The organism is Alteraurantiacibacter aquimixticola (assembly GCF_004965515.1).
Classification (GTDB): Bacteria; Pseudomonadota; Alphaproteobacteria; order Sphingomonadales; family Sphingomonadaceae; genus Alteraurantiacibacter; species Alteraurantiacibacter aquimixticola.
This window is the reverse complement of sequence record NZ_SSHH01000001.1, coordinates 740,193-853,421: the sequence shown is the minus strand read 5'-3', so window position 1 is coordinate 853,421 and position 113,229 is coordinate 740,193. Positions and strand designations below refer to the sequence as shown.

Genomic DNA, 113,229 nt, shown 5'->3' with positions numbered 1-113,229 from the left:
CGAACTTCTCGCTCGGATCGCGCCACTGGCCATCGGCGAGGATCAGGAGGCTTGCGCCATTGGCGGGTTCGACCTTTTCCGCCAGCAGAACCGGCTGGCGCGCATCGTGCTCCCCGCCCGCGATGCCATTGGCGATGAAGGCTGGCGGATCGCCTTCCCAGATCGCCTTGGATAGCGTGGGGAGGAGTCCTTCCCCCTCGCCCACCACCAGCACCTTCTTGCCTGCTTCCACGCTCTTGCGCGCCAGCAGCGCCACGGCAGCGGGTGCCGGGTCGCGGGAAAGGCGGTAGAAGTCGACCCGCATTATTTTCGGCCTACCGCCTCTCAGCCTTCCGCGTGATCGCGAACGTAACGGTCGAGCAGGCGTACGGCGAAGCCGGTTGCGCCCTTGTCCCAGGTCGCGCCGGGTTTGTCCGCCCAAACCATGCCCGCGATGTCGAGATGCGCCCAGGGACGATCCTCGTCGATGAAGCGGTGGAGGAACTGCGCGGCGGTGATCGATCCGCCCCAGCGCGGGCCGACATTCTTGATATCGGCGATCGGGCTGTCGATCAGCTTGTCGTAAGCCGGGCCGATCGGCATGCGCCACAGCTTGTCACCCACGGCCTTGCCAGCAGCATCGAGCCGGTCGGCGAGACCGTCATTATTGCTGAACATGCCCGCATGTTCATTGCCGAGCGAGATGATGATCGCTCCGGTGAGCGTGGCGAGGTCGACCACGATCTTCGGATCGAAATTGCGCTGCGTCCAGGTCAGCGCGTCGCACAGCACCAGCCGCCCTTCGGCATCGGTATTGATGACCTCGATCGTCTGGCCGGACATGGAGGTCACCACGTCGCCGGGACGCTGCGCATTGCCGTCGGGCATGTTTTCCACCAGGCCGACCACGCCGATGACATTGGCGGCTGCCTTGCGCTTCGCCAGCGCCAGCATCGCACCTGCGACGGCACCCGCGCCGCCCATGTCCCACTTCATGTCTTCCATGCCTGCAGGCGGCTTCAGCGAGATGCCGCCCGTATCGAAGGTGACGCCCTTGCCAACGAAGGCGAGCGGCTTTTCGCCCGTCTTGCCGCCCATCCACTTGATCGCCAGCAGGCGCGGCTTGCGGACCGAGCCCTGCGCCACGCCAAGCAGCGCGCCCATGCCCAGCTCGGCCATTTCCTTCTCGTCGAGCACGACCAGCTCCGCCCCGGTACCGTCGAAGCGCTGCTTGCAGCGCTCAACGAAGCTTTCGGGGTAGATGACGTTCGCAGGCTCCGCGACCAGCTCGCGGGTGAATTCGACGCCCTCGGCAATCGCGGCGCCGACCGTCCATTCGGCCTCGGTCCCTTCCGGGGCGCCGATGACCACGGCTTCCGCCAGCGACTTCTTCTGCTCGTCCTTCAGCTTGGTGCGATAGGCATCCCAGCGCCAGCTGCGCAGACGCAGGCCCATCAGCACGGCCGAGGCCTGCTGCGCGGACAGGCCGCCATGGCCGAGATCGAGCACAATGCTCGTCTCGCCCGAAGTCAGGTACTTGGCCGCCAGCGCCGCGCCGGCCTTTTCCAGGTTCGCCAGCTTCGTGTCGCCATTGGCCGTGCCCGATCCGGCCAGCGCCAGCCGGGTCACGCCTTCGCCTTCTTCCACGAAACCTTCGAACAGCTGGCCCGGCTTGCCGGTGAAGCGAGAGGCTTCTGCGCCGCGAGCGACGGCGGCGGGCAGGTCCGCGGGCAGCTTGTCCTGCTCCACGATGCGGGCCAGCACCTTGGGGGACTGGGGGGCGGTGGCGGCGAAGGTGATCTTCATGGGTTCTCCGAATGGACTCGAATGGGGGTAGGCGGGCTTGTGACGATCCCGCAAATGCTGGCGTTGCAGTTAAGGCGCGCTGGTGCGATAGGCAAGCCATGCTCCCTGCCGCGCAGACCCTGCTGCAAGCCTCGATCCGCCGCTTGCCCGCCACGCCTACGGCTCGCCTGCTGGCGGCGGCCGCACTGCTGGCCGTACCGCATATGGCGCAGGCGCAGGATGTGCCGCAGCCCGATTCCGAGCCTCCTTCCATCCCGGCCGAATCGGTCGATGGCGAACGGCGCATCGGCTTTGAAGCCGACGAGCTGGGCTATGATGCAGAGAACGACATCGTCACCGCGCGCGGCAATGTCATCGCCCGTTCCGGCGACCAGTCGGTGCGCGCGGACAGCGTCAGCTGGAACCGCCTGACCGGCGACATCGTGGCCGAAGGCGACGTGCGGGTGGTGGACGAGGACGGCAACCAGCTGTTCACCGAGCGTGTGACGCTGACCGACGAGTTGAAGGCGGGCGCGATGGCCAACCTGCTGCTCGCCTTCCGCCAGGGCGGCCGCCTCGCCGCCGACATGGCCGAGCGTGACGACAATGGCGACATCATCCTCGACAAGGCGGTCTATTCCTCCTGCGCGGTGGTGGATGCCGAAGGCTGTCCCCGAAGCCCCAGCTGGCGGGTGACGGCAGAGCGCGTCACTTACGATGCCGAAACCGAACGCATCCGCTTCCAGGGGGCTTATCTCGAACTGTTCGGCGCGCGCATCCTGCCGCTGCCGGGCCTCGTCATCCGCGCCGATGGCAGCGCCACTACGGGCGTGATGATCCCCGATATCGGCCTCACCGCCTCCAACGGCTTCGAGCTGACCGACAGCTATTACTGGCGCATCGCCGACAATCGCGACCTGCTGCTGACCGGCTATGTCTATACCGGGGCGGCGCCGATGGTCTCCGCGCAATATCGCCAGTTGGGCGAGCATGGCGCGTTCCAGGTTACCGGCTACGGCACCTATTCCACGCGCATCCCGCTCAATTCCACGACGCCCACCAGCGAGGATGCGCTGCGCGGTTACATCTTCGCCAATGGCCGCTACCAGCTCGACCCGAACTGGAGCGTTACCGGCTCGGTCCGCGTGGCGAGCGATCGCACTTTCCTGCGCCGCTATGATATCAGCCGCGAGGACCGCCTGCGTTCGACCGTCAATATCGAGCGGATCGACGAGGACAGTTACCTTTCGCTGTCGGGCTGGGCGACGCAGGCGCTGCTCGTGCCGGTGGACCAGGGCCAGGTGCCGCTGGCGCTGCCGCTGGTCGATTATCGCAAGCGTTTGCAGGACCCCATCGCCGGCGGATCGGTGAACCTCCAGCTCAACACGCTGGCGATCACGCGCGCCGAGGGCCAGGACACCCAGCGCGCCTTCGCCCGCGCGCAATGGGACCTGCGGCGGATCACGCCGATGGGCCAGGAAGTGACGCTGACGGGCCTGGTGCGCGGCGATGTCTATCACTCGGACCAGAACGAGCTGACGCAGACGATCAGCTATCGCGGGCAATCGGGCTGGCAGGCGCGCGGCGTCGCGCTGGCCGCGCTCGACATCAAATGGCCCTTTATCGGGGAGTTCCTGGGCGGATCGCAGATCCTCACCCCGCGCGTGCAGTTTGTCGCCACACCCGATATCCGCAATCTCGACGTCCCGAACGAGGATGCCCGCGCCATCGACCTGGAGGATTCCAACCTCTTCGCGCTCAACCGCTTTCCCGGATATGACCGGGTGGAGGAAGGCGCGCGAGTCACCTATGGCGTCGACTGGCAGGCCAGCTTTCCCAACTGGCGGCTGGAGACGACGATCGGCCAGTCCTATCGCCTGACCGACCAGCCCACATTGTTCCCGGATGGCACGGGCCTCAACGAACAATGGTCCGATTTCGTCGGCCGTACCACGGTTCGCTATCGCGATTTCCTGAAGTTCACCCACCGCTTCCGGCTCGACAAGGACAATTTCGCCGTCCGCCGCAACGAGATCGACGCGACTTTGGGCAATGACCGCACCTATGTCGAGCTCGGCTATCTGCGGCTCAATCGCGATATCGACCTGACATTCGAGGATCTGCAGGATCGCGAGGAATTGCGCGCCGCGGGGCGCATCGCCTTCGCCCGCTACTGGTCGGTCTTCGGTTCCGCCGTGGTCAACCTCACCAATCGCGAGGAGGATCCGACCTTTGCCGCCGACGGGTTCGAACCGCTGCGCACGCGCCTCGGCATTGCCTATGCCGACGATTGCCTCGAGCTCGGCTTCACCTGGCGGCGCGACTATATCGAACTGGCCGATGCCAGGCGCGGCGACTCCTTCCGCCTCTATTTCGCACTGCGCAATCTGGGCTTCCGCTAATGGCTTTCCCCTGCCCGCAAGGCGGGGGATTTGGCAGGGGCGGACAAACTGGCTATCAGGCGCGCACTCAGCTTTGGTTAAGCCGGCAAAAGCCATGTCGGGATGCAATATCGGGCGCGCTTCCGCGCCGAAACGTGGGAATATGACGACTGTGAATCTGTTCGCAAAGACCTTGCGCATTGCGGCTGCGACCGCTGCGCTGGCCGCCATCACCGCCCCTGCCGTGGCCCAGAACGATGGCTTCGACATTCCGGAGGACTTCAACTTCCTCTCTACCGAGAATCCCAATGTGCGCCGCGCCACCGCGCGCGTGAACGGCAATATCATTACCGGCACCGATGTGGATCATCGCGTCGCCCTGATCGTGGCGGCCAATGAATCGCCCATCCCGCCCGAGGAAATGGATCGCCTGCGCCTGCAGGTGCTGCGCAATCTCATCGACGAGACGCTGCAGGTGCAGGAAGCCGCTGCACTGGAAATGGAAGTGAGTGCGGAAGAGGTCGACCAGGCCTATGAGCGTTTCGCTGCCGAGCGTTTCGATCGCGGCGTCGAGCAGATGGACGAGTATCTGCGCTCCGTCGGCTCTTCCCCGCGCACGCTGAAGCGGCAGATCCAGGGCGAATTGGCCTGGGACCGCCTGCTGCGGCGCAATGTGGCGCCTTTCGTGAACGTGTCCACCGAAGAGGTGAACGAACTGTTCGACCGGCTGGAAGCCTCGCGCGGGCAATATGAATACCGGATCGGCGAAATCTTCCTTTCCGCCACCCCGGCCACGCGCGACGCCGTGCTGTCAAATGCCGACCAGATCGTCCAGCAATTGCGCCAGGGCGGCTCCTTCGTTGCCTATGCGCGGCAATATTCGGACGCTTCTACCCGTGCCGTCGGCGGCGACCTCGGCTGGATCCAGCTGGCGCAGCTGCAGAACCCTCAGCTGGAAACCGCCGCACGTGACATGGTGCCCGGCCAGCTGGCCGGCCCGATCGAGATTCCCGGCGGCTTTTCGCTGCTGCTGCTGATCGACCGGCGCCAGATCGGCATGGCCGACCCGCGCGACGCGGTCCTCAGCCTGAAGCAGATCTCGCTCGATTTCGCCCCGGGCATGCCCGAAGCCGAGGCGCAGCAGCGTGCCGACCTGTTCGCCACCACCGTGACTCAGATGAACGGCTGCGGCGATGTCGATGCCAAGGCGGCGGCGATCGGCGCGCAAGTGGTCGCAAACGACCAGATCCGCGCGCGCGCGTTGCCCGATGCGCTGCAAGCGGCGCTGCTTGAACTAAATGTCGGCCAGGCCACCCCGCCCTTCGGCGATTTGCAGGAAGGTGTACGCGTGCTGATGCTGTGCGGCCGCGACGATCCGCAGCAGGTTTCCGGTCCCGATTTCGACGACCTGATGAGCAATCTGGAGAACGAGCGGATCAACCGCCGCGCCCAGCGTTACCTGCGTGACCTGCGTCGCGACGCGGTGATCGAGTACAACTGATCCACTGATGGCGCGCGGACAATGAACGGGGGCGTGCTGGCCATATCACTGGGCGATCCGGCCGGCATCGGGCCCGAAATCATTGCCGAGGCATGGGCCTATCGCAAGCAGCTGGACCTGCCGCCCTTCATGGTCGTGGGCGGCCAGCATGTGCTGACCTCCGCCGCCGCCAGCCGCGATATCGACCTGCCCGTCGCCACTATTTCCGCACCGCAGGACGCGGAGAGCGCTTTCCCCCATGCCCTGCCCGTGCTCGACATGGGAGGCGACGGGACCTGGTGGCCTGGCAAGCCGACCACACAGGGGGCCGAACTCGCCCTAGGGTCGCTCGAACTGGCGGTTTCGCTGGCGCTGACAGGCTCGGCATCGGGGATGGTCACAGCGCCCGTCTCCAAATCGCACCTCGCCGATATCGGCTTCGCCTTTCCCGGCCAGACCGAATTCATCGCGCATAGCAGCGGGATCGAGGAAGAGGATGCGGTGATGATGCTGGCGGGGCCGAGCCTGCGCGCCGTGCCGCTGACCATCCATTGCGCCCTGTCCGACGTCTCGAGCCTTCTCACGCAAGAGCTGATCCTGCGCCGCTGCCGCGTGATCCACCGTGCGATGCAGCGCGATTTCGGGCTTGAGCGCCCGCGTCTGGCGCTTGCCGGACTCAATCCGCATGCCGGTGAAAAGGGCCGCATGGGGCATGAAGAGGAAGAGATCATCGCCCCCGCCATCGCCCAATTGCGCGACGAGGGGATCGACGCCACCGGCCCGCATCCGGCGGATACCATGTTCGCACCCCACAAGCGCGACACCTATGACGTGGCCGTGGCCATGTATCACGACCAGGCGCTGGTGCCGCTGAAGGCGCTCGATTTCGACCAGGGCGTGAACATGACTTTGGGCCTGCCGATCGTCCGCACCTCGCCCGACCATGGCACGGCTTTCGACATTGCCGGCAAGGGCCTCGCCAAACCCGACTCGCTGATCGCCGCGATCCGCATGGCGAGCGAGGCGGCGGCGCATCGGGCCGCTTCGGCGTGAGCCTGCCCCCCTTACGCGAAGTCATCGCCAGGCACGGGCTCAGCGCATCCAAGGCGCTGGGGCAGAACTTCCTGTTCGACGAGCAATTGCTCGACCGGATCGCCGCCATTCCGGGCGACTTGCAGGGCAAGGCGGTGCTGGAGATCGGTCCCGGCCCCGGTGGCCTCACCCGCGCGCTGCTGCGCGCCGGCGCCCGCGTCACCGCGATCGAAATGGACCGGCGCTGCCTTCCCGCGCTGGCCGAGCTTTCCGAAGCTTTCCCCGGACAGCTGCGCGTAATCGAAGGTGATGCGCTGGCGATGGATCATGGCGAACTGATGGGCGAGCCTTTCGCCGTGGTCGCCAACCTGCCCTACAATGTCGGCACCGCGCTGTTCACTCGCTGGCTCGACGGGGAGGACTGGCCGCCGCAATGGACCTCGCTGACGCTGATGTTCCAGCTGGAGGTCGCCCAACGCATCGTGGCGAAGCCCGGCACCTCCGCCTTTGGCCGCCTTGCCGTGCTGGCGCAGTGGCGCAGCAAGGCCAAGCTGGCGATGAAGGTGCATCGCAGCGCCTTCACCCCGCCACCCAAGGTGATGAGCGCCATCGTCCATGTCACGCCGGCTGAGGCTCCCGAAAGTGTCTCCGCCCGCCGCCTGGCAAAGGTAACCGAGGCCGCTTTCGGCCAGCGGCGCAAGATGCTGCGGCAGAGCCTGAAAGGCGTGCCCGGCGCACTCTCGGCACTGGAACAGCTGGGCATCGATCGCACTCGCCGCGCCGAAACGCTCTCGGTAGATGAATTCACGGCGATCGCCCGCGCGCTGGACCCTGCCTAGCGCTTGAGAGCGTTCGCGATCTGCTCCATCGGCGCCAGCCCGTCGCCCACCAGGTCGAGCATGATGTAGCCCGCGCTGACCGCGGTCGCGATGAACATGGCGAACTGGATGAAACGCCCCATCGCACCGGGATTTTCCTCCAGTGCATCACGCATACCAGGTCCGTTGCGCGCCCGTGCATCCGCCCGCGCACGCGCATATTCTTCCCTTTTCCTCTCGGCAGAACCCATCGTTCATTCCCCTGAAGTTCGCAGGGGTATATCCGAAGAGCCTTGTCGGGCCGTTAACCTTGTTCCGGGCGGGTTTCCCGACCGCTCGATTGACAGTGCGCCCATCTCAGGTAGACCGGTTGCATATGAAACAATTAGAACATTCGGAACGCGCACTTCTCGACGGCCTCGACCAGCAGGCCATGCTCGATCGCACCCTCAACTGGGCGGCGATCAATTCGGGTACGGGGAACCTTGCCGGGCTGAAGCAGGTCGCGGGCGAGCTGGCCGATGCCTTCGCCGCCCTGCCCGGCGACCTCACGCTGGAAGACCCGGCGCGCGTCACCGCGGTTGATGCGAACGGCAAGGAAGTGGAGAAGCCGCACGGCCAGCACATGGTGCTGTGCGTGCGCCCAGATGCCGAACGGCGCTTCCTGCTGACCGGTCACATGGATACGGTCTTCCCCGCCGACCACCCGTTCCAGGAAGTGACCTGGCTCGATGACAACACCATCAACGGCCCGGGCACGGCAGACATGAAGGGCGGCCTGTCGGTGATCCTCGAAGTCCTGCTCGCTTTCGAGCGCGATCCGGCGGCGGCCCGATGCGGCTATGACGTGATGATCAATTCGGATGAGGAGACCGGCTCGCTCTCCTCCGCCGCGCTGATCGACCGGCTGGCGCAGGGCAAGTACGCGGCGCTGACCTATGAACCCTCCGCCCTGCCCGACGGCACGCTTGCCCATGCGCGCGGCGGCAGCGGCAACTATTCCATCACCTTCATCGGCCGCTCCGCCCATGCGGGGCGCAATCCGCAGGACGGGCGCAATGCCATTGTCGCCGCCGCCGATTGCGCGGTACGGCTGAAGCAGATGCAGCATCGCGACCTGCCAATAAACCCGGCGAAGATCGATGGCGGCGCGGCCAATAACGTCGTGCCCGACCATGCCGTCCTGTGCTTCAACATCCGCCCGAAGACGACTGTCGCGGCGGAGGACTTTGCCTCCGACCTCAAGGATTTGCTGCAGCTTCTGGAAAAGCAGCATGAAGTCGTGATCCACTGCCACGGCGGCATCACCCGCCCGCCCAAGCCGGTGGACGAACACGCGCAGAAGCTGTTCGACCTCGTCCGCGATACAGGCGCAGACCTCGGTCAGACCATCGGCTGGCAGCCCACCGGCGGCGTCTGCGACGGCAACAACATCGCCGCGCGCCACGTGCCGGTGGTGGACACGATGGGCGTGCGCGGAGGGGCGATTCACTCTCCCGACGAATTCATGATAGTCCCCTCGCTCACCGAACGGGCCGCGCTCAGCACGCTGGTCCTCTCGCGATTGGCCAATGGGGCAGATTTATGAGCTTCATCATACGCGCCGCCACGCCGGCGGATTTGCAGCCGCTATACGAGATGGCCAAGCTGACCGGCGGCGGCTTCACCAACCTGCCGCCCGACCGCAATTCGCTGACCGCGAAGCTCGAACGCGCGGGCCAGAGCTTTGCCCGCGATGGCGAGGACCTGGACCTTGCCGATGAGCTTTTCGTCATGGTGCTGGAGAATACCGAAACCGGCGAAGTGCGCGGCACCAGCCAGCTGTTCACGCAAGTTGGCCAGAGCCTGCCCTTCTATTCCTATCGCCTGACCACGCTGACCCAGCATTCGATCGAGCTGGAGCGCACGGTCACCGCCGAGATGCTGGTGCTCACCAACGACCTTGGCGGATGCAGCGAGGTGGGCGGGCTGTTCCTCCACCCGAATGAGCGTGCGGGCGGCCTCGGCCTGCTACTGGCGCGCAGCCGCTATCTCTATATCGCCGCCCATCGCGAGCGTTTCGGCGACCGCATCCTCGCGGAGCTGCGCGGCATTATAGATGATCGCGGCGGATCGCCCTTCTGGGATGCCATCGGCGGCAAGTTCTTCGGCATGAGCTTCCAGGAAGCGGACGAGTTCAATGCGGTCAACGGCAACCAGTTCATCGCCGACCTCATGCCCAAGCACCCGGTCTATACCGCGCTGCTGAGCGAGGAAGCGCGCAAGGTAATCGGCCTGCCGCACCCCAATGGCCGCGCCGCCATGCGCATGCTGGAGAACGAGAATTTCTCCTATGAAGGCTATGTCGACATTTTCGACGGCGGCCCGACCATGCTCGCGCGCACTGACAACGTCACCAGCATCAAGAATGCCGCCCACGTCCCGGTAGTCGATATCGAGCTGGAAGCGGGCGAGAAGGCGCTGATCGCCGCGGGCAGGCTGGCGAATTTCCGCTGCTGCTATGGCGCGCGCGAACTGCGCGATGATGGCATTGCAATCGACAGCCGCGCGGCGGACCTGCTGCGTGTGGCCAAGGGCGACATGGTGTGGAGCATCGCCAGGTGAACTCCATCAATCGTCATCGCGAGGGGCGGAGGCCCGCGGCGATCCAGGGCCTCCACATACCGCTCTGGATTGGTTGGCCAAGGCCAGCTGCGCTTCCGCTGCGCTCGCAATGACGAGGGAAATGGCATGCTGAGAGAAATCAATTTCGACGGGGTGATCGGCCCCAGTCACAATTATGCCGGGCTCAGCCTCGGCAACCTTGCCGCCACGCGCAATGCAGGCAAGACCTCTCACCCGCGCGCCGCCGCGCTGCAGGGCCTCGCCAAGATGCGCGGGAACATGGAGACGGGCCTTGCCCAGGGTTTCCTGCTGCCGCTGCCCCGCCCGGACATGCACTGGCTGGAGGAGCTGGCGGCGGATGAGAACACCGATCCCGCCCTGGTGGCGAGCGCATGGTCGGCCTCCAGCATGTGGACGGCCAATGCGGCGACAGTCTCTCCCGCGCCGGATACAGCGGACGGCAAGTGCCACCTATCGGTCGCCAATCTCGTCACCATGCCGCATCGCGCGCATGAATGGCCCGATACGCTGGCGCAATTGCAGCTTGCCTTTGCCGATAGCGCGCATTTCGCCGTGCATGGCCCGGTGCCGCCTTGCTTCGGGGATGAGGGCGCGGCCAATCACATGCGCCTTACCGGATCACATGGCGAGCCCGGACTGGAAGTCTTCGTCTATGGCAGGACCGGCGGCCGCTTCCCTGCGCGCCAGCACGAACAGGCGAGCCGCATCGTGGCAAGGAAGCATGGCCTCGATCCCGAGCGCGTGCTGTTCGTGGAGCAAAACCCAGATGCCATCGCCGCCGGCGCCTTCCACAACGATGTGGTGGCCGTGGCGAATGAGGGCGTGCTGTTCACGCATGAGCAGGCCTTCGCCGATCCTGCCGCCACCTATGACGCGATCCGCGCGCGCTGCCCCGGCGCTCAGGTGGTGGAAGTGCCCGCCGGCGCGGTCTCGCTGGATGAGGCGATCTCCTCATACCTCTTCAATGCCCAGTTGCTCACCCCGCCCAATGGCGAGATGACGCTGGTCGTCCCCTCCGAATGCCGCGACAGCACGCCTGTGTGGGCCTGGCTTCAGCAGATGCTCGCGGGCAATGGCCCGATCCGGCATGTGAAGGTGGTGGATGTGCGCCAGTCCATGGCCAATGGCGGCGGCCCCGCCTGCCTGCGCCTGCGCGTGGTGGCCGATCCCGCCACGGTGGACCCGCGCTTCATGCTGGATGCGGCGAAGGCCGATGCGATGGAAAAGGTGATCGCGCAGTACTGGCCGGAAGACATCGCGCCCGGCGACATCGGCAGCGAGGCGCTCGCCGAAACCATCCGGACAGCGCGCGGCAAATTGCTCGAATTGCTGCAGCTTGGCGAACTGGGCTGAAGCCCGGATTCGCCAATCCTGTCGGGAACGCTTACACTCCCCCTCCCGTTTACCATCCGAATCCGCAGAATTCCGCCATTGGCATGGGGTTTGCACCGGAAAAGGTAAACAGAAAGGGAGCCATGCTGCGCCGGATTTCAAGGCTGTTCGTGATCAAGACCCGGGTGGAAGCCCTGGTGATCATCTACGCGCTTGCTCTCGGCGCGACTACGCGCGGCGCCTCCTATCTCGACCAGTTCCCCGGCTGGGGCGGCTGGACGCTGTTCTTCGCCTGCACCGTGGCGGTGTTCCTCGCGGGCGCGAAGATCCTCGATTGTCTGGAATTCGAGCGGAAAGAGAGAGAAGAAGCCGAGACCGACGGCTAAGCCTCCGGTCGAGGTTCCGTCCCTCCGATCTATCACAACCAATTTGCTGTCAGCTGTGGTGCAGACCGAGCCGAGAATGGCGAGGCGCGAGAACCGGCGCGCAGCGACCTTGTAAGGTCGTGAGCACCGGAAGCGCAGCGAATTGCCGTTCGCAGGCCGGTATGCGCCGCAGATGACAGTGAATTGAGGTGGGGGTTTCTGTTGCTAGCTACCCCCGGAGCCCCGGAATCCGTTCTGTTGCCCGGTCGGTCCAACCGCGCTTTAGCTTTGTAAGATCAGTCCGTTAGGACGTCAGGTTACGCAGCGATTGCGAGTGCTTCGTTATCGTTGGCACTTGTGTGTTTTGAACAGTTTTACGGGATACTCAGCCCGAGCGAAAACAGTGCCTTTCAACACACGTCGATCCTGGTTCGGCCCCGTCATAAAACGCTGGTTTCCCAGCGATTTGTGGTGGAGCCGCCGGGTACTGCCCCCGGGTCCGCTGTGCCTATTGCACACCGCAATTTATCGCCATAGCCCGCAAAAACGGGCAGGCCCTATATAGGACCTGCCCGCTTAATGTGAAGTGACTGGAAAAATTAGCCCATCGGGCCCTTCGGCGCGCCTTTCAGCGCATCGCGGATTTCCGTCAGCAGGTCGATCTCGCTCGGACCTGCCGGTGCTTCCTCTTCCTTCTTCTCGAAGCGCTCCTGCACCTTCTTGGCATAGCGAACCAGCAGGAAGATGATGAAGGCCAGGATCAGGAAGTTGATCACGGTCGACACGAAGCTGCCCCAGGCGATGACATTGGCACCCGCTTCACGCGCGGCTTCCAGCGACATGCCGGCTTCCACATCGCCCGACAGGACGATGAACTTGTCGGAGAAATCCACCTCGCCGAAGATCGCACCGATAATCGGCATGATCAGGTCATCGGTCATCGATGCTACGATGGTGGCAAAAGCGCCCGCGATAATCACCGCGACCGCCAGTTCCATTACATTGCCCTTGGCAATAAATTCCTTGAAATCGTTAAGCATTGATCCACTCCCTATTGCGAACCGGGGCCTTGGTCTGCCAGCATTGCGGACATTCGGCAAGCGCAGGGCATTTCCTTGAAACGCCGCGCCACCGTGCTATATGAACAACACACCTGATTGGGGTTTTGGAGGATTACCGACATGTTGAAGCAGCTGACCCGCCTGTTCACCATCCTTGTGGGGAGCCTTGCGCTGGCGTCCTGCGGCATCAACTCGGTTCCCACGGCGGAAGAAAACGCCAAGGCCAAATGGGCCGATGTGCAGGCTGCCTTCCAGGAACGCGCCAACCTGATTCCCAACCTGCAGGAAATCGTGATGTCCTCGGCCGAGCAGGAGCGCGAGACGCTGGAAGGCGTGATCCAGGCGCGCGCCAGCGCAACGCGCCCGGAAATCCAGCTCTCGGCAGATGACCTTGGGGATGCGAGCAAGATGCAGGCCTTCCAGCAGGCACAAGGCGAGCTGTCCTCTGCCCTCTCGCGCCTGATGGTGACGGTGGAACAGTATCCCGAACTGCGCAGCCAGGAGAATTTCGGCCGCTTCATGACGCAGCTGGAAGGCAGCGAGAACCGCATCCGCGTCTCCATCCGCGACTATAACGAGGCGGTGCGCCAGTATAACACCACCATCCGCACTTTCCCGGATATCATCGGCGCCACCATCATCCACGGCGCGGAAGAGATGGAACCCTATCAGGCCGTCACCGAAGGAGCCGAGGTCGCCCCCGAACTCGACATGCGCAGCGAGTGAGGATCACGCGCCCGGAGGGTGACAGAATGACCATGCGGAAGTTCCTGCTGCTGCTGGCCGCGGCATGGGCCATGCTCTTTTCAGGGCTGGCCCACGCCCAGCCGAGCTTTCCCGAGCTCGCGAATTCACCCGTGGTCGACCAGGCGGACCTGCTCGACCCGCAGCAGGAACAGGCGCTGGAGCAGGTGCTGCTCGATTTCGAGGCGCGCAACCAGCGGCAGTTCGTGGTCGTCACGCTCGCCAGCCTGCAGGGCTATGACATTGCCGATTACGGCTACCAGCTGGGTCGCCATTGGGGGATAGGCGATGTGGAGCGCAATGACGGCGTGCTGCTGATCGTCGCCCCGAATGAGCGCGCGATGCGGATCGAGACCGGCTATGGCGTCGAGGCCGTGCTGCCCGATGGCCTTGCCTTCGAATATATCGAGGAAATGAAGCCCTATTTCCGCAACAACGACTATGCGGGCGGCATCGCGGTGGGCGCGCAGCGGATCATCACCCAGCTCGAATTGCCTCCGGAAGAGGCGGTGGCAGTGGCCCAGCAGGCAAGCCAGAGCCGGGAGCGCGAAGGCGGCTTTCCCATTGGCGGGCTGATCTGGCTGGGTTTCCTGTTCTTCTTCTTTGTCCTGCCGATGCTGAGCGGCCGCGGAAGGCGGCGGCGCTATCGCAGCGGCGTTGGCGGCGTGGTGGGCGACATCATCCTGTGGGAAGCCGGCAAGGCCATAGCGCGCGGCGCCTCGGGCGGTCACGGCGGCTGGGGCGGAAGCAGCGGTGGCGGATTTGGCGGCGGCTTCGGCGGCGGAGGGGGCTTTTCCGGTGGCGGCGGCTCCTTCGGCGGCGGCGGCGCTTCGGGGAGCTGGTAATGCCGATATTGAGCGAAGATCAGCACCGGATCGTCTCCGATGCGGTGGGTGAGGCGGAAGCCACCACCAGCGGAGAGATCGTGACCGTTCTCACCGACCGGTCGGACGGATATTCCGACGTCGCTTTGGTCTGGGCAGCCGCCCTCGCCTTCACCGCGATGAGCCTGTTCGCCTTCCTCCCCCAGCCCTTTATGTCCTTCTGGGACATGCTGTCGGGCGGGTGGCTGCATGAATGGACCACCGGCCAGCTGGCCAGCATGACCATCTCCCTCGGCCTCATCGCCTTCATTGTCGCCTGGCTGGCGCAGCAATGGGATCCCTTGCGCTTCTTCCTCATCCCCGGCCCGGTGAAAGGCCAGCGCGTGCACGCCCAGGCGGTGCGCCATTTCAAGGTCGGCGCGGAAAAGCGCACCCATGGCCGCACCGGCGTGCTGATCTATCTGTCGATGAAGGAACACCGCGCGGAAATCGTCGCGGATGAGCCGATTGCCGAGATAGTCCCCGCCGAAGTGTGGGGCGAGGCGATGGCGGACATGCTCGAAGAAATCAGCAAGGGCTGCACCGCAGAAGGCATCGCCGCCGGCGTGCGCGATGTCGGCAAGGTGCTGTCCGAGCACTTTCCGCGCGGCGCGGACGACAATAACGAACTGCCGGACCGCTTGATCGTACTCTAGCGGCGCGATAGGCGCGTCTTCATGTCCGTCGAAGATGCAGACCTGCCCGAAGAAGTGATGTGGTCCGGCAAGTGGATCACCGCCAAGCGCCGCGGCCGGTGGGAATATGTCAGTCGTGCGCGCGGCATCAGGGCGGCGGTGATCCTGCCCATCGACGGTGACCCCTTCGGCTCCGCTCAGGACAGGCACGTCATCCTTGTCGAACAATATCGCGTGCCCGTCAGCTCCCGCGTGCTGGAACTGCCCGCCGGGCTGATCGGCGACGATCCGGATTCCGAAGGCGAGGACCCGCTGGCCGCCGCCAAGCGCGAGCTGATCGAGGAAACCGGCTATTCCGCCGCCAGCTGGCAGGATTGCGGCGAGTTCCTCTCCTCCCCCGGGCTGACAGGCGAGAGCTTCACCCTGCTGAAAGCGACCGGTCTCACCAAGGTGGGCGAAGGCGGCGGGACCGAGAGCGAGGACATCATCGTCCATCGCATCGCCCTTCCCGACCTGCCCGACGCCGTGGAGCAATTCCGCAAGGGCGGCGTTGCCGTGGACGTGCGTATCCTCACGCTTTTGGGAGCATCTTTGTGAAAATCGGCATTCTGGGTTCGGGCGCGATGGGCTGCCTGTTCGGTGCGGCCTTCCACCGTGCGGGGCACGATGTCACGCTGATCGACGTGAACCAGCCGCATCTGGATGCGATCAATGCGCACGGGCTGGAGCTCGACACGCGCGCCGGGGTTGAGCACCTCCCCATCCCCGCTCGCCTGCCCGCCGATGCGACGGGGCCGTTCGACCTCGTCCTCGTCTTCACCAAGACCTTCCATACCGAGGGCGCGCTGGCCGGGATCGCCCATGCGATCGGCGAGAACACCCACCTCCTCAGCCTGCAGAACGGCCTCGGTAATGACCGCAAGCTGGCGGGCGTGGTCAGCGATGACCGGGTGATGGTGGGGGCGAGCATGCTCCCCTCCGACCTCGAAGGCCCCGGCAAGGTACGCAGCCATGGCGAGGGTTATTCGAAGCTCTATCCCGCATTCGGCGGCGATCCGGCCATGGCGCAGGCGGTGGCGGACGCGCTGACCGCAGGAGGCCTGCCCGCGCAGCTCGATCCCGATATCCACGCCGCCATCTGGTCCAAGGCGATCTTCAACGCGGCGATGAACCCGATGTGCGCCCTCACCCGCCGCACCCCCGGCTTCCTCGGCGCAAGCGAGGAAGCGCGCGCCACGATCCGCGCGGTCGTGGAAGAAGGCGTCGCCGCCGCCCATGCCCATGGCGTGATGATCGACGCGCAGCCGATCCACGACCTCACGCAAGTCTCCATGACCGACCATGCCGACCATGAGGCGAGCATGCTGCAGGACGTGAAGGCGGGGCGCCGGACCGAGGTCGACGCGATCAACGGCGCGATCGTGAAGGCAGCAGCAGAGAAAGGCCTTTCCGCCCCGGTGACACAAACGCTGTGGCACCTCGTCAAGCTGGAAGAGGCGAAGCTCGCCTAGGCCAGCTTGATCTCGCGCAGCCGCTCCATCAGGTAATCCTGCGCGGTGATCGGTTCCTCGCCGCCCTCATATATCGGCTCGATCAGGAAATCGGGCCGGAAATGCAGGAAGAAGGGCATCGAGTAGCGCGATCGCGCTGCCGCCTCGCCCACCGGATTGACCACGCGGTGCGTCGTGGAGCGCAACTTGCCCGCCGTCAGGCGCTGCAGCATGTCGCCGATATTCACCGCCAGCGCGCCGGGCGGCGGGGCAACGGGCAGCCATTCGCCCTGTCTGGACAGTAGCTGCAGCCCTGCTTCCTCCGCCCCCAGCAGCAGGGTGATCGTGTTGATATCCTCATGCGCGGCGGCGCGGATCGCGCCTTCTTCCGCCACCTCGGTCGCGGGCGGGTAATGCAGCAAGCGCATGACCGAATTGCCGTCGCGCACGCTGTCCTCGAAGAAGTCCTCCGCTTCTCCCAGATACAGAGCGATGGCCGACAGGATCCGCTTGCCGGTCCATTCGAAGGCGAGGAACAGGTCCTGCATCACCGGGCGGAAGTCGGGCAGCTCGTCCGGCCAGATATTGGGCGGCATGAACTTGGTGTACCGATGCCCCTCCGGCAGGTCGCGCCCGACATGGTAGAATTCCTTGAGGTCGCGAATGCTCGCGCCCTTTGCGGTCTCCACCCCGAAAGGCGTCAGGCCGCGCGCGCCGCCCTGGCCGGGGCGGTGATATTGCCGCTTCACCTCCTCCGGCAGGGCGAAGAATTCTTGCGCAAGCTCTTCGGCACGGTTGATCAATTGCTGGTCGATGCCGTGGTCACGCACCACGGCAAAGCCATATTCCTCGAATGATCGGCCAAGCTCCCCGGAGAAGGTGTCGAGCGGGGCCTGCAGTGAAACGGATGCGATTTCTGACATGGCGCAATGTGTCCCACTTTCCTTTTGCCGCATCAAGCAATAGTCAGCCCCACGGATAGGAAAGAGAGGGACTTCATGGCCGCCGACAACACAATCACGCTTTACGACCTGCAAGTGTCCACTGGCGCGACGATCAGCCCCTTCGTCTGGGCGACCAAGTTCGCCGTGACGCATAAGGGATTCGATCTCGATATCGTGGAAGGCGGCTTTACCGGAATCCTGGAGCGAACCGGCGGCAAGACGGAGCGGCTGCCAGCCATCGTCGATGACGGCAAATGGGTGCTCGATAGCTGGGGCATCGTCGAATATCTCGACCAGACCTATCCCGACCGTCCCATGCTGATCCCGCATGAAAGCACCGCCGCGCTGACCAAGGCGCTGGATGCATGGTTCTGGGGCACCGCCGTGGGGCCGTGGATGCGCAGCTTCTGCGCCGATTATCGCAACGTCTGTTACGAGCATGACAAGGAATATGTCACTAGCACGCGCGAAGTGATGCTGGGCGGCAAGCTGGAGGATGTGCAGGCCGGACGCGAGGATCGCCTGGCGCCGATTTCCGCCAGCCTCGAACCCCTGCGCATGGCCTTGCGCGAGCATGCGTTCCTCGGCGGCGCAGAGCCGAACTATGCCGATTACCGCATCATGGGCGGCTTCCTCTGGCTCGCATCGGTCGCATCGACGCCGGCGCTGGCCGCCGACGATCCGCTGCGTGACTGGGTGGAGCGGGTGCGCGCCATGTTCGGCGGACTGGGCAACCATCCCGGCCTGTTCGAGATCTTCGGGCTGGAGCAACGCGAGGGCGATCCCGATCCCTTCAACCGGCAGGCGGGCCAGGGCGGCATATTCAAGCGCAATACCGGCCCTGCTTCCACCAGCGCCGAAACCAAGCGCATCCTCAAGCAGGATTGAGCGCCTTGTCGAAGCTGAAAGTCCTCGTCACCCGCCGGTGGCCCGAAGCGGTCGAGCGCGCGCTGGCCGAAGAGTTCGACGTCACGCTGAATGAAAGCGACGTGCCGATGAGCCAGCAGGCTCTGGCCGCGGCGATGGCGGAGTATGACGTGCTCTGCCCGACCGTCTCCGACCGAATCGATGCCGATGTGATCGCGGGCGGCGACCGCGTGAAGCTGATCGCCAATTACGGCGTGGGCTTCGATCATATCGACCTCGCCGCTGCCAAGGCGAAGAATATCGCAGTCACCAACACGCCCGGCGTCCTCACCGATGCCACCGCCGATATCGCCATGACGCTGCTGCTGATGACGGCGCGACGCGCTGGCGAAGGCGAGCGGGAGCTGCGTGCGGGCGAGTGGAGCGGGTGGCGACCGACGCACCTGATCGGCAGCGCGCTGAAGGGCAAGGTGCTGGGCCTCGTCGGCATGGGCCGCATCGCGATCGCCACCGCACGGCGCGCCCATCACGGCTTCGGCATGCGCGTCGCGTACTATGGCAGGCGCGAATGCGATCCCGCCGTGGCGCAGGAGCTTGGCGCGACATTCCATCCTGATCTCAACGGCCTGCTGCGCGAAGCTGACTTCGTTTCGCTGCATGTTCCCGGTGGCGGCGAGACCGCAAACCTGATCGATGCCGATGCCATCGCGGTGATGAAACCGGGCAGCTACTTGATCAACACCGCGCGCGGGGGCGTGGTCGATCACGAGGCACTGGCCGATGCGCTGCGCTCCGGCCACCTCGCCGGGGCTGGCCTCGACGTCTATCCAGCCGAGCCGCAAGTGCCCGCAGCATTGCTCGGTCTCGAAAATGTCGTGCTCCTGCCGCATCTGGGCAGCGCCAATTCCGAGACGCGCGAGGCCATGGGAATGTGTGCACTGGCCAATGTCCGGGCCTATGCAAGCGATAAGGAACTGCCTAACCCCGTGGGATGAACGGGGACCCTATCGACGCATTGATTACCGGGCTCGGCCTGCCAGCGGACTATCGCGACACGGTGGAGAAGTACTGGCAACCGCTCGCCACGGCGATTGCGCGGCGGGCGACCCACACCTCGCCACTCGTGGTCGGGATCAATGGCGCGCAAGGGTCGGGCAAGTCCACGCTCTGCGCCTTCCTCGAAGTGCTGCTCAAGAAGCGTGGCTTGCGTACGGTGACGCTGTCGATCGACGACCTCTACCTCAAGCGCGAGGAACGGCAGGCGCTGGCGAACGAGATTCACCCGCTCTTCGCCACGCGCGGCGTTCCCGGCACGCATGCGCCGGGCCTTGGCATTTCCATCATCGAGAGCATTTGCGCCGGCCGCACCTTCGCTCTCCCCCGCTTCGACAAGGCGACCGATGACCGGATGGATGAAGCCCAGCCCGTCAGCGGCCCGGTGGACGTGCTGCTGTTCGAAGGCTGGTGCGTCGGCTGCACCCCGCAGGCCGATGAGGAACTGCTCGAACCGGTCAACGACCTTGAGCGGAACGAGGACCCGGAAGGCGTGTGGCGCGCGGTCGCCAATCTCTGGCTGCGCGGCGACTACAAGAAGCTGTTCGACCAGATCGACATGCTGGTGATGCTGAAGGTCGATGGCTTCGATGCCGTCATCGCCAATCGCCGCAAGCAGGAGGAAAAGCTGCGCGCTTCCCGTCCCGATGCGCCGGGCGTGATGGACGATGCAGCGCTTGCCCGGTTCTGCCAGCATTACGAGCGGCTGACGCTGCACATGCTGGAAGACCTGCCGCACCGCGCCGACATGGTGTTCGAGATCGGCCCCAACCAGACGCCCAAAGGTCCGGCAAAAGGCCTCTAGCCGGGGACTCGCAAAGGCGGCCCGCCCATTGTAACACCCGTGACGATGACGCCCGCAAAGGGCGCGGATGATTCCTTGGGAGGGGAAGCGGAATATGGGCCTTGCACGGCTTGCCACGATTGCCATTGCCACCACCACGCTGACGCTGGCCGCCTGTTCGGACAGCGCATCGAACTTCGGACAGATCGACGAGCAACGCCTGCTCGCGGCGGAAGACGATCCGGATAACTGGCTTTCGCACGGCCGCACCTATGCCGAGCAGCGCTTTTCACCGCTGGCCGATATCAACACGCAGAATATCGGCGACCTCAGCCTCGCCTTCGCGGTCGAGTTCGATACCAATCGCGGGCAGGAAGCGACCCCCATCGTGGTCGACGGGGTGATGTACCTCACCACCGCATGGTCCAAGGTCATGGCGGTCGATGCCGCGACGGGCGAGCAACTGTGGTTCCACGACCCGCAAGTGGACGGCGCGAAGGGCGCGCATGCCTGCTGCGACGTGGTCAATCGTGGTGTCGCCGTGTGGGGCGGCAAGGTCTTTTCCGGCACGATCGACGGGCGGCTGATCGCGCTCGATGCCGAAACGGGCGAGGTCGAGTGGGACGTCGTCACCGTCGATCAGGAACAGCCCTATACGATCACAGGCGCCCCGCGCGTCGTGCGCGGCAAGGTGCTGATCGGCAATTCAGGCGCAGAGATGGGCGTGCGCGGTTATGTCTCAGCCTATGATGCCGATAGCGGCGACCTCGTCTGGCGCTTCTACACCGTGCCCGGCAATCCGGCGGATGGCCCCGACGGCGCAGCATCGGATGCAGCTTTCGAGCAGTTCGCGGGCGAGACGTGGTTCGGCGATTATTGGGAGCTTGGCGGCGGCGGCACGGTTTGGGATTCAATCGTCTACGATCCCGAATTCGACCAGTTGCTTGTCGGCGTGGGCAATGGCTCCCCGTGGAACCACCGCGTGCGGAGCGACGGCAAGGGCGACAACCTCTTCCTGTCCTCGATCCTCGCGCTTGATCCCGATACGGGCGAATACAAGTGGCATTACCAGATCAATCCCGGCGAGACCTGGGACTTCACCGCCACCCAGCAGATCACGCTGGCAACGCTCGAGATCGACGGAGAGCCACGCAAGGTGGCGATGCAGGCGCCGAAGAACGGGTTCTTCTACGTGATCGACCGCGCCACCGGGAAACTGATCAGCGCAGAGCCCTATGCCGAGCAGAACTGGGCGGAGCGGATCGACCTTGAAACCGGTCGGCCGGTGGAGATTCCCGAGGCCCGCTTTGCCGATGCGCCCTATTTCATCACGCCCATGGGTATTGGCGCCCATGCCTGGCATCCGATGAGCTATTCGCCCGATACCGGCCTCGTCTACATCCCCGTGATGGAGGTGCCCAACGCCTATGCCGACGATTCCGATTTCGAGCGGCATATCGGGCGCTGGAATACCGGCGTCTCCTTCCTCGCCCCACCAGAAGGTTCGGTGCCGGGGGCAACGCCGGAGGCACGCCGCGCTTACCTTTCCTCCATCACCTACGGCAAGCTGCAGGCCTGGGATCCGGTCAAGCAAGAGGTCGCATGGGAATTGCGCCGAGACTGGCCGTGGAACGGCGGCACGCTGGCAACTGGCGGCAACCTCGTTTTCCAGGGCCTGCCTGACGGACGCTTCGTCGCCTATTCGGCGGACAAGGGCGAGGAAGTATGGAGCTGGCAGGGCGAACGCGGGATCATGGCCGGCCCCATCAGCTATCGCGTCAATGGCGAGCAATATATCGCGGTGATGGCCGGCTATGGCGGCTCCATGGGCATGGCGACGCAGACTGACTGGATGCGCCGCCCGCCGCCCAATGGCATGCTGCTGGTGTTCAAGATTGGCGGAACGGGCACGATCGATCCCCTGCCCCCGATCGAACCGCGTCCCTATGTGACCAACGACGAGACATTCACTGCCGAGCAGCTGGCGGAAGGTCAGGCACAGTACTTCGCCTTCTGCACCATCTGCCATAACGGTCCGGTCAATCCGGACCTGATGAAGAGCCCTGCCGCCAGGGACGCGCAGGCATGGCAGGCGGTGGTGACCGAAGGCATCCTTGCCGACCGCGGGATGATCAGCTTCTCCCCCTGGATCGATGCCGACCAGGTGGAGGCGGTGCGCGCCTATGTCCTGACCGAAGCAGCGCGCCGCGCGAAGGCGCCAGGACAATGAGCGAGGCCACCGATGTCCTGATCGTCGGTGCCGGCCCGGTCGGCATGCTGACCGCGCTCACCCTCGCGCAAGCGGGTGCGAGCGTGAGGGTGATCGAGCGCGAGGAGCACATCATCAATTCGCCGCGCGCGGCGGTCTATTTCCCCTCCACCCTGCTGGTGCTGGAGGAGTTGGGCATCCTCGACGAATTGGACGCGATAGGCTTCCGCAACCGCGCCTTCGGCACTCATGTGCCCGAGTTCGACTACCACTCGGTCGTCGTCACCGAGCCGATCGAGGGGATAGAGTACGACTACCAGCTGCATGTCGGCCAGCACGATGTCGCCCGCGTGGCGATGGAGCATGCGCAGAAGCTGGGCGTGAAAGTCCATTTCGGTACCGAGCTGCACGGCTTCGAGGAATATGCGGACCATATCCTCGCTATGACCACCGGCCCCGATGGCGAAGTTGAATACGAGGCCAAATGGCTCATCGGTGCCGATGGCGCGCGCAGCACGGTGCGCAAGCTGGCGGATATCGAGTTCGAGGGCCACACCTGGCCCGAACGCTTCGTCGCCACCAATGTGAAATTCCCCTTTGGCGAGCTCGGCTACGAACAGGCCAATTTCGTCTGCGACCCGGTCAACATGGCGGTGATCGCGCAACTCGATACCGAGGGGCTTTGGCGATGCACCTATATGGAGGACTCCAGCCTGCCGCTGGAGACTTACGAAGACCGCATCCACCAGCGCTACGAATGGTTCATGCAAGGGAGGAAGGATTACGAGATCGTCTCCTCCAGCCCCTACATGCTCCACCAGCGCGCGGGCGAGACGCTGCGCAAGGGCCGCGTGCTGCTTGCTGGCGATGCGGCACATGCGACGAACCCTTGCGGCGGGCTTGGCCTCACTTCCGGCCTGTGGACCGGCATCGTACTTGCGGACGTGCTGGGCGCGGTGCTGCGCGGCGAGGAGGACGAGAGCATCCTCGACCGCTTCAGCGACGAAAGGCGGCGGGTGTTCTGGGACGTCGTCACCCCGGCCGCGACCGAGAACAAGCGCATGCTGCAGGAGCAGGACCCGGAAAAGCGGCAGCAGGACCTCGCCCATATCAAGGCGCTGGACACAAACCCGGAAAGCGGCGCTCTGCTGATGCTGTTCGCCTACAAGGTGATCGGCGACGTGCTGCACCCCAATTCACGCTGGGCCGATGCCGATCCGTCCGACCGCGTGGCGATCAATATCCGCGACCGGCAGGGCCAGATCCATTGACCCGCAGTTACCGCCCGCAGGACCTGCATCAGGCCGGGCGCGGCAATCCGCTCGAACTCGCCGCGCAGGGCTTCTTCTGGACCGGCGGCGAGCTGGTGGACCACCCGGCGGCCGGCAAGGCCATGCGCGGGCAGCAATATGTCGAATACTGGATACCCGCCGAACTGAAGCACGAGACACCCGTGGTGATGATCCATGGCGGCGGGGGACAGGGGACCGATTTCCTCGGAACGGCGGACAGGCGCGAAGGCTGGGTGCACTGGTTCGTCCGCCACGGCCGGGCAGTCTATGTGGTGGACCGCCCGCAACACGGCCGCAGTCCTTTCAATCCGGAATTCCAGGGGGAGATGGCGAGGCCCGGCCCTACCCACTTCCTCGAACGACTGTTCACCCGCCCAAGCGATTTCGAGGACAATTACCCGCAGGCGAAGCTGCACACGCAATGGCCGGGCGACGGGACGATGGAAGACCCCGCCTTCCTCTCCTTCCTCGCCGGAACCGGGCCAACGCTCGCCGACCATGCGGAGAGCCAGCGCGATGCGCAGCGCGCGGGCGCGGAGCTGCTCGAACGTATCGGCCCCGCCATCCTGCTCACCCATTCCGCTGGCGGACCTCCGGGCTGGCTGATCGCCGATGCAAAACCGGAACTGGTTAGGGCAATCGTGGCCGTCGAACCGCTGGGCCCGCCTTTCGAGGCGATCAGCGGTCCCCTGCCCTTCGGCATCACCCACGCCCCGCTCGCCTTCGATCCGCCGCTTGCCAACGGCGAGACGCTGGCGAGCATGGACCAGCCCTCTCCCGGCGAGGGCCTCGTTCCCTACAAGATACAGGCCGAGCCAGCGCGGCAACTGCCGAACCTCGCCCGCATTCCCATCGTCGTGCTGACGGCAGAGGCCAGCTGGATGGCGGCGGACAACCACGCCATCGTCCATTTCCTGCGCCAGGCGGGCTGCTCGGTCGAGCATTTGCGGCTCGAAAACCTCGGAATTCACGGCAACGGCCATGCCATGCAGCTTGAACGCAACAGCGACGAGATCGCCGGAGCTATTGCCGGATGGCTGGAGAAGCTTTCCTTATAATAATTTGCCCAGCTAACTATTTTCGGTATAGGCCTTTGCGGAATCGAGACACGGGACAGGGGAGAGGATCGTCCATGCGCAAGAGTTTGGCCGCAATGCTGGCGGCGAGCATGATGGCAACGCCGTTGATGGCACAACAAAGTGCAATGGTGCCCGATGACGGTGACTGGCCGCTTTATGCGCGAGATCATGCCGGGCAGCGTTTCGCCCCTCTCGCCGATATCACCCCGGAAAATGTCGACCAGCTGCAACATGCCTGGACTTTCCGCCTGCGGCCCGATGGCGGGGGCGGCATCCTGGCGGGTACGGTGCCGGTCGTTGTCGATGGCGTGATGTATATGCCGCTGGGCGATGCGGTGGTGGCGCTTGAGGCCCACACGGGCCGCGAGCTGTGGCGCCATGCGGTGGAAGGCGCGACGATCCGCCGCTCGGTCACCTATTGGCCCGGCGATGGCGAGCGCGCGCCGCGGCTGTTCTATTCCAAGGGCAATGCGCTGGTCGCGATCAACGCCGCCAACGGCTCGCTCGCCAGCGAGTTCGGCGATGGCGGGGTGATGGAATTCGAAGGCACCGCCTATTCCTATCCGCCCAGCATCTTTCGCAATGTCCTCGTGATCGGTGCGCTGACGCCGGAGATATCCGAAGGCCCCAGCGGCAATAGCCGCGCTTTCGATGCGCGCACCGGCGAGAAGCTGTGGGAGTTCGACGTGATCCCCCAGCCCGGCCAGGTCGGGCACGAGACATGGCATGACGATGGCTGGCGCAACCGTCCCGGCGCGAACATGTGGGTGTGGTACACCACCGCAGATGTCGAGACCGGGCTGATCTTCATGACGCTCGGCAGTCCCGGCCCCAACTACTGGGGCGGTGACAGGCCGGGCGCGAACCTGTTCGGCAACTCGGTTGTCGCCGTGGACGCGGAGACGGGCGAATATCGCTGGCACTTCCAGACCATCCATCACGATCTGTGGGATTGGGACCTCCCCGCCCCGCCGGTGCTGGTCGACGTCGAGGTGAATGGCGAGACCATCCCCGCCCTCGCCGAAACGGGTAAGCCAGGCCTGATGTACATCCTCGACCGCCGCACGGGTGAGCCGGTGCATGGCGTGAACGAAATGCTGGTCGCCGCAGCCGATGTGCCAGGTGAATACTACCACCCGACGCAACCCATCCCGGTGAAGCCCGAGCCGCTCAGCCGCATGTGGTGGGACCCGACCGATGTGGTCACGGCAGAGGACACCAATGCCGAACACGCGGCCGCCTGCCGCGACTTGCTCGCATCCTATGGCGGCACCTTCTTCAATTCGGGACCGTTCACGCCCTTCTTCTTCCATGAGGAAGGCGATCCCCCGCGCGCCTCCATCAACCTGCCGCACAATGGCGGGTCCAACTGGGGCGGCAGCGCGGTCGATCCGACGACAGGTTATATTTACGTCAACACGTCCGAGAGCGGCTCGATCGGCTGGATCGAAGCGCGCGATCCAGAGGGCAACTATGGCCGCGGAACCTCCGGCTCCGCACAGCCCTACGACCGGGGCAGCCTCTCCGGTCCCGGCGCCTATTCCAGCTTCTCCGCAAGCTTCACCGACGAGAATGGCAGGAACGTCAACCTGCCCTGCATCCGCCCGCCCTGGGGCCGGCTGGTGGCGGTCGATGGGAATACTGGCGAGGTGGCCTGGGCGAGCAAGCTCGGCACCACGCCCGAGCTGGGCGAGGACAAGCAGGATACCGGCTCCAACAACACTTTCGGCGGGCCGATGGTAACAGCCGGCGGGCTGGTCTTCATCGGCGCGACCTCCGATGGCATATTGCGCGCCTTCGACAGCGAGACGGGGGAGCTCGTGTGGAGTGAGCAGCTGGATTATGCCGCCATGACCATACCGATGAGCTATCGCGGCGCTGACGGGCGGCAATATATCGCCGTGCTCGCCACCGGCTCCGCCTTCGGGCCGCCAGTGCTGGGGCCGGACAGGCGGCCTGCCAATAACGAGATGCTGATTACATGGGCGCTGCCTGAGTAGGCCTGTCCATGACCAAGGGAGAGAGAACCATGACCATCAAGACAGCCCTCGCCGGCGTCGCCGCCATCGCGCTGGCCGCTTGTGCCGCCAATGCACAGGACAATGCCATCACCACGCCCGAAGGCGCCTTGATGGATAGCGCCGAGGACATTGCCTATGCACCGGGCGAGCTGACGCAGGCGCAGCTTGAGGCATCCAATGCCGATATCGTCACCGGCGGCGGCATGAACGTGTTCCGCCGTTTCCCGCGTGAGATCACGGACGACATGGTGAACTTCTATGTCAACGCGCTGGCGCTGCGCTCGCTCAATCCGATCCAGCTGACCAGCACGCAGCAGATGATCCTGACGGGGGTCGGCAGCATGCAGATCAAGCTGTCGGCCGGACAGGTGGGCGACCGGCTCTACGACCTTTCGGGCGGCGTCACGGGCGGCACGGGCATCCGCTATTTCCGCCTGACCTTCCCCGATGCAGAAGCTGTGCAGACTCGCTTCGCCGAGACCGGGTTCGACACTCCGGAATTCACCGAGGCAGCGGACGGGACCTGGGTTGCACTGACCGATGATCCGGGCGGTTTCCCGATCCAGATCGTGATCGATCCGGCGGCAAAGGACCATTCGGATGACGGTGTGGGCGTAGGCATCGGCGTGTCCGACCTCGCCGAAAGTCGTGCCTTCTACCGCGAATTCGTCGGCCTCACCGAATTGCCGCCTGTCGAGGACGCGCAGCTGGGCGTGACCAAGTACCCCTACAACTTCAACGAGACGACGATCTTCCTGCACCAGACGCCCGCTGGCGGCGGGGCCGACAATGGCAGCGCGGGCATCCAGTATGTCGTCACCGACGCCCCGCTGGCTGCTGCCCGCGGCGATCACCGCGATATCGGCGTACAAACCCCGCTCAACAAGCTGCGCGGGTTCGACCTCATCACCGTATGGCTGAGCGACCCGGACGGGGTGACCAACTACTTCGCGCAGGTCGGCCCCAACAGCCGCACTGCGCAAGGACAGAACTGAGGCCGCAACGAAAAAGGGGACCCCTTGCGGGATCCCCTCTTTCAATCAGTCCGAAGTAGCCGAAGCTTACTTCTTGGCTTCCATGATATAGGCCGCCAGCAGGTCGATCTCTTCATCGGTGATCTGGCCGCCAAAGGCAGGCATGGCGCCCTGGCCGTTGGTGATGCGGGCGACGATGAAGTCCTTGTCCATCGCATCATTGCCATCGAAGGACGGGCCAATGTGGCCGGTGCCGTTAGCATCGGCCATCGCGTGGCAGACGCCGCAGGACCAGGAACTGAACAGGCCGCGCGCTTCGTCCGCCTGCTCTGCAGTCAGGGCCGCCTCGGCAACTTCCTCAACCGGAGCCTGGGTCGGATCCACAGGGGTGGCAACCGCACTCACCAGCGGGAAAGCCAGCGCCGCAGCGCCCAGCGTAGCCACGCCCGTCTTGAACCACTTGCCAGCAATACCCTTGTTTCCAGCCATATCCCGTTTCCACCTTTCCAAATCTGTTCATGAGGGTCGCAAATTCGCGGCCCTAGTCAACAAACCTCCTACCCGAGTCAAGATTTACCGGAGATTTATGCGTGGTTCGCTTGTCCGAAATTTTCGGACATTGTCAACTAACAGCTGTCAACCATATGTCAGTTGTGGCTAGTATGGCGCTGCTGCTAGAGCCATGATGCAGGGTAGAGGAATGGAAGGGCAAAAACACATGCGTAGAATTCTCAGCCAGACGGCACTCATGCTGCCGATCATCGCACTCGCCGGCTGCGGGGAAGAACCCGTGGAGATGCCATATGGCACCGCGCAGCAGTTCATGGCGAATGAAGTGCAGCCCACGGCAGAGATCTATTGGGGCGCGGTCGGCGCGGTCAGCGAGCTGGTGGATGGCGAAGCCGTTTTCACCGAATTCGAACCCGAAACCGACGAGGAATGGGCCAAGGTGAGCGCCGCAGCGGTCAAGCTTCGCGAATTTGGCGAAGTGCTCGCCAGCCCCGCCTATGCCGATGGCCGCGGCGATGACTGGCTGCAATTCGCGCAAGGATTGCAGGATGTCGCAACGCAGGCGGAAGAGGCCGCGCTGGCGAAGGATCCCGAGGCCGTGTTCGAAGTGGGCGGCACCGTCTATGCCGTGTGCACCGCTTGCCACCAGATGTATCCGCCCGCCGAGCTGCCCGAGGGCGAAACGGTCGACACCGTCCAGACCGACGCAAATCGCCCCAATACCGACGAGACGCTGGAGGAATATATGGAAGGCTCCGGCGAATAGGGTCGAGCGGACAGAGCGGTGGCACCATGTACTACCTGATCATCAAGGCGCTTTTGTCGGGCGTAATCATCGCAGTGGCATCCGAAGTGGCGCGGCGATGGCCCGGTGTGGGCGCACTGATCGTCTCGCTGCCGCTGGTTTCCGTGCTCGCCATGATCTGGCTGTGGCATGATACGGGCGATGCGGAGCGCCTCGCCGATCATTCCGCCGCGACCTTCTGGTTCGTGCTGCCCTCGCTGCCGATGTTCCTCGCGATCCCGCTGATGATGCGCAACGGGGTGGGCTTCTGGGCCGCGCTGGCAGCCGGATGCGTGCTGACCATCGTCCTCTACACGCTGATGGTCCTTATCGCGCCCAAGGTGGGGATCAGGCTGTGACGGCACTTCGCGCCTTCCGCCTCTCGCCCATTGGCTGGGCGCTGCTTACCCTCGCTGCGGTGCTGGTCACCGTGGCGCTGGCCCCCTTCGCCGCGTTCGCGCATGACGTGGCGGAGGGGGACAAGGCTTTCGTCCAGTCGATAGAGGGCCCGGCGATCTTCCCCTTCCTCTATCTCGGCGCCAAGCACATGGTGACGGGATATGACCATATCGCCTTCCTTGTCGGCGTGGTCTTCTTCCTGCGCCGGCTGAAGGACGTGGTGCTCTATGTCTCCATGTTCACGATCGGCCATTCGATCACGCTGATGGGCGGCGTGCTGATGGGGATTGGCGCCAATGCCTATATCATCGATGCGATCATCGGCCTGTCGGTGATCTACAAGGGCGTGGAGAATATCGGCGGCTTTGCGAAGATCGGCCTCAATATCGATACGCGGCTTGCCGTGCTGGTCTTCGGCCTGTTCCACGGCATGGGCCTTGCCACCAAGGTGATGGACCTGGAGGTTTCGCCCAACGGCCTGCTCACCAATCTCATTTCATTCAATGTCGGCGTCGAGCTGGGGCAGGTCATCGTCCTCGCCTTCGTCGTCACCCTGTTCAACTCCTGGCGCAATAGGCCGAGCTTTGCGAAATATGCGAAGGCCGCCAATATCGCGCTGATCGCGGTGGGCGTGGCGCTCACCGCCGTGCAAATCCAAGGATATTTGTCATCATGAGCACTTCGAAAAAGCCTCTCATCATTGCCGGCGTAGCAGTTGTCGCCTTCATCGCCGTCGCCTTCGTGATCCCGGCGGAGACCGGGTACGATCCCACCGGCATCGGCACGGCAACGGGCCTCACCAAGATCGCCGATCCCGACAATCCGGAGCTGGAGCGCGGCATGGCGCGGATGGAGACGCAGGAGGTGCTGCTGCTCTCCGACACGCCGCCTGCGGCCGAGGAAGGCGTTGCCGACAGTTGGACATACGAGTTGCAACCCTATGAATCGGTCGAGTTCAAATACACCATCCCAGAAGGCGCGCGCGTCGCCTTCCGCTGGGAAGGGTCGGACACACTCAATTACGATATGCATGCCCACCCGTTCGAGGGCGGCGTGGAGATGACCGAAAGCTTTGGCGTGGATGCGGCGCAGGCGATGCAAGGCGTCTACATCGCGCCCTTCACCGGCATTCATGGCTGGTACTGGCAGAACCGTACGCTGGAGCCGGTCACGCTCACCCTCGAAACCACGGGCGGGATGACCAATTCGGAGATCTTCAGCCAGGCAGGCGAATTCGAGCGCCCGCTGGAAGGCGTGGAGAACACCGTTGAAGGCGCTGCAGCGGGCCATGCGATGCAGGATGCCGAATAGGGACAAGCGCCCCTGTCGCCGATGTTACAATTGGCGACAAAAATTCCGGATTAAGTCAAATTCGAGGCCTTATAGGGCCTTGTTGTTGCGCGCAGCTTGCGGCTAGGTTGTGGCAAATTTCGGACGGGTCGCCGTCCGCATGACACCATAGGGAGATGGTAGTGATCAATCTGTCGAACATCAGTGCTGGCACGCGTGCCATGGGCCGCCGCGGGATGAAGCTGGCCGCCATTTCGGCGCTCGCCATGGCCAGCGCCGCCTGCAGCACCGCTTACGATTCCGGCATGACCACCACGGCCGCCGCGCCGTCCTCCGCCATCGATTACGTCGGCTGGGACGGCTATCTGGGCGGTGGCGACAGCTCGCAATATTCGGCGCTCGACCAGATCAACCGCTCCAACGTCTCGCAGCTTGAAGTCGCCTGGACCTATGCCACCGGCGAAGGCCAGCCCCCGATCTTCAGCCCCACCGTGGGCGGCGGCCGCATGTATGTGCAGAATGGCCAGGGCCAGATCGTCGCGCTCGACCCGGCAACGGGTTCGGAGCTGTGGGTCTCCAGCCTCGAAGGCCGTGGCGCGGGCTCGCGCGGCGTCAACTATTGGGAAAGCGAAGACGGTTCTGAAGGCCGCCTGATCGTCCTCAATGGCGGCATGCTGCGCGCCATCGACGCGGCCACCGGGCAGGTGATCACCAGCTTCGGCAATAATGGCGGCGTGGACCTGCGCGATGCGCTGGCGGATGATGTCGCCATGCCGGGCAACCCGCTGATGACCAACAATCCGGGCCGCATCTACAAGAACACCGTCATCATGTCGCTGCCCGCGGGCGCCTACGACTATGCATCCTCGCCCGCCGACGTGCAGGCTTATGACGTGATCACGGGCGAGCTGAAGTGGGTGTTCCACTCTGTCCCGCGTGAAGGCGAATTCGGCTACGACACCTGGCCGGCCGAGGATCATGAGAAGTTCGGCGGCGTTCACAACTGGTCGGAAAGCACGATCGACGTCGAGAACGGCATCATGTTCGTGCCCTTCGGTACCGCCCGCTATGACTTCTACGGCGGCAACCGCGAGGGCGATAACCTGTTCGCCAACTCGCTGGTGGCCATCAATGCCGAGACTGGCGAGCGCATCTGGCACTTCCAGATCGTCCATCATGACCTGTGGGACTTCGACCTTCCGGTCGCCCCCAAGCTGATGACGATCACCAAGGACGGCCAGGATATCCCGATCGTCATCCAGGCGACCAAGCACGGCTATGTCTTCGCCTTCAACCGCCTGACGGGTGAGCCGATCTGGCCGATCGAGGAAGTGGCTGTCCCGGCATCAGATGTGGAGGGCGAGCATGCCTCCCCCACCCAGCCGGTACCGACCTGGCCCGAACCCTTCATGCGCCTCAGCTTCACCGAGGACGACATCAACCCCTACCTGCCCGAGGCTGACCAGGAAGCGCTGCGCAACAGTTTGCGCAACGAATGGCGCAATGACGGCATCTTCACCCCGCCGTCCGAGCGTGGCTCGATCTCGCATCCGGGTCACAATGGCGGTGCGAACTGGGGCAATGTCGCGGTCGATCCGGTGAACCAGCGCCTCTATGTCGTCAGCCGCGAACTGCCGCTGCTGCTGAAGATCAACAAGGACAATCGCGAAAGCGCGCTGGCCGCCATGCCGAACGCGCAGGAAGACAATGTTCCCTGGCGTTGGCCGGTCAACTTCATGCTGCAGTCGAACGGCATGGTCGCGATCAAGCCGCCTTTCTCCAACCTCACCGCCTATGACATGAATACGGGCGAGCGGATCTTCCACATTCCGAATGGCGAGATCCTGACGCTGGAGGAACAGGGCATTACCGGCGTGGGCGCTCAGGCGCCGCGTTCCGGCCCGATCGCCACGGCGGGCGGCCTGCTCTTCGTCAACACCGCCTCCGACCGCGCCTTCCGCGCCCGCGATGCGGCGACCGGCGAAGTTCTGTGGGAACACCGCTTCGACGCGGCGACCGAAGGCGTTCCGGCCGTCTATGAAGTGAATGGCCGCCAGTACATCACCGTGCCGGTGGGCGGCGTCGGCCACTTCCTCGGCGGTCTCGGCCTGCCCGAACCGGGTGAGAGCCGCTACGTCACCTTCGCGCTTCCGGCGGGCAACTGATGTCGGCGCTGCGGAAGACGACGCTCGCCCTGCTGGGCGGCGCGGCGCTGGCCAGTAGCGGTGCGTGGGCGCAGGAGGACCTCACCGTCCTCCCCGCCCCGTCCGATGACTACCAGCCCGAGCTGACCGCATGGGGGGAGCCCGATTTCCGCGGCGGCTGGCCTATCGACCATTTGAACGGCCGCACCCCGCTGCAACGCGCGGCGGAGCACGGCGACCGGCAGCTGCTGACGCAGGAGGAATTCGCCGAACGCACCGGAATGGTCGAAGCGCTCGAGCAGCGCTACCAGAACGAAGACAGCACGGACACGATGGGCATCGGCCACTGGGCCGAAGTCGCGGCAGCCAATCGCCGCACCAGCTGGATCACCTCGCCTTCCAATGGCCAGCTGCCCGCTTTCACGGCGGAAGGCCAGCGCCTGTCCGATGCCATGCGCTCCACCTGGGTGCAGGGCCAGCCCTTCGACACCTGGCATGATTTCGACAGCTGGGACCGCTGCATTTCGCGTGGCCTGCCCGCCTCCATGTTCCCGTTCATGTATAATAACGGGATGCGCATCTTTCAGTCGCCGGGACTCGTCGCGATCCAGATGGAAATGGTGCACGAAACGCGCCTGATCCCGACCGATGGCAGCGCACCGATCCCCTCGCAGATCGACCACTGGCTGGGCGAAAGCCGGGGCGAGTGGGAAGATCACAACACGCTGAAAGTGGTCACCACCAATTTCAAGCCTGGCCCGTCCGCCACCAATATCGGCACCACCGGCTCCCCGCGTGAAAACGATACGCCGGTGAGCAACCAGGCCCGCCTGGTCGAGCGTTTCCACATGGTCGGCCCGGACGAGATCATCTACGAATTCACCTGGGAAGACCCGGTCGTCTTCACCCAGCCCTGGTCAGCGCGTCTCGAATGGCAGCGTGACGAGGATTACGAGATTTACGAATACGCCTGCCACGAAGGCAATGTGCAGATCCGCAACTTCATTACCGCCAGCCGCGCCGAACGCGCGGAAGCCGCTGCGGCGGCGGTCGGCGGGTCCGAGTAGGAGCAAGTAATGTACCGCCCGCATATCCGTGCGAAACACCTTTTGAAGGCTAGCCTGCTGGCCGGCGCCACCATGGCCCTGTCCGCCTGCATGCAGACGACGCGGGCCGCCGAACCGCAGCAGGTTGCAACCACGCAGGCCGTGCCTGACGACCTGACCACCATGCCCGCCGTCTCCGATGCCTACCAGCCGGGAACCACTGCCTGGGGCGATCCGGACCTGCGCGGTACCTGGCCGATCAACGACATTGCCGAACTGCCCGTGCAGCGCCCGGCGCAATATGGTGACCGCTTCTGGAAGACCGAGGCGGAAATCGCCGCCGAACAGGGCCGCGTGGAAGCGCTGGAAGAAGCCTACGAATCCGAGGATGAGGAAGGCACGATCGGCCTTGGCCACTGGATTGAATATGAGGCCGGCAGCCGCCGCACCTCCATGCTGGTCGATCCCGCCAACGGCCAGCTGCCCGCGCTGACCGAGGAAGGCATCCGCCTCGCCCAGTTCAGCCGCGCCAGCTGGGTGGCCGGACAGACCTTCGACTGGGTGAGTGATTTCGACAGTTGGGACCGCTGCTGGACGCGCGGTTTCCCTGCTTCGATGCTGCCCTTCCGCTACAATAACGGCATCCGCATCTACCAGTCACCCGGCTATGTGGTGATCGCGCTGGAGATGCTCGGCACGCGCATCATTCCGGTGTCGGGAGAGACCGAACAATGGCCTGCAGGCGTGACCGGCATGTTCGGCCAGAGCCGCGGCCGGTGGGAGGATGGCAATACGCTGGTGGTCGAGACGACAAACCTCCAGCCCGGCGCCTCGCCGCTCAACATGGCGACGCGCGGCGTGCCGCCCAACAACACGCTGCCAACCAGCTATGAAGCGACCACGGTGGAGCGTTTCCACATGGTCGGCCCCGACACGATCACTTACGAGCTGACCTATTCCGACCCGGTCGTGTGGGAAGCGCCGTGGACCTTGCGCGTCAACTGGACGCGCGACGACAGCTACGAATTCTTCGAATATGCCTGCCACGAGGGGAACGTGCAGGTCCGCAATTACATTACCGCCGACCGGGCGGCGCGCGAGCAGGAATTTGCGCGCGGCCGCATGGTCGAGCCGATCGATCCTGATGCTGCGCCCCCGCCCAGCATGGATCCGGCCAGCCGGGGTGTAGGAAACGACGAGTAATGCTATGATGCCCGGGCACGCGCGTGCCTGTCCGCGCATCGGGAATTTTTAGGAGAGACGAGAGATGGCAAAGTTCAATTCCACCATGGGCAAGGTACTGGCGGCCGCGTCGCTGGCAGTGCTCGCTGCTACCGGTGCCAGCGCACAGCAGGTTCCCGAGGACCTGACGGTGATGCCGCCGGTCCCCACCACTTTTGATCCCCCGCGTACCGCATGGGGCGATCCGGACCTGCGCGGCATGTTCCCGATCGACAATATCGCCAGCCTGCCGATGAACCGTCCGGCGCAATATGGCGACCGTTTCTGGCTGACCGATGAGGAATATGCCGCCCGCCAGGCGCAGGCCAATGCCTCTGACGAACGCTATGCCGCGGAAGACGAAGGCGGCACGATCGGTTTCGGCCACTGGGTGGAATCCGATGCCTCGGGCCGCCGCACCTCGCTGCTCGCCAGCCCGGCCAATGGCCAGCTGCCGGCGATGACCGAATGGGCGCAGAACCTGTACCAGTCGGGCCGTTCCAGCTGGACGCCGGGCACGGTGCACCAGTGGGTGGACGATTTCGACACCTGGGACCGCTGCGTCACCCGTGGCTTCCCCGCTTCCATGTTCCCCTTCCGCTATAACAACGGCATCCAGGTGATGCAGGCGCCGGGCTATTTCGTGATCAATCTCGAAATGATCCATGACAGCCGCATCATCCCGATTGTCGGCAGCAAGGAAGAGATGGACGCGATGCGCTGGCCGGCCGAAGTGCGCACCTGGATGGGCCAGTCGATCGGCTATTGGGAAGGCAACACGATGGTAATCGAAACCACCAATATCGTTGCCGGCGACAGCGCCACCACCGTGGTTTCCGAGCGTGGCCCGAGCCCGCTCAACATGGCCACCATGGGCGTGCCGCCGTTCAACACCATCCCCACCAGCGAGGAAGCCGTGGTCGTCGAACGCCTGACCATGACCGGTCCGGACTCGATCGTCTACGAGCTGACCTATACCGATCCGAAGGTTTACACCGCGCCGTGGACCGCGCGCCTCGACTGGACGCGCAACGAGGAATACGAGTTCTTCGAATATGCCTGCCACGAAGGCAATGTGCAGGTCCGCAACTACATCACTGCTGCTTCCGCCGGCCTTGCCGCCGAAGCCGCCGATGCGGCCGCGGCCGAAGCAGCTGCGAACCAGTAACGAGTGAACGCAAGAGGGGCGCGTCTGCAGTCCGGCCATCCTTCATACGAAGGTTGCCGAGACAGCGGATAGCGCCCCTTTTTTGCGGCCATGCCCGGTAGGGCAGCCGCACATGCAGGGGAGAGAACGCATATGAACACCTTCACCAAGAGGATCGCCGTCGGTGCGACCCTGCTGGCAGGCCTTTCCGCCTGCGCTGGCACCTACGAGCCGGTCCAGACCGTCTCGCCTCCTGCCTCCGTGTCGGCCGGACAACCGCAATCAGCCCTCAGCCTCAGGCGGGCGCAGACACAGGGTGGCGAGCTGTTGGGGGTGCCCGGCGCGCTGGAAGGCATCACGGTCTTCAAGGGTATTCCCTTCGCTGCTCCGCCCGTGGGCGACCTGCGCTGGGAACAGCCGCAGCCCGCCCCTGGCTGGGACGGCCTGAAAGTTGCGGACACATGGGGCGATTCCTGCGTGCAGAACCCCGCCCCGCAACGCTTCCCGGTCAATTCCGCAACCGACATGCCCGACAGCCCTGGCATCTCGGAGGACTGCCTCTATCTCAACGTCTGGACCCCGGCCCAAAGCAGCGACGAGAAGCTGCCGGTGATGGTCTGGCTCTATGGCGGCGCCTATAATGAGGGCGGCGGTTCGGCTCCCTTCAGCCAAGGCGACCACCTTGCCCAGAAGGGCGTGGTGATGGTCACCTTCAACTATCGCGTCGGCTCACTCGGCTTCATGGCGCACCCTGAGCTGACCGCCGCTTCGCCACATGGCGCTTCCGGCAACCAGGCGCTGGGCGATTCCATCGCCGCTTTGCAGTGGATCCAGGACAATATCGCGGCCTTTGGCGGCGATCCCAGCCGCGTCACCATCTTCGGTGAGAGCGCGGGTGCCGCGATGAATGGCGGCCTTGCGGGCGCGCCGCCTGCCGATGGCCTCGTCCACCGCGTGATCAGCCAGTCGGGCAACTGGATGGGCCTCAACATCGCGCCGATGACCCCGCGCGAAACCGCGCAACAGCGGACGCTCGATGCCGCGCAGGAGAACTTCGGCACCACCAGCCTGGCCGAGCTGCGCGCGATCCCCGCAACGGAGATCCACGCCAAGCTGCCCGGACAGGGCATGATCATCGACGGGCACATCATTCCCGAGGACCTCTCGGTCGCCTTCGCCAATGGCCGCCAGCTGCGGGTGGACGTGCTCAATGGCTCGAATGAGGATGAAGGCAGCTTCACCGCCGCCTTCGGCCCGCCGCCGACGCTGGCCAGCTGGCAGCAGGGCGAAGCCTTCCGCTGGGGCAACCTCGTCGAACAAGGCCGCGCCGCCTACCCGGTCAGCACCGACGAGGAAGCTGTTGCGACCTCCACCATGCCCTTCGGCGACAATATGAGCTGGCTGCACCGCCAGTTCGCCGAATACCAGGCGGAAATCGGCAAGAGCGCCTATCACTACTGGTTCCGCCACGATCCGCCCTATGATGCCGATCGCGCCAACCTTGGCGCAGCGCATACGGGCGAGATTCCCTATGTTTTCGACAATCTCTGCGCCCCGCGCACCTTCCCCGGCGGATCGTCGGTGGATCAGATGTGCGGTAATGCCCGCGAAGAGGCGTTTGCCGACCAGGTCTCGCAATATTGGGTGAACTTCGCCGCGACCGGCAATCCGAATGGCGATGGCCTGCCGCACTGGCCCGCGATTGGCGAGCTGGGCCGGAACGAAGCGATGATTCTCGACGCAGACGGCTCCGGCGTCGGTCCGTGGCTGGGCGAGGCCAAGATCAGCCTGTATGATGCAATGTTCGAGGCGCGCGTTGCCGAACCGTTGGGGATCGCCGACGACTGACGCCCGGTTTGGGAGGGGAAATGGCTGGATTGAAGTGGGCCCTGCTGGGCTCCGTCGCCGCGACGATGTCGCTGGGAGCTGCTGGTCTGGCGCAGGGCATCCCCTCGCCATTCGAGCTGCAGGTGCAGCAGGGGCGTACGCTCTATGCCGCCAATTGCGCCGCCTGCCACGGCGCTGGCCTCGATGGCGGGCAATTCGCCGCAGGACTGAAAGGTCCGGCCTTCATGGCCAGCTGGAGCGGCGTCCCGGCGAGCGATCTGTTCGACTATATCTCCACCTCCATGCCGCCCGGCGGGAGCGCCTCGCTGGGCGAAGCCGAATATGAGGCGCTGACGGCACTGATCCTGGCCGAGAATGGCGGAACTTCGCAGGAGGCCTTGTCCGCAGCCGACATGGCCGCCTTTGCTCAGGTGACCATCCCGCTGCCCGACACCGGGCCCGGCGAGGAAGGCAACGGCATCGGGCTGCCGGGTATCACGAACCGCTATCCGTTCCCTGCTGCGCCGGACCCGGTCGATCGCTTCGCCAACTACACGCCGGTGACGTCCGAGCAGCTGGCCAATCCCGAGCCGGAAAACTGGCTCACATGGCGGCGCGGCCATGAGGGGCACGGATTCTCCCCGCTAACGCAGATCGACCGCAGCAATGTCGACGACTTGCAAGTCGCGTGGTCGCAAGCCCTTCCCCCCGGACCCACCATGGACGAGCCGATCGTGCGCGACGGCGTCCTCTACGTCTTCGGTTTCGGTGACGAGGTCTTCGCCTTCGATGCCGTCAATGGCCGTCAGCTGTGGCGCTATCGCCGGCGCCTGCCCGAAGGAACGGCGCCGCTGTCCAAGAAGACCATGGCGCTGTGGGACGACAAGCTGGTTATCGCCACGTCCGACCTGCACATGATGGCCCTTGATGCCCGCACCGGACGCCCCGTCTGGGATGTAGCTGTGCCCGATGCGGAGGGCCTGCGATCCAATGGCGGACCGCTGGTCGCGGACGGCGTGGCAATGATCGGATTCGCCTCGCAGCGCGATGGCGGCAGCGTGATCCAGGCTTTCGACGCCACGACGGGCGAGCACCTGTGGACCTTCAACACCATTGCGCAGGATGGCACGCCCGGCGGCGATACGTGGAATGGACTCGCTAACGAAGATCGCCATGGCGGCTCGGTCTGGACCTCCGGCACCTATGATCCAGAAACCGGCCTGGCCCTGTGGGGCGTCGCCCAGACCTACGACACTGGTCCGGTGCGCGACGTGCTGCCGGGCATGAACAATGACGGGCTCTACACCAATTCCACCCTCGCCTTCGCGCCGCGCACCGGCAAGCTCGTCTGGTATTTCCAGCACCAGGCGAACGACCAATACGATCTCGACTGGGTGTTCGAGCGCGTTGTCGGCAAGCTGGAGGTTGATGGCGAAGAGCGCCGCGTGATCATCACCGGCGGCAAGGACGGGCTGATCGACACGCTCGATGCCGAGACAGGCGAGTATCTCTCGACCTACGACATGGGTTTCCAGGACTATATCGTCGCCATCGATCCCGAGACCGGGCGCAAGACGCCCGATCCGGCGCTGCTACCCGGACGCGACCGCCCGGCCGTGTTCATGTGCCCGCATGCGGGCGGCGGCCGCAACTGGAGCCCCAACGCCTTCGTCGAGTCGACAGGCATGATGTTCGGCAATTACCGCGATACCTGCATGGAGCTGCGCCCTCGCGCCGAAGGCGGCTTCCTGACCAGCGGCGTCGACGTGTTCTATTCCGCCCCGGCAGACAGCGACGGCATGTTCGGCATCCTCCAGGGAATCGACATGAAGACCGGCGAAGTGCGGTGGGAGAACCGCCGCCGCGCGCCTTACGACACCGGCATCCTCGCCACCGCAGGCGGGCTGCTGTTCGCGGGCGGCATGGACCGGGAGTTCCTCGCCTTCGACCAGGATAGCGGCGAGCAGCTGTGGCGCAGCGCGCTGACCGGAGTGCCCAATGCTTCCCCGGTCACCTACTCGGTCGACGGGCGGCAATATGTCGCGGTCGTCACGGGTGCGGGCAATCCGCTCTCCTTCGGCCTGCCCAACTTCACGCCGGAGCTGCCGGAGCCGGAAATCAACAGCGCGGCGGTGACCGTCTACGCCCTGCCAGAGAACTGAACCGCACAGACATCGCGCAACAAAAAAGGCCGCCCGGTGGGGCGGCCTTTTTCATGTGTGCAGCGTCTTGCCGGTGGAGATCAGTAGTAGATGCCCAACGTAAAGCCGATTGCTCGACCGCAGAAGACGATGATCAGCCAGAAGACAATCGACAGGATGCCGGCCATCTTGGCGCCCTTCGGCAGCGCCGCGCTGCTGTCCCAGTCCGCCACCGACTTGTAGGTGAGGAAGTGGAAGATCAGCATGTTGAGGCCGGCGGCCGCCATCAGTCCCATCTTCGTGAGGAAGTAGGGATTGACCATGTAGGTGCTGGCCTTGCTGATGAACAGCAGCGTACCGGTGATCGCGGCGATCACGAAGCCGATCCAGGTCCATTTCAGCGTGTCGCTGGACATGGTGGAGACCGGCACATTGGTGGACGCAAGGCCAATCAGGCGAAGGTCCATGATCAACACGGTGCCGAACACGGTCACCAGCGCCATCACATGCAGCGATTCGATCATCGGGAAGGCCCACAGGCTTTCGGCAATGCCGATACCGAGCGAGGAATACTCGATCGATTCCCAGATGTTTGTCGGTTCAGGATACATCATTTTGGTCTATTTCCCCCTCAAACCGGAACGTAGGCGATCCAGCGACCGGCCAGCATGATCAGAAGCCACAGGACGACGAGCAGCAGGCCGGTGGCCTTGGTGCTGCCGCTGGGAACATAAGCTGCCCCGCCGGCAAGCGCCTTGCCGCGCACCGAACGCTGGAAGCCCAGCGTGATCAGCACGGTCACCACCAGGATGCCCATCTTGATCCAGAATACCGAGTTGACCATGTTGCGGATCGGCTCGGCCGTGATCATCAGCAGGCCGCTGATGACGATGCCCAGCAGGCCCCACCAGATCCACGGCATGTAGCGCGAGGCCACATCGCTCACCGGCAGGCTCATGCCCGCCTTGCCATGCACGCGCAGCGTCAGCATCAGCAGCGAGGCGAAGGCCGCCGCGATGGAGACGATGTGCACCACCTGTGCCAGCGGCACGTTCCAGAAATTCTCAACCATGAACAGGCTGAGCGGCGTTTCGGTAATCCAGAAGGCAAAATCGAGGAGGAATGTCGTCCTCAGCCAGTCTGTGATGTTAAACAATAGATCGAGCATCTACCTTATTCCCCTCGTCTAAGCTCTCTTATCTCGAACAGGCGGTTTGTGCGCTTGCCTGTCTTCAATCCTTGATCGGGCGCAAATTCCCTTCCCTGCGAATTTACACCCTGCCCTGGCCGCATGCGCTTGAGACAGCGTCAATGAACGGCCCTTTCAATAGCACTCCCCTGCAACTCCTATCGCACTCTCCGGAGGATACCGAGTAACTTTACGGTAACATCGCATAAAGCGCGGCGTTACAGCTGGTATTCGCCGGCCGGAGCCTTGCCGTCAGCCCGCTAGCCGTTCACGCGCGTTCCGCCAAGCTTTCTCCGGCCAGTGTGACGAATCGCGACAATTTGTCACAAAGTCGAACTCGACATTCACACCGTCAATGGCGACGGAAAGCGGACAAGTGCAAGCCGGTCGAAACACCTGTGACGTTACAGCACGTCGAGGGGAGCTAAATAGGCGGGTTGGCATTGTCAAAAGCGGGATGCGTCTTTAGGACAGAATCAACAAGTGGGGCTTGCAGTCGATCGTGGCTAGGCCTCGTCCGGATGTTCGGGAGAGAGTTCTATGCGACAGGCCAGAGGCCTTGTTCTGGGTGCATTGCTGGCATCGGCCAGCGCCACCGGCGTGATCGCGCAGGATGCCATGCCCGATGGCGACTGGCAGACCATCAATCGCGACCTGGCAGCCACCCGCTACTCTCCGCTCGCTGAAATCAACCGGTCCAATGTGGGCGAGCTGCAGCAGGCCTGGACCTATCCGCTGCGCGCCTTCAACACCGCCGTCCCGCTGGTGGTGAACGGCAATATGTATATCACCGCGCAGAACCGGGTCGTGGCGCTCAACGCCGCCACGGGCGAGGAAGTGTGGGTTCACCAGACCGAAGGCGGCCAGGGGCCCGGTGCGGGCTATTCCGGCCGCGGTGTCGGCTACTGGCCCGGCTCGGGCGATTACGGCCCGCGCGTGCTGGTGACGCAGGGCACCAATCTCGTCGCGCTCGATGCGGCGACGGGTGAGCCGGTCGAAGGCTTCGGCGATGGCGGCGTGGTCGATATCGTCATTGGGTTCGGCGGCACGCCTACCATCCACGGCAATGTGGCGGTGATCGGCGCGGCCTCGCTGGAAAATCCGCGCGGCAATTCCGGCAATCCGCGTGCCTATGACGTGGTGACCGGCGAAAAGCTGTGGGAATTCGATACCACGCCCGACCATGGCGAACTGGGTGGCGACACCTGGGGCAATAGCGGTGCAGAAGGGCGCGGCGGCACCAATATGTGGGGCTTCATGGCCACGGTGGATACCGATACGGACACCGTATACCTGCCCATCGCCAGCCCCTCGCACAATTATTATGGCGGCGACCGTCCGGGCTCCAACCTGTTCGGCAACTCCGTTGTCGCGGTGGACCTGCACACCGGCGAATACAAATGGCACTTCCAGACCGTCCATCACGACATCTGGGACATCGACATGAGCCATGCCGGCCCGCTGATCCCGCTCGCCAATGGCGGCAAGGCGATCACCAATGTCGGCAAGTCCTCGCTGTTCTACGTCCTCGATGCCGAAGATGGGGAGCCGGTGCATGCGGTGGAGGAAATGCCCGTCCCGCGCGGAAACGCGCCGGGTGAGTATTACCACCCAACCCAGCCGATTCCGCAGGTCACGCCGCCGCTCAGCCGCGTGAGCATGACCTGGGACGACATCGTGACGGCGGAAGACACGAACGAGGCGCATGCCGCAGCCTGCATCGCCATGTGGGACAGGGCCGGCGGCTATATCAACGAAGGTATCTTCACCCCGTTCATGTACCGCGCGGAAGGATCGCCGGTGCAGTCCACCATCCAGCTTCCGGGCGGCATCGGCGGCGTGAACTGGGGCGGGCCCACCGCGAATCCTGAAACCGGCATGGTCTATGTCAATGCGATTGACACCTCGCTGGTCGGCTGGGTGGAACGTGTTGCGGGTGATGAGCCCTACAGCTTCGATGCCTCCGAACCGCCACCCTATGACCGGGCGAGCGTGGACGGCAAGGGGCCCTTCTTCAGTTTCCAGGCGCCGTTGAGCGGCGAGTATGACGACAATGGCCGCCCCGTGGGCGTGGCCGCACCGTGCTACAAGCCGCCATGGGCGCGCCTGACCGCGATCGATGCCAATACCGGCGAGATCGCCTGGGCCGTGCCGCTGGGCATTTACGAGGAACAGCCCGAGGGCAAGCAGCTGCTGGGCAATGCCGGCAGCGCTGGGCCCACCGTTACCGCGGGCGGGCTGGTATTCGTGGGCGCAACGAACGATCGCCGTTTCCGCGCCTTTGACGCAGACACCGGAGAGCAGCTATGGGAGACCACGCTCAACGGGAACGCCAACGCCAATCCGATGACCTATCGGGGCAGCGACGGCAAACAATATGTCGCCATCAACGCCAGCGGCGTTATCATGGTGTACACGCTCGATTAGTGATTGGTGCATACAGGAGAGGTTATGCAGGGGATTAAGAAGTTTTCGACGGCGGTTGCAGCTGCGGCGCTCATGGCGCTGGGCACTGTGCCCGCTACCGCGCAGGATCAGATTGACGGCAAGCCGAATCTGAACGGTGTGTGGCAGGTGATGAACAATGCCAACTGGAACCTGGAGCCGCATAGCGCCGCCAGCAACCCGGTGGCGGACCGCCTGCTGGGCGCGATCGGTGCCATTCCGGCCGGCCTGGGCGTGATCGAAGGGGGCGAAATTCCCTACAACGACGCTGCGCAGGAACGCCTCGCCGCGCATAAGGAAAACGTGATCTATCACGATCCGGAAGCTGCATGTTACCTGCCGGGTATCCCCCGGGCGACCTACATGCCGTATCCGTTCCAGATCATTCAGGGCAACAATGACGATATCCTGATGGTCTATGAATATGCATCGGCCAACCGCGTCGTGCATATGCAGGAAGTCGGCATCCCGCCGATCGATACCTGGATGGGCACGTCCTACGGCCAGTGGGAAGGCGACACGCTGGTCGTCACCACGCTGGCGCTGGGCCCGGGCCTGGTGAAGCTGCCCGCCGGTGAAATGGTGGAAGGCGTGACCTGGCTGGATCGTGCCGGCAACTACCTGACCAACCATGCGACCGTGGTGGAGCGCTTCACGCTCGCCGAGGGTGGCAACCACATCGACTACGAGGCGACGATCGAGGATCCGACGATCTACACTCGCCCGTGGACCATCAGCATGCCGCTGTACCGCCGCGTAGAAGACAACGCGCAACTGCTTGAATTCAAGTGTGTTCCGTTTTCTGAACAGCTGCTTTACGGCGACTTAATCGAGGACCAAGGCGCAGAGTGATAAGACACTCTCGTTGACGTCCCGCAAGACATCACGATTCGTGAAAACCAAGGAGTTACCTGCCATGCAAATGAAGAAGCTCAGCGCTGCCGCGATTGGCGCCGTGCTGGCGGTGACGGGCCTGGGCGCTGCCGCGCACCACTCGTTCGCCACTGAGTTCGACCGCAACAAGCCCGTCCGTCTGGAAGGCAAGGTTGTGATGTTCGAGTGGGTGAACCCCCACTCCTGGATCCACATCGACGTGGAACGCAACGGCCGTACCGAGCGCTGGCGTGTTGAAGGCGGTGCGCCTTCGGCCCTGCTGCGTCGCGGCTGGAACAGAAATTCGCTGCCCGCGGGCACCGACATCATCGTGGACGCCTTCCAGGCTCGCGACGGTGACACCCGCGCGTCGGCTGCGGAAATCCGCTTCCCGAACGGTCGCGAGCTGTCGCTCGGCAACCCGACCACGGAAGCCGTTGCCGCTGCTGCACGCCGCGCCGGCAACTAAGCACCTTCCGGCACTTCGCCGGAATGCAAGAAGCGGGGGTCCCATTGCGGGGCCCCCGTTTTCGTTTGGGCCCACCCGCCCCGCGCAAGGGGCTTGCCACCAATGCCCCGCGCGCGCTTGTTCCCGGGCGACTAGCGCCTCACCCCCCACTAAATATCGCGTCGGCCAGCAACCGCCCGGACATCCAGGCATCGCCCACAGTGGGGCCACGCAGCCAGTCCCCGCAGGCACCCATCCTTGTACCGGAGTCCCACAGATATCCCCTGTCGCTCGCTGCCGGGAAGGCATAGCGCCAGCGATGGGCAGCCTCCGCCACCGGCTTGGGCTGGACGATGCCGGTCAATTCGGCGAATTCCGCCAGCAGGGCTGCAGCGATGGCGTCCGGCCGGCTCTCGAGATGCTGGCGCGACCATTCCGCTCCGGCCTGTATGACCCAGCATTCAGCCTCGCCGCGGCCGGGCTTGGCATTGTTGCGCGCTGCCCAAGCAATCGCGCTCTCGCTGCGATAGCTGTCATGCGCTGCGTCCAGCCGCTCGCCAAAGGCGCACATCAGCGTCCAGCAGGGGGCGGAGCGTATGGAGACGGCGAGCCGCACCAGTTCCCGATCGATCGGGAAGGCCAGCATTGCTGCCTGCTCGGCCGGCACGGCGATCACCACGTCGTCGAAGGTGTCCGGCAGCTGCGCATCCTTGGCGCGCAACCGATAGCCCCCCTCCCCGCGCTCGATCATCTCGATCCGCGTGGCAAAGGAGATGTCGAGCGATTGCGCCATGTGCTTGAGCGGCGCATTCATGCAGGGCGCGCCCACCCATGCGCCGGGCCGGTCGGGTGGCCAGCGTTCGACCACCCCGGCTGCGTGCCATTCATCGACCTGACGCGCCATCAGCGCATCGTCTGCGGTGAAATATTGCGCGCCATGGTCGAAGCGCAGTTGCTGGCCATTATGCTCCATCCAGCGAGTGGACATCCGGCCGCCGGGACCACGGCCCTTGTCGAACAGACTGACCCTCCAGCCCGACTCACCCAGGCGCCGGGCGCAGCTCATCCCTGCCATTCCCGCCCCGATGATCGCCACATGACGGGAAGTGCTGGTATTGTCGCTCATGCGGCCTCGAACTGCGAATGCGCCTTAGGAAAAAGGGGCATCGCAGCCGGATCTGATGGGATGGAGGGAGCGGAACGGGAGGGGGGAAGAAGCTGTTCCGCGAGGAAGGTCCGACTGCGATGCAGCCTCCTTATGAAGCTTGGGCAGCCAAGCCGGAATATGGACCTTGGGGCATGTGGCCCGAAGACGGTGTCAGATGCCCGCTTCCACGGCGAGACGGATCATCTCCGCCGCACTCTTCGCGCCAAGCTTTTCCATCGCGATGCCGCGATGCATCTTCACCGTCTTTTCCGACAGGCTCAGTTCCCAGGCGATCTGCTTGTTCCTGAGGCCGGAGGCGACCAGCTTGAGCACTTCCAGCTGGCGCGGTGACAGCGTGCGAATCTTCTCGGCCGCCTTGGCCCGGCGCGAGATGCTGGGACCGGGGGCATCCTCATCCAGTTCCACTTGCGAGCCAAGGAAATAGGTCAGCTCATCATCGTCGCCGAAGATGGGCGCCACCAGCACGGCGTTGCGGAATGGCGTTCCATCCTTCTTGTAATTGAGGATTTCGACCATCACCGGCTTCTTGTCGCGGACACCTTCCTTGATGGCGTCGGTCAGCCAGGGTTCGGTATCCGGACCGGCCAGGAACCGGCAATTGCGGCCGACCACTTCCTCTTCCGGATAGCCGGTAAGGTCGAGGAAGGCCTGGTTGCACGCGACGATCGGATTGTCGTGAAGGCGCGGATTGCTGACCACCGATGCCACGGGGGACCCATTGATCAGATCGGCGACCCACGCCTCGGGTGTTATGTCCTGCTCCATGCCCACAGTGCATATGTAGCGGCGCTTTGCGCGATTAACCAGTGCCGGCGGACAAGCTGGCCTGATTGGTACGAAAGGCATTCTTCCTTTCGTCTGAACCCCTTGTCCCCATATCCGCGGCGCAAACCCCGACAAGACGGGGGCAATAGAAAACGAAACAGGGTCACGACATGTCCGCACACACCGCTTCCCGCACCATCCGCACCCGCGTGGCCTTCGCCTTCACCGCCAGCGCGCTTGCACTGCTCGCCGCCAGCCCGGCGCAGGCGACCGACGGATACTTCCTCAACGGCATCGGCGCGAAGGCCAAGGGCATGGGCGGCGTCGCCATAGCGCTCCCGCAAGATGCGCTGTCCACCGCCACCAATCCGGCCGCGGCCACCGCGCTGGAAAAGCGCGTCGATTTCGGTGTCGAGATCTTCGTGCCCGATCGCGGCGCGACGATTTCCGGCAATGGTGCGGGCCTTGATGGCGACTATTCGGGCAATGGCGCCAATCCCTTCATCCTGCCCGAATTCGGCTATGTCCGCCCGCTTTCGGACCATGTCTCGGTCGCGCTCACCATCAATGGCAATGGCGGGATGAACACCGATTACGAGGCCAATCCCTTTGCCAATTTTGGCGCCACCGGCCCGGCGGGCGTTGACCTGAAGCAGGTCTTCATCTCGCCCACCATCGCGGTGGAGTTTGCCGAGGGGCACTCGCTGGGCGTATCGCCCATCCTGCTGGTGCAGGGCTTCCGGGCGACCGGAATCCAGCCCTTCACCGCCGCGTCCGCCGATCCTGCCCACTTCACCCATAACGGCACCGACTGGTCCTTCGGCGGCGGTTTCCGCGTCGGCTATCTGGGCGAGTTGGCGCCGGGCATCAATGTCGGCGCCTTCTACCAGTCGCGCATCTGGGCGGGCGGCTTCGACGATTACGCAGGCCTGTTCGCGCAACAGGGCGGCTTCGACGTTCCCGAAAGCTATGGCGCGGGTATCGCGGTACAGCCGGTGGAGGGCGTGACGCTGGGCGTGGACGTGAAGCGGATCGAATATTCCGAAGTCCAGTCGGTCGGCAATCCGCTCGCCCCGCTGTTCACCGGCACACCCTTCGGCGCGGAAGGCGGACCCGGCTTCGGCTGGGAGGATGTCACCGTGTTCAAGGTCGGCGGCAGCGTGGATGTGAGCGAAGACCTGACCCTGCGCGCAGGCTATGGCCGCTCGGACAATCCGGTCCCCTCCTCCGAAACCTTCATCAACATCCTGGCCCCCGGCGTGGTGCAGGATCACTTCACCGTGGGTGCGACGCTGGGCATTGGCGGCGGAAAGGAACTGACTGCCTTCGCCATGCGCGCACCGCGCAACACGGTTGAAGGCAGCGGCTCGATCCCGGCGCCCTATGGCGGCGGCGAAGCGGATGTCCGGCTCGCCGAGACCTCCTTCGGCATGTCCTTCGGCTGGAGCTTCTAACCCACGCCTAGACGCCCTGACGGGAGGCCTGGCGCTGCCTGGAGCGCCTCAGTAAGTCTACGCATACACCGATCCTCCCGCCTCTGCTTAGCCACCTGCCCACCCCGCATCGGCCGGGGCGAGCAAGGGAGGATCGGAGCCTGCCGATGGACACCGAATTGCCGGCATGGCCGGGCCGCGAAGGCGCTGAAGCACTACTGCAGGCACAGTCCGCCCTCGATGGGCGCGCGCGTCTGTTGCTCGATCGCAGCGGCCGTCTTGTCGCCGCATGCCGCATGGCCTGGCAGCTGATCCGCAAGCAGGAGTTGCTGGCGCATATCGACGGGCAGGTCCGCGCCGTGTGCGAGGAAGATGCCCGGCTGGTCGCCAGCCTGCTCGAAGTGGCCGAAGGCAAGCGCGGATCAGCCTGCCTCGGCCTGACAGAAAACGTCGACCCGCTCTTCATCCACGCCGCGGCCACCGGCCCCGATCACGTGTGCTGGGTGCTCGCTTCCGCACAGTCCATGCACCGCCGCGAGCTGCCCGACCTCAATGCGCTGTTCGGTCTGACGCCGAGCGAGGCACGTATCATCGAGGACCTGTTTGCCGGGATGACACCGCAGGAGATTGCCAACCACCACTCCAACTCCATCCACACGGTCCGCGTGCATATCAAGCATTGCTACGAGAAGATGGGCGTGAACTGCCGCGAGGAGATGTGGGTCAAGCTGCAATCCTGCGCGCTTTGAATCCGCGCCGGCAGGCGAAGTCGAATTTTGTAGGAATTCGCCACCTCCCTAATGACGAATGGATGACGCACAGGGGAACCCTACCAACTTTGGTTACGTAGATTTTCCAATAATTCCCCCCACCGCTTCCTCCTACTCTTTGTCCGTCGGGACCGAGTCTTTCGATCCGACTTGGGGACCACCTAGCCAGCATTGCTCCTCGCGCTTGTCGCAAGAGCGTGGCTGCCTGTGGGAGGAATTTGATGGACCGCCGCAACGCGACGTTACGCCGGGGCATGCTGCCCGGCGCGTGCAGACTTACGCCTGCTATCCTGGCAGGCCTGCTTGCTTCCGCAACTTGCGCCAATGCGCAGGAGGCTGAGGCAAGCGGATCCGAAATACCGGAAGACGGCACGATCATCGTGTCGCGCGACGTCCACCACACGATCGGTGCGCCATACTTTCCCGGTCAGACCCACCGGGTGGTCACGGCGCCAGGCCGCCTGGTCGTCTCGACTCTCGACAACGGCCTGAAGCCGCTGACCGATGGCGAGACTGCGCAGGTCACCGCACAGCTGACTTCTCCGCAAATGCAGAACGGCGCCCTGGCCGAGATGGGCCAGACGGTAGAACTGGCAGGGGGCGGCAGCCAGCTCGCCAGCGGGACCCAGGTGGGATCCGTCGTCACTTCCACCATCGATCGTTCGATGGACGCGCTGGACGGCGCGCTCGGCAGCCTGTCCGCGCTTGCGGGAGGCGGACAATGAACCACCTCAACATACTTCACGCAGCCGCCCTCGCCGCCCTGATCCCCGCGCTGGGAGCCGCATCCGCGGTGCAGGCGCAGGACGAGCCGCCGGTGCAGGAAACCCTGCAGGACGAGGCCATCGTCGAGGCGGGCCAATTCTCCGGCACGTCCGGCCGGCTGGCGGTCAACATGGCGGCGGGCGACGGCAACCAGCAGGCGGGCAGCGCGGCCCTGGCCATCGGCGAAGTCGCCATCGCCAGCGAAAACGTGGTCCAGCACGGCATGGATGCTGCCGGCGACCGCGCAACCGCCGTGACCATTTCCGGCGATGCCTTTTCCGGCAATTCGGGGCTCGTCAGCCTCAATGTGACTGCCGGCTCGAACAACCAGTCGGCCAATCTGGCAAGCCTGGCAATCGGACAATCCGGCGCACTGACGGACCAGCTTCTGGAACAGTCGCGTGCGCCCACCGAACCGTACGGGGGCACTGAAACAGCCTCTGCCCATCGCAATGACAGCGTCAGCGTAAGCGATGACGCCTTCAGCGGCGGCAGTGGCCTTTTTCAGACGAACCTGATCGGCGGCGAGAGGAACTCCTCCGCCAACACCTTCTCGCTGACTGTCTTGGCGGGGGGACAACCTTGAGTGAATGAAGGAGACTACCGATGAAGAAGTTACTTCTCTCAACAGTCGCGGCCTCGGCCGTGATCGCCACTCCCGTGCTTGCACAGGAGGGCTCGTCGCTGGAAGTCAATGTCGATGCTGACGTGGACATTGCCTATGCCAACAACATCGACACCAGCGTCACCACCGATGTGACCTACTGGAAGCTGGTCGGCCTGCTGGGCGGCGCACTCGTGCGCGGCGTGGTCAACGTCGACAGCTCGGCTGTTGCCGTCAACGACGTCAAGCAGCTGCAGCAGGGCGTGGCCGTGACCTATCGCGAGGAAAACGAGCTGAACGGCGAGAACGGCTATGTCGATCCCGTCTTCGGCGGTGGCTGGAGCGAAGCCGGCAACGACCCGAACGATGATCTGGAAGACGGCATGTTCGAGCCGCAGATCCGCGTCGGCTTCTTCGCTCCGGTGGTCAACACGGTCGATACGTTCGCGATCGATTCCTCCGGCAACACCGGCGTGAACCTGGCTGCAGGTTACTTCAACATGCAGATGAACTCGGCCACGCTGGCGACCTCGAACAACACGTCCGAGGAAGCTATGGGCGGCTGGTCGGAAGCTTCGACCACGTCGTTCCAGTCGCTGCTGGGTGTTTCGCATCTCGCCACCCCGGGTGAAATCCTCCCCGAGGATGACGTTGAGCAGGGCGGTGCGCTGAACAACTTCCGCGACCGCAACACGGTGCTGGGCGGCACGATCGCCGGATCCGGCAATATCGGTGTCAACGCGGCTGCAGGCAGCCTGAATCAGCAGGCCAACCTGCTGACCCTGGCTGTTGCCGCCGATACGACGCTGGCTGAAGCCAATGCCGGCCTGATCCAGACCGCGACGCTCAGCTTCGTGGAACAGCAGGACAGCAAGAACCTGGTGACCGGCCTCGAAATCGCAGGGACCTCCGGCAATGTCGGCGTGAACTTCGCAGCAGGCGTCGGCAACCAGCAGCTGAACGCTCTCACCATCGCTGCGTCGTCGGGTGCGCCCGCCGACAATGGCGGTGGCGGCGGCGACCCCAGCTAAGTCCAACCGAACCGTCAGCTTCGGCCGCTTCCGGGCGGCCGAAGCCCGGGGGCGAGACCGATGCCCCCAACAGATACGGTCCGCCTTCCGGGCGGAGGGGGGGCACGACCACCTCTCCTCCGACCGGAGCGCAGAGACCAGTCAACACACAGGCGAATGAAGGCTAAGATGGGCAAACAGGGTATCACGACTGACAGAGTGCGCCGCAAGATCGCGGCAGGCCTGGCCGCTGCGGGCACCGCGGCGCTGCTCTCCGCCTGCGCAAGCGCACCCGGCGGCCAGGCGACGCCGCTGTGGCTGGGCGCCGTTTCTTCCAATGCCCCCGTTATTCCGGTCTCCGTCACCAGCTGGCAGGACCGCAAGTTCGACAATCTGGTGCGCCAGCGCACCGATTTCAGCTGCGGCGCCGCGGTGATGGCGACCATTTTCAACTTCGCCTTCGGCCGCGAGACGACCGAGGAGCAAGTCCTCGTCAACATGCTGCGGATCGCCGATCCCGACATCGTGCGGCAGAAGGGCTTCTCGCTGCTCGACATGAAGAATTACGCGCAGATGGTCGGCTATGAAGCCGAAGGATACCGCGTCGATTACGCCACGATCCAGGCGCTTGAAGTGCCCTCGATCGCGTTGCTGGATATCCGCGGATACAAGCATTTCGTGGTCGTCCGCCGCGCCTGGGACGACAGGGTCGCGATCGGCGATCCCGCCCTTGGCAACCGGAACATGAGCCGCGCCGATTTCGAAGAGGCGTGGAACGATATCGTCTTCGTCGTCGCCGGCGAAGGATACGACCCGCAAACCGTTCTGCTGCAGCCGCCGGAGCCGCTTTCGGCCCGGCGCCTGATGGCTTTGCACGCAAGCATACCGGGAGCCGAAGTCGCCGAGTTCGGCTTCACCCGCGGCTTTTCATTCTGATGGAGGAGATCATGTCACCCAAACCAGCCTGTCGAAACAGGTCCGCAAGATGGGGGAAAGGCAGCTCGCTCGCCGCCCTTGCCCTTCTCGCCTGCGCCGTCCCGGTGTCGGCCAGCACGCCCGATCTGACAGCGCTCGCCGGGCACCAAAAACTGGCGGATGATGAGCTGTCGGATATGCACGGAAAGTTCGTGACGCCGGAATCGGTTTCCTATTTCGGCATCACCATGCTCACCAGCTGGCAGGATTCCAGCGGCGTCACCACGCTCGCCCGGCTGGTGTTCAATGTCGATTTCCTGTCCGCCCCGAATGGCGGCAAGCCCGTCCCGCAGCTGATGATCGCCTGGGCGCGCGAGGGCGACCAGGGCATGAATGTGACGGACAGCCATGAAGGCTATGTCCCCTATATCACGCCGCAGAATGTGACGCCGATCGGCGGACTCGCCGATTTCTCCGGCGCCGCGCAGGCCAATGTGATCGCAGGAGCGGACAACAGCACGGCGAACGGCATGCAGATGATGATCGTGCCCTCGTCCGCCGTCCCTGCACTGTCGCAGGCCGGTATGCAGGAAGTGAACGGACCGGTGAACCTGGCCTTCAGCGACGGTGACCACCTGCAATTCCGCCTGGCGGACAACCAGCTGGGCATCGTGATGACGGGCAATAACGGGACGGACAGCACAAGCCAGCTGGTCGGCGGCGATGTGGGTCAGGTCCTGCAACAGACCGTGCTGAACAGCGACCACAACCTGGTCGATAACAGCGCCTCGGTGATCTTCGGCGTCGACGCCATCCAGAACATGGAAGTCGTCCGCGCGCAGGAAGCGCTGAGCGCCATGAAAGGACACGGTTTCTAATCACTTAGCAGTTTCCTTTGTTGGGGAGGAACAAGAATGACTTACCGTTTATGGGCCGCTGCGGCCCTGATGCTGGCCGTCGCGCCGGCGCCAGCCAGTGCGCAAGAGGAGGAGACACGGCAATTCGCCGTCGAGGGAGTGGGTGTCCTCACCTGCGCCCGCTTCACCCAGGCGCGGGAGGACCGGCAATCGGCAGAATACCAGCGCATGATCGGCTTCATCGAAGGCTATCTGAGCGCGGCAAACCTTTATGAGCCGAACACGTTCGACCTGACGCCGTGGCACAATGCCGCGGCCTTCGACCTGATCCTCGACAGCCATTGCAAGGATAATCCCGAGGATCCGCTGGTCAGCGTCACGCAACGCATGGTGGTGGGCTTCCGCCCGCTGCGGGTCGCGCAATTCTCGCGCCTGCTGGAGGTGGGCGACAGCGAGAACCGCGCGCTTGTCTACGAGACGATCCTGCGCCGCGCGCAGGCCGCGCTCAGCATTCGCGGCCTCTATTCCGGCCCGGAAGACGGGCAGTACAGCGAGGAGCTGAAGGAAGCCTTCCGCCAGTTCCAGCAAGAAACCAGCCTGACACCCACCGGCGTGCCCGATCCGGCCACGCTGTGGACCCTGCTCAACCCCTGATCGAAAGGGAGGACACAATCATGACCCGCACAAGTTTCACCAAGACCGCGCTGATCAGCGTATCCGCGCTTGCCCTCATCCTGCCGTTGAGCGCCATGGCGCAGGACAACCCGGCCGAGGAAATCGAGCAGTTGCGATCCGAAGTCGATGCACTGCAACAGCGCGAACAATTGTATCTCGATCGCCTGGAGGAGCTGGAATCGCGCCTCGCGGCCATGGAACGCGCGGACGGCACGCCGATGCGCGCGATCTCTCCGGTAGAGGCCGCCGGCATGCGCGGCACCTTCATCGACAGCCAGCCCGTTTCGATCCCCGATGATCCCTCGCTGGCGTTCTTCCGGCGGCAGGACCTGCGGAACTTCCACAATGGCAGCAGCCGGCTCGCACAGCCGCAGGTCCCGGAACCGGCGACCGGCGGGGCAAGTGACGAGACCGCCGATGGCGAGCGCCGCTCCCCTGCCCCGACCGAGGCAGTGGTCGAAATTTCCGAGCAACAGCAGGGCCGCTTCGGCAGCAATATCGGTCTCGACCTGGGCCTGAGCTATTCGCATTTCGACAATGCGCGGATTTCGCTGGACGGCTTCCTCGCACTCGACGCGATCTTCCTCGGCACGATCAGCATCGACCAGGTGCAGTCGGACATCTTCACGCTCGATCCGACCTTGCGCTTCGGCGTGTCTGACAGGCTGTTCTTCGATGCCAACCTGCCGCTGCTGGCACGCACCTCCAATTTCCGTTCGGGCGGCGCGGGCGGCTCGGCCTCCGCATTGATCGAGGAGACGGTGCGCGATACCGGGCTCGGCGATTTCAACGCCGGGGTCAGCTACCGCCTGTTGGAGGAACGCGCCGGGCGGCCCGACGTGGTGCTCAACGGCCGCGTGAAGCTTCCCACCGGGCGCCATCCCTTCGGCATCGAATTCGTCGAAGTCGCCAATAGCGAAGGCAATCTGCAGGTGCCGGAGGCTCTCGCCACCGGAAGCGGGGTCTATGGCGCATCGATCGGCGCATCGGTGCTCAAGACGCTCGATCCGCTGGTGGTGTTCGGCAATGCGACCTACTTCCACAATTTCGCGCGCGAATTCGACGATATCGACGAGAATCCGGGCGATCTTCCCGGCCGCGTGGATATTGGCGATGCCTGGCAGTTCGGCGCGGGGCTTGCCTTTGCGCTGAACGACAAGTCGAGCATTTCCATGTCCTACAGCCAGCGCCTGGTCGAACATACCATTCTGCAACCCGAAGGGCAGGATGTGAGGGAAGTGGTGGGCAGCCAGGCCAATGTGGCGGTGATGAACCTGGGCGCGACTTTCACGCTCGGTTCGCGGCTCGCACTGGTCAGCAATGTCGGCATCGGCCTGACCGATGACAGTCCCGACATGTCCGTGAGCCTGCGCATTCCCTACCGCTTCTGAGGGAGGAGAGGTCATTCTTGGCACCACCTTACGTAATTCTACGTATGGTGGTGCCAAGCTGCGATGGTTGACCTTTTGTGTGCGGCTTGCTGCATTCGCAGGACATTCGTGACCACCACGGATGACGCCGCCGCAAAGGTCGGATCATATGCGCAGCACCATCGCGGATACGCAGGAGGACAAGGGTTTCCCGCCCGAGCTGGCCACGGTCGAACTGATCGGCCCGCTGGCGGAAACCCTGCCCGTGGCACTGGTGATCTCCGACGCCGAGGGAAAGATCCTGGCCGTCAATGCGATGACCGAGCAAATGTTCGGCTATCGGCGCAGGGAAATGCTGGGCGGCAATATCTCCATGCTGATGCCCGATTCAGAGCGGGACCAGCACGCCGAATACGTCTCCACCTATATGCGGACGCGCAAGCCGCGCATTATCGGGATCGGCCGCTACCTGATGGCACGCGGCAAGGATGGGCGGCACTTCCCCATCGACTTGAGCCTGGGCGAAGCGGAACTCTCGGGAGAGGCGGTCTTCATCGCCCTGATGGCAGGGATGGAAACCGACGAGACCGACCGGCGCAAGCTGGAGGAGCTGCGCGAGGAAATTGCCCAGGCATTTCGCATGGGTGCCATGGGCCTGCTCGCCAGCGCCATCGCGCATGAGGTGAACCAGCCGCTGACCGCCTTGCGCAATTACGTGGAGACGGTGGCGCATATGGCCGAAAGCGGTGCGCCAATCGATCGGGAGAAGTTGCACGAGGCAATGAAGGCCTGCAGCGAGGAGGCCGAGCGCGCGGGCCAGATCATCTTCCGCCTGCGCCAGTTCCTGACCCGCGGCGATGCCGAAATGGACCGCTGCTCGCTGTCCCGTCTCGTGTCCAACGCCTTGGCGCTGGCACAGGCGGACGGTGACGCGCGGCTGGTCAACACAGTGGTGAAGCTCTCGCCGGAAGCGGATGCCGTGCTGGTCGACGGCGTGCAGATCGAGCAAGTGCTGTTCAACCTCCTGCGCAATGCCTTCCAGGCGATGAAGCATGAAGGAGAGGCCGTCATTCGCGTGATCAGCAAGCCGGACCGCGCGATGACCGAGGTGGCGATCGAGGATTCCGGACCCGGGATGGATGGCGAGAAGCAGCAATTGCTGTTCCGGCCATTCAACTCCGCCAAGCCCGAGGGGATGGGTGTGGGCCTGTCGATCTGCCGTGCGATTGTCGAGGCGCATGGCGGCAAGCTGTGGATCGAGACCTCCAGCCTTGGCGGGGCCGGGTTCCATTTTACCGTCCCCCGCGTGATCCAAGCGGAGCCGGACGGCATTAACGATGGGCGCTAGCGACATCCCCGTCTATGTGGTCGCCAATTACGAGGGGCTGCGTAATTCGCTGCACTTCATGCTCGGCGCCATGGGGCACGCCAAGGTCAGGAGCTTTGCCGATGGCACGCCATTCCTCGCCGAGCTGGACAGTCTGCCGCCAGGCATCGTCCTTCTCGACATGCGCGTGCGGCAGCCGGACGGTTTCTCCATCCTCGAACGCATAGATGCGCGGCGGAAAGACCAGCTCGCAGTGATCACCCTTGTCGACCGGAGCGACCTGCCGATGGCGATGCGTGCGCGCAAGCTGCGGCTGGCTTGCGACTTCATGATCAAGCCCTTCTCCGCGCAAGATCTGAAGACCGCCTTCGGGCGCTGCCAAAAGCTGTTGCACGGTCAGTTGAGCGTGATCGGCATCCGCCAGGCTGCCCGCAGCCGGCTGGCCGTGCTCGACCCGATGGAAATGCGCATCCTCAGCGCGATCGCCAACGGCCTTCCCGCACGATCTATCGCGACCGATCTCGGCTTGGACCTGCATCAAGTGAGGATGGCGAGGGGAAACCTGAAAAGGCGCCTTGGCGTGGTGGATTCCGCCAGCATGCTCAAGATCGCCTATGACGCTGGCGTGCCGGCCAAACTCGCAAGCCCGGCGCGGCCGGACGAGCCGGAGCTCCCGCTCGGGTAGGATGCGCGAGCCGGGAGTAGCCGCATCCTTTCCATGCGAAATGTCAGAATCGGAAAATTGAGCTTTGTGCCGGGCCTTCGCGGCACTCCGCGGTCAAACTGCCCAGCTTCTCTTCCTCCTTGATCAACAGGTCGAGCAGCGTCTCCTTCAACTCTGGGTTGGTCGCCCCATTCATCTTCTTCAGCAATCTCTTGATGTTCTGTTTGCAGATCATCATCGAGTTCTCAGCTTCGATCGTGTCCGTTCTCATCGCGGACTGGCCCCCTGTCCAAATCTCGTGCCTCTCCCATCCCGCCGACTCGATTCGTCGACGAGCATCACCAAACATCGCTGGAGGCTTGATCTTCCTATCAACCAAGTGCCTTCAGCATTTGGCGACAACCGAAATTAACCAATATCAGCTATTCCCTTTGCATTCAAATTTTGAGTGCCGTTTCGCGCCGCAACAGGCATTATTTGCGACGAACCGTGACCCATCGAAACTCTTGATTTTCATTATTTTTTGTAAAGTTTCGACACACTGTCCCGAATTCATACGGTTGCTCAGCGACACAGTCTTCAGCTTCCCGAACGCTCCTTTTCGCCGGGCTCCCCGGCGACCTGCATATGCGTCCGGTACCACTCGTTTTCGGAGCCGAGGCCCGCTGCAAAGGCAATGCGCAGCACATCGGCAAAGCTGGGAACGTCGAGCTTTGACATCACGTTGGCACGGTAGACCTCCACGGTCCGGACGCTGATCCCCAGGTCATATGCAATGGTCTTGTTGGGATAGCCGCAGGCCAGCCCGTCCAGCACCTGGCACTCGCGGTCCGACAGCTTGCCCAGCTGGGTACGCGCCCAATCCGACTGCAGCATGCGCGCCTGGCGATCGGCCATCAGGCGCACGGCATTGCCTACAGACTGGAGAAGGCGCTCGCGTTCGAAGGGCTTCTGCAGGAAATCGAGTGCGCCGGCCTTCATCGCGGCGACGGCCATGTCGACATCGCCATGTCCGGTGAGCACGATCACCGGCTGGTCCACACCCCGCGCCTTCAATTCCTGCTGCACCTGCAGCCCGTCCATACCGGGCATGCGGATGTCCAGCAGGATACAATCCGCTTCGTCGAAATCGGCTGACTTCAGGAAGGCATCGCCGCTTTCCCAGCGCTTGACGCGATATCCCGATGTCGAGAGCAGGAAGTCGAGTGACCGCCGGATCGAGTCCTCGTCATCAACGACATAGATCAGGTGACCGTCAGACATGGGCGTCTGCCTCGGGGCCCAATCGGCCGCGTTCGATTGATGCGGCCGCATGGCCGATCCGCTGTTGCATTGTCTCGCTCCCCCAAAAAGCGAATATGCCCGAACCTTGACGCCTAGAAGCGCCTTCGGCTCGACCGCCATTCGTAATCATCCGGATAGCGCCTGCCCTTTTCGGGTCGATTTGCGCGCCATTCGCGAATACGTGGCAACTGCAGCATCAGGTGACAGACGGAAACGGCAGGAATGTGTCGAAAAAAGGCTTCATTCCGTCAGTTTACCGCACCCATGCACTATCCCGGCCTAGGTGGTTGCGAACAGCGTGTCCGTGACCTCCATCACGTCCTGACGCGCGCGCGAGAGGCGCGCTGCGTCGAATCGTGCCTGGCAAGCGGTGACATCCTGCATCAGGCCGCGATAGAATGTCTCCAGTACATCGGCGAGCGGTTGCTGTGGGTCGATACCCTGCAACAGGGCGACCAGCCCCAACTGCGCGCGGGAGAGGGCCTTGGTGCGGATATCGCGGCGATTGTTGGCCTCGCCCCAGATGGCGCGCTGCATCGCGGCTGCCAGATCCTCCAGGCACAGGCGCACCAGCTGCGTACCGCCGCAACCGGAAACATAGCCATCGAAAGCCACGCGGCGATATGTGGCGGCAGGATCGGCGAGCTTGAGCATGTCAGTTCCGGTTCGCGGTCCAGATCGCGACCTGGTTCTTCAGGAATTCGAGCGTCGATTGCGACTGCGCCACGCGGCGATCGGCGGCGGTGAAATTGGTCACCAGCCGCTCGCGCAGCGATTCCTGCTGCTCGGCGATCTTGGCGAGGCGATCGTCCATCCGTTCCAGTTGGCTGGAATAGCGGGTGATGGACCCGCCCAGCGATCCCGGATCGGTCCGGCTGCCGACGTTGCGAGCAAACGAGTCGACCGTGGCGAAGACGCCGAACAGGCCGGTGGTGAACATGGCAGAGGTCGCCGCAGGCTGGTCGGCCAGCGTCTGGCGCAAGCGGTCCCCGTCGAACTCGAAATTGCCCTCGCGCGTGCGCTTCAGGCCGAGGTCCGCCAGCGTCGAAGGCTCACCCGGGCCTGCATTGGGCATCACCACCTGCGTCGACAGGCTCGCCAGCGCCCGGCGCAATGCTCGCGCGCCCGGATCATTGCCCAGCTCCCCGCCCTCCGGATTGCCCAGTTCGGCAAGGCTGGAAGAGATATCGTTCAGCGCGGCGACGAAATCGCCCATCATGGTGGTGATCTCGCTCGACTTGTCGGCAAAGCCGATCTGTGTCGGCGCACCGCTGTTGGTGCCCGTCAGCGACAGCACCAGCCCGGCGGGAAGGCCGGTCACCTTGTTGCCGGCAGAGGTCATGGCCACGCCATCGAACAGGTATGCCGCGTTCTGCGCGCTCGCCTTCAGCTGACCGCTGTCAGTGGAGGGATCCCAGGCGAGGTAATCGATATTGCCAGGGGCCGCAGTGCCGGGGACGGCAGCTGCAGAAGCACCGGAGGCTTCGATCACGAAACCATTGGCCTCGCCCGTGGCGCCTTTCACCACCAGTTGCGGACCGTTGGCGGTATTGGCGACATAAGCGTTGAGGCCGCTGCCCGAAGTGCGGATCTTGTCCGCCACGTCCGCCAGCGTATCGGTGGCCGACACGCTGATCACCGCTGCGGTGCGCTCCGTATCCTCGGTAAAGCTGCCGCCGGAGACCGAGCCGAAGCGGATGGTCAGCTCGCCCTCGCCCACCAGGTCGGTGGACGCGCCATAGCTCTGGCTCGCCAGCGTCTGCGATGCGGCGAGCTGGTTCACTTCCAGCGAATAGGTCCCAGTGCCGCTGCCGCCCGCCAGCACCGAAACCTGCGCCACCGAGCCGTTGCCGATGGTGGCGGAGGGAGCAAGGTTGCCGTTTCGGATGCGGTCGCCCAGCGCACTCGCCAGCTGGCTCAGCTGGTTCTTCAGCGTGGAAGCGGCGGAAATGCGCGCCTCCAGCAGCTCGCTGCGGCTTTCCAGCTGGCTGACCTGCGACAGGAAGCGCGCCTCGGCAAGGTCATTGGCCAGCTTCGTCATATCGACGCCGCTGCCGCCGCCAAGGGCGCTGATGATCGAGGAGGTGGTGGTGCTTTCCATGATGCGAAGAACGGGTTTCCCTGGCTGGATTTAAGCCGCGTTCTGCGGCTGGCCCTCGGCGTCGAAACACAGTTCCACAGGCACGGTCACCTGCGGGCGCTGGGGCCGCTCGCCGCGCTTCAGCGACATGACGAAGGCGAGCACGCTGGCGATGGCGGCATAAAGCTCTGCGCGGACCAGCTGGTTCTCGCGCGTGGTGAAATAGACCGCGCGGGCGAGGACCGGATATTCCAGCACCGGCACGCCGTATTCGGCCGCCAGCTCGCGCATTGCCAGCGCCCTTTCCCCGCGCGCCTTGGCCAGCACATAGGGTGCCGGGGCAACGGCCGGGTCATAGGTCATGGCGACGGAGAAATGCGTCGGGTTGGTGAGGACGAATTGCGCCTCCTTCATCGCCGGGGCCATGCCGCCCTTGGAGAGGTCGCGCTGGCGCTGCCGGATCGCCGCCTTCTTCTCGGGCGAGCCTTCAGCCTCCTTGTTCTCGTCCCGCATTTCCTGGCTTGTCATCTTCAGCTGCGAGATGCGGCGGACATACTGGATCGGCCAGTCGACCATGGCGATGAGCACCAGTCCGGCGGAGAGCAGCAGCAGCAGCGTGGCAATGGCATCCCATGCCGCGACCAGCTGTCCGGTCAGCTCCCCCCGCCCCAGCGAGAGCACGGTGATGAGGTTGGCGCTGCCCCACCACCAGGCAATGGAACCCAGCACCACCAGCTTGGCGAGGCTCTTGCCCAGCTCGATCAGCCCCTGCGGGCCGAACATACGCTTGAGGCCCGTCAGCGGGTTCAATTTGGAGGGCTTGGGTTGGAAGTTCTGCACCACCCAGCGCCCTTCACCAAAGGTGAGCTGCGCGACCATGGTCACGGCGATGACCAGCAGGCCGAGCGTCAGGAGCGGGGGCAGGATAGACCACAGGATGTCCTGCATCATCTGGCCGGCCTGGAAATTCTCCAGTGTGGAGCGATCGAAGCTAAGCTGGGTCTCGGCACTCTCCTCCACCAGTGCAAACAGCCATGGACCGGCCATTTTCAGCCACATCGCGCCCGCCAGCACGGCGACGGCGGTGGCGACTTCCTTGGAGCGCAGGACATTGCCCTTCTTGGCCGCGTCCTTCTTGCGCTTCTCTGTCGGTGCAAATGACTTTTCGCCTGCGGGCTGCTCGCTCATGGCTGCACCGCCAGTCCGGCCTGGTCGATCGCACTTTCGGCAAGGCCAACGAATTGCTCGGTCAGGAGCGGCGAGGCGACGATCAGCGAGGCGAGCCCGGCCAGCACGCTGGCGGGCAGGCCCAGTGCGAAGAGGTTGAGCGAGGGGGCAGAGCGGCTGATCACGCCCGTGACCAGCTGCACCAGCAGCAGCACCATGGTGATCGGCAGTGCGATCGCGACGGCGGTGGCCAGCGCCTGGCTGGCGAAGCTCGCTATCAACCAGCCGCGCACGCCCACATCCCATTCAGCACCGGGCGGGAACAGCAAATAGCTTTCCACCACCAGCCGCAGCCACAGCAGGTGACCGCCGATGGCGAGGAAGATCAGCGTCAGCATGATGCCCAGCATCTGCCCGATCGCGCCCGATTGCGCGCCGCTGGAGGGATCGACCGCCGTCGCCATCGCCATGCCCATGCCGCCGGCGATCTGCTCACCCGCAATCAAGGGTGCGGAAAAGGCCAGCTGCAGCACGAAGCCGAGCGTGAAGCCGATCACTGCTTCGCTCAGCAGCGCCACGAAGGTCGGCAGCGCCAGCATCTCCCCCGGCATCTGCACTGGCATCCAGTTGAGGATGAAAATGCCGAGGCCCGCGGCCAGCACGATGCGCACCTGCACCGGCACGGCGCGCGTCCCGAAGATCGGCGCGGCGATGAGGGCAGCGCCAATGCGCACCATCACGAACAGCAGCAGCCAGAGCTGCCCCTGCATCTCGCCAAGGCCGAAATCGGGCAGGCTCACAGCCTCGAAATACCCGCGATCTGGTTGAAGACGTCCTGCGTGAAGTCGCCGATCAGTCCGAACATGCTGGCGCCGAAAAACACCAGCACACCCGCGACGATGGCGAGCTTGGGCACGAAGGTAAGCGTCTGTTCGTTGACCGATGTCGCCGCCTGGATCACGCCCACCATCAAGCCCACGGCGAGCGCAGCCAAGAGGATCGGCGCGGCCACCAGCGCGGTGGTCCACAACATGCGGTCGGTCAGCGCGAAGAGCGATGCACTGTCTTCCATGACCTCGCCCTCCCCTATCCGAAGCTCATGGCGAGCGAGCCCATCAGCAGTGCCCATCCGTCCACAAGAACGAAGAGCAACAGCTTGAATGGCAGGGAAATAATAGTGGGTGACAGCATCATCATGCCGAGGCTCATCAGCACGCTCGCAACGACAAGATCGATCACGAGAAATGGCATGAACAGCATGAAGCCGATCTGGAAGGCGGTCTTCAATTCGCTGGTAACGAAGGCGGGAAGCAGGATCGAGAAGGGCACGTCATCGGTGCTGGCGAATTGCTGCTGCCCGGCCATGTCCGCGAACATGGCCAAGTCGGTCTCGCGCGTCTGACGCATCATGAAGCCGTGGAATGCCTCGCCCGCTTCCTCGATCGCGACATCGGCCTCGATCGCTCCGGCGGCATAGGGTTCGATGGCGGCGGCATTCACCTGGTTCAGCGTAGGCGCCATGATGAACAGCGAGAGGAACAGCGCCAGCCCGATCAGCACCTGGTTGGGCGGCGATTGCTGCAGGCCCAAAGCTTGCCGCAGGATCGCCAGCACGATGATGATGCGGGTGAAGCTCGTCATCATCAGCACCAGTGCGGGCAGAATGGTGAGCAGGCCCATGATGATGAGCAGCTGCAGCGAGAAGGAAAGCGGCGTGCCGTCCCCGCCCGCCGCGCCATCCATCGCGCGTTCGAGCGCTCCGCCAATGCCGGCCGTCGGTGCCAGCGCAGCTGCCTGCGCGGCGTCGGGCAGCATCAGCCCCGCCATCACAGCGAAGGCAATTGCGAAGTAGAAACGCATGCTCAGCGCTCCTCATTCGCGGCGATCGGCTGGACCGCGCGCGGGCGCGCCTCGGCCTCCGCCAGCCGCACCAGCCCTTGCCGGCTCGCACCGACCAGGATCTCGCGGCCGTGGAATTCGATCACCGCCAGCCGCATGCCAGGGGCGAGCATGGTGGTTTCCACCAGCCGTGCGGCCTTGCCGCCCTCGCGCGTGCCGACTCCGCCCTGCACTTTGCGGGCGAGCCACAGGCTGCCCCAGATGAGGCCAGCCAGAAGCGGCAGCAGGAGCAGCAGCTTGGCGATATACCAGCCCATCAGGCGGTCTCCTCCGTGCGCTTCTCGCCCGCCATTTCGACGATGCGCAGCGCAAAGCGGCCGCCTTCGGTTACGACCTCGCCCTTGGCGATGGCCTTGCCGTTGACATAGACGTCGAGCAGTTCGTCCACCTGCCGGTCGAGCGGGACGATCGCGTCCTCGCCCAGTTCCAGCACGTCCTTCAACATCATGCTGGCGCGGCCGAGTTCGACCGTCAGCGACACGTTGACGTCGCGGATGAGGTCCAGTCCGCGCATATTATCCGTCATTGGAAGTTCCTTTCTTCTCCCAGGCCATGGAGGTGATCCGCAGGGCCAGCGCGCCATCGCTGGCGCCCACCTGCCCGCGGGCAATTTCGGTATCGCCCAGCCGCAGCGGCACGCTGGCGGCCAGCGTCAGCGGCAGCGTGTCCCCCGGCTTGAGCGTGGAGATCTTCGCCACCGGCACTTCGATCCGCGCAAGCTGTGCGGTCAGCGGAAGCGGGATGGCGGCAAAGGGCGCTGCGCCGGCATTGGCCTTCCCCGACCCTTTGGCCGCACGCGGCTTGCGCGCCTCATCGCTTAGAAGGCAGGCGGCGTCGCTTTGGCGAATGGTGAGCATGAGCTCCCAGTTCGCACACCCTTCGCGCGCAACGTCGCAGGCGAGCATGAGCAAGGGCTCTTCGTCCTTGGTGGAGACGAGCTTGGCCAGCACCCGGCTTTCGGCGGCGAGTGCAAAAGGGGCCTCCCGCCCGAAGGCCTGACCCAGCGCATCGCCCAACGCCTTGCCCAGACGAACCAGCGCCAGGTCGCAGGAGGACGGCAGGCGTTCGGGAATCGCGCCCGTAACCGTACCCGATCCGCCAAAGACCTGGTCGGTCAGCGTCAGCGCAGCCGGGAAGTTGAGCGAGGCAAGCACTTGCCCGCCCTGCCCGTCCGCCAGCAGGAAATTGACCGCCACGGTGTTAACGAGCTTGTGCAGCTTGGCCGCATTCGCCTTGTCCACCTTGGGGCAGGAGACGGTCGGACGCTCCCCGCCCAGCAGGCGTTCCAGCTCCTCTTCCAGCGACTGGCACAGGCGGCCGGACATCTCGCCCAGATCCTTGGCCAGCTCGGCCGGCTCGGGCGCTCGCCCGGCCAGCGCCTCACTATGTTGCGCCAGCGCCCGCTCGGCGACGAGGACACCTTCGGACTTCATTGGACGAGGAAGGACTGGAAGTGGACGTCCTCGACACCGCCAAAGCCTTCCTGCTCCTCCAGCACGCGGTTGATCGCTTCGGCGAGGCGGCCCCGCATGCGCTGCTTGCCCTCGACCGAATAGACATCGTCTTCCACCGTATTGGCGAGTTCCACCAGCAAGGCGGAGCGGATCGCCAATTCGTGCATTTCCAGCCACTGGATCACGCGCCCGTCATGCCGGGTCGATGCGGCGAGGCTCACCTGTACAAGGCCGGGGGAGTCCTTGAGGTTGGAGGTAAAGCCCTCCTCGAACACGTAGTAGGCTGTGCGATATTCGCTGCCGCCCTCACCATAAACGGCGGGGGCCGCGTCCTTCTGGTCGCCCGCTGCGGCGTAGGGATCGTCATCGCCCTTGCCTACGAGCTTGGGCAGGTCGGGCCCGGCTGGCTCACCGGCGGCAGGACCGAGCAGGCCGAAATGCACGGCGCCATAGGCTCCGCCCGCGCCGAGGCCGAGCAGCAACAGCGCGCCGACCAGCATTTTCATCATGCCCGATTTGGGCTTGCCTTCGCCCGCGGCATCATCGCCGTCTTTCTTCTTGCTCATCTTGCGGTCTCCGAAAGAGGATCAGGCGAACAGCCCGTCATCGCGACGGGGCGCATCGCCCGTTGAATTGTGGGTGCCGCCGCTGGCCTGCTCGCCGCTTTCCGATCGAGCGGAGCGCCCTGCCTGTCCCTGGCGCTGCTGCGCGTCGGACTGGGCGGACGGCGTGGACGAGCCCTGCGACTGCTGGTGCTGCTGGCCCGATTGCTGCGCGCCATTTTCCTGCCGCTGCCCATCGCTGCGGGCGCTTTCGGAAGGTGCGGCAACATTGCGCTCGGCCAGCGCCGCCTGCACGGCAGGCGCGAAGCCCGCATGATCGCTCGACATGGCGACGCGCAGTGCCTGTCCGGCAAGCTCGAACTGCAGCGAGACATTGCCGAATTCGCGGTGCATCACCGACATTTCGGCGCGGCCCGGCTGCGCCATTTCGCGCGCTTCGACGAGGCGGTCGACGGCGGCGGAAAAGTCATGCCTTGGCTGGGCCGTCGTATTGGCGGGAGCAGTCTCCAGCCCAGCGGCCCGGGCGGCCGGCTGCGACGCATCGGTCAGGGAGGGTGCTGTGGTCTGGGCCGGCGCGCTCGGCGCAGTGGGTACTTGCGCTGCCTTGGCCACGCTCTCGGCCGGCATGGCAACGGCCTCAGCGCTCTCGGCCCTGGCGCTGGCAGCACGCGGCGACAGGGCACTGGCCTGCTCCGTGCGCCGCATCTGAGCAGCCATGTCCTCGGTTTCTGTGAACTCTTCGGATGCCATCGGCTGGATGGCGGGATCTTGCATTTCGGCCTGTGTGCCCGTCGCCTTGGGAGCAGCGTCCCTCAGGGAGGCAACAACCTGCGCCTTCGCGGCATCGGAAAGGCTGGCAGGTTCGACGCGCGGCTGGTTCGTTGTCGCAGGTGTCGTGCGATCGGCGACCAGCTCACCCGTGGCTGTCGTGATAACCGGCTTGTCCGATGCGGAGGGTGTCTTGCCCAGCGCAATCGGGGGAATGGCCACCGTCCCGCCCTTGGCGCTCTCCGCCTGCGCAGGAGTCCCCGGCGATGCTGCCACCGGCTGTTCCGGCAGCGCTGTATCGGCCTTGCCTGCAAGCATGTTCGCGGCGAGCGACTGGCCCTTGGTCGATTTGGCAGCCACCGCCTCGCCGCTCACCCCGCTCACCGGATCGGGCAATGCCACCGTGGCTACGAGCACCGGCAGTCCGTCCAGCTCAGCCAACTCTTCCGGCAAGATCTCGCCGTCCGGCACCGGCAAGATATTGCCGGTCTCGATTGCCGCTTCGCCGTCTGCCGGCAATTTGCCGATGCCAAGGATCGATGCGCCATCACCCAGAAGGGCGGCGAAATCCCCGGAAATGGCGGCGCCTAGCGCCTTGTCGCCCTGAGGAGCGACGGCCAGCGCGCTGGTGGAAGTGGTGAGGTTTTGCAGCAGTGACAGGTTCACGTGAGGCCCTCCCGAATGAGGCTGGTTGCGTTCAACCTGCCCCTTTCAACTTTCGTGCCAGAACGGGATTGTCGCGCGCCGCGAGCGCAATTTCGGCTGCGCGGCGTTCCGCGCCCAGCTTCTCGCTGGTCACTTCGCGGCGGCGTTCGGCCGCTTGCAGCCGGCTCATCGCCTCACGCGTGTGCTCCTCCGCCTTGCGGCTTTCGCTTTTGGTCTGGCGGCGGATCTCTTCCAGCCCGGCGAGGAATTGCTGCCGGCGCGCAAGTTCGTCACCGCTGACGGACTCCGTCCGCGTGGCGTAGCTGGCGGCGATTTCCCCGCTGCGTTCCTGCAGGGCGAGCAGCTTGCCATGCGTGCCCTGCGCTTCCGCCACTTTCTGCGCGGCGGCCTGCTTTTCGACTTCGCGCAGCCGCGCCAGCCGGTTGAGCAGTTCAACCCTGCGCTGCGGCGTCCGCATGGTCCATCAGCTCCGTCAGCGCGGCGATGCTCTTGCCCAGCGGCACGGTGTCATGCGCATCCTGCGCCAGGAAGGCGCGGATCGGGTCCTGCAAGGCCAGCGCGCGGTCGAGCTGGGCGTCCGCACCGGCGCGATAGGCGCCCATCAGCAGGAAATCCCGATTGCTCTCATGCGCGGCGATCATGCCGCGCAAGCCATGCGCGCGGCGGCGATGGTCAGGATCGGCCACCGCCTCCATCACGCGGCTGAGCGAGGCGGGAATGTCGATCGCGGGATAATGCCCGCGCTGGGCGATCTCGCGACTGAGCACGATATGCCCGTCGAGGATCGCGCGCGCCGTATCGACCACCGGGTCCGACTGGTCGTCGCCATCGGCAAGCACGGTGTAGATGCCGGTGATCGCCCCGCCGCTGGTGGCCGAATTGCCCGCGCGTTCGATCAGCTTGGTAATGGCGGAAAGCGCGGAAGGCGGATAGCCGCGCGCCGCACCGGGTTCGCCCAGCGAAAGCGCGATCTCACGCGCCGCGTGCGCCACGCGGGTCAGGCTGTCGAGCACCAGCAGAACGCGCTTGCCCTGCGCGCGAAAATATTCGGCCAGCGAACAGGCGAGCTGCGCACCGCGGAGACGCAAATTCGCGGCATGGTCGGCAGGCACGGCGACAACCGCCATGCGCCGCTTCATCTCGCCGGTCATGTGCCGGCCGACGAAATCGGACACTTCGCGCCCGCGTTCGCCGATCAGGCCGATGACCGCGACGTCACAGCTGGCACCGCGCGCTACCATGTCGAGCAGCATGGACTTGCCCACGCCCGATCCGGCGACGATGCCCACGCGCTGTCCTACGCCCAGCGTCGCCAGCGCGTTGATCGCGCGCACGCCGCAATCGAAAGGTTCGGTGACCGAGGCGCGTTCGAGCGCGCCTTCGCGATAGCCGCCCAGCGGCCATGGATGGCCTGCCTTTACCGGCGGACCGCCATCGATCGGCTGGCCCGTGCCATCGACCGCGCGGCCAAGGAATTCCTCACCCACATTGACCAGGCCCGGACGCCCCTCGGCGCGCACCAGCGTGCCCGGTTGCAGGCGTACCGTATCGCCCAAAAGCATCATCAGGCTGCGCCCGCCACGGAAGCCGATCACTTCGGCCGCAGGGGCAGGCTCACCCGCGCGCGGCTGGGCGCGGCAGAGCGTACCGATAGGCGCATTGAGGCCGGAAACCTCGATCATGCCGCCATCGCAGCTGACGATCCGGCCCAGCGGCACCGGCCCGAGGGCGGGCGCGGAACCGCGCATCCGGTCGAGCTCATGCTCGAGGAAATTCAGCACAGACCCAGCGCCTCTTGCAGGGCAGCGCGCCATTCGCCCGGCCCGTCACGCACCGCGCCTTCGGGTGTGTCGAACATCACCGTGCCGCGCTCCAGCCCCGGATCGGGGACGATGTGCCAGGTGCTGGCAAAGTCGCTGTCGAGCAGCGCGATATCTTCAGGGTTCAGGCGCAGGCTGGCATCGATGATCCCCTCGCCCACATGGCCGGCAGCGGTCACGCAGCGGCTCTGCAGGGCCTCGCGGTCGAGCGCCAGCGGGGCCAGCGCCTCCTCGCACAGCAAGGCAACGGTTTCGGCCATCCTCGAGGCCAGCTCTTCCTGCATTTCCTCGTCCAGCCGCCGCAGCGCCAGCTTCAGTGCGGCGCAGGCCGCGCCTTCATTGGCCATTTCGGCCAGCGCCGCCTCGCGCCCGCGCCTTTCGGCATCAGCCAGCGCGTCGGCTAGCACCGCGTCGGCCCTCGCCTCGGCCTCTTCCTGCTCCAACTGTTGCTGCGCCGCGCCGCTAAAGCGCGGATCGGCGGCAAAGCCGGTGCCGCGATCCAGCATGGCGAACCATGGCTGGGCGGGAGCGGCATCGGCAGCAGGCACGGAAACGGCGGGCACTTGCTGGAAGGCAGGCTCAAACGAACTCGCCATCGCCGCCCCCCAGACTGATTTCGCCTTCGTCGGCAAGCTTGCGGGCGACTTCGACAATGCGCTTCTGCGCCACGTTCACATCTTCCTTCTTCAGGCGGCCACGCATCTCGATATCGTCGCGTACGCCATCGGCGGCGCGGCTGGACATGGCGGCGAAGAAACAGTCGCGCTGCTCTTCCTCCAGCCCCTTCAGTGCATCGACCAGCACCTCGCCTTCGACGTCGCGCAGCAAGCGGCCCATATCCATGGCGGAGAGAACAAAGAGCATTTCGAACGTGACCAGCTCGGCCTCGATCGCGCGCGCCAGGTCGGCATCGCGTTCGGAAATAGCGGGCATAACGGAGCGGCCCACATGGCCAGCGGCAAGGTTGATAAGCTCCGCGGCCTCGCGCGCGCCGCCCAGTTCGAGGGAGCCCTTGCCGAAACGCTGGGCAATGCGGGCCGAGAGCATCTCGTCCAGCATCGCCATCGCATGGGTGGAAACCTTCTGCATGCGGGCAATGCGCTCGACCAGGTCGGGCTGTAAATGTGGCGGCAGCAGGGAGAGAAGCTCGGCGGCAGGTTGCGGTTCGAGCAGCAGGAGCAATACGGCAATCGCCTGCGGATGCTCCCCTTCGACCAGTGGCAGCAGCACTGGCGCCGCCAGCCAGCGCGCCAGTTCCAGCGAGCGCGGCGCCTCATCGGGCACGATGCGCTGCATGATGGAATCCGCGCGCACTTCGCCCAGCGCCTTGGTCATGCGTGAGCGCAATTGCGCGGGACGATCGTGGGAGGATAGCGAATTGTCGTCCGCATGGCGCACGAAGCCTTCGATGGCCCCGGCGATGCGATCGGTCCCCACATCGCCCAGGGCGAGCATCTTCTCGCCCACGACCTGCAACTCCTCGGGCTGCAATTGGCCGAGCAGCCTGGACGCCTGGTCATCATCCATCAGCATCAGGATCACGGCCGCGCGATCCGCGTCGCTGATCGCAAGCATCTCGCTCATGAGGCGGACTCCGGTGCGGGAGCAGCAAGCATGCGGCGCAATGCCGCGACCGCACGATCGGGCTGTTCTTCGGCGAGCCTGCGCGCCAGCTCGACCTGCTCACGCAGGTCCTCGGGCCGCGTGGCGATAGCTCCACCTGCGGTGCCACCATTCGCGGCAGAGAGGACTTGCACCCCGCCCTCGCCGCCTTCCTCGCCCTCTTCCAGCGCCGTGCCATCGCTTTCCGGTCCGCGCAGCGCGTTGATGATCGGGCGCACGCCCAGGAGCAGGCCCAGCAGCAGAGCGATAAGGGCGGAGCCATAGCGCAAGGCCATGGCGAACCAGCTGGTGTCGTAGAAGGGCGTTTCGTCCTCCTCCACCGGCCCGAATGCGCCCGCGATCACGGTGACCTGGTCGCCGCGCTGCGGATCGGCGCCAACGGCTGCTGAAACCAGCTGCTGCACCTGTTCGGCAGTGGCGGGCTGGATTGCCTGCAAGGCCTCCTCGCTCAGGGCCACGGCGACCGAGATACGGCGCACGCCGCCCGGGCGGGTGGAGGTCACGGCGACTTCGCGGCCCAGCTCATAGGTGCGCTGCGAGCTGGTCTGCCCGTCCTGCGGCATGGTCTGCGTCTGCGCGGCATTGCCCTGCGGCGGGCCCTGTTCCAGCACCGCCTGGTCGGGCGGCATGTTCGCGGTAGCGCCGGGAATGCCGCCTGCCACTTGCTCGCCACCCGTCACAGAGCGGCTTTCGCTGACAGAGCGCACGACGCCGTCATTGTCATAGCTTTCGCGCGCCTGCGTCATTTCGGTGAGGTCGAGTTCGACCTGTACCTGGCTGGAGAAGTTCCCCTCGCCCAGCATCGGCGTGAGCAGTTGGGAGACCTGCAGCCGCAGCTTCTCCTCGAACTCGCGCTGCAATTGCAAATCGTCGCCGGCATTGCCGCCGGTATCGGAGAGCAGCCGGCCGGACTGGTCGACCACGCGCACGGCGGAGGGCGAAAGGCCGGGGACCGACCCTGCGACGAGGTTGACGATCGCCTGCACCTGGTCGGGCGAGAGCGTGCGTCCGCGCGCCAGCCGCAGCATGACCGAAGCGCTGGGCGCGACATTCTCGCGCACGAAGACCGAGCGTTCTGGCGAGGCGAGATGCACGCGCACGCTTTCGACGCCGTTGATTTCCTGGATCGTGCGCATCAGCTCCCGCTCACGCACATTGCGCAGCCGCTCGCCTTCCAGCGTGCGGCTGGACCCGAGCGGGATGGCATCGAGCATTTCGCTGGTGCTGTCCGGATTGGCGAGCGTGCCGTCGGAAGCGACGAGCATGCGCGCACGGTAGAGATCGTCCTCCGCCACGCTGACCATGCCGGTGGCGGGGTCAATGTCATAGTCGATCGCGCCCGCTTCCAGCGTGGAGACCACGCCCGCGCGTTCGGCATCGGAAAGACTGGAATAGAGCACCCGGCTGGGCCCGTCGGCGAGCGTCATATAAAGCGCCGCCACGCCCGCCAGCGTGCCGAGGCCCGCCAATGCTGGCAGGCTGCGGCGAATGGCGGGCTGTGCTGCGAAGCTCTTCAGCCGGTCGGTAAGGGAAGCGCCATCGCCACCCATGGGCATTGCCAGCGTGGGTGCGGGCGAAGCGGGAAGATTGGCATCTGCCATCTATCAAACTCCCATCCGCATGATTTCCTGGTAGGCGGAAAGCAGCTTGTTGCGGACCTGCAGCGTCGCTTCGAAAGCAACGCCCGATTCCTGCCGCGCCATCATCACCTGGGCGACATCGGTCACTTCGCCACGTTCATAGGCTGCGGTGATGTCGCTCGATTTGGCCTGCGCGGCGCTGACCTGTTCGAGCGTCGATTTCAGCGTGTCGGCAAAGCCGCCGCCGATCGTCTCGCTGCCATTGGCCGCACCGGTGCTGACCGTACCGCCGCTCACGCCTGCTTCGCGCAGGCTCTTGAGCGCATCGGATTGCTGCATCACCTGCTGGCGCAGCGCCATCACCTGCTGCAGGCCTGCGGCGCCGGTGGCATTGATCGAGCTCATCGCGCACCTCCCGCCGCTGCCAGCATCCCGGCTTCACGCAGAGAGGCGAGGCGGTAGCGCAAGGTACGCTCCGAAATCCCCAGCGCCTTGGCCGTTGCGAGGCGGTTGCCGGAATTCTGTTCCAGCGTATCGATGATGGCCTGCGCTTCGGAATTGCGCACGATGGCCGAAAGTTTGCGCCCGCCGGTTGAAAGGGGGGCCGGGGAACCGGCGGGCGATGCCGCAGCGGCGACGGGCCGCACGGCATGATCGAACATGATGTGAGCCGCGGTGATCTCGGGCGCATCGCCCGCCATCAACAGCGCGCGGCGGATGACATTCTCCAGCTCGCGGACATTGCCGGGCCAGTTATGCGCCTCCAGCTTCGCCAGCGCCTCTTCGGTGATCCACGGCAGGAGTTCGCGGCTGGAAGCGTGGCGCAGCACCATGGCAAAGGCGAGCGGCGCAATATCGCCGCGCCTTTCGCGCAAAGCTTCCAGCCGCAGGGGAAAGACGTTGAGACGGTAATAAAGGTCTTCGCGGAAACGCCCGGCGGCGATTTCGGCAGGCAGGTCGCGATTGGTACAAGCAATCACGCGAACATCGACCGGCACGGGCTGCGCCTGGCCCAGCGGCACCACTTCGCCTTCCTGCAATGCGCGCAGAAGCTTGGCCTGCAGTCCAAGCGGCATCTCGCCCAGTTCATCGAGCAGCAACGTGCCGCCATCGGCCGCGCGGAAGAAGCCTTCGCTCGCCTCCGTCGCGCCGGTGAAGGCACCCTTGCGGTGGCCGAACAGCATCGCTTCCAGCATGGCTTCGGGCATGGCGGCGCAATTGACCGCGATGAACGGGCCGGCAGCGCGGGTGCTGGCCTTGTGAACGAAGCGCGCGAGCACTTCCTTGCCCGTTCCGGTCGGACCTTCCAGCAGCACCGGGATATCGCTTTCCGCCACGCGGCGTGCGAGCGTGATCATGGCAATCGAGCCCGTGTCGGCAAAGACCGGGTCCTGCGATCCGGCGGAGGCGGCGAGCAGGGCCGCGCGGGCCGAAGCGGACGCTCCGCTATCGTACGTCAACTCCAGCCCATTGGCACCTAGCAGCTTCAGCGAGGCTTGATCTCCCTTCCGCAGCACGACCATGCGATCCTCGCGCCTGCGAGCGGGCAGGTCCTGCGTGCCTTCGCACAGCATCACCGCGCCTTCTCCCGGCCAGCTGGGCAGCACCGCATTGGCATGTGCCGCCAGCTGCGGATGATTTTTTTCGAGCGCCTCAGTAGAAAAAACGCGCACCATCTGCATGCCCCCGTTTACTTTTGTCGCCCCCATAAATGGCCCGGCAACGGCCAATGAAGGGCGAACTTAAGTCCCCGTAGGAACACCTAATTTTGCAGCAGGTCCGATCGGCGGCGGCGCTTAAACATTTTTCGCAGGGGCCGCTCTTGGTGGTGGCAGCCGCGCCGAAACGAACCGAATGCGGGCTGCGGCTAGAAGACCTTGAACACCTGAAGACTTGGACAAACCAGGAGACTACCAATGGCTGTTATCAACACGAACATCAGTGCCCTGCGCGCCTCGAACGCATCCAACATGGCCGATCGTATGCAGAGCCAGGCGATGGAACGCCTGTCGACCGGCAAGCGCATCAACGGTGCGAAGGACGATGCCGCCGGCCTCGCCATTTCGACCACGATGACCAGCGACATCCGCGCCATGAAGCAGGGCGTCCGCAACGCCAATGACGGCATCGCCCTGGCGCAGACCGCAGAAGGCGCACTGAACGAAGTGACCAACATGCTGCAGCGCGTTCGCGAACTGGCCATCCAGTCGAAGACGGAAACCTATTCCGACACCGACCGCGGCTATATGGACTCGGAAGTCGACGAACTGCAGTCGCAGATCAGCGACATCCTTGCGAACACGCAGTTCAACGGCGTGACGCTGTTCAGCACGACTTCGGGTTCCGATGTCTCGGTGACTATCGCCACCAACGCCACCGACACGGTGACGCTGACCAGCAAGGCGATCGACGGCACCAATATCTCGGCCACCGCACTCGACGTGTCGACCGCAGCGGCTGCGGGGACGACGATCACCAATGTCGACAACGCCCTGGATTCGATCAGCGCCGCCCGCGGTACGCTGGGTGCCGGCCAGAGCCGCCTGGAATCGGCGATCAACAACCTGACCACCAACTCGGTCAACCTGTCCGACGCGCGTTCGCGGATCGTGGATACCGACTATTCGGAAGAAACGACTGCCCTCGCCAAGGCACAGATCCTGAGCCAGGCCTCCACCGCGATGCTGGCGCAGGCCAACCAGAGCCAGCAGAACGTCCTCTCGCTGCTGCGCTAAGAGGCACCGATAGGGGGACAATCCCTCTCTCCCCCTACCCTGACGGCCCGGAACTTCGGTTCCGGGCCGTTTTGCTTTGCGGGTTCTGGGAACGAAGGCAAAGGGGGGAGGAGCTATTCGACCGCTTCGGCCTGCTCCAGCAATAGCCGTCAGGCTTGACGATCCTGCCAGTCGATCACCGCCAGGTAATTGCGCAGGCGATTGACTTCCAGCTTGGCGATCAGTTCGTTCTGGTGCCAGGGCAGCAGGATACCGGCAAGCTCCTCCGCCCATTCGGCGCCCGCATCGAACACGACGCCCAGCCCGAACACAGCCGGCACATGCGCGAAGACGAGCGGACGCTCATCGCTATCGGCTTCAGCGAGGAAATCCTCCACCGCCGTCAACACGCCATTCTTCGGCCCGCCTTCCTTCAAAGCCCAGGCGAACTGGCCCATGCCGCGCCAGCCGCGATTCATGCGTATGGCATTGTCGTCCACATGCACGCCGGCATCATAGCTGAAGGGGTGGCGGTGCTCTTCGGGAATGCGGTCGGGCGCATAATAGCAATCGCGCCGGGCGCAGGGCCAGCTGATGTCGTGAAGGAAGGCCAGCAGCGGCTTGTCCTCGCGACGGCAGATCGCATCGATCGCCTTCATCTCGTGGTAGACAGTGTAGTAGTTGTGATCGCCATCGACGAACCACGCATCCGCCGGGCCGAGATGCTCCAGCGCCTCAAGGCTCGGCTCGGCCACATGATGCACTGCTTCGTGCTGATCCACCCAGTCGAGGAATTCGCGCTTGGGCGTGGGATCGACGCTGGTCAGCGTACCGCCCGCTCGGGCGCAGTGATCGGCGAGGATAGTGGACATGCCGCCAAATTCGGCGCCAATCTCGGTAATATCGGCAACGCCAGCGCGATCCAGGCAAGGCTGGATGATGCTGGGCGCGAATTCGGCCATGGAGTGGATAAGAAGCTGGGTCATGCAACAGCCCTTTCATCTTCGGAAATGAGAGTTTTCTTCGCACCGGCGCGGTGAACGATGGGGCGGAAGGTGCAGGCCAGCAGCATGGGCTGGTCCATGATCGCGGCGGGCGGCGGCACCATCATCACCCCGGCATCGCTGTGGCAATGGAGCAGGCCTCCGCCCGCATTGCTGATCCCTTCGAATTGCGGATCGGCGGGGAATTCGTGGCGCAGCGCCTCGTGCTTGCCGGAGACATAGTCCTCCACGGGCACGAAGGTGCAGCCGGCCAGTTCCACCCATTCGTAAAGCGCACCGAATTGCGGGGCGACAGTCAGCCGCCCCTCCCCCACCGGGATGGCGGCGGTGTAGAAACCGTCATGCGTGGGGGTCGCTTCTACCATGCGGTGGCTGGCGCTCCTGGCATCGGCGAAGATCACCGGCAGCGCGATCGGCGCACCGGCGAAATCGGCGAAAGTGAAAGGCAGGTTGAAACGACGATGGGCGAGCAGGCTGAGGCGCGTCGCCATCCCCTCGCCATCGATCTCGGCGGGCAGGTACATGCGCTCTGCCCCGTTCATGTAGAACAGGCCGCGCTGGCGCAGCCCTTCGCGCGCAACCTTGCGATCGAACAGCGGCACGGTGCGTTCGGTGCCGAGGTTCACGTCATGCTGGAAGGCGGAGACCACCTCCAGCTCTTCCGGCAGCGGCAGATACATCGATCGCATCAGCACGCTGGCCGCACCCTTGCGCCACAACGCTTCCATCTCGTCGCGTCCCTGCCGGATCATCGCGCCCTCGGCCCAATCCTGGAAAGCGAGGCAGCCGGCCTGCACGCGTTCGCGAACCTCGCTCTGCTGCTGCTTGATATCGATGGCGCCGCGAATGGGCGTACCGTCTTCGTCATAGTCGACGACAGAGCCCTGCGCCTTGGTGCATAGCTGTTCGAGCAGCGCGACATTGGCGCACATCGCATCGAGCATCTCGGCGTCGTAATGACGCGCATCGATCAGGCCGAGTTTGTCGAGGCCGGGACAATCCCTCTCGCGCAGCAGCAGGTAGCGTCCCGCGACATGCACTCCCAAACGGTCAGCCAGCACGCCGTCGATGCGGTTCTGCACCGAGCCATTATAGCCGAGATCGACCAGCATCAGCACGTCGCCGGGTTGCGGATCGCAGAGCTGGCGGACATGCGCGCAAAGGCGATCGGCAAAGGCGCGCGAGGCACGCCTTGTGGCCTTGCGGAAGGCACCGCTGCGGCTTTCCTTGAGTAGCGCCAGGCTGCCATCCCGCATCGACATTCCATCGAGCAGGCTGGCGATGCGCTCTTCCGGCATCAGCAGCTGGCGGGCGAGCGTTTGCGGGCGATGGCCCAGCTCTTCCTCGACATAGGCGGCGATGGCCGCGTCATCGGTGAAATGGGCAGCGGTAGCGGTAAAGCGGCTGAGTTCGGCGGCATGGGCCGCAGTCCCGCCGCTGCGCCGTTCATGGATCAGCTGTGGCAAATGGCCGTCGCGCATCAGGAACAGCCGGTGGACCTTTGCACCGTGCGCCTTCTCCAGCGCAGCCGCTTCATCTCGCAACCAAGCGTCATAGGAATGGAGCACCGGGCCAAGCAGCGCGGCACCCAGCCGGGCGGCGGGATCCTCCAGTTGAGGCTCGCCCAGCGCCATGGCGGCGCGGTGCGGTTGCAGCGACGGGGCATCTGTCCCGCCGCGCGCGTGGATCATCGCGTCCATCCCCGCTTCCAGCCGCAGGCGCTGGCGCGCGCCATCGCTCCACTGCTCGAGATGAACGGCCTGGACGCCCAGCGGCGCGACACCCTCGACGTCGGCGGCGAAATTGTCACCCAGATGGACGATCGCTTCAGGAGTATGCTTCAGCTTCTTGAGCACATGCCGGTAGAGACCGCCCGCCTTGGAATGGCCATGCGTGCTGGAACAGAAGATCCGGTCGATCAGCGCGGCGACATCCTCTCCGGCCGAAGTCGCGATCAAGGTGCGCAGTTGCTCCTCGTCCAGATAGGTGTCGGAGACGATCACGATATCGAGCCCGCGTTCGCGGGCGGCCCGCATCAGCTCAACCGTGGGCGCAAAGGCATAGCAATGGCGCGCCTCGGCCAGCAATTCGGCGGCAATCGCCTCCTCGCGCGCGGCGGGTTTGGCATTGGGCATGAGGCGGGCGTAGATCTGCCCTATCGACACCTCGGTGCCCTTGCCCGCCAAGTCCTGCGCCTTGCGTGCCTTGCGTTCGGCACCCGCACGTTGAGCAGCACTGATACCAGGAAGCGCGCGGAATATGTCTGCCGGCGCATGCGTATCGCGCCAGATCAGCGTGTCGAAACAGTCGAGCGACAGGCATGTCGCCTGCGGGAAACGGTCCAACAGATGGGCGATGTCATGCGGCTTGATGCTGATCGTCAAGGCCTTGCTCCTGCGTGGCTCCTATTGGGAGGGCCATGCGTAAACGGGCATGGTTGAGCGATCTCCAGCACCTGCCTAGGCAGTTTTCCGAAGGCTTCCGGGAACAGTCCTTTACTGCAAGAGCAGGATCGAGATGCGGCGATTGCGCGGATCGGCCGGATCGTCACGCACCAGCAATTCACGATCGGCGACGCCTTCGATCCGGTCGAAGCGCGCCTCCGGAATGCCGGTCAGCAGCATTTGCTGGCGCGTCGCCTCGGCCCGGCCGGTGGAGAGCGACCAGTTATTCGCACCCCCGCCCGCTCGCCAGCGCAGCGCATCGGTATGGCCGCGAATGACGATCTGGGCGCCTTGCGGCTCAACGGCTTCCGCCACGATGCCCAGCAATTCGCGCGCTTCAGGTACCAGCACGGTGGAGCTGAGGTGGAACATGGAGAAATCGGCATCATCGACCAGGTCGATGCGAATGCCTTCGGGTGTGCGCATCACCCGCACCTGGCGCGTAAGGTGCCGCAGCCGTTCGACCGCCGCGATCCTTTCCTGGATCTGCCGGGCGATCTCCGCGCGCCGCCGCTCGGCCTCCTCGGCACCGCCTTCTTTCGGACCGCCCTTGGTACCGCGCGGGATCGTGATCGACATCGTGCCGGTCTGCCCCGCGGCATTGGGATAATTGTCGACATCGGTGATGGATGAGCCGCCCAGCATGCCGTCCGATCCCGCGCTCTGTTCACGCATCTTGACCAGCGTGGGCGTGAAATAGTCGGCCAGGCCCTTGCGCTGGTCCTCAGTCGTCGCACCCAGCAGCCACAGCAGCAGGAAGAAGGCCATCATCGCGGTCACGAAGTCGGCATAGGCGACTTTCCACGCGCCACCGTGATGGCCATCTCCGCCAGAGACGATCACCTTCTTGACGATGATCGGCGCAGGAATGGCTTCCTCCGGCAGGGGAGCTGGCGCTGTCGCCATGTTACTTGCCCCTCAGCGCATCGAGCAGGTCGGTCAGCGGCGGGCGATGGGCGGGCGGCAGGCCCGAACGGGCACTTTCGACCACCAGCGGCTGAGGATAGCCGTGAAGCGAGGCGATCAGCACCTGCTTGATCGATTGGAGGATCTGCGCGTCATGCGAATTGACCTGCTTCAGCCTCCCGGCGAGCGGGCCGACGATGCCATAGGCGAGCAGCACGCCAAGGAAGGTCCCGACCAGCGCCGAACCGATCATGCCACCCAGAACCGAAGGCGGCTCGTCGATCGAGCCCATGGTCTTGATCACGCCCAGAACGGCGGCAACGATACCCAGCGCCGGCAGCGCATCGGCCAGCGATTGCAGCGCATGGGCGGGCTCTTCCATCTCGTGCAGTTCGGACTTGATGGCATTGTCCATCACATCCTCCACCGCATGGGTGTCGAGCGAGCCGGAGGAGACGACCAGCAGCGTCAGCGTGTCGCAGATCAGATTGGTCACCGCCGGGTCTGCCAGCAGCGCGGGATATTCGGCGAAGATCGTCGAATCCTTGGGATTGGTGACATGCGATTCCAGCGCCACCGGCCCTTCGGTCTTGAGCATCTTCATCATCTTGCTGGTCAGCGCAATGGCATCGACATGGTCCTGGTCCGAATAGCGCGGGCCCTTGAACACCTTGCCAAGTCCCGCGCCCAACAGCTTCAATTCGTGCATGGAATTGCCGGCGACCGTCGCCCCCAGCGCGGCGCCGCCGATAATCATCATCTCCAGCGGCACGGCCGCCAGCACCGGGCCAAGCGACCCGCCAGCGATCACGAATCCCCCGAACACCATGATCAGCAGGATAACGATCCCGATAGCTGCAAACATAAGGGGTCCTTCCCTTCAGGATCAGATGTTGTCGAACAGGCTGAGGCGCGAGAGGCGCGCAAAGCCTGTCTGGCTGGCTTCCAGCACGGTGAGGATCTGCTGCAGCTCGACCACGGTAGAGGCAAAATCGACGCCGCCCGTATCCGCCATCTGCTGCGCGCGGGAGAAGGACTGGTCGACCTGCCGCTCCTGTATCACGTCGATCCACGCCACGCGCGATCCGGCCACGGTCTGCGCCCGCGTGAGCGAATCCAGCGCGTCGTCGAAACCGGTCAGCGCATCGCGCGCCGCGGCGGCTGGATCGGCCGCACCGCCCTGCAACGCGGCGGCCAGCGTGCCGATATGCGCGAACACGTCGGTCGGCGTGCCGCCGGTGGTGAAATTGAGCACTTCGGGGCCGGTCAGCCCGCGCGTGACGGTTTGCCCGCTGCCGAGGTCGAGCTCGCCGCTGGAAGCAGTGCCGACATAGACTACCGCGCCCGTGCCATCGATCTCATAGGCCTTGCCACTGGTCTCCCCGCCGAACAGCGCGTTGCCGCTGGAATCGAGCGCGTTGGCCGAACTCATCACGCGTCCGACCAGCTCTTCCAGCTCCTGCCCGATCGTGCGGCGCTCCTCGTCGCCCAGCGGATCGCTGGCCGCCCATAGCGCCAGTTCGCGCGCGCGGATGAGGTCCTCGGCGATGGAATCGAGCGCATTGCCGGTGAGCTGCAAGTCGTCGCTGGCGCGCTTGGCATTGCCGGCGTCGATCTCGCCCAGCCGGTCCTGCCGCGACAGGCTGCGCAGGCGGGAGGCGGCGACCGGATCGTCCGATGAGCGCGAGAGCTTCTCGCCCGAAGCGAGCTGGCCCTGCAAATCCTCCGCTTCGGCGCGCAGCCCGCTCATGTGAACAGTCGCGCGGCGATAGAAGGCAAGGGTTGAATTTGTAATCGCGTTCATCGGCCGATCCCCAACATCGTATCGAATATGTCTGCGGCCACCTGTATGACGCGTCCGGAGGCTTCGAAGGCCTGCTGATAGCGAAGGAGGTTGGTGGCTTCCTGATCGAGGTCCACGCCCGTCTCCGCCGACAGGGCGATGCCGGCAGTATCGGCGATGGTCTGCAAGGCGTCGCGCGTAACGGTCCGCGCGCTTATCGCGCTCGACAGGGTGAAGAGGATCGTATCGGCGGACCGCGCCGGACCGTTGGTGGCCATGGCACCGCGCAAGGCCTGCAGGTTCGAGATATCGCGGCTGCCCGCAGGCGAACCGGCAGGCGCGGTGGCGATCTGGCCTCCCGATGTCAGCGCCAGCGAGATCGTAGCAGCGGTGGTGCCGCTGAAGAATGGCTGTCCGCCAGCACCGTTGATGTCTGCGCCATTGCCCTGCGCGGTATTGGCCGTGGTGGCAACCTGGCTGGCGAGAGCGTCAAGATCGGTGCGCAGCGTGGCGATGGCATCGCGCGCCTGCGATGCGCCCAGCAGGCTGCCCGAAGAAAGCGTGATCGCATTTCCGCCTACCGCGAAGGCGAAGCTGCCGTCACCATTGGTGCTCTTGCTGAGCGCGGTCGTCTGCGCTCCGGTCACCAGCGTTTCCCCGCCCAGCTGCACGCTGACCCGGCCGACGGAATCGTAAGTGGTGGTGATACCGCCCAGCTCGGCCATGTCGCGCAGCAGCGCATCGCGCTGGTCGTGCAGCACCGCCATATTGCTGCTGCCCGGGCGCACGCGGGCGATCGAGACATTGGTGCGGGCAAGCTCACTCGCCAGCAGGTTCATCTGGTCGACCCCGGCATCGGTCTGGAAGGTGATGTCGGCTTCGGCCACGTCGAGCCCGCTGGTGGCGATCTGGAAGGTCTGGGCCAGGCGGCGGCCATCCTCCAGCACCGCAGCGCGCAGGGACCCGTCGAGGGGGTCGGAAGCAAGGCGTGAGAGGCTGGCTTCGAAATCGACGATGGCGGGATAGATGCCGGCCTGCTCCACCGCCGCTTCGGCATTGCGCAGGCCCGACAGTTCCGCATCGGCGCGGTTGACGTCGCTGGAGGTACGGCGCGCCTCGCTTTGCAGGAAGGTGGAATTGGAGCGCAGCACTTGCGCCGGGCGAACGCCGCTCAACGCTCCAGCAGGCTCCATGCCTATGCCGCCGCGCGCGGCGACCTCCTCCATGGTGATCGTCCTTCGCGCATAATCCGGATTGCTGGCATTGGCGATGTTCTGCGCGGTGATGTCCAGCGCCGAACGCGCGGCCATCGCGCCGCTCTTGCCAATCAGGATCAGGCTGCCCGACATTGCTCGTTACCCTTCCGTGGAAACATGCGCGGCCAGCTGCCGCTCGATCGCTTCGGCAAGGCCGAACACGCCCTGCTGCGAGGCGACATCGGCGAAGTGCTCGTCGCGCATGGCTTCGAACTGTTCGAGGCCGGGGCCGCCGAACAGCTCGTCACCACCAAGATCGTTCGCCCGCGCACTGGCGAGCAGCTGGCGCAGCATGATCGCCTCGAAAGCCTGCGCGGCCTTGCGCAAGTCGCCATTCGCTGGTGGCTCGAGCGGCGTGACCGCGCTCGTCGTGGAGACCGGAGGGACACCGAGCGGGCTCACAGCACCACCATTTCGGCTTGCAGCGCGCCTGCCTGCTTCAGGGCTTCGAGGATCACCACCAGGTCGGCGGCGCCGACGCCCAGCATGTTCAGCGCATCGACGATCTCGGACAGGTTCGCCCCGCCCTGCATCAGCGCGACGCGGGTTTCCTCCTGCGTCACGTCGATATTGGTCGATTCCTCCAGCGCGGTCTGGCCGCGGCTGAAAGGTTCGGGCTGGACGATCATCGGATCTTCCTCGATCCGCACCACCAGCTTGCCGTGGCTGACCGCAGCGGGCGCAAGGCGGACGGCGGAATTGATCACCACCGTACCGGTGCGGCTGTTGACGATCACCCGCGCGGGCGTTTCCGCCGGCACGACCTGCAGCATCTCGATATCGGCGATCATCTCCGACCGGGCATCGCCGCCAAAGGGCATGACGATCGACAGGGTCACCGCATCGACGATGCGCGCCGCGCCGGGAAATTGGGTGTTTACCGCGTCGCGCAGACGCGCGGCGGTCTGGAAATCGGCATTGTGGAGGTTGAAGCGCAGCTCCCCCTCGCTGTCGAAGCCGGTCGCGACCGCCAGTTCCACGGTCGCGCCATCGGCGATGCGGCCCACGGTCGGGACATTCACCGACAGCTGCGATCCGTCGCGGCCCGATACGCCCAACCCGCCCACGGCGAGGTTGCCCTGCGCCATGGCATAGACCTGCCCGTCCGCACCCTGGAGCGGCGTCAGCACCAGCGACCCGCCACGCAGCGAACGCGCGCGGCCGATAGTGGACACGGTCACATCGATGGTCTGGCCGGGCTTCGAAAAGGCCGGCAGTTCGGCGGTGATGATGACCGCGGCGGCGTTCTTGAGACCCGGCGAGACACCCGGCGGCAGGGTAAGGCCGAAGCGGCCCGACACGCCGCGCATGGCCTGCGTCACGTACTCGAAGTTATCGTCACCCGTGCCATCGAGGCCGACGACGATGCCATAGCCGGTCAGCTGGTTCGGACGCACGCCCTGGAAGGCGCCAAGATCGCGAATACGCTCCGCATGGGCGGGCGTTGCCTGGATGAAAAGCGCCAGTCCCAGAAGGACCGCGCTGGCGAGGCGCATGAGAGAGGCCGCCATCAGAACGGACTCACCATGTTGAAGAAGCGGCCCAGCCAGCCCGGACGGCTGGCCTGCTGGATCGCGCCATTGCCGCCATAGATGATCTGCGCATCGGCAATGCGGCTGGAGGCAACGCGATTGTCGGCGTCGATATCGGCCAGGCGCAGGATACCGGCGAACTGCACCCACTCGTCTCCCTGGCTCAAACGCATCTGCTTTTCTCCAACCACCAGCGCGGTGCCGTTCGGGCGAACCTCCGCGATGGTGACCGCGATGGCGCCGTTGAGCGTGCTGCGCTGCGAAGCATTGCCCTGACCATTGAACGACGAGTCCGCCGATGCATTAAGGGCATTGGGATTGAGGAAATCGAGCGGACCCGCTGTCGGCGGGGTCAAGGCCACCGATCCATCGCGTGCGGTGGAGGCGCTGGTGCTCTTCGACGTGCCGACGCTTTCGACCAGCATGATAGTGACGAGATCGCCCACCCGGCGCGCGCGCGTACCTTCGTGCAGCGCGGCATAGCCGACATTGCGTTGGTAGATGGCGCCGTTCTCCGGAGTGTGGACCGGCGAGGGCGGCGGCAGGGTGGCGGAAAAGCCGGGGTTCGGCCGGCCGCCTTCCATGCCGCAGGAAGCCAGCAGGCTGCAGCCCGCGGCCAGTATCAGGATCGCTCTCATCTTCTGTCTCACAAGGTCTGGTTGGCGTTGCGCAGCATTTCGTCGACCGCGCTGATCATCTTGGAATTGATTTCGTAGGAGCGCTGCGCCTCGATCATCTCGACCAGCTCCTCCACCACGTTCACGTTGGAGGCTTCCAGCATGCCCTGGCGGATCTGGCCGCGGCCGTTCGCGCCCGCTGCACCGGTATCGGCGGCACCGCTGGCGGCGGTTTCCTTCAAGAGGTTGTCGCCGATCGCCTGCAGCCCCGCCGGATTGACGAAGCTGGCGATGGTGATCTGCCCCAACTCGGCCGGTGCCGTGTCGCCGGCGACCACAGCGGTCACCGTTCCATCGGGCGAGATCGCGATCGACTGCGCGCCCTCCGGCACCTGGATCGCGGGATTGAGCGTGAAGCCCTGCGCGGTCACCAGCGTGCCTTCGGCCGAGAGGGTGAAATTGCCCGCGCGGGTATAGGCGATCTCGCCACCCGGCAGCTCCACCTCGAAAAAGCCTGAACCGTCCAGCGCCAGGTCGAGATTGTTTCCCGTGGTGCTCATCGTGCCCTGCGTATCGATCCGCGTGGTGCCCTGCACCGCCACGCCCGTGCCGAGGTTGAGGCCGATGGCATAGGCGGTCTCGCCGGTCGAACGCTGCCCAGCCACGCGCGCATCGTCATAGGCGAGCGTCTGGAAACTGGCGCGATCGCGCTTGAATCCGGTGGTGCCGATATTGGCGAGGTTGTGGGCGATCACCCGCATGCGGGTGTCCTGTGCCTCTAGGCCCGTGCGGGCCACCTGGAGGGCGGATGTAGGCATCTTGCTATCCTTTCAACTGGCTTAGGGGTCAGCTCAGCGACATCAGGCGCGAGGAGGCCTGGTCGAGCTGGTCTGCGGTCGAAATAAGTTTCACGCGGCGTTCGAAGCTGCGCTGGGCGTCGATCATGTCCACCAGCGTGCCAGCGGTATCGACATTGCTTTGTTCCAGCGCGCCGGTGACCACCTGCGTCTCCGGATCGGCGGGCAGGATGCCGCCGCCGGGAACGCGCAACAGGCCGTCCAGGCCTTTCAGCAGCGGACTGCCGGCGGGACTGGCGAGCTTGATCCGGCCGACGAGATCGGCAGGCACGTCAGGCGCGCCGGGATCGGCGGCATAGACGCCGCCGTCGCTGGCAATCGACAGGTTCCATCCCGGAGGCGCGACCAGCGGCCCCGCCTCACCCATCACCGGCAGCCCCTCGCCATTGACGAGGCGGCCTGCGGCATCGGGCAGCAAGTCGCCGCGGCGCGAATAGACTTCGCTGCCATCGGGCGCCTGCAAGGCGATCAGCGCCTCGCCATTGACCGCGATATCGAGATTGCGGCCCGTCTGGTTGATGGAGCCCGGCGTCATGTCCGCCCCGCGCACCGCGCCCTGCGCCAGCCCGCGCACGTCGAAGCTTTCGCCGCGCATGTGGAGAGAGGCGGTGCTGAAGGTTTCCGCGCGGAAACCGGTCGTGCCGGCATTGGCAAGATTACTGGCAATGGCGCGCTGACGCGTCATTGCGGCATCCATGCCGGACAGGGCGGTATAGATCATCCGGTCCATCGTCTGGGCCTCCCGTCAGTTGTGGTCAGGATCAGCTGCGCAGGTTGATGATGGTCTGCGAGAACTGGGTGGCGGTATCGATCGCCTTGGCATTGGCCTGGAAATTGCGCTGGGCGGTGATCAGCCCGACCATTTCCTCGGCCAGGTCGACGTTGGATTTCTCCAGCGCGCCGGAGAGCAGCTGGCCGTTGCGGCCATTGCCCGGCAGCTCGAAAGTCGCCGTGCCGGAAAAGCCGGTGGTCTCCCAATTGGTCGACCCGACTGCCTTGAGGCCGGTAGGCGCAATAAAGGTCGCCAGCGCCACGCGGCCCACCGGTTCGGTGGTGCCATCGGCATAGGCGGCGTTAATCAGGCCGTTCTTCTCGATGACGATGCTGGACAGTTCCGCACCACCGCCGTTGACGGTAGGCACCATGCCATCGATCGTGACGCCCGGATTGATCACTGTGCCCGTCGCATCGACTTCGAAGACCTGCAGTGTCTTGCCCGAAAAATCGGTCAGCGCGCCTGCACCGTCGATCTGGAAATTGCCGTTGCGGGTGAACAGTACCTGCCCGCTTTCAGGGTTGCGGATGGCGAAGAAGCCGTCACCATCGATGGCAACGTCGAGACTGCGGCCGGTCTGCTCGATCGCACCGAGGCCGAAGTTCTGGTTGACGCCGGCGACCGTCGCACCCAGGCCCTGCGACAGGCGCGGATTGGCGGCGGAGCCATTGGCGACGATATCGGCAAATTCGACGCTACTCTTCTTGTAACCGGTAGTTTCGGCATTGGCGATGTTATGCGCGATGGTGGACAGGTCGGTCTGCGAATTCTTCAGGCCGTTCAGCGACGTATAGAAAGAGGTCATCGGGTCGTACTCCTCAGGAATCGGTGGATGTGGCAGGGGCCGCCCGCTGCGCCTCGATCAGCGCGTCGAGCTTGGCGGAAATGTCGCCCAGAGTGGCATTGGTGGTGGAAGATCCGGCGAGAGCGGAGAACTGCGCCATCTGCGCCAGCATGTCCTTGTTATCGACCGGTTCGAACGGGTCCTGCTGCTGCAGCTGGGTGGTCAACAGGCGCAGGAAATCACCCTGACCGAGCGCGCCGAAGCCGCTCTCATCGCTCTTGATCACGGGCTTGTCGCCGTCATTGTTGATCGCCTTCAGATTGCTTGCGACAGAGGTGGAAATGCTGGTCATCACTTGCTCCTGATTGTTTCGAGCATCAGCTGCTTGGCGGTCTGCATGGCTTCGACGAGGTTCTGGTACTGGCGGGCGCTCTCCATGATCTCGACCATCTCCTCGGTCTCATCGACGGGGGCTTCCCACACATCGCCATTCTCGTCGGCCAAGGGGTGGCCGGGATCGTGGCGGCGGATCGGCATGGCATCGGCCTGACGCACTTCGGATACGCGCACGGAAGACATGCCGCTCGCCTGGTCCAGCTCCTGCTGGAACACCGCGCGCACGGGGCGATAGGCCTGCTCCTCGCTGCCGGCGACGGAGCCCGAATTGGCGATATTGGATGCTGCCGCGTTCATGCGGATCATCTGCGCGGACATGCCGCGCTGGACGATGTTGAAGAGGGAGGTCTGGCCGCTCATGCTCATTCTCCCTTCAGCGCGCGGGTGATCGTCTGCACCCGGCCATTGAGGAAGGTCAGCGTGGCGGAATAGGCGACGGCATTTTCGGCAAAGGCCATCTGCTCATTCGCCAGTTCCACCGTATTGCCGTCGAGCGAAGGCATGGTGGGGATGCGATAGCGGGTGGCGGTCTCGATCGAGGCGTCGCGCGTTGCGCCCGCCGTGCGTGCTTCCAGCGCGCTGGCGAAATCGATGTCGCGCGCCTTGTATCCGGGCGTGGCGGCATTGGCGATGTTGGAGGTGAGCAGCCCCATGCGGTGCGAACGCAATTCCAGCGCGGCGCCGTGAATGCCGAAAAGCCTCTCGCTCATCGTGTGTCTCCTTTGCAGCCGGACGGGGGAGCCGCCCATGCGCGATCAGTTCTGCAAGGGGTGTGCCAATTGCGCCTGCCCTGCCGCTCTCTCCCGTGCGGCAGGGCGAAAGCGGCAAGCGCTTGCCGCCACCGGCAAAATGCCGCCGCCTCTAAATCACACGCCGCGCCAGCCGTTCTGGATCAGGCAAAGGAGCATTTGGCATGGAAATCTCGGCCCTGTGGGATGGCCTCGGTGCGGTGATCGTGCTGGGCGGCACGCTGTTGGCGGTGCTGCTGGGCAGCGGCAGCGGCGAGCTTGGTGCCGCCGCGCGGGCCATCGGCAGCCTCGTCACGCCCGCCTTCAACCAGCAGAAAGTCCGCGCGCAGATCGCCCGCAATGTGGAGGATATGCGCCGCGACGGCTTGCTCCGCTCCGTCCCCTGCGCCAGCACCGATAGCGAGATTACCCTCGCCACCAATGCGCTGATCCATGACCGTTCGCTGCATTCGCTGCTCGCCGTGCATCGCCGCTTTCGCGAGGATCGCCAACGGCTTTGCGAGGCAGCGCTGCGCCCGATCCGCCTTGCCGCCGAGGCTGCGCCGGTTTTCGGCATGGTCGGCACCTTGCTGGCCCTCTCGCAAATGCAGCTGGGCGTGGAGGGCGAGGAAGGGGCGCTGGTGACCGGTATCGCCATGGCCATTCTCACCACGCTTTACGGGCTGGTGCTTGCGCATCTCGTCTTCCATCCCCTCGCCCGCGCGGTGGACCGGCGCGGAGAGCGCGAGGAACAGGAACGCCAGCAATTGTTCGACTGGCTGTCCGAGCAACTGAGCGAGAGTTGCCCGCCCTCGCTATCGCTCGCCGCGAGCAGGAGCGGCGGCGGCAGGGATGTCGCCGCATGATGCCGGGACGCGAAGCCGGATGGATGGTGCCTCTGGCGGACCTGTCGCTGATCCTCTTCGTGCTTACGGGAACGGCGCTGTCAGGGCTCTCCGGGATGCCGGAGGATGAATACCTGCCCGCCACGAGGCCGCGCTCGGCCAGCGGAGCCATCGAGACCGGCATCGCCAGCGCGGTGCATGCCGATGCGCCCGGCGCGCCTCCGCTTTCCGAATGGCTCGCCGCCTATCGCCCGATGGAGGGCGAGCAATTAACGATCCAGGGCTTCTACGCCCCCGAAGATCGCCCCGCCATCCGCGAACGGACCGAACAATGGGCGGCCGAAGCGCACGAAGCGGGTGTGGAGGCACGCGTGATCCTGCAGCCTGCGGAAAGCTCGCAGGTGATCGCTCTGTTCGCGCATGATCGGAACATGGAACTGGCACGCAGCTTGCTTGAAGCGGAGCATGACTGACCTCTTCCGGGAGATGCAATCCATGCCTCGCCTTACCGCAGCCCTCACCGGCCCTGCCGCGCTGTGCCTGCTGGCCTCCGCGCCGCTTGCCGCGCAAAGCTTCATCGATCACGGTGCCATCGATGCCGAAGTCGCCGCCTTCACCGGCGCGGGCATCGGCACGCCGGGCGGCGCGCGCCATCCGGTCGATCGCCGCCTGCGCCTCTCGACCTGCCCGCAGCAGCTTTCGCTCGCCTGGCATGGCGTGAGAGCGGACATGGTGCGGGTGGAATGCACGGCTGGCCAGGGCTGGCGCATCTTCGTGCCGGTCAATAGCGGTGGCGTAACCGCTGCCGTAGCTGCCGCCCCGGCGCAGGCTCGGCGTATGCCGGGCGTCGAGCGTGGACAGGTGCTCACCATAACCATCCAGGGCCGCGGCTTCAGCGTCAGCCAGCAGGGCGAAGCGCTGGAAGATGGCTCCGTAGGCGAATGGATCCGCGTGCGGCCCGAAGGCAATCGCGAGGCGGTGCGCGCCCGTATCGATACTCCCGGCCGCGCGGTGATTCCGCTGGGCTGAAATATTTTACTGACGAAAATCTTAAACCCCGCCTCCGGCACCCGTCCTGAGCGGTGAGAACCAACAAGGAGCGACGATCATGTCCCTCTACGACGTATCCAAGCTGAGCGGCCCGGGCACGATCCGCCCCACCGGCCGCGACATGTCCGGCGCGCGGCCCGAAGCGAAGACGGCCAAGGCCGAGAGCGTGGCCGACAAGGGCGTGGCGGTGCAGACCGGATCCCGCGTTTCCGCTGGCGACGTGCCGGTCGATAATGACCGCGTGGCGCAGATCCGCGAGGCCCTGCGCGATGGTAGCTATCCGATCGTCCCGGCGAAGATCACCGATGCGATCATCGCTGCCCGCCTGATGCTGAGCAACGGCCAGTGAGCGCTTCCGTGACCACGACCCGCCCGCTTGCCGATAGCCTGCGGCAGATGCTTGCCGTGCTAGACGATGAGCGGCAAGCACTTGCCGCCCTCGACGTGGATGCGCTGCTCGCCTCCAGCACGCAGAAGCATTCGCTCTGCGCCGTGCTCGAAGCCGAGAACGCGCAGGACATAGACAGCGAATGCACCGGCCTCCTCGAAGCCGCCCGGCACCAGAACGAGGTCAATCGCAAGGTCCGCAACCTGCTGGCGGCCAATGTCGCCGCGCGCCTCGATGCGCTGACCCGCTCGCCCGCCCTTTACAGCAACCCAGCCGCCGTGCGGGCCTGAGCTCCGCCACATCCGCCATATGCGAAAATGGCACGCAACTTGCTGAGAGTTCCGGAGGAGCAAAAGGCTCCACTGGAGTAATCGCAAGGAAGTGGGCGGATGAGTGACCCCAGCATGATGAGCCCGGCCGTCACGGGCATGCCGATGATGGCCTCGCGCGCGCCGCATGCCGCGATCGCGCAGGCGGCGCGGCGCACCGGCGTCGACTTCTCCTATCTCCTCGCACAGGCGCGGATCGAATCCGGCATGGACCCGATGGCGCAGGCGCGCACGTCCAGCGCCAGCGGCCTCTACCAGTTTATCGACCAGACCTGGCTCGCCACGCTCGACAAACATGGCGATGCCTTGGGCTATGGCGGCATCGCGCAGGCGATCGAGACGCGCAACGGCCGCGCGCGCATCACCGATCCCTCCATGCGGCAGGCAATCATGGATTTGCGCTTCGACCCGCAAGCAGCCTCGCTGATGGCGGGCGCGCTGGCGACCGACAACCGCGCAGCGCTGCAACCCGTGCTGGGCCGCGATCCCGATGCAAGCGAGCTCTACCTCGCCCATTTCCTTGGCGCAGGAGCGGCGGGCCGTTTCCTAACCACCCTCACCACTGATCCCGACCGCCCGGCCGCCGGACTGCTGCCCGAAGCGGCGAGCGCCAATCGCGCGATCTTCTACGAACGCGGCGGAGCCGAGCGCAGCGTGGCGGACGTCATGGCGCTGGTCCGTACCCGCGTGGAGGGAGCCATGGCCGACAATGGCTATGCGGCAGGCACGCCTGCCCCGCTCCCGGCCATTCCCGCCTCATCCCGTATGCCGCCACCTGCCTGGCGTGATCGCGCCTATCCCGGCCTGCCGCCCATCGCGCCGCCCGGGAACGCGCCACAGCGCACGTCCATGGCGGACACGTTGCGCGACAGCTTCGCGCTGACCGGCGCTGACACCCAGACCAATTCCGGCCTTGCCCATATCCGCAAGGCCTATGCCCGGATGGAGGCATTCGGACTGTGATCAAAGGCTTCTCCCCCACAGCTCTGCGTGCGCTGGCGCTGCCCACCGGCATCCTCGCGCTGATCGCGATGATGGTGCTGCCGATCCCGACGGTGCTTCTCGACGCCTTCTTCGTCTTCAACATCGCCCTGTCGATCGGCGTGCTGATGGCCGCACTCAATGCCGCCAAGCCGCTCGACTTCTCCGCCTTTCCCACCGTGCTGCTGTTTGCGACGCTGCTGCGCCTTTCTCTCAACGTCGCCTCCACCCGCGTGGTGCTGGTCAATGGCCATGAAGGCGGCGCGGCGGCGGGCCAGGTGATCGAGAGTTTCGGCGCCTTCCTCGTCGGCGGCAATTTCGCCGTGGGCCTGTTCGTCTTCGTCATCCTGCTGATCATCAACATGGTGGTGATCACCAAGGGCGCGGGCCGCGTGTCCGAAGTCTCTGCCCGCTTCACGCTGGACGCGCTGCCGGGCAAGCAGATGGCGATCGATGCCGATATCGCCGCCGGACTGATGACGGCGCAGGAAGCCAAGGCCCGCCGCGCGGAAGTCGCGACCGAGGCCGACTTCTACGGCGCGATGGATGGCGCCTCCAAATTTGTGAAGGGCGATGCCATCGCCGCGCTGCTGATCCTGGCGGTGAACGTGATCGCCGGCTTCACCCTCGGCATGATCACGCACGGTCTTTCCGCAGGCGAGGCCGCGCAGCTCTACATCACGCTGGCCGTGGGCGACGCGCTGGTGGCGCAGGTCCCCGCCCTGCTGCTGTCGATTGCCGCTGCCGCCATCGTCACCCGCGTGACCGACCAGAGCGACCTTGTCGGCCAGATCGGGCGGCAATTCGGCCAGCCGGGCAGCTGGCTCCCGGTGGCGCTGGTCCTCGGCGCGATCGGCCTGGTCCCGGCCATGCCGCAAATGGTCTTCCTGCCCGCCGCCGCGCTCGCCTTCTGGCTCTACCGCACCTTGCGCAAACGGCTGGACGCACCCGTCCCGGTCGAAGTGGAGCCCGAGGTGGATGAACCACAGCGCATCGAGCTCGCCGATGTCAGCGACCAGACGCTGGTCACGCTCGAACTCGGCTATGGCCTGATCCACCTGGTGGACGAGGCCAAGGGCGCGCAGCTGGTCACCGCGGTCACCGGTGTGCGCAAGCAGCTGAGCAAGGCTTTCGGCTTCGTCGTCCCGCAATTCCGCATTCGCGATTCACTCGACCTGCCTGCCAATACCTATCGCATCGTGCTGGGCGGCGTGGAGCTGGCTCGGGCCGTAGCGCGCCCCGATGCCGTCCTCGCCATCGATACCGGCGAAGTGGCGCGCAGCCACGGCCTTTCGGGCGAGGAAACGCGCGATCCCAGCTTCGGCTGCCCTGCCCTATGGATCTCTCCAGGCGAACGCGACCATGCCATCGCCGAGGGTTTCCTGACGGTGCAGGCCGATACGGTCATCGCCACCCATCTCAACCAATTGCTGCAGGCGCGCGGCGACCAGCTGCTCGGCCCCGAAGAGGTGCGCGCACTGCTCGATGCGCTGGGCGACAAAGCGCCGGGGCTGGTCGAGGCGATCCATCCCGACCCGCTCTCGCTCGCCGCGATCACGCGCCTGCTGCGTCAGTTGCTGGCCGATGGCATCACCCTCTCCCACCCGCTGCCCGTGCTCTCCAGCCTCGCGCTGGGCCTGCAGGTCACCAAGGATTTCGACACGCTGGTCGACCATATCCGCGCCGACCTCGGCAGCTGGCTGGTGGGGCAGGTCTGTCCGCCGGACCAGCCGCTGGGCGTGCTGACGCTCGACGCAGGCCTCGAAAGCGCGATCCTGGGCGGGATGAAGGACCCGGCGACCGGGCAGCCGGTAATCGAGCCCGATTGTGCCCGCATGATCGGGGAGCGCGTCTCCGCCCTCGTCGCCGAGGCAGGCCCGGAGCGCAACCTCGCGCTGATCGTCCAGCCGCCCGCGCGCCGCGCGCTCACCGCATTGCTGCGCCAGCGTGTGCCCGCCTGCCTGGTGCTGTCCATCACCGAATTGCCGGCCAGCCAGCCGGTCGAAGTCATCGCCGTGATCGGGGGAGAGGCCGCGCCTGCCGCGCCCGCCCTCGCCGCCGCGAACCAGCCCGCCATGCCGGATGCAGGAGCTGAAGAGGTGCTTGCCGCATGAAACACGACCACAGCAATTTCTCCGCCGCTGCCGCCTATCGCGCGCAGGATATCGTCGCCGACCGGGTGAAGCGCTTCGTGCCGATGGTGCGCAAGGCCGCCTGGCATATCCACGGCGTGGGGCGCGACGGGCTGGAGATCGAGGACCTGATGCAGGCCGGTTTCATTGCCCTGACCGAATGCGCGCGCAATCACGAGGGACCGGGCGAGGACGGCTTTGCCGCCTATGCCAAGATCCGCGTGCGCGGCGCGATGTTCGACCTCATCCGCAAGCAGATGCCGGACAGCCGCAATGCCGTGAAACGCCGGCGGCAAGCAGCCGAGGCGCGCGACAGCCTGCGCCAGCAGTTGGGACGCGAACCCACACGCGAGGAACTGGCCGAGCAGCTGGCCATCCCCGTCGGCGAGCTTGATCAATACCTGTCCGAGGAAATCCAGCTCGTCTCGATGGAGACAAGCTATGACGACAGCAGTTCCGCCTTCGCCTCCGACCTGCCCGATCCCTTTGCCGTGCTGTGCGAATTGCAGGACAATGAGCGGCTGGGAGAGGCGATGGAGGCTTTGCCCGACCGGCTGAAACTGGTGCTGCAGCTCTATTTCGTCGAGGAGTTGAACCTTACCGAAATCGCGCAGGTGCTGGAAGTCAGCGTGCCGCGCGTCCACCAGCTGAAGGCGCAAGCGCTGGTGAAGCTGAAGGACCTGATGGCGCGCGAGGATTCCTGGTAGCTCAGCCGAGTGCAGGCAGCCCGAATTGCTGCGGCGAAAAGGCGAGAACTTCGTCATGCGGGAAGAGCGCGATGGCGGTCAGCCTCTCGCCTTCGAGCCGTAGGTGCCAGTTGCGCCCGTGATCAGGCGTTTTCTGCGCGAAACAGGCCGGATCGAACAGGGCGATATTGATCCCCTCGGGGTCGCGCGCGGACTGGGCGCGGATGGCCTGTCCATTGGCTTCACGGACATTGCCCGCAAGCTCCTGGCAGGCGGAATAGTCGTCCGGATCGGTCCAACGCTGCTTGTCTGCATCGAGCGGCGGCTTGGTGGTGTCGAGCAGGCGCCCAACTGACAGCGGCACGGAAAAGCTCAGATGCTCGCTGGTGCGGTTGCCAGGCAGGAAGCCGGGTGAGCGGGTGAAGAATTTGAGCCGCCAGTATGCTGTCTCGGTGATGGCGGTGCGCTCTTGCTCGCTGGCATAGAAGATACCTGGCCGCTCATTGGCGCGGCGAAAGCGGCTGGCAACCGTGTGTCCATAGCGGAAGGGCGAGCCGAGCAGGTAATGCAGGCCTTGCGCCGCCTTGGGCATGTCCGGCTTGGCGGCGTCTGCCAGTTCCTCCAGCCGCTGCTGCTCGGCAAGATTGCCGGCAAGGCGATTGGTCGAGATCCGGTGCTGGGCTTCCACCACCCGCCACACGGTCCGGCGATAGCGGCGGAATTCAGACGCGAGCGCGGTGGGCGTCCACATAGTCGCAAACCGTCATCAGGCCCTTGAAGCTGTCGACCAGGTCGATCGGCTTGGCGTCGAGATCGACATTGCGCGTGGCGAGCCAGGCGCGCGCGGCCATATCGTCACTGCCCAGCATCGCGTCGAGCGAGCGGAACAGACGCAGCAGGAATTGCGCCGCCTCGAAGGACTTGCTGGCAGGGTCCAGCTCCGCCTTACCCGACCGCAAGCGCGACACAGTGGCAGCCGAGAGGCCCAGAACACTGCCCAACTTCGCATTGGTCAGCCCCCAGAACTCCGCAATCCGCGCAATGGCGGAGGTCAGCAGCTTGCCGTCATCCGGCTGCAATTCGATCGGTAGACTAGCCATTACGCCTCCTTTCACATGCACGATATATATATTTATCGTTCAAATGCAAGGAAGAGGCCAGTCTCACGCTCTAAACATCCACGACACACCGGAAACCGATATGCGACGTGCTGGTGTCGACCGACTGCGGATAGCGCGCAGCCGGTCGGTAGCGGCGGCAATAATTCTCCGCGCACAAATGCGATCCGCCCTTGATGAGATGGAAAGCGTACCCCTCGCGCTCGCGATCCACTTCCATCCGCGCATCTGGCGCACAGCAACTGGCGCCCTCCTCCTTCTGCGCCGGGGCATAGGGCGTGGTGGTCCATTCCCAGACATTGCCGATCATGTCCGACAGCCCATAGCCGTTCGCGGGGAAATGGCCGACGGGCGATGTGCGCGCGAAACCGTCCTCCAGCGAGTTCTCCGTCGGGAAGCGGCCCTGCCAGTAATTGGCCATCATGCGGCCATCGGGGGCAAGCTCGTCGCCCCAGGCATAGTCGGCCCCTTCAAGGCCACCGCGTGCGGCGAATTCCCATTCCGCCTCGGTCGGCAGGCGCTTGCCCTCCCATGCGGCGAAGGCCTGCGCATCTTCCAGCGCGACATGCACCACCGGGTGATCGGACCTGTCGGCAATCGAGCTGCCCGGCCCTTCCGGATGGCGCCAGCAGGCTCCCGGAGTCCAGGACCACCATTCGAACGAGTCATTGAGAGGCGGCTGCACCGCAGGCGGCGTGAACACCGATGAGCCGGCCACCAGCAGTGACGGATCGGCGTCAGGATAGTGCGCCAGATCGGGCGCCTTCTCCGCCAGCGTGACATAGTCCGTTTCCCACACGAAGCGGGCGAAGCGGTCATTGGTGACCGGTGCCATGTCGACCGTGAAGGGACCGACCTCGACCTCGCGAACGGGCGCTTCCTCCGGGTAGAACCGGTCGGAGCCCATCAGGAACCGGCCGCCCTCAAGCCGCCGCATGTCTGATTGCATATGACGCCCTAACGTTGCGCCAGGATCGATCGCTGCGCGGCGATATCCTGCAGGTAGCAGAAGCTCCAGCCGGGGCTGCTTTCCTCTCCGGCCAGCGCATCGGGGCAGCTTGCCGGCTGGTCCAGCGGGTATTCCTCCAGCGGGTCGCGCTTCATGTCGTAGAGCAGGCAATTGCCCGCATCGTCCACGCATACCACCTTGTAGCCGGCATTGCGCACGCCCACGACCATCTGCCCATCGCGCATCAGATTGGTGCTTTCGGTGATGACGAAGCCACGCAACGGATCGCGCACATGCTCCGCCTCGCCATGCAGGATCGGCGCAATCGACACCCCGTCGAGCGGGATGCTGGCGCTGCCGTCCGAATTGGCGACCTCTGCCGGAACAGCGAGCCCAGCAAGCTCGAGGATGGTGGGGAAGAGGTCGGCGACATGGGTAATCTCGTCGCTGCTTGTCCCCGGCGCGATCCCCGGCCCGCGGACGGCAAGCTGCACGCGCGCGCCGCTTTCGAAGGCTGAGCCCTTCCCGCGCCCTTCGCGGGTGATGTAGAGATTGTCGATGAAATCGAGGCCCGGTCGGCCATACATCGGCGTGCCATTGTCGCCCACGAAGATGACGATGGTGTTGGGATCGAGCCGGTCGACCTCGTCCAGGACCCGGCCGATGATCGTGTCCATCGAATTGGTCATCGCCCGAAGCTGCGCATAGGGCGAGCAATCGCCGACATTCTGTGTGCCGTACTCCCCGCCGCAGGCATCGATTTCGGCGCGGGTCGCATCGTCCAGCGTATCTGCATTGGGGATCATCATCGCGCTGGGCTGCTGGATGATCGTGGCATGGGCGAGGTTGAAGGCCATCCAGGCGAACCACGGCCGGTCGGGATCGCTTGCCTCCTGCGCCCGGATCCAGTCGATCGTGTCGCGCCCCTTGTGGACCGCGGCATAGGTGCTGGGCGCAATCCCCGGCAGTTCGGCAGGCCCGGCAGTGTAGCTGCGCCACTCGCCCGGCGGCGTGCCGGAATCCTGCATCTGCGTTTCGTAGTCCCAGAAGGTCGGCAGGGCGGCGTGCATATTGCCGACGAAGAGGTCGAAACCCGCTTCCTTCGGCTTCATGCCGGGATAGTCCGGCCCGTTCTGGCTGGGCAGGCCCGCCATATGCCACTTGCCGAAAGCGGCGGTCACGTAACTCCCGTCCATCGCAAGGTCGCGGACGAAGCTGTCATGCCGCTGGCTCAGCGCATCGGCATAGGTCGCGACATTGGTGTTGCGGGCGTAGAGGCCCGTCAGCAGCGATGCTCGGGTTGGCGAGCAGAAGGGCTGCGCCCAGGCGTTGAAGAACACCATGCCATCCCGCGCCAGCTGGTCCAGCACGGGCGTGGAGGCAGGATTGCCCTCGATGTTCAGGTAGCCGGGATGGTCGAGACCTTCGGGGCCATAGGCCTCCAGCATCTCCTGCTCGATGCCGGGATACATGCCGGTGGTCGCATCCAGCCCCACGTCATCGGCGATGATCAGCAATATGTTGGGGCGCTGCTCGCCCGCCGACTGGGCCATGGCAGGCATGGTCGCGACGCTTGCGCCCATGGCGCAGGCCATGGCCAGTTTCGAAACAGTGTGGAGCATATGCTCTCTCCCTTCCTTGTCCCCTGCCCCGCTATGCGGGCCGGGGCGACGGATCATTGTCCGCCATCCTCATGCAAATGATTCCATCCGCTGCACCAGCCAGAAGACCGCGACCATACCCATACCATAGGCGCAGAGCTGGCGGATCGCCGGTCCCGGATCGCGCTGTCCTGCAAGGTCCAGCCCCGACATGGCCCGCCGCACCAGCGCGTAGAGCGCCAGCGCCAGCAGCACGAAGGCGACCTGGCCTGCCTCGACCCCGACATTGAAGGCGAGCAAGGCCGCCGCGATCTCGGTCTGCGGAATCCCGATTTCGCGCAGCACGCCGGCAAAGCCGAAGCCGTGCAGCAGGCCGAACAAGGTTGCCACCAGCGCGGGATAGCGAAAAGTCAGGCTGTCCTTGCGCCCGCGCACGATCTCCACCGCCAGGAACAGGATCGACAGGGCGATCACCGCTTCGACCGGAGGCGCGGGCAGCCGCACGAGGTTGAGCGTGGACAGCGCCAGCGTGATCGAATGGGCGAGCGTAAAGCCCGTCAGCGCGATCAGCGAGCGGCGAAAAGTGCCTGCCACCAGCAGCAGGCCGGTAACGAACAGCAAGTGGTCAAGCCCGCCAAGAATGTGCTGCACGCCGAGACGAAAATAGTCGCCCACGACTTCGAGCACGCTGGCGCGTTCGGGGATCGTCCAGCTTGTTTCGCTGGGCGGCAACAGCGCGGATAGCGGCGGCGCGTCCAGCTGTTCGAGCCGGAAGAGCGTGGAGAGCGACGGGTTGTATATCGGATAGGCAATGCCGAAGCGCTTGCCCTGCACTCCTCCCGGACAGGAGACCACGGCCTGTGAGAGGACGTCGCCTATATCCTCTGCGCCAAGGTTCACCGGCGTACAGCCCCCGGGTGCGACGGGGATCGGGCGGTTATCCAGGGCCACGCTGCCCGGCGCGCGCACGCGCATGGCGAAGCGGTCGTTCGGAAGCTCTCGGATCAACACGCTGGCCGGGCGCGCGTCATGCGCCTGTGCCGGAACCGCGCCCAATGCCACGACAATGGCCAGCAGCAGAGATGCCAACGCTTGGACGCGCCAGCGCCTCATGGCTCCGGAATACCCTCAGCGTAACGAACATCATATTGGTCGACGAGTTCATCGAGCAGGACTTCGCGCGTATTCGTCCGGCGATCCTCCAGCACGGCGGAGGCAACTTGCGCACGCACTTCCTCGAAAGAAGGTTCGCGGGCCTGCTCGCGATCGGTCAGCAATACGAGATGCGCACCGAAGCGCGACATGACCGGACCTTGCCACGTCTCGTCCGGCGTCATGGCGTCCAGCGCGGCGGCGAATTCCGGGCCGAAGACATCGGCAATCGGACGCAGGTTCTGGCGCACATAGTTCAGCTGGTAGGGGAAGCGGTCGCCATAGGACGGGGCATCGTTGAAGTTGGCGCCATCCGCGCGCAGCCGCGCCAGCAGCGCCCGCGCATGGGCCTGCGGGCCGCCCGCACGGTCGATCTCGGCATCGGCGAAGACATGGGTGAAGGTATATTCGGCCGGCAGGCTGAAATCCGCGCGATGCTCTTCGAAATACGCCCGCAGGTCGTCTTCCGTGGGCGGCTCCGGTTCGATATCAGTATCGGCCACAAGGTACTCGATCTTCTGCACCAGCCGCCGCCGGATGACGTAATCGTTCTCTTCGAGGCCAAGCGCCATCGCCTCGCGCGCCATCGCCTCCTCCCGCACATAGGAGCGCGCCAGTTCAGCCCGCTGCTCTTCCGACAACGCGTCATATTGCGCTTCGAAATAGCCCGGCTCGAAAGCCGCCGAGCGGTATTGCAGGAAATTGATGAGCGTTTCGCGGTCGACCTCGATCACGCGCGATTGCGGATCGAGCGCGTCGTCCTCGTTCACGACATCGTAGACGGCGAACAGCAGCACGCCCAGCAGCACGAAATGGACCAGCGGCTCCCGCGCGAGCCGGCGCATGACACTCATCGGCGGGCCGGCGTGTACCAGATGGGCGAGGAGTAGGCGCGTTCCTGGATGGTCGCGGGCTGCCCCGTCTGCTCGACATCGATGCCGAGCGCAATGGCGTCGAGAAGCGAGTGGCGCGGCGTCGGGATTTCCAGCACGCGGACATAGTAGAAGGCAGCCTGCTGCGGATCGAAATCGGGATCGGTCCACACCGTCGCCAGCTGCACCGCGCCGATACTGTTGGTGTAGAGCCCGGTTTCCAGATCGACGGTGTTGCCCACGGCGGGCAGCTTGCCATCGGGCCCGATGCGGCGATCGTCCGACCATGCGACGTCATAGACGTGCTCATGCGCCTCGCCGTCGGCGTCGACCCAGCCCTTGACCACCTGCACGCGGTCGAGATTACCGCTGAGCGGGTCCTTGGCGGCAAGGATCAGCAGGCTCGGCGCGCGGCCTGCAGGTGCGGCGGTCAGGTCACCGCCCATCGGGATGCCCCGGGCATAGCCGAGCGCCGCGATATCGCGTGCATCGGCATCACTGGCCGAGAAGTTGAACCCGCCGAACATGCGCAGCGCGATGCGCGGGCCGGTGGTGGCATAGACCTCTTTCCGGCGCAGGGCGGCAAAGATACCTTCTCGGGTATTTTCCTCTGCCCAGGCGGCAACGCGACCCGAAGCGCCCATTTCCCACGCCGGAAAGATTACGGGCCGTGGCCCGATGACATGCGAGCTGAGCGGAATGTCCGACACCAGCTTGCCGTAAAAATCGCTCTCCTGCACCGAGGAGAGGCCGGTATGGCTGTCGGTCGAACCGATCATGCCGAAATTGTAGGGATTGACCCCCGTGCGCTCCTGGATCTGCAGCCCGCGCTGCAGCGCGGAGCGGGCATAGTCGCCCTCGTCCGCTGGCGTCGGCGTGCCGATCAGCAGCTTGCGGCGGATCTCGAAGTCCGCGAACTCGTCGTTCGGCGCAATCTCGGGATGCACTTCGGACGTACCCTTGGCCTGCGTCACTTCCACCAGCGGTTCCCACTGCTGCCGGGCGCGGGCATAGGCAGCGGAAATCGGCCGACCGTCGCTGTCGGTCATCTGGAACATCAGCCCGCCCGAAATATTCGAATTGTGCGGGATGGCGATGAAGTCGATCCCCGTGCGGTCACGCGTGGAGGACATCCACGACCACAGATCCTCCGGCCGCTGGCTGTCCTGGCTGCTATAGGGAATGAAGCTCCCCGCGCCTTCGCCATCGGTATTGGCGAGCACGATCCGGTGCAGGTTCTTGCCGCCATCGACGACTGAAGACCATTCCCAGCCGAACATGGTGGTGAAGGTCCCCGGCACGTAGTTCCGCTCTGCCGCCTCGATCTCCACCGCCCATGCCGTGCTGCGCACCGCATCGGAATAGATCTCGCCCATCATCTCCTGCAGCTCGGGCACGGGAGGTCCAGCCATACCGGCCGTAGTCACACTCATCGCCCCGCGCGCGGGATCGCGGACATGCGCCGCCATGGCGCGGCGGCCCCATGGCGTCGCCAGCAGCGTTTCATCCGCCCGGTTGAGCAGGGTGAACAGCCCCATCATCTCCGCATGATCGGTGACGGCCATGAAATCGAGCGGACGGCGGATCTGGATCTTGCGGTCGAGACCGGGCTGCTCGATCGGAATGCCGCGGGCATAGCGATAGGCCATGTCCGGCGTGACCATCGTATTGTCGGTGATATAGGCGTCGAGCGAGTGGTTCGAATGCAGGTGCAATTCGCCCCAGAACAGTTCGGTCGGCGACGCTCCCCCAGCCTGGGCAACCAGCGCGGATGCCGGTGCAATTGCCAGCGCCGCCATTCCGGCGCCGATCATCAGCGCCTGGCCCAACCTCTTTCGTCTTGTGGATATACGATCCATGCCCAACGCTACCGCCCCTCCTCTAGCACGCCGGGCTGCACTGTCCTGCGATCAAGCGCGCGGCGAACTCTCTCCTCGAGCAGGAATTACTGGTCCACCCTGCACCAAGCAACACCGGCCACCCTTATACGAGCAATAGGCTAATCCTTATATCTGATACCGGAGCCGCGCCCGCCTTTTCGCCTAAGCCGGTCGCGCCGCTCCGGTGAGTGCCGCGCGCAGCTCGCTTTCGATGAAGGAATTGACGCGGCTGCCGCCGGGCGCCTTTGCCAGCACGCGTGTGAGCGGCGGCAGATCGACATCGAGCACCTCCAGCGTGCCTTCAGCCAGTTCCTTCTCGATGGTTTCGGGCATCAGATAGGCCACGCCCAGCCCCTCGCAGGCAAGGCGCTGCACCATGTCGCCATTGTTGAGGAAGCGCGGAGGGCGCAGGAAGTGGAGACCGGCCTCCTTCAGCGACTGGCTGATCCAGCGGGCCGAGCGCTGCGCCCGATTGAACGGCACCAGCAGGTCCTGCTCCTCCAGCCGCGCCTCGCCCGTTGCGATGCGAGCCGCAAGGTCGGGTGAGGCGACGAGCGCCACGTCCACATCGCAGACCCTGATGTCCTCGGGAATGGCGTTCTCACCGGCAAGAACCGTGGACACGATAATATCGAGATCGCCGCTGTTCAGCAGCCGCATGGCGTCTTCGTAAGGACGCATGGAGTGCAGTTCGATATCCGCATGGGGATAGTGACGATAAACCTCGCTGACCAACGGATTGAAGTACTTGTCCCGCAAATGCGGCCCGATGGCCATCCGGATCGTCTCTCGGTCGGAATCGCCATCGCTGTTCCGCAGCATCCTTTCGCTGGCATCGAGGATAGCCTCCGCGTCCTGCAGCACCGCCAATCCGCGCGCGGTGAGGACCGGCGTGGTACCCCTGCGGCGGTGGAACAGCGGCGCGCGCAAACGCTTCTCCAGCGTACTGATCTGATCGCTTACTGCCGGCTGGGAAATGCCCAGGCTCTCTGCCGCCTTCACGAAGCTGCCAAGCTTCGCCGCGCAGACGAAGGTGCGCAATTGGCAGAATGTGATGTCTTCGCTCACGTCGATACACTCTCCAGGGCAGGCCGGCGACCTGCTGCCGCGTGCCGGCGCCGCGACCATGCCGATCCACTATATCGGGACCTTCTTATAGCTCAATATAAGCACCCGATGCGTTGCTCTCTTTCAACCCTCCGCGATAGAAAATCAATCGCGAAGGCGGGGAGAGAAACCAATTAGACGCTAAAGCGCAGAAATACAGGCCTTTTAGGCCAAGAATCATAAATATCACCTGATCAAGGTGAGCCGACTTTAATGAAATGAGTCCATTTTTACATGGAATTCTCATAACATACTTCTGCGCCTTAAATATCTATAGGTAAACTTTCTTCTCTTCGCCAAAAAATTGAGGGGGAGAATATTATGAAGTTTGCGGATCGCCAATTGTGCCTCAAGGCCGCCCTGATGGCTGGCTGCGGGGCGCTGGGACTGACCAATCCTGCCTATGCGCAGGTGGCGGATAGCGCAGAAGGATCGGTACTCGACGAGATCGAGGAAGGTGAAAACTCCATTGTCGTGACCGGCACGCGTATCCGTGCCCGCGATTTCGAAGCCAACAGCCCGATCGTCACGGTCGATGCCGAAACCTTCGAGGATACGAGCTCGATCGGGGTCGAGAACATCCTGAACCGGCTGCCGCAATTCGTACCGGCAGTCACCCAGTTCACCACCACCGACGTGCAGAACAGTGCCACCAACACGGTCGGTGCTTCGACGGTCAGCCTGCGTGGTCTGGGGCCGAACCGCAACCTGGTGCTGTTGAACGGCCGCCGCGCGCAGCCGGTCAACGCTGCCCTGGTGGTCGATACCAACTCGATCCCTTCCGCAGCAATCCAGCGCGTGGAGATCATCTCCGGCGGTGCCTCGGCAGTCTATGGCGCCGATGCCGTGGGCGGTGTGGTCAACTTCATTCTCAAGGACAATTTCGACGGCCTTACTGTCGACGGTCAGTACGGCATCACCGAAGTCGGCGACAGCGAAACCTATCGCGTTTCGGGCCTGTGGGGCACCAACTACGCCAGCGGTCGCGGTAATGTCATGTTCGGTGCGGAATATTCCGAGCGCGGCTCTGCGCTTGCCATCGACCGCAAATGGCGCCGCGACGAACTAGCCAGCCCGAATGTACCCGGCACCGAGTTCTTCTTCGGCGAAACCGAGATCGTGCCCCAGCCCGGCGGGCCGGGCGGCTGGCCCAGCCAGGCTGCCATCGATTCAATCTTCCCGGGTCTCGAACCCGGCACGATCCCGCGCAACGCGCAGTGGTTCATCAATCCCACGCCTGACGGGACGGGCACGGTTTTCACCGGCGCCGCGGGCTTCTTCAGCGCCGGTGCCAGCGCTCCGGGCGCCTACAAGTATGACGGGCCGTTCACGCTCGATGGCTATGGCGATGCGCCCTACCGCAAGTTCAACGCGGATGGGTCGATCAACGAGAACCAGCTGGAATCGCTGATCTCCATCCCGTTGAGCCGCTATTCCTTCTTCGGCCGCGGCGATTACGACCTGACGCCGGAAATCACCGTGTTCGCGCAGGGGACCTTCAGCCGCACCAAGAACCGCACGCTGCTGGGCTTCGGCTCCGCCGTGGGCGCGCATTCGGTGGACATTCCCTATGGTTCGGAAATTTATGAGGGCAATGAGGCGCTCGGGATTCCCAGCTCGCTCAATGGCGATGGCACCACCAATGCCCTCTACCTGTCGGGCGGCAATTACGGGCTGAACTGCCCCGAGATGGGCGGCTGTACCGAGAGCGAGGTGTTCCCGCTGCCGGATGAAGTGCAACTGCTGCTCAACAGCCGCAACAACCCCAATGCGGATATCCAGATCGAGACGGCGCTGGACTTCCTGCCGCCACGCCAGACCTTCAACAACACGACCACCTACCAGCTCCTGACCGGCCTCGAAGGCGAATTGCCCAATGGCTGGTTCTGGGATGCAAGCTATGCCTATGGCGAAACCGAGACGGTGGCGATCTACGAGGGCTTCCTGTCGCGCGAAAGCTGGCGTGCGGTGGCCTCCGCGCCCAATTTCGGCCGTGGCTTTGCGGCGCAGGACAATACGGAGCGCGGGGGCAATTCGGGCGGCAGCGCGACCTGCACCACCGGTCTTCCGCTGATCCAGGATTTCACGCCTTCGGAGGACTGCATCGCGGCGATCGACGTCAATCTGCAGAACACCACCAACCTCATCCAGAAGGCGGCCGAGATCAACCTGACGGGCAACGCCTTCGAGATGTGGGCCGGGGCCCTGCAATTCGCGGTCGGCGGTGCGTGGCGCGAATATGAGTACATCTACCGCACGGATTCGCAGACGAGCTTCGAGAACTTCCTCGACGGTGTCGTGGGCCGGCGTCCGGAAAGCAGCACACAGGGCGGCTACAACGTCAAGGAAGTCTATGGCGAGCTCCTGGTGCCGCTGGTGCGTGACGTGCCGGGCATCCACGAGCTCAATCTCGAGCTTGGCGGGCGCTATTCGGACTACAGCACGATCGGCGGGGTGGAGACCTACAAGGTCCTGCTCGACTGGGCCTTCACGCCCTGGGCGCGCGTTCGCGGCGGCTATAACAGGGCCACGCGCGCACCCAATATCGGCGAGCTGTTCCTGGAAGGCACGCAGGTCTTCGCCTTCCTCTCCACGCAATATGGCGACCAGTGTTCGGAGAATAACGAGGACGGTCCCTACAGCGCCAATCCCGATGCCAATGTCAACGGCGCGACGGGTGCGGCCTTCACCAAGGATATCTGTACTTCGCTGATGGGCTCGACCGGGTCGCAGGAATATTACGGTCGTCCGGTGGCAGACCAGCCGACGGCTGGCGGAGTGGGTGTGCCGAACAATATCGGCAACCCCAATATCGGTCCGGAAACCGCCAAGACCTGGACCGCCGGCCTGGTGATCGATTCGCCGACCACCGACCCGGTGTTCGGGGGCCTGCGTGCCAGCATCGACTGGTACCATATCGAAATCGATGACCTGATCGCACTCAAGGATGCGGACACGATCTTCCGCGAGTGCCTCGATCCCGATTTCAACACGGCGGGCGATCCCAATTCGCTGGAATGCCAGCGGCTGGAGCGCGATACGACCACGGGCGAACCGGCGGCGATCTTCCGCGCGCCGACCAATGAAGGCAGCATCAAGACCAGCGGCATCGATGTGCAGCTGAGCTGGAACGGCCGTTTCGACGAACTTGGTGTGGATGCCATTCCCGGCGGGATCGGCCTGACGGTGCTGGCCAACATCAACCTGAAGGAAGAGACGCAGGCTTCGGCCACGTCCGATCCGATCGACTGGAAAGGCACGCAGGGTTGCGCGCTGGGCCTGCAATGCATGGGCTATGACTACCGTGTATTCACCACGCTCAACTACTTCGCAGGCCCGTTCAACGCCACGCTGCGCTGGCAGCACTGGCCGTCGATCGAATCCGGGGCAGCTGCCACCACCCCGGATACGGACACGATCGGCGTGCCCAGCTCCTATGACACCTTCGCGCTCAGCGGGTCGTATCGTGTGAACGAGAACTTCCTGGTGCGCGCCGGTATCGAGAACCTGTTCGACCGCGCTCCGCCGCTGTCGGGCGGCGATCCCGATGCCTCCGACTATCCGCGTGCGGCCACGCGGGCAGGCGGCGGGGTCTACAACCCGCTCGGCCGGAACTTCTATATCGGAGCGCAGATGACGTTCTGAGGAAGATCCTCCCTGAAATAGGCGGCGGGCTCCCACCAAAAGCCGCCGCCTATTTTTTTGGGAATGCCCTATCCGCAGCCGGGCCAGCCGGGACCCCGAAAGCGGATGACCGATACCAGCAGTTCCGGCGCAGGAGGTAGCAGTGCGCTCCATCACAACAGTTTTCGGCACGCTCCTGGGGGCGAGCCTTTTCATCACTGCCCCCGCCTTGGCGCAGAGCGAGACGGCCGAGCGCTGCATGGCGCTGCCGAGCGATAGTGAGCGCATAGAGTGCCTGTACCAGGCCCTGCTTGCTGCCGAGGAAGCGCTGGCCCGCGCGACTCCCGCCGAAACGCCCCCCGAAGTTCCGGCACCTCCTCCGCTGGCACCTGCCGCGCCCGCCAATGGATTGGCCCAGCTGGGCGAGGAACAGATCGCCGTCCGCCAGCGCGATTTCTCGAATTCGGTGGAGGATGAACGCTTCGAGGCAACCGTCGTGGACTTCCGCGAACGCGTACCGGGCCGCATGATGTTCCAGCTCGATAATGGCCAGGTTTGGCAGCAAACCGGCGGCGATGCGCAAAGGTTGCGACTTCCCCGGGACGAAAAAATCGCGGTGGAACTGTGGGGTAGTTGGTCGGGCGGCTATCGGATGCTGCTGAAGGAGCAGAACCTGATCGCACGGGTGGAACGGCTGCGCTAGCCACCAGCAATCGCCGGCCCGAGAGGCCGGACGTAGCCAGCTCTTCGGGGCAGCAAATCACGACTGAGTCCCCACTCCACTTGTAGCGCGCTGTAGACGCACGGTCGCTATCGTGAGCAACTGAGACCAGACTCTATTGCAAATGTTTCGCAATAACCGTAGATCGCCCTCGAATCAGTGAGGGACGGACTGTTCAATGAATTTGAACCGAAGCAGCAAAGCGGTAGCAGCGGCAATCTGCATTATACTTGCCTCACCCGCGCATCTGGCCGCTGCGCCGGTCGTGCCGGAGCAGCTCTCGGTCGGATCCATGTTCGCGCAGGCGGATTGGGTGGTGAAGCTTGTCATTATCGGGCTGGTGATCGCATCCATCGTTACCTGGACCGTGTTCGTCGCCAAGATGGTCGAACTGCGCAAGGTCGGCGCCGCGCAGAAGCGCCTCAACGCCGCGATCATGCAGGCCCGCACGCTAGACGATGCGCGTAAGCAGGCGCCTGAAGCCGCCGAATTGCTCGATGCCGCAGAGCTGGAACTGAAGCTCTCCGCCGATGCACTGGACGATGCGGACGGTATTCGCGAGCGGATATCCACGCGCTTCGCCCGGATCGAAGCCGCCACCGGCCGCAAGCTGGCGCGCGGCGTCCATGTGCTCGCCACGATCGGTGCGACCGCGCCCTTCGTGGGCCTGTTCGGCACCGTCTGGGGCATCATGAACAGCTTCATCGGTATTGCCGAGAACCAGACCACCAACCTTGCCGTGGTCGCGCCCGGTATCGCCGAGGCGCTGCTGGCGACCGGTGTCGGCCTGTTCGCCGCCATTCCCGCCGTGGTGGTCTACAACCACTTCGCCCGCCAGGTTGCCGAACAGCGCGCGCTGGCGGCTGACCGCGCCGCGGCCATCCTCAACATCGCATCGCGCGACCTCTCGCGCGGCGTCGCCAGGGTGGAGGGCTGAGCGCGTGGCATTCCGCCTCGGCACTTCGGATGACGGCGACCTGCCGATGAATGGCGAGATCAACGTCACGCCCTTTATCGACGTGATGCTGGTGCTGCTGATCATTTTCATGGTCGCCGCCCCGCTCGCCACGGTCGATGTGCGGGTGGACCTGCCCGTTGCCAATGCCGAGAGCGCGCCGCGACCGGATCAGCCCGTTTTCGTGACGATCGAGGCCGATGGCCGCGTGACAGTGAATGACCGGGAGACGCCGATGGGCGAGCTGGGTGCAGAGATCACGCGCCTGACCGGCGAGGACCGCGAACAGCGCATCTTCCTGCGCGCCGATCGCTCCGTTTCCTATGACAAACTGATGCAGGCGATGAACGATTTGCGTGCATCGGGCTACCTCCGCGTCGCGCTGGTAGGGGCGGAAGGAACCGATCCGCAGTGAGCGCAGCGGGCATCCTTCCCGGGATCGTTCCCAACTGGCGCCTTGCCCTTGGCGCGGCCGCTGCCGGTCATCTGGCGCTGGGCGGCGTGCTGGCGATCCAGCGCGGTGAACAGGCCGTTGCCCTGCCCGACCCGGTCATGGTGATAGAGCTGGCCGCCGGCGCGGCTCCGCCACCAGCTCCGCAGCCGGAAGACGCGCCGCAGCCGTTGGCCGAGGAACTGCCGCAAATGGTTGTGCCGCGTATCGAGGCGCCGCGCATCGACGCTCCACTGCCGCCCGATCCGGTCACGCTGCCAACACCGCAGCCCGTCCGTCTGGCGGCGCGCGCGCAGCATGTTCCGCAACCAGTAACGCCTGCTCCGCGCCTTTCCGCCCCGCGCGCGCAATCGCAGGCTCCTGCTACCGCGACGGCCAATAGCGGAACGGGGCCCGGCAGTGATCCGCGCGCGCAGCAGGAACAGTCGGACTGGTATGCGCTGGTCGCCGCCCATCTGGAGCGCAACAAGCGTTACCCGCGAGAGGCGCGCCGCGACGGATTGCAGGGTACACCCACCGTCCGCTTCACGGTCGACCGGCGCGGGCGCGTGACCGATATCGCCATCCGCAACAGCAGCGGCCATCCGGCTCTGGACGAGGCTACCATCGCCCTGCTTCGCCGGGTTTCGCCGCTGCCGGCGATGCCCCGCTCGATGGAGCGCGACAGCGTCACCATCAGCCTGCCCATCGAATATTCGCTAAGCCGTAAATAGCGGCATCTTCACAGAACATGGGAATAACCAGAGGGAAACATTGAGAATGCGACGCACTACTAGTATCAAGAGGCCCGCCAGCCTGCGCCGTTCCGGCTCGGCAATCGCGTTGGGCGTATCCGCCGCGATGCTGGCCATGCCGGCCCATGCACAGGACAATAGCGAGGAGGAAGAGGCTGGGGAAGTGCAGCTCGAAACGCTGCAAATCCGCGACTATACCGCCGATTCCAACCCCTACACACAGGATGGCGCGCCCTATAAGGCCCGCGTTTCGGGCGACCCGCGCCGCGTCCAGCCGCTGGCCGAAACGCCTGCGACGATCACGGTCCTGACCGAACAGCAGATCGAGGAATCGGGCGAGACGGACCTGCGCGACATTCTCGACAACCAGCCCGGCGTCACCGTCGGCACGGGCGAGAACGGCAACGCCTTTGGCGACCGTTACATCATCCGCGGCCACGAAGCGCGCAGCGACGTGTTCGTCGACGGCCTGCGCGATCCCGGCATGACCACCCGCGAAAGCTTCGCGGTTGAGCAGATCGAGATCACCAAGGGCCCCAGCGCAAGCTTCGCCGGTCGCGGCTCCACCGGTGGTGCGGTCAATTCCATTACCAAGCAGGCGAGCACGGACTACAACTTCACCCGCGTCGATCTGGGCGTGGGCACGGACGAGTATTATCGCGGCACGGTGGATGCGAACTTCCGCGTCAGCGACTATGTGGCGGTGCGCGTGAACGGCCTCTATGCGAACCAGGAAATCCCCAACCGCAACTTCTCCGATCGCGAGCGTTGGGGCGTGGCGCTTTCCACCCTGTTCCAGCCGACCGACACGTTCGAAATCCTGCTCGACTACTACCACCTGTCGGCGGACGACATTCCCGATATCGGCGGCTATGTGCCGCGCCCGACCGGCACCGGCCCGAGCGACGTTACCGTCTATGATCCGTGGGACGATGTGCCGAACTACGCGCAGGCGGAAGACTTCCTGACTTCCGATGTCGACACCTTCACCGGTCGCCTGACCTGGGAACTGTCGGACACGTTCACGCTGCGCAACTCGACCCGCTATGGCGAGACCGAGAACGGCTATGTCCTCACCGGCCTGCGCGGCGGTGCGTACGATCCGGATGCGATGACGTTCGGCGAAGTGACGCTGAGCACGCACCAGGGCTACCAGGAAGTCGATTACTTCGTGAACCAGCTGAACCTGTTTGCGGACTTCCACACCGGCGCGCTGTATCATCAGGCGATCATCGGGGCAGAGTATTCGGACTACAACGTCGCCAACGGCACGTTCGATGTCACCAACAACGGCGCCACCAACTGCGAAACGCCGGGACGCGGCGGCCTCAGCCCGAACTATTGCATCACGGATGAGAACCGCAACGTGATCTTCGGCCAGGACCAGATCCACAACCTTCTGCAACGCAATATCGTTCGCGGCGGGATCGACAGCGACTGGAGCGTCGAGACGCTCTCCGTCTACCTCATGGACACGGTCGAGGTGAATGAGTGGCTGACGCTGAATGGCGGCATCCGTCTCGATTCCTTCGAATATGCAAACGCGGTCCTTGGTCGCGGCGCGACCACGCCGACGCTCTATGAATATGAGGACACGCTGTGGAACGGCCATGCCGGGATCACGGTGAAGCCGCATGAGGAAGGCATCGTCTACTTCACCTGGGGCACGGCCAAGAACATCAATGGCGGCGAGTCCGACCTCGGCGGCAATTGCGGCTATGGCGGTATCTGCGTGGCCGACGGCACCGATATTGGCGATGGCAGCCCGGAAAGCTCGACCAGCTTCGAGCTTGGCACCAAGTGGGACCTGTTCGATGACCATTTGCTGGTCACCGGCGCGCTGTTCCAGATCACCAAGGACGGCATCTTCGAATCCGCAGGCTCGGGCTATGAAGCCGGCGGCTCGCTCAACACCGGCAAGAACCGTGTTCGCGGTATCGAAATCGGCCTGGTCGGCAACATCACCGACAAGCTGATGGCACAGGTTTCGGGCGTGATCATGGAGTCCGAAGTCCTGGAGGCAAGCGATCCGGCCGATATCGGCCTGCGCCTGTCCAATTTCTCCAACCAGCAGTTCAACGCCCAGCTGCGCTACCAGGCGACGCCGGCCTTCGCCTTCGGTGCATCGGCCACCTACAAGGGTGAGATGTTCACGGGCCAGCCGGACGATGCGGCGAGCTATGACTCCACGCTGGACGTCTATGCCTATCGCGTGCCGGACTACTGGACGTTCGACGCTTTCGCGACCTACCGTGTCAACGATGCGCTGCAGGCCCGTGTGAACGTGACGAACATCGGCAATGAGGACTATTACCTTGCGGGCTACCGCAGCGGACATTTCCTCTACAAGGGTGACGAGCGCCGCGCTACGCTGACGCTGACCGGTCGCTTCTGATCGGGCATTAGCCTGACCTTGGTTATGGCGGGGTGCCCGATGGGTGCCCCGCCATCGCCTTTTTGAGAATTCACGGATTTGCCATGCTGCTGACGATCGAAGGACTCCTGTCGACGGATGAGGTCGCCGCCTTGCGCGACGAGCTCTCTGGCGCGGCGTGGAAGGATGGCGCGGAGACGGCCGGCACGCGCTCGGTCTCGGTCAAGCAGAACCTCCAGCTGGGCGTGACCGATCCGCAAGCGCGTGAATGGGGCAATGGCCTGCTCTCCAAGCTGGGCCGCAACCCCACTTTCATTTCCGCATCGCTGGCGGAGAAGATCTTCCCACCGGTCTTCAACCTCTACCAGGATGGCGGCCATTACGGCTGCCATGTGGACAGCGCACTGATGCGCGTGCCACAGGCGGACATCACCATCCGCAGCGACATTTCCGCCACGATCTTCCTCTCCGAGCCCGACGAATATGAGGGCGGCGAGCTGGTCGTCGAAACCGAATATGGCGCGCAGGAAGTGAAGCTGCCCGCCGGAGACATCGTGCTCTACCCCTCGAACAGCCTGCACCAGGTGATGCCCGTGACGAAGGGCCAACGTATCTGCGCGATAACCTGGATCCAGAGCGCCGTGGCGGACACGCCTGCACGTTCGATGCTGTTCGATCTCGACCAGTCGATCCAGTCGCTCTCCGTCGGCCGCGACAAGCAGGATCCGGATGTCGATCGCTTGATCCATGTCTATCACAATTTGCTGCGCCGCTGGGCGCAGGTCTGACCCGGCATGAGCTGGCGGCGCATATTGTTGTGGCTATTGCTGGCGGTTCCGACGGCGCTGATGCTGCGGCAATATGCCAGCGGCGAAGCGCTCGCCATGCATATGTACCACCCCAGCGGGGAGACGGCCTTGCGCCTGATGCTGCTGGCTATGCTGGTGGGGCCGATGACCGACATTTTCGGCCCCAACCGC

The 113,229-nt window shown here is 64.7% G+C and carries 115 protein-coding genes and 1 other RNA gene (2 of these 116 running past the window's edge); 62 read left to right on the top strand and 54 right to left on the bottom strand.

The window, feature by feature from the left end:
* Together E5222_RS03845 and E5222_RS03840 are read right to left on the bottom strand one after the other, a co-directional pair.
* Positions 1-304 carry the 5' portion of a DNA polymerase III subunit chi gene (locus E5222_RS03845; RefSeq protein ID WP_136692381.1) on the bottom strand. 137 nt of this gene lie to the left of the window's left edge, so 304 of the gene's 441 nt are visible here — the first part of the coding sequence; its start codon is at positions 302-304; the stop codon falls past the left edge of the window.
* A 20-nt stretch (positions 305-324) separates the two neighbouring features.
* Complete coding sequence (locus E5222_RS03840; RefSeq protein ID WP_136692380.1) at positions 325-1,785, bottom strand: leucyl aminopeptidase; 1,461 nt, start codon at positions 1,783-1,785, stop codon at positions 325-327.
* Between the two features lie 98 nt (positions 1,786-1,883).
* Here E5222_RS03840 and E5222_RS03835 point away from each other — a divergent pair, with 98 nt between their 5' ends.
* The 4 genes from E5222_RS03835 to rsmA all read left to right on the top strand — a co-directional run bounded on the left by E5222_RS03835 (position 1,884) and on the right by rsmA (position 7,496).
* The gene (locus E5222_RS03835) at positions 1,884-4,166 is read left to right on the top strand and encodes an LPS-assembly protein LptD (protein ID WP_136692379.1); all 2,283 of its coding nucleotides are present in this window, start codon (positions 1,884-1,886) and stop codon (positions 4,164-4,166) included.
* Between the two features lie 142 nt (positions 4,167-4,308).
* Positions 4,309-5,646 (top strand): peptidylprolyl isomerase, encoded by a 1,338-nt coding sequence (locus E5222_RS03830; protein ID WP_136692378.1) that lies wholly within the window; start codon positions 4,309-4,311, stop codon positions 5,644-5,646.
* A 21-nt stretch (positions 5,647-5,667) separates the two neighbouring features.
* Positions 5,668-6,678: a 4-hydroxythreonine-4-phosphate dehydrogenase PdxA gene (gene pdxA / locus E5222_RS03825; RefSeq protein ID WP_136692377.1), complete on the top strand. Its 1,011-nt coding sequence runs from the start codon at positions 5,668-5,670 to the stop codon at positions 6,676-6,678.
* On the top strand, positions 6,675-7,496 hold the full coding sequence (rsmA, locus tag E5222_RS03820) for a 16S rRNA (adenine(1518)-N(6)/adenine(1519)-N(6))-dimethyltransferase RsmA (protein WP_136692376.1): 822 nt from the start codon (positions 6,675-6,677) through the stop codon (positions 7,494-7,496). Before pdxA ends, rsmA begins: the two co-directional genes overlap by 4 nt.
* On the opposite strand, the gene E5222_RS16495 is transcribed toward rsmA, so the two are convergent.
* Complete coding sequence (locus tag E5222_RS16495; protein WP_169053469.1) at positions 7,493-7,651, bottom strand: hypothetical protein; 159 nt, start codon at positions 7,649-7,651, stop codon at positions 7,493-7,495. The two genes, rsmA and E5222_RS16495, sit on opposite strands and share 4 nt — an antisense overlap.
* A gap of 200 nt (positions 7,652-7,851) precedes the next feature.
* Here E5222_RS16495 and E5222_RS03815 point away from each other — a divergent pair, with 200 nt between their 5' ends.
* From E5222_RS03815 to E5222_RS03800, 4 genes are all read left to right on the top strand, one after another.
* Positions 7,852-9,063: a hydrolase gene (locus tag E5222_RS03815; RefSeq protein WP_136692375.1), complete on the top strand. Its 1,212-nt coding sequence runs from the start codon at positions 7,852-7,854 to the stop codon at positions 9,061-9,063.
* A complete protein-coding gene (locus E5222_RS03810) occupies positions 9,060-10,079 on the top strand; it encodes an arginine N-succinyltransferase (protein ID WP_136692374.1) in 1,020 nt (339 codons plus the stop codon). Before E5222_RS03815 ends, E5222_RS03810 begins: the two co-directional genes overlap by 4 nt.
* A gap of 126 nt (positions 10,080-10,205) precedes the next feature.
* Positions 10,206-11,453, top strand: coding sequence for an N-succinylarginine dihydrolase (locus E5222_RS03805; protein WP_136692373.1), 1,248 nt, complete (start codon positions 10,206-10,208; stop codon positions 11,451-11,453).
* A gap of 122 nt (positions 11,454-11,575) precedes the next feature.
* Positions 11,576-11,818 carry a hypothetical protein gene (locus E5222_RS03800; RefSeq protein WP_136692916.1) on the top strand — a complete coding sequence of 81 codons (243 nt, stop codon included), beginning with the start codon at positions 11,576-11,578 and terminating at the stop codon, positions 11,816-11,818.
* Between the two features lie 223 nt (positions 11,819-12,041).
* Here E5222_RS03800 and ssrA read toward each other — a convergent pair.
* Positions 12,042-12,387, bottom strand: a transfer-messenger RNA (tmRNA) gene (gene ssrA / locus E5222_RS03795).
* 9 nt (positions 12,388-12,396) lie between these two features.
* Positions 12,397-12,837, bottom strand: coding sequence for a large conductance mechanosensitive channel protein MscL (gene mscL / locus E5222_RS03790; protein WP_136692372.1), 441 nt, complete (start codon positions 12,835-12,837; stop codon positions 12,397-12,399).
* A gap of 141 nt (positions 12,838-12,978) precedes the next feature.
* On the opposite strand from mscL, the gene E5222_RS03785 reads away from it, so the two are divergent.
* The 5 genes from E5222_RS03785 to E5222_RS03765 are packed head-to-tail and all read left to right on the top strand — an operon-like array spanning position 12,979 to position 16,611.
* Positions 12,979-13,584 (top strand): LemA family protein, encoded by a 606-nt coding sequence (locus E5222_RS03785; protein ID WP_136692371.1) that lies wholly within the window; start codon positions 12,979-12,981, stop codon positions 13,582-13,584.
* 26 nt (positions 13,585-13,610) lie between these two features.
* Positions 13,611-14,447: a TPM domain-containing protein gene (locus E5222_RS03780; RefSeq protein ID WP_136692370.1), complete on the top strand. Its 837-nt coding sequence runs from the start codon at positions 13,611-13,613 to the stop codon at positions 14,445-14,447.
* Positions 14,447-15,121 (top strand): TPM domain-containing protein, encoded by a 675-nt coding sequence (locus E5222_RS03775; RefSeq protein ID WP_136692369.1) that lies wholly within the window; start codon positions 14,447-14,449, stop codon positions 15,119-15,121. Before E5222_RS03780 ends, E5222_RS03775 begins: the two co-directional genes overlap by 1 nt.
* A 21-nt stretch (positions 15,122-15,142) precedes the next feature.
* Positions 15,143-15,697 carry an NUDIX hydrolase gene (locus tag E5222_RS03770; RefSeq protein ID WP_136692368.1) on the top strand — a complete coding sequence of 185 codons (555 nt, stop codon included), beginning with the start codon at positions 15,143-15,145 and terminating at the stop codon, positions 15,695-15,697.
* Entirely contained in the window at positions 15,694-16,611 is a 918-nt protein-coding gene (locus E5222_RS03765) for a ketopantoate reductase family protein (RefSeq protein WP_136692367.1), read from the top strand. The genes E5222_RS03770 and E5222_RS03765 overlap by 4 nt, the downstream gene beginning before the upstream one ends.
* Here the strand turns inward: E5222_RS03765 and E5222_RS03760 are convergent.
* Positions 16,608-17,513 (bottom strand): isopenicillin N synthase family dioxygenase, encoded by a 906-nt coding sequence (locus E5222_RS03760; RefSeq protein ID WP_136692366.1) that lies wholly within the window; start codon positions 17,511-17,513, stop codon positions 16,608-16,610. The genes E5222_RS03765 and E5222_RS03760 overlap by 4 nt on opposite strands.
* A gap of 75 nt (positions 17,514-17,588) precedes the next feature.
* On the opposite strand from E5222_RS03760, the gene E5222_RS03755 reads away from it, so the two are divergent.
* The 8 genes from E5222_RS03755 (at position 17,589) to E5222_RS03720 (ending at position 27,834) form a co-directional block, all read left to right on the top strand.
* A complete protein-coding gene (locus tag E5222_RS03755) occupies positions 17,589-18,422 on the top strand; it encodes a beta-etherase (RefSeq protein ID WP_136692365.1) in 834 nt (277 codons plus the stop codon).
* 5 nt (positions 18,423-18,427) lie between these two features.
* Complete coding sequence (locus E5222_RS03750) at positions 18,428-19,396, top strand: 2-hydroxyacid dehydrogenase (protein WP_136692364.1); 969 nt, start codon at positions 18,428-18,430, stop codon at positions 19,394-19,396.
* Positions 19,393-20,259 carry a P-loop NTPase fold protein gene (locus E5222_RS03745; protein ID WP_136692363.1) on the top strand — a complete coding sequence of 289 codons (867 nt, stop codon included), beginning with the start codon at positions 19,393-19,395 and terminating at the stop codon, positions 20,257-20,259. Before E5222_RS03750 ends, E5222_RS03745 begins: the two co-directional genes overlap by 4 nt.
* A gap of 94 nt (positions 20,260-20,353) precedes the next feature.
* Positions 20,354-22,468, top strand: coding sequence for a PQQ-dependent dehydrogenase, methanol/ethanol family (locus E5222_RS03740; protein WP_136692362.1), 2,115 nt, complete (start codon positions 20,354-20,356; stop codon positions 22,466-22,468).
* On the top strand, positions 22,465-23,718 hold the full coding sequence (locus E5222_RS03735) for an FAD-dependent oxidoreductase (RefSeq protein WP_169053468.1): 1,254 nt from the start codon (positions 22,465-22,467) through the stop codon (positions 23,716-23,718). The genes E5222_RS03740 and E5222_RS03735 overlap by 4 nt, the downstream gene beginning before the upstream one ends.
* Positions 23,715-24,797 carry an alpha/beta hydrolase gene (locus E5222_RS03730; RefSeq protein ID WP_136692360.1) on the top strand — a complete coding sequence of 361 codons (1,083 nt, stop codon included), beginning with the start codon at positions 23,715-23,717 and terminating at the stop codon, positions 24,795-24,797. The genes E5222_RS03735 and E5222_RS03730 overlap by 4 nt, the downstream gene beginning before the upstream one ends.
* Before the next feature lie 74 nt (positions 24,798-24,871).
* Positions 24,872-26,818: an outer membrane protein assembly factor BamB family protein gene (locus E5222_RS03725; RefSeq protein WP_169053467.1), complete on the top strand. Its 1,947-nt coding sequence runs from the start codon at positions 24,872-24,874 to the stop codon at positions 26,816-26,818.
* 29 nt (positions 26,819-26,847) lie between these two features.
* Positions 26,848-27,834 carry a VOC family protein gene (locus tag E5222_RS03720; protein ID WP_136692358.1) on the top strand — a complete coding sequence of 329 codons (987 nt, stop codon included), beginning with the start codon at positions 26,848-26,850 and terminating at the stop codon, positions 27,832-27,834.
* A gap of 66 nt (positions 27,835-27,900) precedes the next feature.
* On the opposite strand, the gene E5222_RS03715 is transcribed toward E5222_RS03720, so the two are convergent.
* Positions 27,901-28,302 carry a c-type cytochrome gene (locus tag E5222_RS03715; RefSeq protein WP_136692357.1) on the bottom strand — a complete coding sequence of 134 codons (402 nt, stop codon included), beginning with the start codon at positions 28,300-28,302 and terminating at the stop codon, positions 27,901-27,903.
* A gap of 229 nt (positions 28,303-28,531) precedes the next feature.
* On the opposite strand from E5222_RS03715, the gene E5222_RS03710 reads away from it, so the two are divergent.
* From E5222_RS03710 to E5222_RS03665, 10 genes are all read left to right on the top strand, one after another.
* Positions 28,532-29,089 carry a hypothetical protein gene (locus E5222_RS03710; RefSeq protein ID WP_136692356.1) on the top strand — a complete coding sequence of 186 codons (558 nt, stop codon included), beginning with the start codon at positions 28,532-28,534 and terminating at the stop codon, positions 29,087-29,089.
* A 26-nt stretch (positions 29,090-29,115) separates the two neighbouring features.
* A complete protein-coding gene (locus E5222_RS03705; RefSeq protein WP_136692355.1) occupies positions 29,116-29,466 on the top strand; it encodes a DUF3147 family protein in 351 nt (116 codons plus the stop codon).
* Positions 29,463-30,182 (top strand): HupE/UreJ family protein, encoded by a 720-nt coding sequence (locus tag E5222_RS03700; protein WP_246021530.1) that lies wholly within the window; start codon positions 29,463-29,465, stop codon positions 30,180-30,182. Before E5222_RS03705 ends, E5222_RS03700 begins: the two co-directional genes overlap by 4 nt.
* Positions 30,179-30,817, top strand: coding sequence for a hypothetical protein (locus E5222_RS03695; RefSeq protein WP_211196080.1), 639 nt, complete (start codon positions 30,179-30,181; stop codon positions 30,815-30,817). The genes E5222_RS03700 and E5222_RS03695 overlap by 4 nt, the downstream gene beginning before the upstream one ends.
* 155 nt (positions 30,818-30,972) lie before the next feature.
* Entirely contained in the window at positions 30,973-32,961 is a 1,989-nt protein-coding gene (locus tag E5222_RS03690; protein WP_136692353.1) for an outer membrane protein assembly factor BamB family protein, read from the top strand.
* Positions 32,961-34,007 carry a hypothetical protein gene (locus E5222_RS03685; RefSeq protein WP_136692352.1) on the top strand — a complete coding sequence of 349 codons (1,047 nt, stop codon included), beginning with the start codon at positions 32,961-32,963 and terminating at the stop codon, positions 34,005-34,007. The genes E5222_RS03690 and E5222_RS03685 overlap by 1 nt, the downstream gene beginning before the upstream one ends.
* Before the next feature lie 9 nt (positions 34,008-34,016).
* Positions 34,017-35,189 (top strand): hypothetical protein, encoded by a 1,173-nt coding sequence (locus tag E5222_RS03680; RefSeq protein ID WP_136692351.1) that lies wholly within the window; start codon positions 34,017-34,019, stop codon positions 35,187-35,189.
* Positions 35,190-35,253: 64 nt separating this feature from the next.
* Positions 35,254-36,375, top strand: a complete 1,122-nt coding sequence (locus E5222_RS03675; RefSeq protein WP_136692350.1) for a hypothetical protein — start codon at positions 35,254-35,256, stop codon at positions 36,373-36,375.
* 132 nt (positions 36,376-36,507) lie between these two features.
* A complete protein-coding gene (locus E5222_RS03670) occupies positions 36,508-38,202 on the top strand; it encodes a carboxylesterase/lipase family protein (RefSeq protein ID WP_169053465.1) in 1,695 nt (564 codons plus the stop codon).
* A 20-nt stretch (positions 38,203-38,222) separates the two neighbouring features.
* On the top strand, positions 38,223-40,343 hold the full coding sequence (locus tag E5222_RS03665) for an outer membrane protein assembly factor BamB family protein (RefSeq protein WP_136692348.1): 2,121 nt from the start codon (positions 38,223-38,225) through the stop codon (positions 40,341-40,343).
* Positions 40,344-40,423: 80 nt separating this feature from the next.
* Here the strand turns inward: E5222_RS03665 and E5222_RS03660 are convergent, their stop codons facing one another.
* Both E5222_RS03660 and E5222_RS03655 read right to left on the bottom strand, forming a co-directional pair.
* Entirely contained in the window at positions 40,424-40,936 is a 513-nt protein-coding gene (locus E5222_RS03660) for a DUF6644 family protein (RefSeq protein WP_136692347.1), read from the bottom strand.
* Between the two features lie 17 nt (positions 40,937-40,953).
* Positions 40,954-41,490 carry a DUF6644 family protein gene (locus E5222_RS03655; protein WP_136692346.1) on the bottom strand — a complete coding sequence of 179 codons (537 nt, stop codon included), beginning with the start codon at positions 41,488-41,490 and terminating at the stop codon, positions 40,954-40,956.
* 561 nt (positions 41,491-42,051) lie between these two features.
* Here E5222_RS03655 and E5222_RS03650 point away from each other — a divergent pair.
* The 3 genes from E5222_RS03650 to E5222_RS03640 all read left to right on the top strand — a co-directional run bounded on the left by E5222_RS03650 (position 42,052) and on the right by E5222_RS03640 (position 45,298).
* Positions 42,052-43,938: an outer membrane protein assembly factor BamB family protein gene (locus tag E5222_RS03650; RefSeq protein ID WP_136692345.1), complete on the top strand. Its 1,887-nt coding sequence runs from the start codon at positions 42,052-42,054 to the stop codon at positions 43,936-43,938.
* Positions 43,939-43,962: 24 nt separating this feature from the next.
* Complete coding sequence (locus E5222_RS03645) at positions 43,963-44,808, top strand: hypothetical protein (RefSeq protein WP_211196079.1); 846 nt, start codon at positions 43,963-43,965, stop codon at positions 44,806-44,808.
* Between the two features lie 64 nt (positions 44,809-44,872).
* Entirely contained in the window at positions 44,873-45,298 is a 426-nt protein-coding gene (locus E5222_RS03640) for a DUF6152 family protein (RefSeq protein WP_136692344.1), read from the top strand.
* Between the two features lie 139 nt (positions 45,299-45,437).
* On the opposite strand, the gene E5222_RS03635 is transcribed toward E5222_RS03640, so the two are convergent.
* Together E5222_RS03635 and E5222_RS03630 are read right to left on the bottom strand one after the other, a co-directional pair.
* A complete protein-coding gene (locus tag E5222_RS03635) occupies positions 45,438-46,403 on the bottom strand; it encodes an NAD(P)/FAD-dependent oxidoreductase (protein WP_136692343.1) in 966 nt (321 codons plus the stop codon).
* Between the two features lie 192 nt (positions 46,404-46,595).
* Positions 46,596-47,210, bottom strand: a complete 615-nt coding sequence (locus E5222_RS03630) for a LuxR C-terminal-related transcriptional regulator (RefSeq protein WP_136692342.1) — start codon at positions 47,208-47,210, stop codon at positions 46,596-46,598.
* Between the two features lie 170 nt (positions 47,211-47,380).
* On the opposite strand from E5222_RS03630, the gene E5222_RS03625 reads away from it, so the two are divergent.
* The 11 genes from E5222_RS03625 to E5222_RS03575 all read left to right on the top strand — a co-directional run bounded on the left by E5222_RS03625 (position 47,381) and on the right by E5222_RS03575 (position 57,621).
* Positions 47,381-48,664, top strand: a complete 1,284-nt coding sequence (locus tag E5222_RS03625; RefSeq protein WP_136692341.1) for an OmpP1/FadL family transporter — start codon at positions 47,381-47,383, stop codon at positions 48,662-48,664.
* A gap of 146 nt (positions 48,665-48,810) precedes the next feature.
* Positions 48,811-49,392: a helix-turn-helix transcriptional regulator gene (locus tag E5222_RS03620; RefSeq protein WP_136692340.1), complete on the top strand. Its 582-nt coding sequence runs from the start codon at positions 48,811-48,813 to the stop codon at positions 49,390-49,392.
* A gap of 242 nt (positions 49,393-49,634) precedes the next feature.
* Positions 49,635-50,138: a hypothetical protein gene (locus tag E5222_RS03615; protein ID WP_136692339.1), complete on the top strand. Its 504-nt coding sequence runs from the start codon at positions 49,635-49,637 to the stop codon at positions 50,136-50,138.
* The gene (locus tag E5222_RS03610; RefSeq protein WP_136692338.1) at positions 50,135-50,764 is read left to right on the top strand and encodes a hypothetical protein; all 630 of its coding nucleotides are present in this window, start codon (positions 50,135-50,137) and stop codon (positions 50,762-50,764) included. Before E5222_RS03615 ends, E5222_RS03610 begins: the two co-directional genes overlap by 4 nt.
* A 20-nt stretch (positions 50,765-50,784) precedes the next feature.
* Positions 50,785-51,813: a hypothetical protein gene (locus tag E5222_RS03605; RefSeq protein ID WP_136692337.1), complete on the top strand. Its 1,029-nt coding sequence runs from the start codon at positions 50,785-50,787 to the stop codon at positions 51,811-51,813.
* Between the two features lie 168 nt (positions 51,814-51,981).
* A complete protein-coding gene (locus E5222_RS03600) occupies positions 51,982-52,728 on the top strand; it encodes a C39 family peptidase (RefSeq protein WP_169053464.1) in 747 nt (248 codons plus the stop codon).
* 104 nt (positions 52,729-52,832) lie between these two features.
* Positions 52,833-53,585, top strand: a complete 753-nt coding sequence (locus E5222_RS03595) for a hypothetical protein (protein ID WP_136692335.1) — start codon at positions 52,833-52,835, stop codon at positions 53,583-53,585.
* A gap of 36 nt (positions 53,586-53,621) precedes the next feature.
* Positions 53,622-54,218 carry a peptidoglycan-binding domain-containing protein gene (locus E5222_RS03590; RefSeq protein WP_136692334.1) on the top strand — a complete coding sequence of 199 codons (597 nt, stop codon included), beginning with the start codon at positions 53,622-53,624 and terminating at the stop codon, positions 54,216-54,218.
* Positions 54,219-54,238: 20 nt separating this feature from the next.
* On the top strand, positions 54,239-55,630 hold the full coding sequence (locus E5222_RS03585; protein WP_136692333.1) for a transporter: 1,392 nt from the start codon (positions 54,239-54,241) through the stop codon (positions 55,628-55,630).
* Positions 55,631-55,778: 148 nt separating this feature from the next.
* The gene (locus E5222_RS03580) at positions 55,779-56,957 is read left to right on the top strand and encodes a sensor histidine kinase (RefSeq protein WP_169053463.1); all 1,179 of its coding nucleotides are present in this window, start codon (positions 55,779-55,781) and stop codon (positions 56,955-56,957) included.
* Positions 56,947-57,621, top strand: a complete 675-nt coding sequence (locus tag E5222_RS03575; protein ID WP_136692331.1) for a response regulator transcription factor — start codon at positions 56,947-56,949, stop codon at positions 57,619-57,621. The genes E5222_RS03580 and E5222_RS03575 overlap by 11 nt, the downstream gene beginning before the upstream one ends.
* Before the next feature lie 43 nt (positions 57,622-57,664).
* On the opposite strand, the gene E5222_RS03570 is transcribed toward E5222_RS03575, so the two are convergent.
* The 20 genes from E5222_RS03570 to E5222_RS03475 form a co-directional block, all read right to left on the bottom strand.
* Positions 57,665-57,871 (bottom strand): hypothetical protein, encoded by a 207-nt coding sequence (locus E5222_RS03570; RefSeq protein ID WP_136692330.1) that lies wholly within the window; start codon positions 57,869-57,871, stop codon positions 57,665-57,667.
* 308 nt (positions 57,872-58,179) lie between these two features.
* Positions 58,180-58,863 carry a response regulator transcription factor gene (locus E5222_RS03565; RefSeq protein WP_136692329.1) on the bottom strand — a complete coding sequence of 228 codons (684 nt, stop codon included), beginning with the start codon at positions 58,861-58,863 and terminating at the stop codon, positions 58,180-58,182.
* A gap of 300 nt (positions 58,864-59,163) precedes the next feature.
* The gene (gene fliS / locus E5222_RS03560) at positions 59,164-59,538 is read right to left on the bottom strand and encodes a flagellar export chaperone FliS (protein WP_136692328.1); all 375 of its coding nucleotides are present in this window, start codon (positions 59,536-59,538) and stop codon (positions 59,164-59,166) included.
* A 1-nt stretch (position 59,539) separates the two neighbouring features.
* Complete coding sequence (fliD, locus tag E5222_RS03555; RefSeq protein ID WP_136692327.1) at positions 59,540-60,985, bottom strand: flagellar filament capping protein FliD; 1,446 nt, start codon at positions 60,983-60,985, stop codon at positions 59,540-59,542.
* Between the two features lie 30 nt (positions 60,986-61,015).
* The gene (locus E5222_RS03550; protein ID WP_136692326.1) at positions 61,016-62,152 is read right to left on the bottom strand and encodes an EscU/YscU/HrcU family type III secretion system export apparatus switch protein; all 1,137 of its coding nucleotides are present in this window, start codon (positions 62,150-62,152) and stop codon (positions 61,016-61,018) included.
* The gene (gene fliR, locus E5222_RS03545) at positions 62,149-62,931 is read right to left on the bottom strand and encodes a flagellar biosynthetic protein FliR (protein ID WP_246021529.1); all 783 of its coding nucleotides are present in this window, start codon (positions 62,929-62,931) and stop codon (positions 62,149-62,151) included. Before fliR ends, E5222_RS03550 begins: the two co-directional genes overlap by 4 nt.
* On the bottom strand, positions 62,928-63,203 hold the full coding sequence (locus tag E5222_RS03540) for a flagellar biosynthetic protein FliQ (RefSeq protein WP_136692325.1): 276 nt from the start codon (positions 63,201-63,203) through the stop codon (positions 62,928-62,930). The genes fliR and E5222_RS03540 overlap by 4 nt, the downstream gene beginning before the upstream one ends.
* 14 nt (positions 63,204-63,217) lie before the next feature.
* Positions 63,218-63,991, bottom strand: coding sequence for a flagellar type III secretion system pore protein FliP (gene fliP / locus E5222_RS03535; RefSeq protein WP_136692324.1), 774 nt, complete (start codon positions 63,989-63,991; stop codon positions 63,218-63,220).
* 2 nt (positions 63,992-63,993) lie between these two features.
* Positions 63,994-64,287: a flagellar biosynthetic protein FliO gene (locus tag E5222_RS03530; RefSeq protein ID WP_136692323.1), complete on the bottom strand. Its 294-nt coding sequence runs from the start codon at positions 64,285-64,287 to the stop codon at positions 63,994-63,996.
* Positions 64,287-64,556, bottom strand: coding sequence for a flagellar motor switch protein FliN (gene fliN, locus E5222_RS03525; protein ID WP_136692322.1), 270 nt, complete (start codon positions 64,554-64,556; stop codon positions 64,287-64,289). The genes E5222_RS03530 and fliN overlap by 1 nt, the downstream gene beginning before the upstream one ends.
* Positions 64,546-65,463: a FliM/FliN family flagellar motor C-terminal domain-containing protein gene (locus E5222_RS03520; protein WP_136692321.1), complete on the bottom strand. Its 918-nt coding sequence runs from the start codon at positions 65,461-65,463 to the stop codon at positions 64,546-64,548. Before E5222_RS03520 ends, fliN begins: the two co-directional genes overlap by 11 nt.
* A complete protein-coding gene (locus E5222_RS03515) occupies positions 65,460-66,050 on the bottom strand; it encodes a flagellar basal body-associated FliL family protein (RefSeq protein WP_136692320.1) in 591 nt (196 codons plus the stop codon). The genes E5222_RS03520 and E5222_RS03515 overlap by 4 nt, the downstream gene beginning before the upstream one ends.
* A gap of 21 nt (positions 66,051-66,071) precedes the next feature.
* A complete protein-coding gene (locus E5222_RS03510) occupies positions 66,072-67,481 on the bottom strand; it encodes a hypothetical protein (RefSeq protein WP_136692319.1) in 1,410 nt (469 codons plus the stop codon).
* 31 nt (positions 67,482-67,512) lie between these two features.
* The gene (locus tag E5222_RS03505) at positions 67,513-67,938 is read right to left on the bottom strand and encodes a hypothetical protein (protein WP_136692318.1); all 426 of its coding nucleotides are present in this window, start codon (positions 67,936-67,938) and stop codon (positions 67,513-67,515) included.
* Positions 67,913-69,262 (bottom strand): FliI/YscN family ATPase, encoded by a 1,350-nt coding sequence (locus E5222_RS03500; protein ID WP_425456232.1) that lies wholly within the window; start codon positions 69,260-69,262, stop codon positions 67,913-67,915. Before E5222_RS03500 ends, E5222_RS03505 begins: the two co-directional genes overlap by 26 nt.
* Positions 69,256-69,897, bottom strand: coding sequence for a FliH/SctL family protein (locus E5222_RS03495; RefSeq protein ID WP_136692316.1), 642 nt, complete (start codon positions 69,895-69,897; stop codon positions 69,256-69,258). The genes E5222_RS03500 and E5222_RS03495 overlap by 7 nt, the downstream gene beginning before the upstream one ends.
* Positions 69,881-70,885 (bottom strand): flagellar motor switch protein FliG, encoded by a 1,005-nt coding sequence (locus E5222_RS03490; protein WP_136692315.1) that lies wholly within the window; start codon positions 70,883-70,885, stop codon positions 69,881-69,883. Before E5222_RS03490 ends, E5222_RS03495 begins: the two co-directional genes overlap by 17 nt.
* A complete protein-coding gene (gene fliF, locus E5222_RS03485; protein ID WP_136692314.1) occupies positions 70,882-72,525 on the bottom strand; it encodes a flagellar basal-body MS-ring/collar protein FliF in 1,644 nt (547 codons plus the stop codon). The genes E5222_RS03490 and fliF overlap by 4 nt, the downstream gene beginning before the upstream one ends.
* A 3-nt stretch (positions 72,526-72,528) precedes the next feature.
* The gene (fliE, locus tag E5222_RS03480; RefSeq protein WP_136692313.1) at positions 72,529-72,909 is read right to left on the bottom strand and encodes a flagellar hook-basal body complex protein FliE; all 381 of its coding nucleotides are present in this window, start codon (positions 72,907-72,909) and stop codon (positions 72,529-72,531) included.
* Positions 72,906-74,180, bottom strand: coding sequence for a sigma-54 interaction domain-containing protein (locus tag E5222_RS03475; protein ID WP_246021528.1), 1,275 nt, complete (start codon positions 74,178-74,180; stop codon positions 72,906-72,908). Before E5222_RS03475 ends, fliE begins: the two co-directional genes overlap by 4 nt.
* A 240-nt stretch (positions 74,181-74,420) precedes the next feature.
* On the opposite strand from E5222_RS03475, the gene E5222_RS03470 reads away from it, so the two are divergent.
* Positions 74,421-75,239 (top strand): flagellin N-terminal helical domain-containing protein, encoded by an 819-nt coding sequence (locus tag E5222_RS03470; RefSeq protein WP_136692311.1) that lies wholly within the window; start codon positions 74,421-74,423, stop codon positions 75,237-75,239.
* Positions 75,240-75,388: 149 nt separating this feature from the next.
* On the opposite strand, the gene E5222_RS03465 is transcribed toward E5222_RS03470, so the two are convergent.
* The 15 genes from E5222_RS03465 to flgB all read right to left on the bottom strand — a co-directional run bounded on the left by E5222_RS03465 (position 75,389) and on the right by flgB (position 88,282).
* Positions 75,389-76,204, bottom strand: a complete 816-nt coding sequence (locus tag E5222_RS03465; protein ID WP_136692310.1) for a class I SAM-dependent methyltransferase — start codon at positions 76,202-76,204, stop codon at positions 75,389-75,391.
* Complete coding sequence (locus E5222_RS03460) at positions 76,201-78,606, bottom strand: HAD family hydrolase (protein ID WP_136692309.1); 2,406 nt, start codon at positions 78,604-78,606, stop codon at positions 76,201-76,203. The genes E5222_RS03465 and E5222_RS03460 overlap by 4 nt, the downstream gene beginning before the upstream one ends.
* A gap of 111 nt (positions 78,607-78,717) precedes the next feature.
* Entirely contained in the window at positions 78,718-79,572 is an 855-nt protein-coding gene (locus E5222_RS03455; protein WP_136692308.1) for a flagellar motor protein MotB, read from the bottom strand.
* Between the two features lies 1 nt (position 79,573).
* Complete coding sequence (motA, locus tag E5222_RS03450; RefSeq protein ID WP_136692307.1) at positions 79,574-80,437, bottom strand: flagellar motor stator protein MotA; 864 nt, start codon at positions 80,435-80,437, stop codon at positions 79,574-79,576.
* 21 nt (positions 80,438-80,458) lie between these two features.
* Complete coding sequence (locus E5222_RS03445) at positions 80,459-81,376, bottom strand: flagellin N-terminal helical domain-containing protein (RefSeq protein WP_136692306.1); 918 nt, start codon at positions 81,374-81,376, stop codon at positions 80,459-80,461.
* Positions 81,373-82,704: a flagellar hook-associated protein FlgK gene (flgK, locus tag E5222_RS03440; protein ID WP_136692305.1), complete on the bottom strand. Its 1,332-nt coding sequence runs from the start codon at positions 82,702-82,704 to the stop codon at positions 81,373-81,375. The genes E5222_RS03445 and flgK overlap by 4 nt, the downstream gene beginning before the upstream one ends.
* Before the next feature lie 6 nt (positions 82,705-82,710).
* Entirely contained in the window at positions 82,711-83,013 is a 303-nt protein-coding gene (locus E5222_RS16735; RefSeq protein ID WP_246021527.1) for a rod-binding protein, read from the bottom strand.
* Positions 83,010-84,122, bottom strand: coding sequence for a flagellar basal body P-ring protein FlgI (locus E5222_RS03430; RefSeq protein ID WP_136692304.1), 1,113 nt, complete (start codon positions 84,120-84,122; stop codon positions 83,010-83,012). The genes E5222_RS16735 and E5222_RS03430 overlap by 4 nt, the downstream gene beginning before the upstream one ends.
* Complete coding sequence (locus E5222_RS03425; protein WP_136692303.1) at positions 84,122-84,781, bottom strand: flagellar basal body L-ring protein FlgH; 660 nt, start codon at positions 84,779-84,781, stop codon at positions 84,122-84,124. Before E5222_RS03425 ends, E5222_RS03430 begins: the two co-directional genes overlap by 1 nt.
* Before the next feature lie 8 nt (positions 84,782-84,789).
* A complete protein-coding gene (gene flgG, locus E5222_RS03420; RefSeq protein WP_136692302.1) occupies positions 84,790-85,578 on the bottom strand; it encodes a flagellar basal-body rod protein FlgG in 789 nt (262 codons plus the stop codon).
* Between the two features lie 28 nt (positions 85,579-85,606).
* The gene (locus E5222_RS03415) at positions 85,607-86,347 is read right to left on the bottom strand and encodes a flagellar basal body rod protein FlgF (RefSeq protein WP_136692301.1); all 741 of its coding nucleotides are present in this window, start codon (positions 86,345-86,347) and stop codon (positions 85,607-85,609) included.
* Between the two features lie 31 nt (positions 86,348-86,378).
* A complete protein-coding gene (locus E5222_RS03410) occupies positions 86,379-87,197 on the bottom strand; it encodes a flagellar hook-basal body protein (RefSeq protein ID WP_136692300.1) in 819 nt (272 codons plus the stop codon).
* Positions 87,198-87,210: 13 nt separating this feature from the next.
* On the bottom strand, positions 87,211-87,528 hold the full coding sequence (locus E5222_RS03405; protein ID WP_136692299.1) for a flagellar hook assembly protein FlgD: 318 nt from the start codon (positions 87,526-87,528) through the stop codon (positions 87,211-87,213).
* Positions 87,528-87,938, bottom strand: coding sequence for a flagellar basal body rod protein FlgC (gene flgC, locus E5222_RS03400; RefSeq protein ID WP_136692298.1), 411 nt, complete (start codon positions 87,936-87,938; stop codon positions 87,528-87,530). Before flgC ends, E5222_RS03405 begins: the two co-directional genes overlap by 1 nt.
* Positions 87,935-88,282, bottom strand: a complete 348-nt coding sequence (flgB, locus tag E5222_RS03395) for a flagellar basal body rod protein FlgB (RefSeq protein WP_136692297.1) — start codon at positions 88,280-88,282, stop codon at positions 87,935-87,937. The genes flgC and flgB overlap by 4 nt, the downstream gene beginning before the upstream one ends.
* A gap of 203 nt (positions 88,283-88,485) precedes the next feature.
* Here flgB and E5222_RS03390 point away from each other — a divergent pair, with 203 nt between their 5' ends.
* The 8 genes from E5222_RS03390 to E5222_RS03355 all read left to right on the top strand — a co-directional run bounded on the left by E5222_RS03390 (position 88,486) and on the right by E5222_RS03355 (position 94,732).
* Positions 88,486-89,166 carry a MotA/TolQ/ExbB proton channel family protein gene (locus tag E5222_RS03390; RefSeq protein WP_136692296.1) on the top strand — a complete coding sequence of 227 codons (681 nt, stop codon included), beginning with the start codon at positions 88,486-88,488 and terminating at the stop codon, positions 89,164-89,166.
* A complete protein-coding gene (locus tag E5222_RS03385; RefSeq protein WP_136692295.1) occupies positions 89,163-89,618 on the top strand; it encodes a hypothetical protein in 456 nt (151 codons plus the stop codon). Before E5222_RS03390 ends, E5222_RS03385 begins: the two co-directional genes overlap by 4 nt.
* A 22-nt stretch (positions 89,619-89,640) precedes the next feature.
* Entirely contained in the window at positions 89,641-90,174 is a 534-nt protein-coding gene (locus tag E5222_RS03380; protein WP_169053462.1) for a flagella basal body P-ring formation protein FlgA, read from the top strand.
* A gap of 79 nt (positions 90,175-90,253) precedes the next feature.
* On the top strand, positions 90,254-90,544 hold the full coding sequence (locus tag E5222_RS03375; RefSeq protein ID WP_136692293.1) for a flagellar biosynthesis anti-sigma factor FlgM: 291 nt from the start codon (positions 90,254-90,256) through the stop codon (positions 90,542-90,544).
* Positions 90,545-90,552: 8 nt separating this feature from the next.
* Positions 90,553-90,873 (top strand): flagellar protein FlgN, encoded by a 321-nt coding sequence (locus tag E5222_RS03370; protein ID WP_246021526.1) that lies wholly within the window; start codon positions 90,553-90,555, stop codon positions 90,871-90,873.
* A 99-nt stretch (positions 90,874-90,972) separates the two neighbouring features.
* A complete protein-coding gene (locus E5222_RS03365) occupies positions 90,973-91,875 on the top strand; it encodes a transglycosylase SLT domain-containing protein (protein ID WP_246021525.1) in 903 nt (300 codons plus the stop codon).
* A gap of 68 nt (positions 91,876-91,943) precedes the next feature.
* The gene (locus E5222_RS03360) at positions 91,944-94,007 is read left to right on the top strand and encodes a flagellar biosynthesis protein FlhA (RefSeq protein ID WP_246021572.1); all 2,064 of its coding nucleotides are present in this window, start codon (positions 91,944-91,946) and stop codon (positions 94,005-94,007) included.
* Positions 94,004-94,732, top strand: coding sequence for a sigma-70 family RNA polymerase sigma factor (locus E5222_RS03355; protein ID WP_136692291.1), 729 nt, complete (start codon positions 94,004-94,006; stop codon positions 94,730-94,732). The genes E5222_RS03360 and E5222_RS03355 overlap by 4 nt, the downstream gene beginning before the upstream one ends.
* 1 nt (position 94,733) lies before the next feature.
* Here the strand turns inward: E5222_RS03355 and E5222_RS03350 are convergent, their stop codons facing one another.
* The 8 genes from E5222_RS03350 to E5222_RS03315 form a co-directional block, all read right to left on the bottom strand.
* Entirely contained in the window at positions 94,734-95,462 is a 729-nt protein-coding gene (locus tag E5222_RS03350; RefSeq protein ID WP_136692290.1) for an RES family NAD+ phosphorylase, read from the bottom strand.
* A complete protein-coding gene (locus E5222_RS03345; protein ID WP_136692289.1) occupies positions 95,434-95,811 on the bottom strand; it encodes an MbcA/ParS/Xre antitoxin family protein in 378 nt (125 codons plus the stop codon). The genes E5222_RS03350 and E5222_RS03345 overlap by 29 nt, the downstream gene beginning before the upstream one ends.
* A gap of 70 nt (positions 95,812-95,881) precedes the next feature.
* The gene (locus tag E5222_RS03340; protein WP_136692910.1) at positions 95,882-96,766 is read right to left on the bottom strand and encodes a formylglycine-generating enzyme family protein; all 885 of its coding nucleotides are present in this window, start codon (positions 96,764-96,766) and stop codon (positions 95,882-95,884) included.
* 20 nt (positions 96,767-96,786) lie between these two features.
* The gene (locus E5222_RS03335; protein WP_136692288.1) at positions 96,787-98,457 is read right to left on the bottom strand and encodes a sulfatase family protein; all 1,671 of its coding nucleotides are present in this window, start codon (positions 98,455-98,457) and stop codon (positions 96,787-96,789) included.
* A gap of 12 nt (positions 98,458-98,469) precedes the next feature.
* Positions 98,470-99,468 (bottom strand): HupE/UreJ family protein, encoded by a 999-nt coding sequence (locus E5222_RS03330; RefSeq protein ID WP_169053461.1) that lies wholly within the window; start codon positions 99,466-99,468, stop codon positions 98,470-98,472.
* A gap of 20 nt (positions 99,469-99,488) precedes the next feature.
* A complete protein-coding gene (locus tag E5222_RS03325) occupies positions 99,489-100,376 on the bottom strand; it encodes a peptidyl-prolyl cis-trans isomerase (protein WP_169053460.1) in 888 nt (295 codons plus the stop codon).
* Between the two features lie 5 nt (positions 100,377-100,381).
* Entirely contained in the window at positions 100,382-102,217 is a 1,836-nt protein-coding gene (locus E5222_RS03320) for a DUF3604 domain-containing protein (protein WP_136692285.1), read from the bottom strand.
* Between the two features lie 228 nt (positions 102,218-102,445).
* Complete coding sequence (locus E5222_RS03315; RefSeq protein ID WP_169053459.1) at positions 102,446-103,351, bottom strand: LysR family transcriptional regulator; 906 nt, start codon at positions 103,349-103,351, stop codon at positions 102,446-102,448.
* A 360-nt stretch (positions 103,352-103,711) separates the two neighbouring features.
* On the opposite strand from E5222_RS03315, the gene E5222_RS03310 reads away from it, so the two are divergent.
* The 8 genes from E5222_RS03310 to E5222_RS03275 form a co-directional block, all read left to right on the top strand.
* Positions 103,712-107,035 (top strand): TonB-dependent receptor domain-containing protein, encoded by a 3,324-nt coding sequence (locus E5222_RS03310; protein WP_136692283.1) that lies wholly within the window; start codon positions 103,712-103,714, stop codon positions 107,033-107,035.
* A 142-nt stretch (positions 107,036-107,177) separates the two neighbouring features.
* Positions 107,178-107,717, top strand: a complete 540-nt coding sequence (locus E5222_RS03305) for a hypothetical protein (protein ID WP_136692282.1) — start codon at positions 107,178-107,180, stop codon at positions 107,715-107,717.
* A 283-nt stretch (positions 107,718-108,000) separates the two neighbouring features.
* The gene (exbB, locus tag E5222_RS03300; protein ID WP_211196078.1) at positions 108,001-108,672 is read left to right on the top strand and encodes a tonB-system energizer ExbB; all 672 of its coding nucleotides are present in this window, start codon (positions 108,001-108,003) and stop codon (positions 108,670-108,672) included.
* A gap of 4 nt (positions 108,673-108,676) precedes the next feature.
* Positions 108,677-109,105, top strand: coding sequence for a TonB system transport protein ExbD (gene exbD / locus E5222_RS03295; protein ID WP_246021524.1), 429 nt, complete (start codon positions 108,677-108,679; stop codon positions 109,103-109,105).
* The gene (locus tag E5222_RS03290) at positions 109,102-109,854 is read left to right on the top strand and encodes an energy transducer TonB (protein ID WP_136692280.1); all 753 of its coding nucleotides are present in this window, start codon (positions 109,102-109,104) and stop codon (positions 109,852-109,854) included. Before exbD ends, E5222_RS03290 begins: the two co-directional genes overlap by 4 nt.
* 46 nt (positions 109,855-109,900) lie before the next feature.
* Positions 109,901-112,270 (top strand): TonB-dependent receptor, encoded by a 2,370-nt coding sequence (locus tag E5222_RS03285; protein ID WP_136692279.1) that lies wholly within the window; start codon positions 109,901-109,903, stop codon positions 112,268-112,270.
* 83 nt (positions 112,271-112,353) lie between these two features.
* Positions 112,354-113,037 (top strand): Fe2+-dependent dioxygenase, encoded by a 684-nt coding sequence (locus E5222_RS03280; RefSeq protein ID WP_136692278.1) that lies wholly within the window; start codon positions 112,354-112,356, stop codon positions 113,035-113,037.
* Between the two features lie 6 nt (positions 113,038-113,043).
* Positions 113,044-113,229, top strand: partial view of a ferric reductase-like transmembrane domain-containing protein gene (locus E5222_RS03275; RefSeq protein ID WP_136692277.1) — the start only. The gene runs 402 nt beyond the window's last position; the window shows 186 of its 588 coding nt (coding positions 1-186); the start codon lies at positions 113,044-113,046; its stop codon lies beyond the right edge, outside the window.

Excerpts from the sequence above, each read along its gene's own strand:
- E5222_RS03810 (WP_136692374.1), top strand. The coding sequence starts at position 9,060 with ATGAGCTTCATCATACGCGCCGCCACGCCGGCGGATTTGCAGCCGCTA.
- E5222_RS03610 (WP_136692338.1), top strand. The coding sequence starts at position 50,135 with ATGAACCACCTCAACATACTTCACGCAGCCGCCCTCGCCGCCCTGATC.
- E5222_RS03830 (WP_136692378.1), top strand. The coding sequence starts at position 4,309 with ATGACGACTGTGAATCTGTTCGCAAAGACCTTGCGCATTGCGGCTGCG.
- E5222_RS03580 (WP_169053463.1), top strand. The coding sequence starts at position 55,779 with ATGCGCAGCACCATCGCGGATACGCAGGAGGACAAGGGTTTCCCGCCC.
- E5222_RS03720 (WP_136692358.1), top strand. The coding sequence starts at position 26,848 with ATGACCATCAAGACAGCCCTCGCCGGCGTCGCCGCCATCGCGCTGGCC.
- E5222_RS03350 (WP_136692290.1), bottom strand. The coding sequence starts at position 95,462 with ATGTGGACGCCCACCGCGCTCGCGTCTGAATTCCGCCGCTATCGCCGG.
- E5222_RS03365 (WP_246021525.1), top strand. The coding sequence starts at position 90,973 with ATGAGTGACCCCAGCATGATGAGCCCGGCCGTCACGGGCATGCCGATG.
- E5222_RS03650 (WP_136692345.1), top strand. The coding sequence starts at position 42,052 with ATGCGACAGGCCAGAGGCCTTGTTCTGGGTGCATTGCTGGCATCGGCC.
- E5222_RS03675 (WP_136692350.1), top strand. The coding sequence starts at position 35,254 with ATGGCAAAGTTCAATTCCACCATGGGCAAGGTACTGGCGGCCGCGTCG.
- E5222_RS03490 (WP_136692315.1), bottom strand. The coding sequence starts at position 70,885 with ATGAGCGAGATGCTTGCGATCAGCGACGCGGATCGCGCGGCCGTGATC.
- E5222_RS03640 (WP_136692344.1), top strand. The coding sequence starts at position 44,873 with ATGCAAATGAAGAAGCTCAGCGCTGCCGCGATTGGCGCCGTGCTGGCG.
- E5222_RS03520 (WP_136692321.1), bottom strand. The coding sequence starts at position 65,463 with ATGAAGTCCGAAGGTGTCCTCGTCGCCGAGCGGGCGCTGGCGCAACAT.
- E5222_RS03600 (WP_169053464.1), top strand. The coding sequence starts at position 51,982 with ATGGGCAAACAGGGTATCACGACTGACAGAGTGCGCCGCAAGATCGCG.
- E5222_RS03710 (WP_136692356.1), top strand. The coding sequence starts at position 28,532 with ATGCGTAGAATTCTCAGCCAGACGGCACTCATGCTGCCGATCATCGCA.
- E5222_RS03835 (WP_136692379.1), top strand. The coding sequence starts at position 1,884 with ATGCTCCCTGCCGCGCAGACCCTGCTGCAAGCCTCGATCCGCCGCTTG.
- E5222_RS03445 (WP_136692306.1), bottom strand. The coding sequence starts at position 81,376 with ATGAACGCGATTACAAATTCAACCCTTGCCTTCTATCGCCGCGCGACT.
- E5222_RS03280 (WP_136692278.1), top strand. The coding sequence starts at position 112,354 with ATGCTGCTGACGATCGAAGGACTCCTGTCGACGGATGAGGTCGCCGCC.
- E5222_RS03760 (WP_136692366.1), bottom strand. The coding sequence starts at position 17,513 with ATGTCAGAAATCGCATCCGTTTCACTGCAGGCCCCGCTCGACACCTTC.
- E5222_RS03660 (WP_136692347.1), bottom strand. The coding sequence starts at position 40,936 with ATGATGTATCCTGAACCGACAAACATCTGGGAATCGATCGAGTATTCC.
- E5222_RS03755 (WP_136692365.1), top strand. The coding sequence starts at position 17,589 with ATGGCCGCCGACAACACAATCACGCTTTACGACCTGCAAGTGTCCACT.
- E5222_RS03380 (WP_169053462.1), top strand. The coding sequence starts at position 89,641 with ATGCCTCGCCTTACCGCAGCCCTCACCGGCCCTGCCGCGCTGTGCCTG.
- E5222_RS03800 (WP_136692916.1), top strand. The coding sequence starts at position 11,576 with ATGCTGCGCCGGATTTCAAGGCTGTTCGTGATCAAGACCCGGGTGGAA.
- E5222_RS03745 (WP_136692363.1), top strand. The coding sequence starts at position 19,393 with ATGAACGGGGACCCTATCGACGCATTGATTACCGGGCTCGGCCTGCCA.
- E5222_RS03725 (WP_169053467.1), top strand. The coding sequence starts at position 24,872 with ATGCGCAAGAGTTTGGCCGCAATGCTGGCGGCGAGCATGATGGCAACG.
- E5222_RS03740 (WP_136692362.1), top strand. The coding sequence starts at position 20,354 with ATGGGCCTTGCACGGCTTGCCACGATTGCCATTGCCACCACCACGCTG.
- fliE (WP_136692313.1), bottom strand. The coding sequence starts at position 72,909 with ATGAGCTCGATCAATGCCACCGGCGCCGCAGGCCTGCAGCAGGTGATG.
- E5222_RS03425 (WP_136692303.1), bottom strand. The coding sequence starts at position 84,781 with ATGAGAGCGATCCTGATACTGGCCGCGGGCTGCAGCCTGCTGGCTTCC.
- E5222_RS03805 (WP_136692373.1), top strand. The coding sequence starts at position 10,206 with ATGCTGAGAGAAATCAATTTCGACGGGGTGATCGGCCCCAGTCACAAT.
- E5222_RS03770 (WP_136692368.1), top strand. The coding sequence starts at position 15,143 with ATGTCCGTCGAAGATGCAGACCTGCCCGAAGAAGTGATGTGGTCCGGC.
- E5222_RS03605 (WP_136692337.1), top strand. The coding sequence starts at position 50,785 with ATGAAGAAGTTACTTCTCTCAACAGTCGCGGCCTCGGCCGTGATCGCC.
- E5222_RS03530 (WP_136692323.1), bottom strand. The coding sequence starts at position 64,287 with ATGGGCTGGTATATCGCCAAGCTGCTGCTCCTGCTGCCGCTTCTGGCT.
- E5222_RS03320 (WP_136692285.1), bottom strand. The coding sequence starts at position 102,217 with ATGATCGGCGCCGGAATGGCGGCGCTGGCAATTGCACCGGCATCCGCG.
- E5222_RS03635 (WP_136692343.1), bottom strand. The coding sequence starts at position 46,403 with ATGAGCGACAATACCAGCACTTCCCGTCATGTGGCGATCATCGGGGCG.
- E5222_RS03515 (WP_136692320.1), bottom strand. The coding sequence starts at position 66,050 with ATGAGCAAGAAGAAAGACGGCGATGATGCCGCGGGCGAAGGCAAGCCC.
- E5222_RS03310 (WP_136692283.1), top strand. The coding sequence starts at position 103,712 with ATGAAGTTTGCGGATCGCCAATTGTGCCTCAAGGCCGCCCTGATGGCT.
- E5222_RS03695 (WP_211196080.1), top strand. The coding sequence starts at position 30,179 with ATGAGCACTTCGAAAAAGCCTCTCATCATTGCCGGCGTAGCAGTTGTC.
- fliD (WP_136692327.1), bottom strand. The coding sequence starts at position 60,985 with ATGGAAAGCACCACCACCTCCTCGATCATCAGCGCCCTTGGCGGCGGC.
- E5222_RS03680 (WP_136692351.1), top strand. The coding sequence starts at position 34,017 with ATGTACCGCCCGCATATCCGTGCGAAACACCTTTTGAAGGCTAGCCTG.
- E5222_RS03495 (WP_136692316.1), bottom strand. The coding sequence starts at position 69,897 with ATGGCGAGTTCGTTTGAGCCTGCCTTCCAGCAAGTGCCCGCCGTTTCC.
- pdxA (WP_136692377.1), top strand. The coding sequence starts at position 5,668 with ATGAACGGGGGCGTGCTGGCCATATCACTGGGCGATCCGGCCGGCATC.
- flgB (WP_136692297.1), bottom strand. The coding sequence starts at position 88,282 with ATGAGCGAGAGGCTTTTCGGCATTCACGGCGCCGCGCTGGAATTGCGT.
- E5222_RS03575 (WP_136692331.1), top strand. The coding sequence starts at position 56,947 with ATGGGCGCTAGCGACATCCCCGTCTATGTGGTCGCCAATTACGAGGGG.
- E5222_RS03645 (WP_211196079.1), top strand. The coding sequence starts at position 43,963 with ATGCAGGGGATTAAGAAGTTTTCGACGGCGGTTGCAGCTGCGGCGCTC.
- E5222_RS03625 (WP_136692341.1), top strand. The coding sequence starts at position 47,381 with ATGTCCGCACACACCGCTTCCCGCACCATCCGCACCCGCGTGGCCTTC.
- flgC (WP_136692298.1), bottom strand. The coding sequence starts at position 87,938 with ATGAGCATGAGCGGCCAGACCTCCCTCTTCAACATCGTCCAGCGCGGC.
- E5222_RS03285 (WP_136692279.1), top strand. The coding sequence starts at position 109,901 with ATGCGACGCACTACTAGTATCAAGAGGCCCGCCAGCCTGCGCCGTTCC.
- E5222_RS03785 (WP_136692371.1), top strand. The coding sequence starts at position 12,979 with ATGTTGAAGCAGCTGACCCGCCTGTTCACCATCCTTGTGGGGAGCCTT.
- flgK (WP_136692305.1), bottom strand. The coding sequence starts at position 82,704 with ATGTCGGGCAGCCTGATCCTGATTGGCAAGAGCGGCGCGATGGCCGCG.
- E5222_RS03385 (WP_136692295.1), top strand. The coding sequence starts at position 89,163 with ATGATGCCGGGACGCGAAGCCGGATGGATGGTGCCTCTGGCGGACCTG.
- E5222_RS03615 (WP_136692339.1), top strand. The coding sequence starts at position 49,635 with ATGGACCGCCGCAACGCGACGTTACGCCGGGGCATGCTGCCCGGCGCG.
- E5222_RS16495 (WP_169053469.1), bottom strand. The coding sequence starts at position 7,651 with ATGCGTGATGCACTGGAGGAAAATCCCGGTGCGATGGGGCGTTTCATC.
- E5222_RS03410 (WP_136692300.1), bottom strand. The coding sequence starts at position 87,197 with ATGACCTCTTTCTATACGTCGCTGAACGGCCTGAAGAATTCGCAGACC.
- fliP (WP_136692324.1), bottom strand. The coding sequence starts at position 63,991 with ATGCGTTTCTACTTCGCAATTGCCTTCGCTGTGATGGCGGGGCTGATG.
- E5222_RS03475 (WP_246021528.1), bottom strand. The coding sequence starts at position 74,180 with ATGGTGCGCGTTTTTTCTACTGAGGCGCTCGAAAAAAATCATCCGCAG.
- E5222_RS03470 (WP_136692311.1), top strand. The coding sequence starts at position 74,421 with ATGGCTGTTATCAACACGAACATCAGTGCCCTGCGCGCCTCGAACGCA.
- E5222_RS03780 (WP_136692370.1), top strand. The coding sequence starts at position 13,611 with ATGACCATGCGGAAGTTCCTGCTGCTGCTGGCCGCGGCATGGGCCATG.
- E5222_RS03590 (WP_136692334.1), top strand. The coding sequence starts at position 53,622 with ATGACTTACCGTTTATGGGCCGCTGCGGCCCTGATGCTGGCCGTCGCG.
- fliF (WP_136692314.1), bottom strand. The coding sequence starts at position 72,525 with ATGGCAGATGCCAATCTTCCCGCTTCGCCCGCACCCACGCTGGCAATG.
- E5222_RS03585 (WP_136692333.1), top strand. The coding sequence starts at position 54,239 with ATGACCCGCACAAGTTTCACCAAGACCGCGCTGATCAGCGTATCCGCG.
- E5222_RS03690 (WP_136692353.1), top strand. The coding sequence starts at position 30,973 with ATGGTAGTGATCAATCTGTCGAACATCAGTGCTGGCACGCGTGCCATG.
- motA (WP_136692307.1), bottom strand. The coding sequence starts at position 80,437 with ATGTTTGCAGCTATCGGGATCGTTATCCTGCTGATCATGGTGTTCGGG.
- mscL (WP_136692372.1), bottom strand. The coding sequence starts at position 12,837 with ATGCTTAACGATTTCAAGGAATTTATTGCCAAGGGCAATGTAATGGAA.
- E5222_RS03670 (WP_169053465.1), top strand. The coding sequence starts at position 36,508 with ATGAACACCTTCACCAAGAGGATCGCCGTCGGTGCGACCCTGCTGGCA.
- E5222_RS03455 (WP_136692308.1), bottom strand. The coding sequence starts at position 79,572 with ATGGCGACAGCGCCAGCTCCCCTGCCGGAGGAAGCCATTCCTGCGCCG.
- E5222_RS03655 (WP_136692346.1), bottom strand. The coding sequence starts at position 41,490 with ATGCTCGATCTATTGTTTAACATCACAGACTGGCTGAGGACGACATTC.
- E5222_RS03705 (WP_136692355.1), top strand. The coding sequence starts at position 29,116 with ATGTACTACCTGATCATCAAGGCGCTTTTGTCGGGCGTAATCATCGCA.
- E5222_RS03360 (WP_246021572.1), top strand. The coding sequence starts at position 91,944 with ATGATGGTGCTGCCGATCCCGACGGTGCTTCTCGACGCCTTCTTCGTC.
- E5222_RS03405 (WP_136692299.1), bottom strand. The coding sequence starts at position 87,528 with ATGACCAGCATTTCCACCTCTGTCGCAAGCAATCTGAAGGCGATCAAC.
- E5222_RS03335 (WP_136692288.1), bottom strand. The coding sequence starts at position 98,457 with ATGATCCGTCGCCCCGGCCCGCATAGCGGGGCAGGGGACAAGGAAGGG.
- E5222_RS03415 (WP_136692301.1), bottom strand. The coding sequence starts at position 86,347 with ATGGACCGGATGATCTATACCGCCCTGTCCGGCATGGATGCCGCAATG.
- E5222_RS03775 (WP_136692369.1), top strand. The coding sequence starts at position 14,447 with ATGCCGATATTGAGCGAAGATCAGCACCGGATCGTCTCCGATGCGGTG.
- E5222_RS03540 (WP_136692325.1), bottom strand. The coding sequence starts at position 63,203 with ATGGAAGACAGTGCATCGCTCTTCGCGCTGACCGACCGCATGTTGTGG.
- E5222_RS03840 (WP_136692380.1), bottom strand. The coding sequence starts at position 1,785 with ATGAAGATCACCTTCGCCGCCACCGCCCCCCAGTCCCCCAAGGTGCTG.
- E5222_RS03620 (WP_136692340.1), top strand. The coding sequence starts at position 48,811 with ATGGACACCGAATTGCCGGCATGGCCGGGCCGCGAAGGCGCTGAAGCA.
- E5222_RS03345 (WP_136692289.1), bottom strand. The coding sequence starts at position 95,811 with ATGGCTAGTCTACCGATCGAATTGCAGCCGGATGACGGCAAGCTGCTG.
- E5222_RS03355 (WP_136692291.1), top strand. The coding sequence starts at position 94,004 with ATGAAACACGACCACAGCAATTTCTCCGCCGCTGCCGCCTATCGCGCG.
- E5222_RS03550 (WP_136692326.1), bottom strand. The coding sequence starts at position 62,152 with ATGAGCGAGCAGCCCGCAGGCGAAAAGTCATTTGCACCGACAGAGAAG.
- flgG (WP_136692302.1), bottom strand. The coding sequence starts at position 85,578 with ATGCCTACATCCGCCCTCCAGGTGGCCCGCACGGGCCTAGAGGCACAG.
- E5222_RS03570 (WP_136692330.1), bottom strand. The coding sequence starts at position 57,871 with ATGAGAACGGACACGATCGAAGCTGAGAACTCGATGATGATCTGCAAA.
- E5222_RS03465 (WP_136692310.1), bottom strand. The coding sequence starts at position 76,204 with ATGACCCAGCTTCTTATCCACTCCATGGCCGAATTCGCGCCCAGCATC.
- E5222_RS03505 (WP_136692318.1), bottom strand. The coding sequence starts at position 67,938 with ATGCGGACGCCGCAGCGCAGGGTTGAACTGCTCAACCGGCTGGCGCGG.
- E5222_RS03430 (WP_136692304.1), bottom strand. The coding sequence starts at position 84,122 with ATGGCGGCCTCTCTCATGCGCCTCGCCAGCGCGGTCCTTCTGGGACTG.
- E5222_RS03390 (WP_136692296.1), top strand. The coding sequence starts at position 88,486 with ATGGAAATCTCGGCCCTGTGGGATGGCCTCGGTGCGGTGATCGTGCTG.
- E5222_RS03375 (WP_136692293.1), top strand. The coding sequence starts at position 90,254 with ATGTCCCTCTACGACGTATCCAAGCTGAGCGGCCCGGGCACGATCCGC.
- E5222_RS03685 (WP_136692352.1), top strand. The coding sequence starts at position 32,961 with ATGTCGGCGCTGCGGAAGACGACGCTCGCCCTGCTGGGCGGCGCGGCG.
- E5222_RS03735 (WP_169053468.1), top strand. The coding sequence starts at position 22,465 with ATGAGCGAGGCCACCGATGTCCTGATCGTCGGTGCCGGCCCGGTCGGC.
- E5222_RS03340 (WP_136692910.1), bottom strand. The coding sequence starts at position 96,766 with ATGCGGCGGCTTGAGGGCGGCCGGTTCCTGATGGGCTCCGACCGGTTC.
- E5222_RS03325 (WP_169053460.1), bottom strand. The coding sequence starts at position 100,376 with ATGCGCCGGCTCGCGCGGGAGCCGCTGGTCCATTTCGTGCTGCTGGGC.
- E5222_RS03715 (WP_136692357.1), bottom strand. The coding sequence starts at position 28,302 with ATGGCTGGAAACAAGGGTATTGCTGGCAAGTGGTTCAAGACGGGCGTG.
- fliN (WP_136692322.1), bottom strand. The coding sequence starts at position 64,556 with ATGACGGATAATATGCGCGGACTGGACCTCATCCGCGACGTCAACGTG.
- E5222_RS03815 (WP_136692375.1), top strand. The coding sequence starts at position 7,852 with ATGAAACAATTAGAACATTCGGAACGCGCACTTCTCGACGGCCTCGAC.
- E5222_RS03630 (WP_136692342.1), bottom strand. The coding sequence starts at position 47,210 with ATGGAGCAGGACATAACACCCGAGGCGTGGGTCGCCGATCTGATCAAT.
- E5222_RS03565 (WP_136692329.1), bottom strand. The coding sequence starts at position 58,863 with ATGTCTGACGGTCACCTGATCTATGTCGTTGATGACGAGGACTCGATC.
- E5222_RS03665 (WP_136692348.1), top strand. The coding sequence starts at position 38,223 with ATGGCTGGATTGAAGTGGGCCCTGCTGGGCTCCGTCGCCGCGACGATG.
- fliS (WP_136692328.1), bottom strand. The coding sequence starts at position 59,538 with ATGCTCAAGCTCGCCGATCCTGCCGCCACATATCGCCGCGTGGCTTTC.